The 103414-nt window shown below is 68.4% G+C and carries 165 protein-coding genes (1 of these 165 cut by a window edge); 143 read left to right on the top strand and 22 right to left on the bottom strand.

What is annotated here, in order from left to right:
* From ACZ6S0_RS46465 to ACZ6S0_RS46400, 14 genes are all read left to right on the top strand, one after another.
* On the top strand, positions 1–1156 hold the 3' portion of the coding sequence (locus tag ACZ6S0_RS46465; protein WP_465926334.1) for a hypothetical protein. The gene continues 386 nt to the left of window position 1, outside the view; only the last 1156 of its 1542 coding nucleotides appear in the window; its start codon lies beyond the left edge, outside the window; its stop codon occupies positions 1154–1156.
* A 145-nt stretch (positions 1157–1301) separates the two neighbouring features.
* Positions 1302–1604 (top strand): hypothetical protein, encoded by a 303-nt coding sequence (locus tag ACZ6S0_RS46460; RefSeq protein ID WP_465926332.1) that lies wholly within the window; start codon positions 1302–1304, stop codon positions 1602–1604.
* Positions 1601–1747, top strand: coding sequence for a hypothetical protein (locus ACZ6S0_RS46455; RefSeq protein ID WP_465926330.1), 147 nt, complete (start codon positions 1601–1603; stop codon positions 1745–1747). The genes ACZ6S0_RS46460 and ACZ6S0_RS46455 overlap by 4 nt, the downstream gene beginning before the upstream one ends.
* An 11-nt stretch (positions 1748–1758) precedes the next feature.
* Positions 1759–2112, top strand: coding sequence for a hypothetical protein (locus tag ACZ6S0_RS46450; protein WP_465926328.1), 354 nt, complete (start codon positions 1759–1761; stop codon positions 2110–2112).
* A complete protein-coding gene (locus tag ACZ6S0_RS46445; protein ID WP_465926326.1) occupies positions 2112–2264 on the top strand; it encodes a hypothetical protein in 153 nt (50 codons plus the stop codon). Before ACZ6S0_RS46450 ends, ACZ6S0_RS46445 begins: the two co-directional genes overlap by 1 nt.
* A complete protein-coding gene (locus ACZ6S0_RS46440) occupies positions 2261–2563 on the top strand; it encodes a hypothetical protein (protein WP_465926324.1) in 303 nt (100 codons plus the stop codon). Before ACZ6S0_RS46445 ends, ACZ6S0_RS46440 begins: the two co-directional genes overlap by 4 nt.
* Positions 2560–3174, top strand: coding sequence for a hypothetical protein (locus ACZ6S0_RS46435; RefSeq protein ID WP_465926322.1), 615 nt, complete (start codon positions 2560–2562; stop codon positions 3172–3174). Before ACZ6S0_RS46440 ends, ACZ6S0_RS46435 begins: the two co-directional genes overlap by 4 nt.
* Before the next feature lie 68 nt (positions 3175–3242).
* The gene (locus ACZ6S0_RS46430) at positions 3243–3878 is read left to right on the top strand and encodes a hypothetical protein (protein ID WP_465926320.1); all 636 of its coding nucleotides are present in this window, start codon (positions 3243–3245) and stop codon (positions 3876–3878) included.
* 2 nt (positions 3879–3880) lie between these two features.
* Positions 3881–4390: a hypothetical protein gene (locus ACZ6S0_RS46425; RefSeq protein ID WP_465926318.1), complete on the top strand. Its 510-nt coding sequence runs from the start codon at positions 3881–3883 to the stop codon at positions 4388–4390.
* Entirely contained in the window at positions 4387–4965 is a 579-nt protein-coding gene (locus ACZ6S0_RS46420; protein WP_465926316.1) for a hypothetical protein, read from the top strand. The genes ACZ6S0_RS46425 and ACZ6S0_RS46420 overlap by 4 nt, the downstream gene beginning before the upstream one ends.
* On the top strand, positions 4962–5411 hold the full coding sequence (locus ACZ6S0_RS46415) for a DUF6197 family protein (protein ID WP_465926314.1): 450 nt from the start codon (positions 4962–4964) through the stop codon (positions 5409–5411). Before ACZ6S0_RS46420 ends, ACZ6S0_RS46415 begins: the two co-directional genes overlap by 4 nt.
* Positions 5408–5926 carry a hypothetical protein gene (locus tag ACZ6S0_RS46410; RefSeq protein WP_465926312.1) on the top strand — a complete coding sequence of 173 codons (519 nt, stop codon included), beginning with the start codon at positions 5408–5410 and terminating at the stop codon, positions 5924–5926. The genes ACZ6S0_RS46415 and ACZ6S0_RS46410 overlap by 4 nt, the downstream gene beginning before the upstream one ends.
* A gap of 31 nt (positions 5927–5957) precedes the next feature.
* Complete coding sequence (locus ACZ6S0_RS46405; protein WP_465926310.1) at positions 5958–7232, top strand: hypothetical protein; 1275 nt, start codon at positions 5958–5960, stop codon at positions 7230–7232.
* A gap of 95 nt (positions 7233–7327) precedes the next feature.
* Complete coding sequence (locus ACZ6S0_RS46400; protein WP_465926308.1) at positions 7328–7792, top strand: hypothetical protein; 465 nt, start codon at positions 7328–7330, stop codon at positions 7790–7792.
* On the opposite strand, the gene ACZ6S0_RS46395 is transcribed toward ACZ6S0_RS46400, so the two are convergent.
* Positions 7789–8061, bottom strand: a complete 273-nt coding sequence (locus tag ACZ6S0_RS46395) for a hypothetical protein (RefSeq protein ID WP_465926306.1) — start codon at positions 8059–8061, stop codon at positions 7789–7791. The genes ACZ6S0_RS46400 and ACZ6S0_RS46395 overlap by 4 nt on opposite strands.
* Positions 8062–8141: 80 nt before the next feature.
* On the opposite strand from ACZ6S0_RS46395, the gene ACZ6S0_RS46390 reads away from it, so the two are divergent.
* The 15 genes from ACZ6S0_RS46390 (at position 8142) to ACZ6S0_RS46320 (ending at position 18055) form a co-directional block, all read left to right on the top strand.
* Positions 8142–8756 (top strand): hypothetical protein, encoded by a 615-nt coding sequence (locus tag ACZ6S0_RS46390; protein WP_465926304.1) that lies wholly within the window; start codon positions 8142–8144, stop codon positions 8754–8756.
* Complete coding sequence (locus tag ACZ6S0_RS46385) at positions 8756–9952, top strand: hypothetical protein (RefSeq protein ID WP_465926302.1); 1197 nt, start codon at positions 8756–8758, stop codon at positions 9950–9952. The genes ACZ6S0_RS46390 and ACZ6S0_RS46385 overlap by 1 nt, the downstream gene beginning before the upstream one ends.
* A 17-nt stretch (positions 9953–9969) precedes the next feature.
* A complete protein-coding gene (locus ACZ6S0_RS46380; protein WP_465926300.1) occupies positions 9970–11700 on the top strand; it encodes a DNA cytosine methyltransferase in 1731 nt (576 codons plus the stop codon).
* Between the two features lie 50 nt (positions 11701–11750).
* Positions 11751–12032: a DNA-directed RNA polymerase subunit alpha C-terminal domain-containing protein gene (locus tag ACZ6S0_RS46375; RefSeq protein WP_465926298.1), complete on the top strand. Its 282-nt coding sequence runs from the start codon at positions 11751–11753 to the stop codon at positions 12030–12032.
* A gap of 59 nt (positions 12033–12091) precedes the next feature.
* On the top strand, positions 12092–12448 hold the full coding sequence (locus ACZ6S0_RS46370) for a hypothetical protein (protein WP_465926296.1): 357 nt from the start codon (positions 12092–12094) through the stop codon (positions 12446–12448).
* Complete coding sequence (locus ACZ6S0_RS46365; protein ID WP_465926294.1) at positions 12445–12747, top strand: hypothetical protein; 303 nt, start codon at positions 12445–12447, stop codon at positions 12745–12747. The genes ACZ6S0_RS46370 and ACZ6S0_RS46365 overlap by 4 nt, the downstream gene beginning before the upstream one ends.
* 64 nt (positions 12748–12811) lie before the next feature.
* Entirely contained in the window at positions 12812–13093 is a 282-nt protein-coding gene (locus ACZ6S0_RS46360) for a hypothetical protein (protein WP_465926292.1), read from the top strand.
* A gap of 396 nt (positions 13094–13489) precedes the next feature.
* Positions 13490–14497 carry a phage Gp37/Gp68 family protein gene (locus ACZ6S0_RS46355; RefSeq protein ID WP_465926290.1) on the top strand — a complete coding sequence of 336 codons (1008 nt, stop codon included), beginning with the start codon at positions 13490–13492 and terminating at the stop codon, positions 14495–14497.
* Entirely contained in the window at positions 14490–14831 is a 342-nt protein-coding gene (locus ACZ6S0_RS46350) for a DUF4326 domain-containing protein (protein ID WP_465926288.1), read from the top strand. The genes ACZ6S0_RS46355 and ACZ6S0_RS46350 overlap by 8 nt, the downstream gene beginning before the upstream one ends.
* 3 nt (positions 14832–14834) lie before the next feature.
* Complete coding sequence (locus ACZ6S0_RS46345; protein ID WP_465926286.1) at positions 14835–15017, top strand: hypothetical protein; 183 nt, start codon at positions 14835–14837, stop codon at positions 15015–15017.
* Positions 15018–15021: 4 nt separating this feature from the next.
* Positions 15022–15924, top strand: coding sequence for a deazapurine DNA modification protein DpdA family protein (locus ACZ6S0_RS46340; RefSeq protein ID WP_465926284.1), 903 nt, complete (start codon positions 15022–15024; stop codon positions 15922–15924).
* Positions 15921–16211 carry a hypothetical protein gene (locus ACZ6S0_RS46335; protein ID WP_465926282.1) on the top strand — a complete coding sequence of 97 codons (291 nt, stop codon included), beginning with the start codon at positions 15921–15923 and terminating at the stop codon, positions 16209–16211. Before ACZ6S0_RS46340 ends, ACZ6S0_RS46335 begins: the two co-directional genes overlap by 4 nt.
* Positions 16208–16912 carry a hypothetical protein gene (locus ACZ6S0_RS46330; protein WP_465926280.1) on the top strand — a complete coding sequence of 235 codons (705 nt, stop codon included), beginning with the start codon at positions 16208–16210 and terminating at the stop codon, positions 16910–16912. The genes ACZ6S0_RS46335 and ACZ6S0_RS46330 overlap by 4 nt, the downstream gene beginning before the upstream one ends.
* Before the next feature lie 217 nt (positions 16913–17129).
* Positions 17130–17504, top strand: a complete 375-nt coding sequence (locus tag ACZ6S0_RS46325; RefSeq protein WP_465926278.1) for a hypothetical protein — start codon at positions 17130–17132, stop codon at positions 17502–17504.
* A gap of 11 nt (positions 17505–17515) precedes the next feature.
* The gene (locus tag ACZ6S0_RS46320) at positions 17516–18055 is read left to right on the top strand and encodes a bifunctional DNA primase/polymerase (protein ID WP_465926276.1); all 540 of its coding nucleotides are present in this window, start codon (positions 17516–17518) and stop codon (positions 18053–18055) included.
* A 222-nt stretch (positions 18056–18277) separates the two neighbouring features.
* Here ACZ6S0_RS46320 and ACZ6S0_RS46315 read toward each other — a convergent pair whose 3' ends face one another.
* Complete coding sequence (locus ACZ6S0_RS46315) at positions 18278–18685, bottom strand: hypothetical protein (protein ID WP_465926274.1); 408 nt, start codon at positions 18683–18685, stop codon at positions 18278–18280.
* 282 nt (positions 18686–18967) lie between these two features.
* Between ACZ6S0_RS46315 and ACZ6S0_RS46310 the strand changes: the two genes are divergently transcribed.
* The 8 genes from ACZ6S0_RS46310 to ACZ6S0_RS46275 all read left to right on the top strand — a co-directional run bounded on the left by ACZ6S0_RS46310 (position 18968) and on the right by ACZ6S0_RS46275 (position 22303).
* Positions 18968–19234: a hypothetical protein gene (locus ACZ6S0_RS46310; protein ID WP_465926272.1), complete on the top strand. Its 267-nt coding sequence runs from the start codon at positions 18968–18970 to the stop codon at positions 19232–19234.
* Positions 19234–19563 carry a hypothetical protein gene (locus ACZ6S0_RS46305; RefSeq protein WP_465926270.1) on the top strand — a complete coding sequence of 110 codons (330 nt, stop codon included), beginning with the start codon at positions 19234–19236 and terminating at the stop codon, positions 19561–19563. The genes ACZ6S0_RS46310 and ACZ6S0_RS46305 overlap by 1 nt, the downstream gene beginning before the upstream one ends.
* Positions 19560–19904: a hypothetical protein gene (locus tag ACZ6S0_RS46300; protein ID WP_465926268.1), complete on the top strand. Its 345-nt coding sequence runs from the start codon at positions 19560–19562 to the stop codon at positions 19902–19904. The genes ACZ6S0_RS46305 and ACZ6S0_RS46300 overlap by 4 nt, the downstream gene beginning before the upstream one ends.
* Entirely contained in the window at positions 19901–20383 is a 483-nt protein-coding gene (locus ACZ6S0_RS46295; RefSeq protein WP_465926266.1) for an ASCH domain-containing protein, read from the top strand. The genes ACZ6S0_RS46300 and ACZ6S0_RS46295 overlap by 4 nt, the downstream gene beginning before the upstream one ends.
* Positions 20383–20556 (top strand): ClpX C4-type zinc finger protein, encoded by a 174-nt coding sequence (locus ACZ6S0_RS46290; RefSeq protein WP_465926264.1) that lies wholly within the window; start codon positions 20383–20385, stop codon positions 20554–20556. Before ACZ6S0_RS46295 ends, ACZ6S0_RS46290 begins: the two co-directional genes overlap by 1 nt.
* A gap of 128 nt (positions 20557–20684) precedes the next feature.
* Complete coding sequence (locus ACZ6S0_RS46285; protein ID WP_465926262.1) at positions 20685–21173, top strand: winged helix-turn-helix domain-containing protein; 489 nt, start codon at positions 20685–20687, stop codon at positions 21171–21173.
* Between the two features lie 66 nt (positions 21174–21239).
* Positions 21240–22091 (top strand): helix-turn-helix domain-containing protein, encoded by an 852-nt coding sequence (locus tag ACZ6S0_RS46280; protein ID WP_465926260.1) that lies wholly within the window; start codon positions 21240–21242, stop codon positions 22089–22091.
* On the top strand, positions 22091–22303 hold the full coding sequence (locus tag ACZ6S0_RS46275; RefSeq protein ID WP_465926258.1) for a DUF397 domain-containing protein: 213 nt from the start codon (positions 22091–22093) through the stop codon (positions 22301–22303). The genes ACZ6S0_RS46280 and ACZ6S0_RS46275 overlap by 1 nt, the downstream gene beginning before the upstream one ends.
* Here ACZ6S0_RS46275 and ACZ6S0_RS46270 read toward each other — a convergent pair.
* A complete protein-coding gene (locus tag ACZ6S0_RS46270) occupies positions 22300–22548 on the bottom strand; it encodes a hypothetical protein (RefSeq protein ID WP_465926256.1) in 249 nt (82 codons plus the stop codon). The genes ACZ6S0_RS46275 and ACZ6S0_RS46270 overlap by 4 nt on opposite strands.
* A 268-nt stretch (positions 22549–22816) precedes the next feature.
* Between ACZ6S0_RS46270 and ACZ6S0_RS46265 the strand changes: the two genes are divergently transcribed.
* Both ACZ6S0_RS46265 and ACZ6S0_RS46260 read left to right on the top strand, forming a co-directional pair.
* On the top strand, positions 22817–23128 hold the full coding sequence (locus ACZ6S0_RS46265) for a hypothetical protein (protein WP_465926254.1): 312 nt from the start codon (positions 22817–22819) through the stop codon (positions 23126–23128).
* Between the two features lie 343 nt (positions 23129–23471).
* Complete coding sequence (locus tag ACZ6S0_RS46260; RefSeq protein ID WP_465926252.1) at positions 23472–24389, top strand: helix-turn-helix transcriptional regulator; 918 nt, start codon at positions 23472–23474, stop codon at positions 24387–24389.
* Positions 24390–24393: 4 nt separating this feature from the next.
* Here ACZ6S0_RS46260 and ACZ6S0_RS46255 read toward each other — a convergent pair whose 3' ends face one another.
* Complete coding sequence (locus ACZ6S0_RS46255; RefSeq protein ID WP_465926250.1) at positions 24394–24906, bottom strand: hypothetical protein; 513 nt, start codon at positions 24904–24906, stop codon at positions 24394–24396.
* A gap of 324 nt (positions 24907–25230) precedes the next feature.
* Between ACZ6S0_RS46255 and ACZ6S0_RS46250 the strand changes: the two genes are divergently transcribed.
* From ACZ6S0_RS46250 to ACZ6S0_RS46100, 31 genes are all read left to right on the top strand, one after another.
* A complete protein-coding gene (locus tag ACZ6S0_RS46250; protein ID WP_465926248.1) occupies positions 25231–25431 on the top strand; it encodes a hypothetical protein in 201 nt (66 codons plus the stop codon).
* A gap of 5 nt (positions 25432–25436) precedes the next feature.
* Positions 25437–25916 carry a hypothetical protein gene (locus ACZ6S0_RS46245; protein ID WP_465926246.1) on the top strand — a complete coding sequence of 160 codons (480 nt, stop codon included), beginning with the start codon at positions 25437–25439 and terminating at the stop codon, positions 25914–25916.
* Positions 25916–26854: a YqaJ viral recombinase family protein gene (locus ACZ6S0_RS46240; RefSeq protein WP_465926244.1), complete on the top strand. Its 939-nt coding sequence runs from the start codon at positions 25916–25918 to the stop codon at positions 26852–26854. Before ACZ6S0_RS46245 ends, ACZ6S0_RS46240 begins: the two co-directional genes overlap by 1 nt.
* Positions 26844–28553 (top strand): recombinase RecT, encoded by a 1710-nt coding sequence (locus ACZ6S0_RS46235; protein WP_465926242.1) that lies wholly within the window; start codon positions 26844–26846, stop codon positions 28551–28553. The genes ACZ6S0_RS46240 and ACZ6S0_RS46235 overlap by 11 nt, the downstream gene beginning before the upstream one ends.
* Positions 28553–28942, top strand: coding sequence for a hypothetical protein (locus ACZ6S0_RS46230; RefSeq protein WP_465926240.1), 390 nt, complete (start codon positions 28553–28555; stop codon positions 28940–28942). The genes ACZ6S0_RS46235 and ACZ6S0_RS46230 overlap by 1 nt, the downstream gene beginning before the upstream one ends.
* 95 nt (positions 28943–29037) lie before the next feature.
* Positions 29038–29469: a hypothetical protein gene (locus ACZ6S0_RS46225; protein ID WP_465926238.1), complete on the top strand. Its 432-nt coding sequence runs from the start codon at positions 29038–29040 to the stop codon at positions 29467–29469.
* Entirely contained in the window at positions 29466–29714 is a 249-nt protein-coding gene (locus tag ACZ6S0_RS46220) for a hypothetical protein (RefSeq protein WP_465926236.1), read from the top strand. Before ACZ6S0_RS46225 ends, ACZ6S0_RS46220 begins: the two co-directional genes overlap by 4 nt.
* The gene (locus ACZ6S0_RS46215) at positions 29711–30088 is read left to right on the top strand and encodes a DUF6197 family protein (protein ID WP_465926234.1); all 378 of its coding nucleotides are present in this window, start codon (positions 29711–29713) and stop codon (positions 30086–30088) included. Before ACZ6S0_RS46220 ends, ACZ6S0_RS46215 begins: the two co-directional genes overlap by 4 nt.
* On the top strand, positions 30085–30441 hold the full coding sequence (locus tag ACZ6S0_RS46210; RefSeq protein ID WP_465926232.1) for a hypothetical protein: 357 nt from the start codon (positions 30085–30087) through the stop codon (positions 30439–30441). Before ACZ6S0_RS46215 ends, ACZ6S0_RS46210 begins: the two co-directional genes overlap by 4 nt.
* Entirely contained in the window at positions 30438–30653 is a 216-nt protein-coding gene (locus ACZ6S0_RS46205; RefSeq protein WP_465926230.1) for a hypothetical protein, read from the top strand. The genes ACZ6S0_RS46210 and ACZ6S0_RS46205 overlap by 4 nt, the downstream gene beginning before the upstream one ends.
* Before the next feature lie 2 nt (positions 30654–30655).
* Positions 30656–31231: a hypothetical protein gene (locus ACZ6S0_RS46200; protein ID WP_465926228.1), complete on the top strand. Its 576-nt coding sequence runs from the start codon at positions 30656–30658 to the stop codon at positions 31229–31231.
* A gap of 56 nt (positions 31232–31287) precedes the next feature.
* The gene (locus ACZ6S0_RS46195; RefSeq protein WP_465926226.1) at positions 31288–31446 is read left to right on the top strand and encodes a hypothetical protein; all 159 of its coding nucleotides are present in this window, start codon (positions 31288–31290) and stop codon (positions 31444–31446) included.
* 3 nt (positions 31447–31449) lie between these two features.
* Positions 31450–31767, top strand: coding sequence for a hypothetical protein (locus tag ACZ6S0_RS46190; RefSeq protein WP_465926224.1), 318 nt, complete (start codon positions 31450–31452; stop codon positions 31765–31767).
* Complete coding sequence (locus ACZ6S0_RS46185) at positions 31764–32135, top strand: WhiB family transcriptional regulator (RefSeq protein WP_465926222.1); 372 nt, start codon at positions 31764–31766, stop codon at positions 32133–32135. Before ACZ6S0_RS46190 ends, ACZ6S0_RS46185 begins: the two co-directional genes overlap by 4 nt.
* Positions 32132–32431 (top strand): hypothetical protein, encoded by a 300-nt coding sequence (locus ACZ6S0_RS46180; RefSeq protein WP_465926220.1) that lies wholly within the window; start codon positions 32132–32134, stop codon positions 32429–32431. Before ACZ6S0_RS46185 ends, ACZ6S0_RS46180 begins: the two co-directional genes overlap by 4 nt.
* Complete coding sequence (locus ACZ6S0_RS46175) at positions 32428–32961, top strand: hypothetical protein (protein WP_465926218.1); 534 nt, start codon at positions 32428–32430, stop codon at positions 32959–32961. Before ACZ6S0_RS46180 ends, ACZ6S0_RS46175 begins: the two co-directional genes overlap by 4 nt.
* Before the next feature lie 3 nt (positions 32962–32964).
* Positions 32965–33597: a hypothetical protein gene (locus ACZ6S0_RS46170; RefSeq protein WP_465926216.1), complete on the top strand. Its 633-nt coding sequence runs from the start codon at positions 32965–32967 to the stop codon at positions 33595–33597.
* Positions 33597–35360 carry an LAGLIDADG family homing endonuclease gene (locus ACZ6S0_RS46165; RefSeq protein ID WP_465926214.1) on the top strand — a complete coding sequence of 588 codons (1764 nt, stop codon included), beginning with the start codon at positions 33597–33599 and terminating at the stop codon, positions 35358–35360. Before ACZ6S0_RS46170 ends, ACZ6S0_RS46165 begins: the two co-directional genes overlap by 1 nt.
* On the top strand, positions 35357–35608 hold the full coding sequence (locus ACZ6S0_RS46160; RefSeq protein ID WP_465926212.1) for a hypothetical protein: 252 nt from the start codon (positions 35357–35359) through the stop codon (positions 35606–35608). Before ACZ6S0_RS46165 ends, ACZ6S0_RS46160 begins: the two co-directional genes overlap by 4 nt.
* Positions 35605–35748: a hypothetical protein gene (locus ACZ6S0_RS46155; protein ID WP_465926210.1), complete on the top strand. Its 144-nt coding sequence runs from the start codon at positions 35605–35607 to the stop codon at positions 35746–35748. Before ACZ6S0_RS46160 ends, ACZ6S0_RS46155 begins: the two co-directional genes overlap by 4 nt.
* Positions 35745–36644, top strand: coding sequence for a hypothetical protein (locus ACZ6S0_RS46150; protein ID WP_465926208.1), 900 nt, complete (start codon positions 35745–35747; stop codon positions 36642–36644). Before ACZ6S0_RS46155 ends, ACZ6S0_RS46150 begins: the two co-directional genes overlap by 4 nt.
* A 255-nt stretch (positions 36645–36899) precedes the next feature.
* Positions 36900–37304, top strand: a complete 405-nt coding sequence (locus tag ACZ6S0_RS46145; protein WP_465926206.1) for a hypothetical protein — start codon at positions 36900–36902, stop codon at positions 37302–37304.
* The gene (locus ACZ6S0_RS46140) at positions 37297–37788 is read left to right on the top strand and encodes an NADAR family protein (protein ID WP_465926204.1); all 492 of its coding nucleotides are present in this window, start codon (positions 37297–37299) and stop codon (positions 37786–37788) included. Before ACZ6S0_RS46145 ends, ACZ6S0_RS46140 begins: the two co-directional genes overlap by 8 nt.
* On the top strand, positions 37781–38062 hold the full coding sequence (locus ACZ6S0_RS46135) for a hypothetical protein (protein WP_465926202.1): 282 nt from the start codon (positions 37781–37783) through the stop codon (positions 38060–38062). Before ACZ6S0_RS46140 ends, ACZ6S0_RS46135 begins: the two co-directional genes overlap by 8 nt.
* Positions 38055–38531 carry a hypothetical protein gene (locus tag ACZ6S0_RS46130; RefSeq protein WP_465926200.1) on the top strand — a complete coding sequence of 159 codons (477 nt, stop codon included), beginning with the start codon at positions 38055–38057 and terminating at the stop codon, positions 38529–38531. Before ACZ6S0_RS46135 ends, ACZ6S0_RS46130 begins: the two co-directional genes overlap by 8 nt.
* On the top strand, positions 38528–38815 hold the full coding sequence (locus ACZ6S0_RS46125; RefSeq protein WP_465926198.1) for a hypothetical protein: 288 nt from the start codon (positions 38528–38530) through the stop codon (positions 38813–38815). The genes ACZ6S0_RS46130 and ACZ6S0_RS46125 overlap by 4 nt, the downstream gene beginning before the upstream one ends.
* Before the next feature lie 91 nt (positions 38816–38906).
* Positions 38907–39311 carry a hypothetical protein gene (locus tag ACZ6S0_RS46120; RefSeq protein WP_465926196.1) on the top strand — a complete coding sequence of 135 codons (405 nt, stop codon included), beginning with the start codon at positions 38907–38909 and terminating at the stop codon, positions 39309–39311.
* A 236-nt stretch (positions 39312–39547) separates the two neighbouring features.
* On the top strand, positions 39548–39958 hold the full coding sequence (locus tag ACZ6S0_RS46115) for a hypothetical protein (protein WP_465926194.1): 411 nt from the start codon (positions 39548–39550) through the stop codon (positions 39956–39958).
* 1348 nt (positions 39959–41306) lie between these two features.
* Positions 41307–41978 carry a hypothetical protein gene (locus ACZ6S0_RS46110; protein ID WP_465926193.1) on the top strand — a complete coding sequence of 224 codons (672 nt, stop codon included), beginning with the start codon at positions 41307–41309 and terminating at the stop codon, positions 41976–41978.
* Positions 41979–42055: 77 nt separating this feature from the next.
* Positions 42056–42754: a hypothetical protein gene (locus ACZ6S0_RS46105; protein WP_465926192.1), complete on the top strand. Its 699-nt coding sequence runs from the start codon at positions 42056–42058 to the stop codon at positions 42752–42754.
* Between the two features lie 189 nt (positions 42755–42943).
* Positions 42944–43699: a TFIIB-type zinc ribbon-containing protein gene (locus tag ACZ6S0_RS46100; protein WP_465926191.1), complete on the top strand. Its 756-nt coding sequence runs from the start codon at positions 42944–42946 to the stop codon at positions 43697–43699.
* A 173-nt stretch (positions 43700–43872) separates the two neighbouring features.
* Here ACZ6S0_RS46100 and ACZ6S0_RS46095 read toward each other — a convergent pair whose 3' ends face one another.
* The 3 genes from ACZ6S0_RS46095 to ACZ6S0_RS46085 all read right to left on the bottom strand — a co-directional run bounded on the left by ACZ6S0_RS46095 (position 43873) and on the right by ACZ6S0_RS46085 (position 45561).
* Positions 43873–44598 (bottom strand): hypothetical protein, encoded by a 726-nt coding sequence (locus tag ACZ6S0_RS46095; RefSeq protein WP_465926189.1) that lies wholly within the window; start codon positions 44596–44598, stop codon positions 43873–43875.
* A 136-nt stretch (positions 44599–44734) separates the two neighbouring features.
* On the bottom strand, positions 44735–45151 hold the full coding sequence (locus ACZ6S0_RS46090; RefSeq protein WP_465926187.1) for a hypothetical protein: 417 nt from the start codon (positions 45149–45151) through the stop codon (positions 44735–44737).
* A gap of 269 nt (positions 45152–45420) precedes the next feature.
* On the bottom strand, positions 45421–45561 hold the full coding sequence (locus tag ACZ6S0_RS46085) for a hypothetical protein (protein ID WP_465926185.1): 141 nt from the start codon (positions 45559–45561) through the stop codon (positions 45421–45423).
* Positions 45562–45867: 306 nt separating this feature from the next.
* Here ACZ6S0_RS46085 and ACZ6S0_RS46080 point away from each other — a divergent pair, with 306 nt between their 5' ends.
* Complete coding sequence (locus tag ACZ6S0_RS46080) at positions 45868–46095, top strand: hypothetical protein (protein ID WP_465926183.1); 228 nt, start codon at positions 45868–45870, stop codon at positions 46093–46095.
* Positions 46096–46109: 14 nt separating this feature from the next.
* On the opposite strand, the gene ACZ6S0_RS46075 is transcribed toward ACZ6S0_RS46080, so the two are convergent.
* Positions 46110–46616 (bottom strand): hypothetical protein, encoded by a 507-nt coding sequence (locus ACZ6S0_RS46075; RefSeq protein ID WP_465926181.1) that lies wholly within the window; start codon positions 46614–46616, stop codon positions 46110–46112.
* A gap of 47 nt (positions 46617–46663) precedes the next feature.
* Between ACZ6S0_RS46075 and ACZ6S0_RS46070 the strand changes: the two genes are divergently transcribed.
* The gene (locus tag ACZ6S0_RS46070) at positions 46664–46882 is read left to right on the top strand and encodes a helix-turn-helix domain-containing protein (protein WP_465926179.1); all 219 of its coding nucleotides are present in this window, start codon (positions 46664–46666) and stop codon (positions 46880–46882) included.
* Positions 46879–47046 (top strand): hypothetical protein, encoded by a 168-nt coding sequence (locus ACZ6S0_RS46065; RefSeq protein ID WP_465926177.1) that lies wholly within the window; start codon positions 46879–46881, stop codon positions 47044–47046. Before ACZ6S0_RS46070 ends, ACZ6S0_RS46065 begins: the two co-directional genes overlap by 4 nt.
* A gap of 166 nt (positions 47047–47212) precedes the next feature.
* On the opposite strand, the gene ACZ6S0_RS46060 is transcribed toward ACZ6S0_RS46065, so the two are convergent.
* The 7 genes from ACZ6S0_RS46060 to ACZ6S0_RS46030 all read right to left on the bottom strand — a co-directional run bounded on the left by ACZ6S0_RS46060 (position 47213) and on the right by ACZ6S0_RS46030 (position 50696).
* Positions 47213–47524 carry a hypothetical protein gene (locus ACZ6S0_RS46060; protein ID WP_465926175.1) on the bottom strand — a complete coding sequence of 104 codons (312 nt, stop codon included), beginning with the start codon at positions 47522–47524 and terminating at the stop codon, positions 47213–47215.
* Entirely contained in the window at positions 47521–47907 is a 387-nt protein-coding gene (locus ACZ6S0_RS46055; protein WP_465926173.1) for a hypothetical protein, read from the bottom strand. Before ACZ6S0_RS46055 ends, ACZ6S0_RS46060 begins: the two co-directional genes overlap by 4 nt.
* Positions 47904–48296 carry a hypothetical protein gene (locus tag ACZ6S0_RS46050; RefSeq protein ID WP_465926171.1) on the bottom strand — a complete coding sequence of 131 codons (393 nt, stop codon included), beginning with the start codon at positions 48294–48296 and terminating at the stop codon, positions 47904–47906. Before ACZ6S0_RS46050 ends, ACZ6S0_RS46055 begins: the two co-directional genes overlap by 4 nt.
* Positions 48296–48655: a hypothetical protein gene (locus ACZ6S0_RS46045; protein ID WP_465926169.1), complete on the bottom strand. Its 360-nt coding sequence runs from the start codon at positions 48653–48655 to the stop codon at positions 48296–48298. The genes ACZ6S0_RS46050 and ACZ6S0_RS46045 overlap by 1 nt, the downstream gene beginning before the upstream one ends.
* 101 nt (positions 48656–48756) lie before the next feature.
* The gene (locus ACZ6S0_RS46040) at positions 48757–49143 is read right to left on the bottom strand and encodes a hypothetical protein (protein ID WP_465926167.1); all 387 of its coding nucleotides are present in this window, start codon (positions 49141–49143) and stop codon (positions 48757–48759) included.
* Positions 49144–49441: 298 nt separating this feature from the next.
* The gene (locus ACZ6S0_RS46035; RefSeq protein ID WP_465926165.1) at positions 49442–49630 is read right to left on the bottom strand and encodes a hypothetical protein; all 189 of its coding nucleotides are present in this window, start codon (positions 49628–49630) and stop codon (positions 49442–49444) included.
* Positions 49631–49709: 79 nt separating this feature from the next.
* Positions 49710–50696, bottom strand: coding sequence for a tyrosine-type recombinase/integrase (locus tag ACZ6S0_RS46030; RefSeq protein ID WP_465926163.1), 987 nt, complete (start codon positions 50694–50696; stop codon positions 49710–49712).
* 160 nt (positions 50697–50856) lie between these two features.
* On the opposite strand from ACZ6S0_RS46030, the gene ACZ6S0_RS46025 reads away from it, so the two are divergent.
* Genes ACZ6S0_RS46025 through ACZ6S0_RS45970 form a run of 12 tightly spaced genes read left to right on the top strand, consistent with a single transcriptional unit; the run spans position 50857 to position 54370 of the window.
* The gene (locus ACZ6S0_RS46025; RefSeq protein WP_465926161.1) at positions 50857–51123 is read left to right on the top strand and encodes a hypothetical protein; all 267 of its coding nucleotides are present in this window, start codon (positions 50857–50859) and stop codon (positions 51121–51123) included.
* Positions 51120–51353, top strand: a complete 234-nt coding sequence (locus ACZ6S0_RS46020; RefSeq protein ID WP_465926158.1) for a hypothetical protein — start codon at positions 51120–51122, stop codon at positions 51351–51353. The genes ACZ6S0_RS46025 and ACZ6S0_RS46020 overlap by 4 nt, the downstream gene beginning before the upstream one ends.
* Complete coding sequence (locus ACZ6S0_RS46015; protein ID WP_465926157.1) at positions 51350–51658, top strand: hypothetical protein; 309 nt, start codon at positions 51350–51352, stop codon at positions 51656–51658. The genes ACZ6S0_RS46020 and ACZ6S0_RS46015 overlap by 4 nt, the downstream gene beginning before the upstream one ends.
* The gene (locus ACZ6S0_RS46010) at positions 51655–51939 is read left to right on the top strand and encodes a hypothetical protein (RefSeq protein WP_465926155.1); all 285 of its coding nucleotides are present in this window, start codon (positions 51655–51657) and stop codon (positions 51937–51939) included. The genes ACZ6S0_RS46015 and ACZ6S0_RS46010 overlap by 4 nt, the downstream gene beginning before the upstream one ends.
* Entirely contained in the window at positions 51936–52193 is a 258-nt protein-coding gene (locus ACZ6S0_RS46005) for a hypothetical protein (RefSeq protein ID WP_465926153.1), read from the top strand. Before ACZ6S0_RS46010 ends, ACZ6S0_RS46005 begins: the two co-directional genes overlap by 4 nt.
* Positions 52190–52456 (top strand): hypothetical protein, encoded by a 267-nt coding sequence (locus ACZ6S0_RS46000; RefSeq protein ID WP_465926151.1) that lies wholly within the window; start codon positions 52190–52192, stop codon positions 52454–52456. The genes ACZ6S0_RS46005 and ACZ6S0_RS46000 overlap by 4 nt, the downstream gene beginning before the upstream one ends.
* Complete coding sequence (locus ACZ6S0_RS45995) at positions 52453–52740, top strand: hypothetical protein (protein ID WP_465926149.1); 288 nt, start codon at positions 52453–52455, stop codon at positions 52738–52740. Before ACZ6S0_RS46000 ends, ACZ6S0_RS45995 begins: the two co-directional genes overlap by 4 nt.
* Positions 52737–52988, top strand: coding sequence for a hypothetical protein (locus tag ACZ6S0_RS45990; RefSeq protein ID WP_465926147.1), 252 nt, complete (start codon positions 52737–52739; stop codon positions 52986–52988). Before ACZ6S0_RS45995 ends, ACZ6S0_RS45990 begins: the two co-directional genes overlap by 4 nt.
* On the top strand, positions 52985–53365 hold the full coding sequence (locus tag ACZ6S0_RS45985; RefSeq protein ID WP_465926145.1) for a hypothetical protein: 381 nt from the start codon (positions 52985–52987) through the stop codon (positions 53363–53365). Before ACZ6S0_RS45990 ends, ACZ6S0_RS45985 begins: the two co-directional genes overlap by 4 nt.
* Positions 53362–53583 carry a hypothetical protein gene (locus ACZ6S0_RS45980; protein WP_465926143.1) on the top strand — a complete coding sequence of 74 codons (222 nt, stop codon included), beginning with the start codon at positions 53362–53364 and terminating at the stop codon, positions 53581–53583. The genes ACZ6S0_RS45985 and ACZ6S0_RS45980 overlap by 4 nt, the downstream gene beginning before the upstream one ends.
* Positions 53583–53870, top strand: a complete 288-nt coding sequence (locus tag ACZ6S0_RS45975) for a hypothetical protein (RefSeq protein WP_465926141.1) — start codon at positions 53583–53585, stop codon at positions 53868–53870. Before ACZ6S0_RS45980 ends, ACZ6S0_RS45975 begins: the two co-directional genes overlap by 1 nt.
* Positions 53870–54370, top strand: a complete 501-nt coding sequence (locus tag ACZ6S0_RS45970) for a hypothetical protein (RefSeq protein ID WP_465926139.1) — start codon at positions 53870–53872, stop codon at positions 54368–54370. The genes ACZ6S0_RS45975 and ACZ6S0_RS45970 overlap by 1 nt, the downstream gene beginning before the upstream one ends.
* A 365-nt stretch (positions 54371–54735) precedes the next feature.
* On the opposite strand, the gene ACZ6S0_RS45965 is transcribed toward ACZ6S0_RS45970, so the two are convergent.
* Entirely contained in the window at positions 54736–55206 is a 471-nt protein-coding gene (locus ACZ6S0_RS45965; protein ID WP_465926137.1) for a hypothetical protein, read from the bottom strand.
* A 348-nt stretch (positions 55207–55554) separates the two neighbouring features.
* Here ACZ6S0_RS45965 and ACZ6S0_RS45960 point away from each other — a divergent pair, with 348 nt between their 5' ends.
* Positions 55555–56151, top strand: coding sequence for a ParB N-terminal domain-containing protein (locus ACZ6S0_RS45960; protein ID WP_465926135.1), 597 nt, complete (start codon positions 55555–55557; stop codon positions 56149–56151).
* A 14-nt stretch (positions 56152–56165) separates the two neighbouring features.
* Complete coding sequence (locus tag ACZ6S0_RS45955; RefSeq protein WP_465926133.1) at positions 56166–57251, top strand: GNAT family N-acetyltransferase; 1086 nt, start codon at positions 56166–56168, stop codon at positions 57249–57251.
* 11 nt (positions 57252–57262) lie between these two features.
* Here ACZ6S0_RS45955 and ACZ6S0_RS45950 read toward each other — a convergent pair whose 3' ends face one another.
* Positions 57263–57796, bottom strand: a complete 534-nt coding sequence (locus ACZ6S0_RS45950; RefSeq protein ID WP_465926131.1) for a hypothetical protein — start codon at positions 57794–57796, stop codon at positions 57263–57265.
* A 64-nt stretch (positions 57797–57860) separates the two neighbouring features.
* Between ACZ6S0_RS45950 and ACZ6S0_RS45945 the strand changes: the two genes are divergently transcribed.
* The 35 genes from ACZ6S0_RS45945 (at position 57861) to hisG (ending at position 86132) form a co-directional block, all read left to right on the top strand.
* Complete coding sequence (locus tag ACZ6S0_RS45945) at positions 57861–58187, top strand: hypothetical protein (protein ID WP_465926129.1); 327 nt, start codon at positions 57861–57863, stop codon at positions 58185–58187.
* Complete coding sequence (locus ACZ6S0_RS45940) at positions 58187–58447, top strand: hypothetical protein (RefSeq protein WP_465926127.1); 261 nt, start codon at positions 58187–58189, stop codon at positions 58445–58447. The genes ACZ6S0_RS45945 and ACZ6S0_RS45940 overlap by 1 nt, the downstream gene beginning before the upstream one ends.
* A gap of 45 nt (positions 58448–58492) precedes the next feature.
* Positions 58493–58987 carry a hypothetical protein gene (locus tag ACZ6S0_RS45935; protein ID WP_465926125.1) on the top strand — a complete coding sequence of 165 codons (495 nt, stop codon included), beginning with the start codon at positions 58493–58495 and terminating at the stop codon, positions 58985–58987.
* Complete coding sequence (locus tag ACZ6S0_RS45930) at positions 58984–60279, top strand: PBSX family phage terminase large subunit (protein ID WP_465926123.1); 1296 nt, start codon at positions 58984–58986, stop codon at positions 60277–60279. Before ACZ6S0_RS45935 ends, ACZ6S0_RS45930 begins: the two co-directional genes overlap by 4 nt.
* 178 nt (positions 60280–60457) lie before the next feature.
* A complete protein-coding gene (locus ACZ6S0_RS45925) occupies positions 60458–60982 on the top strand; it encodes a hypothetical protein (RefSeq protein WP_465926121.1) in 525 nt (174 codons plus the stop codon).
* 40 nt (positions 60983–61022) lie between these two features.
* Entirely contained in the window at positions 61023–62453 is a 1431-nt protein-coding gene (locus ACZ6S0_RS45920) for a hypothetical protein (RefSeq protein WP_465926119.1), read from the top strand.
* Positions 62454–62463: 10 nt separating this feature from the next.
* Positions 62464–62760, top strand: coding sequence for a hypothetical protein (locus ACZ6S0_RS45915; protein ID WP_465926117.1), 297 nt, complete (start codon positions 62464–62466; stop codon positions 62758–62760).
* Positions 62761–62831: 71 nt separating this feature from the next.
* Positions 62832–64406: a phage portal protein gene (locus tag ACZ6S0_RS45910; RefSeq protein WP_465926115.1), complete on the top strand. Its 1575-nt coding sequence runs from the start codon at positions 62832–62834 to the stop codon at positions 64404–64406.
* 5 nt (positions 64407–64411) lie between these two features.
* Positions 64412–66289, top strand: coding sequence for a phage minor capsid protein (locus tag ACZ6S0_RS45905; protein ID WP_465926113.1), 1878 nt, complete (start codon positions 64412–64414; stop codon positions 66287–66289).
* Entirely contained in the window at positions 66286–66456 is a 171-nt protein-coding gene (locus ACZ6S0_RS45900; RefSeq protein ID WP_465926111.1) for a hypothetical protein, read from the top strand. Before ACZ6S0_RS45905 ends, ACZ6S0_RS45900 begins: the two co-directional genes overlap by 4 nt.
* Before the next feature lie 83 nt (positions 66457–66539).
* The gene (locus tag ACZ6S0_RS45895; protein WP_465926109.1) at positions 66540–67433 is read left to right on the top strand and encodes a hypothetical protein; all 894 of its coding nucleotides are present in this window, start codon (positions 66540–66542) and stop codon (positions 67431–67433) included.
* Positions 67434–67486: 53 nt separating this feature from the next.
* Positions 67487–68437 carry a major capsid protein gene (locus ACZ6S0_RS45890; RefSeq protein ID WP_465926107.1) on the top strand — a complete coding sequence of 317 codons (951 nt, stop codon included), beginning with the start codon at positions 67487–67489 and terminating at the stop codon, positions 68435–68437.
* Positions 68437–68787 carry a hypothetical protein gene (locus tag ACZ6S0_RS45885; protein WP_465926105.1) on the top strand — a complete coding sequence of 117 codons (351 nt, stop codon included), beginning with the start codon at positions 68437–68439 and terminating at the stop codon, positions 68785–68787. The genes ACZ6S0_RS45890 and ACZ6S0_RS45885 overlap by 1 nt, the downstream gene beginning before the upstream one ends.
* On the top strand, positions 68774–69115 hold the full coding sequence (locus tag ACZ6S0_RS45880; RefSeq protein WP_465926103.1) for a hypothetical protein: 342 nt from the start codon (positions 68774–68776) through the stop codon (positions 69113–69115). Before ACZ6S0_RS45885 ends, ACZ6S0_RS45880 begins: the two co-directional genes overlap by 14 nt.
* 12 nt (positions 69116–69127) lie before the next feature.
* Positions 69128–69526, top strand: coding sequence for a hypothetical protein (locus tag ACZ6S0_RS45875; RefSeq protein WP_465926101.1), 399 nt, complete (start codon positions 69128–69130; stop codon positions 69524–69526).
* Positions 69527–69536: 10 nt separating this feature from the next.
* Positions 69537–69848, top strand: coding sequence for a hypothetical protein (locus ACZ6S0_RS45870; RefSeq protein ID WP_465926099.1), 312 nt, complete (start codon positions 69537–69539; stop codon positions 69846–69848).
* On the top strand, positions 69845–70219 hold the full coding sequence (locus ACZ6S0_RS45865) for a hypothetical protein (RefSeq protein ID WP_465926097.1): 375 nt from the start codon (positions 69845–69847) through the stop codon (positions 70217–70219). Before ACZ6S0_RS45870 ends, ACZ6S0_RS45865 begins: the two co-directional genes overlap by 4 nt.
* Complete coding sequence (locus tag ACZ6S0_RS45860; protein ID WP_465926095.1) at positions 70216–70674, top strand: minor capsid protein; 459 nt, start codon at positions 70216–70218, stop codon at positions 70672–70674. The genes ACZ6S0_RS45865 and ACZ6S0_RS45860 overlap by 4 nt, the downstream gene beginning before the upstream one ends.
* Before the next feature lie 71 nt (positions 70675–70745).
* Entirely contained in the window at positions 70746–71225 is a 480-nt protein-coding gene (locus ACZ6S0_RS45855; protein ID WP_465926093.1) for a phage tail tube protein, read from the top strand.
* Complete coding sequence (locus tag ACZ6S0_RS45850) at positions 71222–71737, top strand: DUF7426 family protein (protein WP_465926091.1); 516 nt, start codon at positions 71222–71224, stop codon at positions 71735–71737. The genes ACZ6S0_RS45855 and ACZ6S0_RS45850 overlap by 4 nt, the downstream gene beginning before the upstream one ends.
* On the top strand, positions 71734–71910 hold the full coding sequence (locus tag ACZ6S0_RS45845; RefSeq protein WP_465926089.1) for a hypothetical protein: 177 nt from the start codon (positions 71734–71736) through the stop codon (positions 71908–71910). The genes ACZ6S0_RS45850 and ACZ6S0_RS45845 overlap by 4 nt, the downstream gene beginning before the upstream one ends.
* A 218-nt stretch (positions 71911–72128) precedes the next feature.
* Positions 72129–74378, top strand: coding sequence for a phage tail protein (locus ACZ6S0_RS45840; RefSeq protein ID WP_465926087.1), 2250 nt, complete (start codon positions 72129–72131; stop codon positions 74376–74378).
* Between the two features lies 1 nt (position 74379).
* The gene (locus tag ACZ6S0_RS45835) at positions 74380–75261 is read left to right on the top strand and encodes a hypothetical protein (protein WP_465926085.1); all 882 of its coding nucleotides are present in this window, start codon (positions 74380–74382) and stop codon (positions 75259–75261) included.
* 611 nt (positions 75262–75872) lie between these two features.
* A complete protein-coding gene (locus ACZ6S0_RS45830; RefSeq protein WP_465926083.1) occupies positions 75873–77024 on the top strand; it encodes a hypothetical protein in 1152 nt (383 codons plus the stop codon).
* Complete coding sequence (locus tag ACZ6S0_RS45825; protein WP_465926081.1) at positions 76957–79764, top strand: hypothetical protein; 2808 nt, start codon at positions 76957–76959, stop codon at positions 79762–79764. The genes ACZ6S0_RS45830 and ACZ6S0_RS45825 overlap by 68 nt, the downstream gene beginning before the upstream one ends.
* A gap of 23 nt (positions 79765–79787) precedes the next feature.
* Positions 79788–80459 (top strand): hypothetical protein, encoded by a 672-nt coding sequence (locus ACZ6S0_RS45820; RefSeq protein WP_465926079.1) that lies wholly within the window; start codon positions 79788–79790, stop codon positions 80457–80459.
* Positions 80459–80860, top strand: coding sequence for a hypothetical protein (locus ACZ6S0_RS45815; RefSeq protein WP_465926077.1), 402 nt, complete (start codon positions 80459–80461; stop codon positions 80858–80860). The genes ACZ6S0_RS45820 and ACZ6S0_RS45815 overlap by 1 nt, the downstream gene beginning before the upstream one ends.
* Positions 80857–81198 (top strand): hypothetical protein, encoded by a 342-nt coding sequence (locus ACZ6S0_RS45810; RefSeq protein ID WP_465926075.1) that lies wholly within the window; start codon positions 80857–80859, stop codon positions 81196–81198. Before ACZ6S0_RS45815 ends, ACZ6S0_RS45810 begins: the two co-directional genes overlap by 4 nt.
* 42 nt (positions 81199–81240) lie before the next feature.
* Entirely contained in the window at positions 81241–81498 is a 258-nt protein-coding gene (locus ACZ6S0_RS45805; protein WP_465926073.1) for a hypothetical protein, read from the top strand.
* Positions 81495–81761, top strand: coding sequence for a hypothetical protein (locus tag ACZ6S0_RS45800; protein WP_465926071.1), 267 nt, complete (start codon positions 81495–81497; stop codon positions 81759–81761). The genes ACZ6S0_RS45805 and ACZ6S0_RS45800 overlap by 4 nt, the downstream gene beginning before the upstream one ends.
* Positions 81745–82509, top strand: a complete 765-nt coding sequence (locus tag ACZ6S0_RS45795) for a CHAP domain-containing protein (RefSeq protein ID WP_465926069.1) — start codon at positions 81745–81747, stop codon at positions 82507–82509. The genes ACZ6S0_RS45800 and ACZ6S0_RS45795 overlap by 17 nt, the downstream gene beginning before the upstream one ends.
* Before the next feature lie 90 nt (positions 82510–82599).
* Complete coding sequence (locus ACZ6S0_RS45790; RefSeq protein WP_465926067.1) at positions 82600–82977, top strand: hypothetical protein; 378 nt, start codon at positions 82600–82602, stop codon at positions 82975–82977.
* 174 nt (positions 82978–83151) lie between these two features.
* Positions 83152–84483, top strand: a complete 1332-nt coding sequence (locus ACZ6S0_RS45785) for a glycosyltransferase family 4 protein (RefSeq protein ID WP_465926065.1) — start codon at positions 83152–83154, stop codon at positions 84481–84483.
* Complete coding sequence (locus ACZ6S0_RS45780) at positions 84483–85190, top strand: hypothetical protein (protein WP_465926063.1); 708 nt, start codon at positions 84483–84485, stop codon at positions 85188–85190. Before ACZ6S0_RS45785 ends, ACZ6S0_RS45780 begins: the two co-directional genes overlap by 1 nt.
* 90 nt (positions 85191–85280) lie before the next feature.
* Positions 85281–86132 (top strand): ATP phosphoribosyltransferase, encoded by an 852-nt coding sequence (hisG, locus tag ACZ6S0_RS45775; RefSeq protein WP_465926061.1) that lies wholly within the window; start codon positions 85281–85283, stop codon positions 86130–86132.
* A gap of 146 nt (positions 86133–86278) precedes the next feature.
* Here hisG and ACZ6S0_RS45770 read toward each other — a convergent pair whose 3' ends face one another.
* The 4 genes from ACZ6S0_RS45770 to ACZ6S0_RS45755 form a co-directional block, all read right to left on the bottom strand.
* The gene (locus ACZ6S0_RS45770; protein ID WP_465926059.1) at positions 86279–86641 is read right to left on the bottom strand and encodes a hypothetical protein; all 363 of its coding nucleotides are present in this window, start codon (positions 86639–86641) and stop codon (positions 86279–86281) included.
* A 67-nt stretch (positions 86642–86708) separates the two neighbouring features.
* Complete coding sequence (locus ACZ6S0_RS45765; protein ID WP_465926057.1) at positions 86709–87527, bottom strand: GntR family transcriptional regulator; 819 nt, start codon at positions 87525–87527, stop codon at positions 86709–86711.
* Positions 87528–87700: 173 nt separating this feature from the next.
* Positions 87701–88402 (bottom strand): PP2C family protein-serine/threonine phosphatase, encoded by a 702-nt coding sequence (locus ACZ6S0_RS45760; RefSeq protein ID WP_465926055.1) that lies wholly within the window; start codon positions 88400–88402, stop codon positions 87701–87703.
* 6 nt (positions 88403–88408) lie between these two features.
* Entirely contained in the window at positions 88409–89236 is an 828-nt protein-coding gene (locus tag ACZ6S0_RS45755; protein WP_465926053.1) for a GntR family transcriptional regulator, read from the bottom strand.
* Positions 89237–89429: 193 nt separating this feature from the next.
* Here ACZ6S0_RS45755 and ACZ6S0_RS45750 point away from each other — a divergent pair, with 193 nt between their 5' ends.
* From ACZ6S0_RS45750 to ACZ6S0_RS45700, 11 genes are all read left to right on the top strand, one after another.
* A complete protein-coding gene (locus tag ACZ6S0_RS45750; RefSeq protein WP_465926051.1) occupies positions 89430–89876 on the top strand; it encodes a hypothetical protein in 447 nt (148 codons plus the stop codon).
* Positions 89873–90202, top strand: coding sequence for a hypothetical protein (locus tag ACZ6S0_RS45745; protein ID WP_465926049.1), 330 nt, complete (start codon positions 89873–89875; stop codon positions 90200–90202). Before ACZ6S0_RS45750 ends, ACZ6S0_RS45745 begins: the two co-directional genes overlap by 4 nt.
* Positions 90199–90711, top strand: coding sequence for a hypothetical protein (locus ACZ6S0_RS45740; RefSeq protein ID WP_465926047.1), 513 nt, complete (start codon positions 90199–90201; stop codon positions 90709–90711). The genes ACZ6S0_RS45745 and ACZ6S0_RS45740 overlap by 4 nt, the downstream gene beginning before the upstream one ends.
* Positions 90708–90950, top strand: a complete 243-nt coding sequence (locus ACZ6S0_RS45735) for a hypothetical protein (RefSeq protein WP_465926045.1) — start codon at positions 90708–90710, stop codon at positions 90948–90950. Before ACZ6S0_RS45740 ends, ACZ6S0_RS45735 begins: the two co-directional genes overlap by 4 nt.
* A gap of 147 nt (positions 90951–91097) precedes the next feature.
* Positions 91098–92087 (top strand): hypothetical protein, encoded by a 990-nt coding sequence (locus tag ACZ6S0_RS45730; RefSeq protein ID WP_465926043.1) that lies wholly within the window; start codon positions 91098–91100, stop codon positions 92085–92087.
* A 256-nt stretch (positions 92088–92343) separates the two neighbouring features.
* The gene (locus ACZ6S0_RS45725; RefSeq protein WP_465926041.1) at positions 92344–92784 is read left to right on the top strand and encodes a hypothetical protein; all 441 of its coding nucleotides are present in this window, start codon (positions 92344–92346) and stop codon (positions 92782–92784) included.
* A gap of 175 nt (positions 92785–92959) precedes the next feature.
* On the top strand, positions 92960–93250 hold the full coding sequence (locus ACZ6S0_RS45720) for a hypothetical protein (protein WP_465926039.1): 291 nt from the start codon (positions 92960–92962) through the stop codon (positions 93248–93250).
* 151 nt (positions 93251–93401) lie between these two features.
* Entirely contained in the window at positions 93402–93836 is a 435-nt protein-coding gene (locus tag ACZ6S0_RS45715; protein ID WP_465926037.1) for a hypothetical protein, read from the top strand.
* 12 nt (positions 93837–93848) lie between these two features.
* Positions 93849–94292 carry a hypothetical protein gene (locus tag ACZ6S0_RS45710; RefSeq protein WP_465926035.1) on the top strand — a complete coding sequence of 148 codons (444 nt, stop codon included), beginning with the start codon at positions 93849–93851 and terminating at the stop codon, positions 94290–94292.
* Positions 94289–95539, top strand: coding sequence for a hypothetical protein (locus ACZ6S0_RS45705; protein WP_465926033.1), 1251 nt, complete (start codon positions 94289–94291; stop codon positions 95537–95539). Before ACZ6S0_RS45710 ends, ACZ6S0_RS45705 begins: the two co-directional genes overlap by 4 nt.
* A gap of 48 nt (positions 95540–95587) precedes the next feature.
* Entirely contained in the window at positions 95588–97642 is a 2055-nt protein-coding gene (locus ACZ6S0_RS45700; RefSeq protein ID WP_465926031.1) for a hypothetical protein, read from the top strand.
* Positions 97643–97650: 8 nt separating this feature from the next.
* Here ACZ6S0_RS45700 and ACZ6S0_RS45695 read toward each other — a convergent pair whose 3' ends face one another.
* Positions 97651–98235, bottom strand: coding sequence for a hypothetical protein (locus tag ACZ6S0_RS45695; RefSeq protein ID WP_465926029.1), 585 nt, complete (start codon positions 98233–98235; stop codon positions 97651–97653).
* 69 nt (positions 98236–98304) lie between these two features.
* On the opposite strand from ACZ6S0_RS45695, the gene ACZ6S0_RS45690 reads away from it, so the two are divergent.
* From ACZ6S0_RS45690 to ACZ6S0_RS45645, 10 genes are all read left to right on the top strand, one after another.
* The gene (locus ACZ6S0_RS45690; protein ID WP_465926027.1) at positions 98305–98637 is read left to right on the top strand and encodes a hypothetical protein; all 333 of its coding nucleotides are present in this window, start codon (positions 98305–98307) and stop codon (positions 98635–98637) included.
* Positions 98634–99032: a RapZ C-terminal domain-containing protein gene (locus ACZ6S0_RS45685; protein ID WP_465926025.1), complete on the top strand. Its 399-nt coding sequence runs from the start codon at positions 98634–98636 to the stop codon at positions 99030–99032. The genes ACZ6S0_RS45690 and ACZ6S0_RS45685 overlap by 4 nt, the downstream gene beginning before the upstream one ends.
* Positions 99029–99577: an NUDIX hydrolase gene (locus ACZ6S0_RS45680; protein ID WP_465926023.1), complete on the top strand. Its 549-nt coding sequence runs from the start codon at positions 99029–99031 to the stop codon at positions 99575–99577. The genes ACZ6S0_RS45685 and ACZ6S0_RS45680 overlap by 4 nt, the downstream gene beginning before the upstream one ends.
* Positions 99574–99756, top strand: a complete 183-nt coding sequence (locus ACZ6S0_RS45675; protein ID WP_465926021.1) for a hypothetical protein — start codon at positions 99574–99576, stop codon at positions 99754–99756. The genes ACZ6S0_RS45680 and ACZ6S0_RS45675 overlap by 4 nt, the downstream gene beginning before the upstream one ends.
* Complete coding sequence (locus ACZ6S0_RS45670; protein ID WP_465926019.1) at positions 99750–100607, top strand: hypothetical protein; 858 nt, start codon at positions 99750–99752, stop codon at positions 100605–100607. The genes ACZ6S0_RS45675 and ACZ6S0_RS45670 overlap by 7 nt, the downstream gene beginning before the upstream one ends.
* Positions 100604–100864: a hypothetical protein gene (locus ACZ6S0_RS45665; protein ID WP_465926017.1), complete on the top strand. Its 261-nt coding sequence runs from the start codon at positions 100604–100606 to the stop codon at positions 100862–100864. The genes ACZ6S0_RS45670 and ACZ6S0_RS45665 overlap by 4 nt, the downstream gene beginning before the upstream one ends.
* Positions 100861–101211 carry a hypothetical protein gene (locus ACZ6S0_RS45660; RefSeq protein WP_465926015.1) on the top strand — a complete coding sequence of 117 codons (351 nt, stop codon included), beginning with the start codon at positions 100861–100863 and terminating at the stop codon, positions 101209–101211. The genes ACZ6S0_RS45665 and ACZ6S0_RS45660 overlap by 4 nt, the downstream gene beginning before the upstream one ends.
* A 195-nt stretch (positions 101212–101406) precedes the next feature.
* Entirely contained in the window at positions 101407–101571 is a 165-nt protein-coding gene (locus ACZ6S0_RS45655) for a hypothetical protein (protein WP_465926013.1), read from the top strand.
* Between the two features lie 66 nt (positions 101572–101637).
* Entirely contained in the window at positions 101638–101931 is a 294-nt protein-coding gene (locus ACZ6S0_RS45650; protein WP_465926011.1) for a helix-turn-helix transcriptional regulator, read from the top strand.
* Positions 101928–103292: a tyrosine-type recombinase/integrase gene (locus tag ACZ6S0_RS45645; RefSeq protein ID WP_465926009.1), complete on the top strand. Its 1365-nt coding sequence runs from the start codon at positions 101928–101930 to the stop codon at positions 103290–103292. Before ACZ6S0_RS45650 ends, ACZ6S0_RS45645 begins: the two co-directional genes overlap by 4 nt.
* Positions 103293–103414 lie beyond the last annotated feature (122 nt).

Below are 103414 nucleotides of genomic sequence, written 5' to 3'. Positions count from 1 at the left end.
GCTCGAACTTCCGCTCGTCCACCACCCGCTCATCCCCACCGCCGCCGTCCGCGCTGAAGCGCTGCGCCTCCTCACAGGCGCCACCGCCGACACCTGGCAGGAGCGGGTGGACCACGTCACCTACGCCATCGAGCAGACGCTGCTGTCCGGCGCCCTGTACGAGCAGGCCGCCACAGCCGAGCCGGACACCGCCCTTCCCGTCAGCGTGCGGGTCGGCCAGCACATCAGCGCGGTCGCTGAGCGAAAGGTCCGCGCCTACCCCGGCCACGAGATGACCGTGGTGGACCCTGATGGCGTCCCCGTCTCCGACATCGTCGCCGACGCGTTCGAGGAGGTCATCGACCGGGCCGGGGCCTGGCTCACCGCCAACTCCGGCCTCGGCGGGCTCAACCTGGCCGCCGGCAACGCCGCCGCCGTCCTCGACCACCTGCCCCCCGGCATCGCGGCCGAGCTGCTCCAGCACCTCACCGCGATCCCCGCCAACGAGATCGACGCCATCACCCCCTCCGAGGTGATGAAGGACGCGCGGGCCGCCGGCGCCCGCCCCGAGCACGTGCTCGACGCAGTCACGGTCGCCATCGCGTCCGTCATGGAGATCGTGACGGGCATCGACTACGGCGAGCTGCTGCCCGCGGTCGCCTCCGATGTGAACGCGTCGGCCCGGGGCTGGCTTCACGAGACGGTCGGCATCGCCCCCTACGGCGACTTCGACTACAGCACGCTGAGCGCCGAGCACGTCGCCGGGATGCTCGACCACGTCGAGCAGTTTGCCCGCCAGTACGACTGCTACGCGGGTAGCTCGTTGGCGGTACCGCCAACGGCTCCCCCGCCGAAAGGACATCAGGTGTACGACCACACCACCGACACCGTGGGCACCATGTACGGCGCGTTCGAGCCCACCAACCTCAACCTGCTGAACATGCTGTGGGCCGCCCACAAGCTGGCCCGAGCCAACCGCAATCCCGCCATCAGCCAGTACGTCATCAGAGACCTCCGCGCCGCAATCGTCGAGGTCCTGGAAGCTGAGGGCCACGACGTGACTTCGGCTCAGCGGCTCATCGAGGAGGCCGAGCGCACCCACGCCACGCCCGCCCTGCTGATGGCCAGACACGACGCGCCCGCCGGCCCGCCGCCGGACGAGGCGAACAGCCTCTGAAACGCATTGAGCCGGACCCATCGCCACATGGGTCCGGCTCACTTCACCAGCTTTTGACCCCCACCACCGGGAGTACGTACCAGTGCTCCCAACGATAACGCACCGCGCGGCCCGCGCGGCAACCCCGAACCGATGGGAGATCAACATGTCTTACTTCGCCGACGACCCGGGCACCGACCTGGAAGCGATCGAGACCCTCCGCCGTGACGCAGACCTGGAGCAGGCCGCCATGGAGCGCGAGGGCAACCGGCTCGCCGCCCTCCGCGCTCGGGGGATCTGCCTGCACAGCTCCGGCGTGGAGTACCGCAACCCGCCTGTCTACGCCGAGCAGGTCGGCCTCCGGCCGGGCCAGTCCCGCTGCACCGAGGGCACCGGCGGCTGCACGTTCGTCGCCAACTCCGACGCCGAGTGGTACGCCGCGAAGGCTGCCGCGAGGAACGTGCTGTGACCGCCCTCTTCGACCTCGACCGGCCGTGCCCTAAGTGCGGCGCCGCCGCAGACCAGCAGTGCGACCCCGACTGCGTGCTCATGCAGGACCCCGCCGACTGGTTCGACGGCTTCGAGATCTCCGACGCCGACCCCGGCCTGTGAGAGGACACCCCATGGAAAACCTGGGCAAGCTCGTCGCCACCGGCGACCCCGACGCCGACGCCTACCTGCACATCGCCCGCGAGATCCATGGCCTCAGCGTGGCCGTGCACAAGGCGGCCGAACTCCTCGACGCCGGGCACATGCGCGGATCGGTGATGTGGCCGCCCGCGGTCACCGACCGCAACCCGCTCGGCTACGAGCACGCCACCAACGTCGTGGACCGTGCCGACGAGGTGATGGGGGAGGCATGGGCGCGGGCCACGCAGCGCTACCAGGCCGCCTGCGACCGCAACCCGAAGTCTGCGCAGATGGCCGACCTGCACGTGGGCCGCCTCTTCGACTCCGCCTTCACCCTGGAGAGCTGATGCCTGAGTGGATCCGCGACCAACTCGTGAACTTGGCCGCCGTCATCGGCAGTGTTCTCGATGACCCGACCGCCGACCACACGTACATGCTGCGGCACGCCCACGAGGACCTGAAGCGCATCCTCGAGCAGGACGAGCAGGACGGGCGATGACGACATTGAAGCCGCTCGCGCCGGGAGCCGTGGTCGTCTACTACGGCTCCCTGCCCGAGCAGTACGGTACGTGGACCGTCGCCGGGCAATGCGGCTGCGACGACTGCATGAGGGTGTTCGACCAGGTCTGGGACCAGATCTATTGGTCCCTGCCCCACCGCGAACGGCCCAACATCGACAAGCATTACGAGCCGTACAACCGGTATGAGCTGGAGGGCGAGAACGGCGATCGGCTGCTGTGCGTCCGCCGTTCCAGCCTCACCCTGGCAACCCCCAGCGCGGTAGGCAGCACCGCATGAAACTCACCTCGAAGATCGACGCCTGTAAGGCGCTCATCGACCACCCCAACACCCCCGACGCGGAGCGCGAGGCCGCCCGCCGCCTGCTGGTCCGGCTCCAGGCCCGCGCCCAACGCGACGGCCACACCAGCAGCACTGCGCCCGGCCATCGCGGGCCGGGCCGCCGCGCGTACGGCCCCAAGTACACCGGTTACATCCCGTCCGCCGAGCTGACCAAGCTCATCCGCGCCGACATCGCCGTCCTGCGCAAGCTCGGGCGCCAACCGGCCCGGCCGGGCGAGGTGAAGGTGCCCGAGCCGATCGGGGATGCCCCCGCGAGCATCCGCTTCTCGGTGAAGAAGGAGGACTACGCGGGCGGCCGGTCCATCTACATCACGATCACGGGCGTGCCCCCCGACTGGTGGATCGACCAGCCGGACCCCTACGACTCGACCATGAAATGGCGCAAGGCCGGGCCGCAGCTCACCGCGCTGAAGGAAGCCCTTCAGGAGATCACGTGGGCGTACAACTACGACGGCTCGGACCTGCTCACCGACTACCACGACCGCAACTTCTACGCCTGGTACCGGGCAGACGGTCACGGCGAGAGCGACCACCCGCACGACATCTGACCGGCTGGTGCTGACGACGCCACCGCCAGCACCAGACCCGTCACCCCACCACCGAGAAGAGGAAGAACATGAGCCACCACAAGGAGCTGCTGACCACGAAGGCGCTGCTCACCAAGTGGATCCTCACCCCCCGCCACGACGACGCCCCGCCCTCGGTCATGCTCATACGCGACCGCTGGTCAATCCTCATCCTCTACAGCGCTGACACCCCGGTCAGCGCCGCGCTGCTGCCGCCAGGCGGAGCCGAGTACGACACCATCCCCGTGCTCGACGTCGATCGGTGGATGAAGTGCAGCCAGACCGAGATGAACCTGCACGGGGTCGGCGACCGCGTCACCGTGGGCGGCCGGGCCGGGACCGTCGTCGGCTTCCGCCTGGAGGAGCACTCCCCGGCCGCCGGCCCGTGGAAGTTCCGACTCCGGGTCGTGTACGACGACGGCGTGGACGGCGACCCGTTCCCGACCAGCGCCGCCAGCCTCGACCCCGCCCCTGCCGCGGCGGGGGAGTGCAAGGGCTGGCTGTGCGACGACGTCGGCACAGTGATGTGCCTGACCCGCGAATACACCCGCGACGACAGCGCGCCGTTGGAGCGGAAGGCGTTGTGCGACTACCACGCCGAGTACGGGGACCGGCGGCTGACCGTCGTCCGGGTCCTGCACGAGATCCCCGAACCCGCCGCCGCGGCGGCCGTCGAGAAAGGCTGACCATGCCCAGCACCGAACGCAAGCCGGTCAAGTACGGCATTCAGCTCCTCAACCACCCCATCTATCAGGACTCGCGCGGCATCCACACGTACGCGACCGTCTGGGAGGCGCCCGCGCACGAGGTGCTGCACGTCCCGGTCTGCCCCGACCTGGCCAAGTACGACAAGGCTGAGATCCGGGAGCGGAGCACCACGTTCGAGGAGGCGATGGACAACGGGCTGGACTCCTGCCGCTACTGCCAGCCGCACGGCGTTCACCACGTCACCCTCCCGGACGGTACCAAGAGGTACCGGCCGATGGGCGTCATCTTCACGGGCGGCGACCTGGACGGCTACGAGTACGGCGAGTACGCCCTGGTCGAGAAACGGAACGGCCAGTGGCGCGTCCGCCGCTGGGCCGAGACTGCCCTCGCCGCGGTCAAGCTCGCCGTCGAGCTCGGCGTGCCGTACATCCTCGGGCCGCGCTACGACTCGCTCGGGCTGCCGACGCCGATCTGTGAGGAGGACCTGTGACCGCGATCCCCGTGCTGCCCGAGCTTCCCACGGGCGGCTACCGCACCATCCGGCATCTGCCACCCGAGGTGCTGAACAGCGCGCCGTACGTGCGGCCGGGCGCAGTCCTCACCTACCCGACGACGATCACCACCGTGACCCGGCGGCCCTGGCGGACCGAACCGGTGCGCGCCACGCTGACCGTCGTCCACGTCGAGGGCTGCCACCAGCTCGCGCAGACGCCCGCCGACCAGCGCGGCCAGTGGACCGGGACCGGCGAGGACATGCATTTCGCCCTGCGGTTCGGTCCTGCCGAGGAGTTCTCCTGGTGCGAGGCGTGTATGTCGCACCGGCTCAGCTATGTGGTGCTGCCGTCCGGGGAGCGCCGCTACCGCCCGGCCGGACCGGTCGGTGTCATCCACCGGGGAGACCCGGCCTGGGCCAGATTCGCGGTCGCCGCCAGCGGCGAGGACGGCGCCTGGCGTACCGTCACCTGGACGGTGGCGCTGGCCGAGGCTGAGTTCATCGCGCAGGGCTGGCCCACCATGGCCGTCGTCCTCGACCCCGGCCAGTGGCCGTCCGAGGAGGCGGCATGACGGACCTGCTCACCGACGCGCCAGAGCCGACCCCAGCAGACCTGATCCGCGACGCCATCGACCTGATGCGCACCACGTGGCGGGTACGCGGCGACTTCGTCATCGGCCGCCTCACCGCGCGCTACGGCTTCTGCCCGGTCGGCGCGATCGGCGCGCTCGCCGGGGACGTGTTCGTTGCCGGGGTGCCGCAGTGCCGCGTCCCGGTTGTCCGGGCCACGCTGGTGTGGCTGGTGGACTTCCACCGGCTGCCACGCTCCGCGCCCGAGGTCAAGGTCGGGCGAGACGACTCGCGCATGGCGTACGTCCGTGTCGCCGAATGGGCTGACTCGTTCCCCGAGTCGGCCGACGATGAGCTGTACGCCGCCCTGGAGGCCGCTGCCGACGCGTGGCGGCCGGAACCGTATCGCGTTGGCGATTCCGCCAACGCACGAAGGAGAAGATCATGACCTCGCTCGCATACGCCCCCGAGAAGCGGCACCTGCATCGCGTACGCGCCTGGCGCGGGTTCGACCGCATCGCCGCCGCTGACGAGATCCCGTTCGAGGTAGCCACCGTCGCCACGCCCACCTGGATGCAGGCCCAGTTCCGCACCGAATGCGGGACCGGCTGCTGCTATGCGGGCCACGTCGCTATCGACAACGGCGGCCAGTGGCTGGTGGACATCAACGACAACGGTGAGATGTTCATCGACGGCCAGCCCCTCGCGGACCCCGACGAGCACCCGCTGCTGTGGAAGGTGTGGGAGTACATGCTCGCCGAGGACGACGACCCGCAGGATCACGTTGAGGAGGCGTTCGGCACGCACATCATCCACGTGTCGTACCGCGCGGAGCGACTGCTCGGCTACCCCTACCACTGCCGGGATCTGTTCGACGCATCCAACACCAAACCGGCTCTGGAACGGCTCATCACCGACCGGTTCGGCCGCCACCCTGCCGCCGTTGGCGGTCCCGCCAACTAGATCCCGCCCACCACCGCCGAAAGGAACCACCGTGCCGAGAACCGACATGACCGACGAAGAACTCGCAGCCTGGCAAGCCCGCAAGGACGCTGGCCGCGCCCGAGCGTACGACGCCGAGACCAAGATAGCGATCGTGCTGCGGGACCATCCCGAGGCGATCGACGGGTTCCGGAAGTTCTGCGCCCGTATGAACCCGTACTCCATCCGGAACTGCCTGCGCATCTACGGGCAGAACCCCGACGCGGCGCACGTGCAGCCGCGGTTCTTCTGGGGCGGCTATGGCCGCGCCATCGCTGACCAGGACGCCGCCGTCTGGATCATCGCCCCGAAAGTGGAACGCAAGGTCACCAAGGAGGTCGAGAACAAGCAGACGGGCCAGATGGAGGAGGTCGAGGAAGCCTACAAGACCTGGCCCGTCGAGGACGTGTTCCCTGCTCAGGCCACCGTGCCGAAGAACGGCCCGTGTCCGTTCTGCAACACCGCCGAGGGGGAGCGCTGCCTGGACTCGTGCGCGGTGATGCAGCCGCAGGCCGGGGCGCCCCCGACCCGGGAGGACGTGGCGGAAGCACTCAACGCGGTCCTCAAGAAGCTCGGCGGGTTCGACTCCTCAGTGCTATCCACGCTGGGGCCGGACCCGATGCGGGACGACTACGGCGACCCGTACGAGACCCCCGGCGTCCGCTGGGAGACCATCGTCCTGACCAAGGGAGCGGCCAATGGGCGCAAGCCGAAGACCCGCCGCTACCGGTTCCTGCACACGATTGACCTGGCCCGGCCGGGCGTCCGCTACGCCATCGCCGGATTCGGCGTGATCTGGATCGGCCCGTACGAGTACCGCCGCGACACGGGCGGCGACAACTCGGTGACCGTCCAGTACGGCGACGACATTCCCGCTGACTGGGAAAAGCCGCGCTGGGCGTGGGGTGACAGCGGCTACCACCAGGCAGGCCCGCACGCCCCGATCATCAACGGGATCACGTTCGCGTCCGTCAGCAACGTCTCCCCGAACGAGGAGTGGCGCTGGTTCGAGCCGTTCCGGGAGGGCAAGGGGCGCGTCCCCGAAACGACCGGCGCCCAGATGGCACAGATCGTCCGGCAGCTCTGCGACCACTACCGCGGGCTGCCGGAGCAGGACGCGATCGAGGAGGCCGGGTTCCGCAAGCGGTCCGCGCACCGGGCGCGGGAGGCGGAGCATGAGGCCAAGCGGCTCGGCGAGCGAGAGCAGGAGCTGGCCGACCAGCGCGCCGAGGCGGAGCGGCGGGCGGCCGAGCACCGCCACCAGGCTGCCAACCCGAACGAGCTGTAGCAGCGCGAGCCCGCCCTAATCGGGCTCGCGCCACCACCGATCGTACGGCCCGCCCCGGCGCGGGGTGGGCCGCCCTCCACGCAAAGGGAGTAATCATGAAACTCGTAGCACTCGCTATGGCAGCGGTCCTCCTCGCCGCCGAGCCCGCAGGATGCGGCGCCAAAGGCACCACCAGCGACCCCTACAAGCCCGGCGCGCTGGGCTGCAACAGGTACGTCCACGTCGAGGCCGTCCGGATCGGGTCGGCCGAGCCACGCGTCCGCGTTCTGGTGAACGAGGTATGCAGCAAGCCGTCCGGCGTCGCCACCCAGCTCCTCAGCATCGACCTGGAGTACCGGGAATCGTTCGGTGCACCCTGGCTGAAGGTCAACAGCGACAAGTTCCCGAACGTGGCCCCGGACCACCGGTACGTGCTGGCCCACCACCCGTGCCTGTCGGGCCGCTACCGCGCCAAGGTGGGCGTCGCGGGCACGTTCGACACTGGCAAGGAGTACCGGGCGTCGGTCGAGGAGTCCGCGCGGATCAACTGCGACAAGCCGCGCAAGATCTCGATCTACTAGGGCCGCCACCAGCGGCGTCGCCGGGCGGCGCGGGCACGGAAGCGCGCCTCGCCGTCCGGGTCGCCGCCGTACGGGCAGCGCACCCGCAGCCGAGGGTGCGGCGGCACGACGCCGACCGCCCAGGACGACGCCGCCTCACTGGCTGCCTGAGTGATGTTGCCGGTGGCGTAGACGGGCGGCGCGGTGCGGTCCGGCATTTCGCCTGGCCACACGCCCCATCCGTCGCCCCACCAGGCGACCGTCCACACCTGCTCATCCAGCGCATCCACGCATCCGATCGTACGCCCCGCCCCTCGCCCGGGTGAGGGCAACAACAACCACCACCACCAGGAAGAACAGGAGGCGAGCAGTGGCCAACGCTGCGATCCCCATCCAACTCGCCAATGCCCCCCAGCACGCTGGGATGGTCATCCCGTACATCACCCTCCACCACGTGGACGGCACCCCCGAGTTCGGCCGAACCAACGACGACCGGGTGGCCGAGTGCATCGTCGATCGGCGCTGCCAACTCTGTGCCCGGAAGCTCGAAGGGGCCGCGGTGCTGATGGCCCGGCCGCAGGACTTCGGGTTCGGCTACGTCAACGAACCGGCGCAGCACCCGTGGTGCGCTGCCTACGCGATCCGCGCGTGTCCGATGCTGTCGGGCCGGCTGCCTCGTCTGCGTGACCGGACTCGCCCGCAACGCCAGTGCTCGATCCCGGCGGCGTGCTGGTGCGGTCAGGAGACCAGCCCGAGCGCTGACGCCATCCTCCGCTCGGGGAGGGCGGCCACGCCGTGGTACTCGGTCCGCTTCAGCATGGCCGAGTACGAGGTGACGATGACCGCGCGGAAGGGGCCGCGCGGCATCTCACTCCGAGCGCTCACCGATCCGAAGGTCCGGCTGGTGTCGTGGGGCGACCCCGACCCCTACGAGCTGGGGCGCGTCGTCATGAACGACCTGCCGATGCCTGGGGAGCTGGCCTGATGATCGTCGTCTTCTCGTACGGGCTGGGCGCGAATGGCACAGCGGTCTGTCTGCGCTGGCTGTACGAGCCCGAGACCCGGCCTCCGGAGCTGCTGCCGGACCTGTCGAACCTGATCTTCGTCACAGCTCATACGGGTGACGAGTTCCTCGACACCGCCGTCGATGTCGAGACGCACGTTTTCCCGCTGCTCGCCAAGCACCATGTCCGTACCGTGCAGCTCGCTCGCGCGGGCCACTTCGAGCGGGACGGCATCGTCGTCCTGGACGACACCCGCGAGCCGATCCTGTGCCTCACCAGCGGCGCGTACGAACTGTCCGAGGAACTGGTCACGACAGCGACCGTGCCCCAGTCCTCCGACCGCAAGCACAGCCAGAAGTTCAAAGGCTGGGTCATCGACCAATGGATCGCCGCCAACATCGGCGACGAGCCGTACGTGCACGTCATGGGCTACGACGCCAGCGAGCCCGAGCGCGTCGTCGGCGACCTGGCGCTCGGGCTCCCCAACAAGATCCCGTGCTACCCGCTCGTGGACTGGGGTTGGGACTGGGACGCGTGTGAGCGCTACATCTACGCCAAGCTAGGCGTGCACTGGAAAAGATCACACTGCGTCGAGTGCCCGTTCGCTTTCTCCGTCACCAAGGGCGGCCGGGCGCGCACCATGCCGCGCCTGCTCGCCCACCCCCACCAGGCCATGCGCACGCTCACGATGGAGTACCTGGCCGTCGCCTGCAACCCCCGGCAGGGACTCCTCGCGGGCAAGCAACTGTACGACCTGTTCGCCGCGTGGCCGGGGGGACCGATCCTGCTCGACGCGTTCGAGCGGCACCTCGACGACCTGGAGTGGGCCGTCATCGACGTCCGGCGCGGCTTCGGCAAGAAGCGCGGCAAAGGGAAGAATCGCGGCGACGCGATGAAGCCCGGACGGCCGGCCCGGTCCCTGAACCTGCTCGTCACCGGCACCCGCGCCGAGACGCGGGTCCGGCTGGAACGCGCCGCCGTACTGCTCGGGCGACAACTGGAGACGGACGGCCGCCACCACCGGGTGTGGTGGCGACGGCGCGGCATCTACTACCCGACCGTCGAACACCTCCTCACCGTCGCTCCCGCCTGGGCGCACGACAAGACCAACCCCGCGTTCCCGAAGCTGTGGCGGGACGGCCTGATGGCCCTCCGGCAGCTCGAACTCGCCTTCTGACCCTCACGGAGGTCGATATGTACGTGCACGACAACGACGTGGTCACCCTCACCGATTGGTTCTGCGGCGCAGGCGGCTCGTCCCAGGGCGCCGACGAGGTTCCCGACGTCGAGGTCACTCTCGCCGCGAACCACTGGAAACTGGCCCTCGACAGCCACCGCGCCAACTTCCCAAACACCCGCCACGAGGACGGCGACATCCGTGAGGCCCCGGTATTCGACTGGCCCACAACGGTAGGCCACTGGGCTTCCACGGAATGCACCAAGTGGTCCGTCGCCCGCGGCAAAAAGCAGAAGTTCCTGAATTCCCAGCAGGGCGAGCTGTTCGAGATCCCGAAGACCGAGGAGGAGATGGAGGAGGAGCTCGTGGAGGAAGAGAGCCGCGCTCTGACCAAGCAGGTCGCCGACTACGTCGAGGGGCGGTACGTCCGGCGCCGCTCCCCGCACGACATTGTGCTGTTCGGAATCATGGAGAACGTGCTCCCCGAGTACGACTGGGACGGCTTCCGCGCGTTCCGGGAGCGATTCCACCGGATGGACTACAAGACCCGCGCTTTCGGGCTCAACTCGATGCACGCCCAGCCGGTGCGGACCCTCGCCGCGCCGCAGTCGCGGGACCGGCTGTACTTCGTGTACTGGCACAAGAGCGTGGGCCGCGACCCAGACTTCGACAAGTGGCTCCGGCCGCAGGCGTACTGCCCGACCTGCGACAAGGTCGTGTACGCGATGCAGGTCTTCAAGAACCCGAACCGTGAGGCCGGGGCCTTCCGCAGTCAGTGGAACTGGCGATGCCCGAACAGCCGGTGCCGGAACGCGATCATAGTGCCGCCGGTACTGCCCGCCTGGGAGGCGATCGACTTCTCCCTCCCCACGCGCAAGATCGGGGAAGGGAAGCCGGGCAAGACGTTCCGGCCCTACGCGCCGGCGACCGTCGCTCGTGTCCAGGTGGGCATCGACACGTTCTGGACGCCGCTGCTGGTGCCGACCGGTGGCACCTGGAGAACGGACGCTACCCCAGTGACGGAGCCGATGCCGACCCGAACCACGACCGAGAATGACGGGCTAGCGGTGCTGCCGCCGTTGGTGGTCCCGGCCGAGGGCCGCGAAGGGAAGAAGGCCGTTCCGGCAACCGAGCCCATCCGGACGACAACCGGCCGCCGAGAGACCGGGTGGGCCTTCCCGCCCGAACCTTTCCTGACGCTACTGCGGTCGGGCCGAGTGCGGAACATCGACCCGCGCCGGGATCCGCTGGCGACGCTCGTGACAGAGGGTGCCGCGCACGCGCTGGCGGTCCCGCCGTCGTTTATCGTCCCCATGCGGGGCGGCGGCTGCAAGGACACCGCCCGCTCGATCGACGCCCCGCTCGGCACGTTCTCAGCGGGCGGTAACCACAACCTCCTGGCCACGGCCCCCGAGGCGCTGATGGTGCCGTACTACAACAACGGCGTAGCGAGGCCCGCGAGCGAACCCATGGGGACGCTGACCACGATCGACCGCTACGGCGTCGCCACCCCCACGATCCCTCTCCCTGACAAGATCGACGTCAACGAGGTCGGGTTCCGCATCCTCGACCCCAGCGAGGTCGCCCGCGGCATGGCGTTCCGCGGGAGCTACATCGTGCTCGGCAACAAGCGGCAGAAAGTGCGCCAGTACGGCAACGCCGTCACCCCGCCTATGGCCGAACTGCTGGTCTCAGCGATGCGTGAATGGCTGACCGGGGAGGAACTGCCGCGCCACCTAGCCGCATGAGTTTACGTTGGCGGTACCGCCAACCAACCACCACCCATGAAGGAGAAACCGTGTCGATCATCGCCAGCCACACCGACACCCGCACCATCAACGACCTGGTCAAGGCCACCGGCCTGCCCGACAACGCCGACCTCCGCGACGAGGAAGTGCTGCCGGGCCTGACCACCCGTGCCCGCAACTGCATGCTGCGCGAGTCCATTTGCACGCTCGCCGACCTGGCGAAGAGGACCGACGAAGACCTGCTCGACATCCGGAACTTCGGGATCGGCTGCCTGGACAACGTCCGCGCCAGTCTCGCCCAGGCCGCCGAGCAGGCCAACACCACCCCCTGAACCCGCCAGGCTCCCGCCGACCGCCAGGCCGGTGGGGCCACCCACCACCAAGGAGACCCATGGCTATCGACCTGGAGTCGAACCAGATCAAACACGTCATCACCCAGCACAACAACTGGGTCAACTACGGCAACGGACGCGGCGGTCTGCACGCCTACACCTACTGCGGCTGGCTTTACGCAGACGGCCGGATGGAGGGCGCTTACACCTACGGCGACTGGTGGCAGAACCCGGACATCAAGAACGTTTGCCCGCACTGCGTGCACGCGCTCACCTGCGGCGTGATGTTCGACGAGGCCCGCGCCACCGAGCGTGCGGCCTGCTCTGGCTGTGCTGCTTACGACGCCGACAAGGCTCTCGGCCACCCGACGAAGCGAGGCCAGGCCGCCGAGCACGCCAGCGAGGTGAGCGAGTGAACCGCGAGCAGCACGCCGAGCTGGCCGCCGCCATCGCCGGACATCCCGGCTGGCACCTCAGGCCCTTCATAGAAGGGCTGCGGCTCAATGAGCCTGCCGAATACCTGCCCGGCGACAGGCTGGTGAACGGCAGCGTCTTCGCCGCTGTCCCCGGCGAAGAGGGCTGGCGCTGGTCGGTGTGGAACGGCCACAACCCCGTGCGCGGCCTCAAGGACGGCGATCCCGAACCCACGGCCGTCGACGCCGTGAAGGCCGTCGAGGACCTGGTCGCTCAGGTCTGTGCGAAACGCAGCACCTAGTCACGCTGGCCGCCGCCGAGCTGGCGGCGGCCAGTTCCCACCACCACGAAGGAAGAGGCCCGACATGGGCAAGTACGACGAGCAGAACGAAGACCTGCACGCCGCCCTCACCCGCGCCGGAATCACTGCGCGCATCGACTACGACGGCGACGAGCACCTCGTCGAGGTCCCGCTCCCCGGGGACGTGGAGCGCAAGCTGGTGTTCGACCCGACCGACGACGGCAGTTGGCGGCTCGACCTGCTGACCGCAGACGGCGACTGGTACGTGCACACGAACGTCGTCCAAGGCGTCGGCGAGGAATTCGCGGCGGCCATCGTCACCGGCCTGCTGGGTGCCTACTCGTGACCCGAACGGCCAAGCCAGCGTGGGCGCGACGGCCGACCGCGGACGAGCTGGAGCGCCCGTGCGGCAGGTGTGGCCACCAGAACGGCGGCCACACCCTCGGCCGCGGCAGCGGCTGGTCGGTCTCCGACGACGTGTGGATCCACGGGGCCGGCGCGTGCGCGATGCCCGGCTGCTGGTGCGAAGGCCGTACGGACGGTGTCTACACGCCGAGCGACGAGTACCCCGCCCAGCTCGACACAGCGCCCGCCGACATCAGCGCGGCGCCGGCCCCGCCACTTTCCAGCCTCTTGTACGGGCCGTGCATGCAGGGGCCTGGACCGTGTGGCGAGGAACCGGCCCGGCCGTTCGTGGACGGGCCGCGATGTGAACACCACCAACCGAAGGAGATCACGACTCATGGGTGACAACAGCGCCATCGAATGGCTCAGAGGACCTGACGGCCGCCAGGGCATGACCTGGAACTTCGTCACCGGCTGCACCCGAGTCTCCGAGGGCTGCCGCCGGTGCTACATCGAACGGCAGACGCCGATGCGAGTCGCGGGGCGCCGGTTCAACGGCAGCGAGCCTGGCGCCTCCACCGGGGTCATGCTGCACCCCGAGCGGATGGTCATGCCGCTGCGGAAGCGCGCCCCGCACCGCATCTTCGTCAACAGCATGTCCGACCTCTGGCACGAGCAGGTGCCCATGCAAATGGTCGCGCAGGCGTTCGCCGTCATGGCGATGACCCCCCACCACACCTACCTGATCCTCACCAAGCGGCCCGGCCCGATGCGGTCGATGCTCCGATCGGACGACTTCTGGCTGTCGGTGGGTGAGCACGGCCGGCCCATCGCCGCCGACCGAGCCCGCGGCAGATACCGGTCCGCGTCGCCGATGCAGCTCACGTCCGACTCCAGCGTGGACGGGCATTGGATGCCGGTCCGTCCGCTGCCGAACGTGCAGATCGGCGTTTCCGTGGAGGACCAGGCCACCGCCGACCTCCGCATCCCGACGCTGCTCGACACCCCGCACATCGCCGTCCGGTGGATCTCGGTGGAACCGCTGCTCGGGCCGGTCGTGCTCCTCGACGAATGGTTCACCGCCGCTCCTTGGAACAGCGCGCCTGCGCTCCACTGGGTGGTGGCCGGCGGCGAGTCCGGCCCCGGCGCGCGGCCGATGCATCCGGACTGGCCGCGTGGCCTGCGCGACCAGTGCGTCAAGGCGGGCGTGCCGTTCTTCTTCAAACAGTGGGGTGAATGGGCGCCGAGCGGCGCGGTCGGGATCGGCCGTAGCCCGGACAAACACGTCCTCGTCGGCAAGCCCGTCGATGAGCACGGGCACCGGATCGAGATGGTCCGGCTCGGCAAGCATCAGGCGGGTGCCGTCCTTGACGGCCTGACGTGGACGGAGTACCCCGATGCCTGAGAGCAGGCGCGTGCAGGTCACCGGTGACCTCTTCCACCCGCAGCTCCCGGCCAGGGCGATCTGGTGCGGGCGGGAAGGGCCGTACCTGAAGCGGTCGCTGTACGCGAACCCGCACACCCTCTCCACAGTGGGCTGCTGGCGCCCTGGCTGCGATGGCCGGGTGCACACTCGGCCGGAGGTCCTCGACCTCTACCGCGCGCACCTCGCCGCGCACCCCGAGCTCGTCGAGCGGGCCCGCGCCGAGCTGGCCGGCCAGGACGCCGCGTGCCGGTGCGGGCTGGACGAGGACTGCCACGTGGACATCCTGCTCACCGCGATGGCGACCAGAGGGTGACCTATGGCCGAGATCACCCGCCCCCTGTTCCCCGTGATCACCGTGCATTGCTTCTTCTGGTGCGGTCACTCCGAGACCAGCGTTGGCCCGGAGCCCGCGCACGAGCGGATGGAACTGCACTACAGCGAGCGACACAGCGACGACATCGCTCGTGCCCGCCGCTTCCTTGGGGTCAAGGAGGCGTGATCCGATGCAGTTCTTCCTCGGAACCAGCACGCCTTCCTGGCTCAAGCGGGAGGACGTGGGCGTGCCGCTCTGTGTCGCCTACCCGCGCCTGGCCACGATCAAGGGTGAGCTGCCTCGTGCTGTGGCTCCGTGGATTCTCGACTCGGGCGGCTTCACCCAGGTCACGCAGCGGGGCGAGTACACGGCCACGGCAATCGACTACGTGCGGGCAGTACGCCGGTACGCCGAAGAGATCGGCAACCTGCGGTGGGCGGCCTGCCAGGACTGGATGTGCGAACCGCCCGCGCTCGCCAAGTCCGGCCGGTCGGTGAACGGCCACCAACACCTGTCGATCGACAACTACATCACCCTGCACGGAGAGTGGGGGCCCGACTGCCCGTTCGTGCCGCCGCTCCAGGGCGACAGCCGCGACGCCTTCCTACGCCACGTCGATATGTACGCGCGACGCGGCATCGACCTGACAAGGGCGCCGCTCGTCAGCGTCGGATCGGTATGCCGAATGCAGAGCACGCCGGAGATCGGCCGCGTGCTCGGCGCACTGGCCAGCCTGGGTCTGAAGATGCACGGGTTCGGCGTGAAGACGCTCGGGCTGCGCCGGTTCGGGCATCTCCTCGTCTCGGCCGACTCTCAGGCGTGGTCGAGGAATGCCCGCGAGAACGCCGACGACATCTATATCGAAGTCCCCGAACACACCCATCCCCGCGGCGGCTCGACCTGTTCGAGCTGTCACGTCTACGCACTGGCCTGGCGTGCGCGCATGCTGGCCAGCCTTCCAGCCACGCCGCTGCACACGGTGATGGAACTGCCTGGCATTTACGGGGAAGGGCTGTCGTCCCCGGCCAGAGCGGAACCGCCGCGCGTGCGATACAGGCCGGGCATCCCCATCTACGGCAGGAGAAGATCATGACTCAGCTCAACGACACCCCCACCACCCCGGCCGCCGACATGGATGTGCCATCGGTCGAACCTGCCGACTTCATGCCGTACCTGGCACGCAGCGTCTCCCGCGACCTGGACGTGCTCACCCTCGCGACCGCTGATGGCGTGCCGGAGACGATCCAGGCGGCGGCCGAGGTCGTCGCGGCGGGTATGGACTCGCTGATCAACATGCTCATGCAGGCTGACGGCCTGACCGTCGAGGAGGCCCAGTCCCAGGCTGCCGCCCTGATCGCTGCGCAGGGGGAGGGCAGGTGAGATCCGACAAGTGGGAACGGCTCATCGAATGCCTGGACCTCGTCAACGAGAACCAGAACCTGTCTCCACGCGAGATGGCTACCCAGCTCGGCGTGAGCGAACGGACGGTGCAGCGCTACCTGCACGATATGAACGGTGGCCCGCGGTGCCCGCCGACCTACTACGACCAGGTGATGCCCTGCATCCTCGCGCACCTGTGCCGATACTCCCGGTCCCAGTTCACCGCCGGCGAGCTTGCGCGGGTACTGCTGGGGGACCGCATGGTGAACCTGGAGGCCGCACTGCGGCGGATGGAGCGAGGCAGGCTCGTGAAGCGTACGGTCGAGTCCCGCAATGACGGCCTGTTCTCGCAGGATCAGCAGGTCACGTGGTGGCAGTTGAATGACGGTGCCCCCCATTTCTCGATGGTGTGCTCGGCATGCCGGGCCCGCCCGATCGCGGTGCAGCGTCATGGCTGGTGCCGGGCCTGTCACGAACGATGGGCACGAGCAGGGCGCCCGAACGGCGGCCCGCCGGAACCGAGGAAGGGCGGTCGGCCGCGTCAGGCTGGCACAGAGGAGCGGGTGCAGAAGACGAGGAAGCTGCTCGTTGAGGGCAAACGCACAATGCAGATCGCTCGCCTGTTGGGTGTGGACGGGTCCACGGTCTGCTACTACAAGCGGCGGTTGGCTGAGCGGGGCGAGCTGCCGCAGGCAAAGTGACGTTGGCGGTTCCGTCAACGTGCGGTAGCCTGCGGAAGGGCTGACGCTCCAGCCCACCCCAAGTCGAGTCCGGCCCACGCAGGATGCGGCGCACGATGGGGGAAGTGTCGTAAGACGGCGAGCGGCACCCCAACCTTTGGATCTTCCGCACTGGCTGCTGCCGTGCGCTCTCGAACCGGGCGGGGTGAGCGTGGGCACCCCGTGGATGGGACGAGACATGCCACACAACAACCGCGACCTGGGCCGCGCCGTGCGCGACCTGATGGAGCACCGGCCCGGCCAGCCGTACACCGCCGTCCGGACCGAACTCCTCGACTGGCTCGACGGACGCGAGGAAACCCCGGCCGAGGCCGTCGCCATCATGACCGACCCGGCCAACGAGGCCCTGTGTGAGAACTGCGGGTGGACGAACGGCATGGCCTGCCCCGAGTGCCCCGGCTGCGGCTGCTACAACGGCCAATGCACCGGGTGGCGGCACCGCGAGTTCATGCACCCGGACGACCTCGATGAGCTGGAGGCGGCCGAAGCCGAGTGCCCCGAGTGCGGAGGCGACACCCGCTCCGGCTACGGCTGCCACTGCGGTGACCTGTAGACGGGCAGGAGATGATCCCCGACCCGTACACAGTTGCCGCCCGGGGCCTGGCCGTGTTCGGCCTTGAGCCCGGCAGCAAGCACCTGATAGGCCCCGGCTGGCAGCACGCCGCCACCACCGATCCCAACGTGCTGGCCGCCATCTGGCGCGCGGGCGACAACGTCGGCGTCGGCTGCTGGCGCTCCGGCGTGCTCGGCCTCGACCTCGACGTGAAGAACAACGTGGACGGCATCGCCCGCTTCGCCGCTACCTGCGACCAGCGCGGTCAGGAGTGGCCGGACACGCTCACCGTCCGCACCCCCTCGGGCGGGCTACATCTCTATCTCACGGTGCCCGCCGGCGTCGTCATCGGCTCGACGGCGGGCCGCACACCAGGCTCGCCGCTCGGGCCTGGGATCGACACTCGAGGGCCCGGCCGGGGCGGACGTGGCGGCTATCTGGTCGGCCCCGGCTCCGTCATCGACGGCCACGCCTACGTGATCGAGCGAGACATGCCGATCGCGGTCTGCCCCGGCTGGCTTGCTGACCTGCTCGACATCGGGAGGGTTTGATGGTGCAGACACGTGTCATGGACGACGATGACGACCTGGCGGCCGAGGTCGTCGCCCGCCTCGTACGTCTCCTCGACCGCGAGGAATTCGACCTGCGCGCCGGGAGCGTGAACCGCGCCGGGCACTGCGGCGGCGGCGGCCGGTTCTTCCTCAACGCGATGCCCGACGACTGGGAGCCGTCCGGGCCGGCGCGGTGGCCAGCCGTCGGCGTCGAGCGACAGCCTAGGACTGGCTGCTCTCGCCGAGCTGGTCGAACCACGCGTTGAGCGCAGCCGGGATGAACTCCTGCCCACCCAGCCCTTCCTGGTGGCAGCCAGAGACGAGGCGGGCGCGGGTGTTCGGGGTGAGACGAGCGGTGACGAGTGTGAGCGACTCCGGGTCGGCCGGGGGCGAACTGGGGCGAGGAACGGGGTTGCGCTCACTGCCTGGCGGCATCTCGGCGGGGATGCCGAGCTGGTCGCAGTAGTAGTTGATCGCGGCTTCCCATACGCCTTGTACGCCTAGGCCGGTGGCTTCGCAGGCATCGTCAATGCGGTTGAGGGTGTTCTCATCCAACCGGGTGCCGGTGTTGATGAGGTCGGTCCAGCGGACGGCCTTGGTGCGGGTGGGTCCTGTTCGCGGTTGCGCCAACGGACGAGTACGGCGGGCCACGTGGTGCTCCTGGTGGTGTGTGGCGGTGGGCGGCTGCTGTGATCCCTACCGTAGACCTTGGCATGTCTCGCGACAAAAACGTGTTCGCTATGTCCGTTTCCGTGAGGCACTGAATGCGTCACAGCACCTATGTAAAGGTGCTCTAAGAGATAAGCTCAAAGGGGATTCGATCAGGCTCTCTCCGGCTAACGCGGCCACGCGGAGAGGCGTCTCCGGCAGACTCGTTGGCGGTATCGCCAACGAGAAAGGATCATGAAAGCGATGAGCGACCCAACCACCAGCCACCCCATCCAGCCGGGCGACTACGTCCGCAGCCTCATCTGGCCCGACCACACAGGCACCGTCACCGACGTGCACAACGACGGCACCCTCAACGTCGCCTGGCACGGCACCTTCGCCAACGACGAGGCCCACCCCGACCAGGTGGAACGACTCACTGACGAGGAGAAGGCGGTCTACATCGCCGCACAGCCGCCCGGCTACGACAAAGGCTTCATGAGCATGCACCTGCCCGAGGTCCGTGCCTGATGACCATGACCTCGTTCGGTAGCGCCGCACCCAACCTCCAAGTCACGGTCGTCACCGCCGAGAATGCCGACGACGAGGACCTGCCCCCCTGCGAATGGGTCCTCTACCTGACAGACGCGGGCAACTGCCATGACTTCGCAATCAGCGCCGACAGCGCCGACGACCTCTGTGACTTCATCGCCCGCCTCACCGTCCAGGCCGCCACCGCCATGCGGGCCACCAGCGTGGACCTGCCGGGCCGCATCCTCACCGAACTCGCCGACGCCGCGCTCAAGACCGGCGATCACGCCACCCCGCACAGCCAGCAGGAAGGAATCACGCAGCGATGAGCACCAGCATCAGCGCCTACATCACCCGCGAAGAAATCAAGGACATCGTCGGGCTGCTCGCCGCCCAGCCCGGCACCGACGAAACCATCTACATCGACTCCACCACCGTGAACGGCGAGCACGAAAATCCAGTCGGCGTTCAGCGGGCCTACATCGAGTGCGATCGGCTGCGCGGTGAGGAGGACTTCGAGCCAGGAACCTGGCCAGAGCTGTTCGTCACCGACTACGACATCGAGACCGACGAGGACACGGTCAACGCGGCCGAACTTCACGAGCCGGACGAAGACCGTCGCGTCGCCCAGGAGATCGTGGCCATGCTCACCGGAAGATTCGGGCTGTGAAGGCGCTCACCATTTGGCAGCCCTGGGCCTGGGCCGTCGCCGCAGACCTCAAGCCCGTCGAGAACCGAACGCGAGGTACCCGCCACCGCGGCGAGATCGCCATCCACGCCGGGAAGCACTGGGACGAGATCGGCGCGACCGACCCCCGCGTCATCGACGCCGTTGCCCAGGACCGGCGGCCCGGAGGCTCCTACGACCCGCCCCTGAAGGTCCGGATCGACACCGCCACCGGCCGGACCGTCGAGCTGCTGCCGGACGGGCGGCGGTTCACGCTCGGCGCCATCATCGCCGTGGCCGAACTGGTGGACGTGGTTCGCGACGCGTCGTCCCCGTGGGCGGAGCCGGGCCAGGTGCACTGGCTGCTGGCCAACGTACGCCGGATTGGCGAGCCAGTGCCGTGCCGGGGCTGGCAGAACGTGTGGGATGTGCCGCCGGACGCCGAGGCTCTGGTACGCGCCCAGCTCGTGATGGCGTCGTGATGCCGCAACTGGAGGTGCTTCCCGTTAGCTGTCACTGGTGCGGGGGCCACCCGGACGCGCGCCGGATCGTCGTCCAGGGGGCAGGCATGGCGATCTGCGACGACTGTGTGGAACTCGTGGTCGTCATCATCGCCGAAGAGAAGGAGCAGCGGGCAGCGGCCAACCCGGGATAAAGTGCCCAGTACACGCGCGTGATCTGCATACTCCCGCGCAACCGAAAGGCCCCGGCCAGGGACACCCGTCCTGCCGGGGCCTTTCGCGTACGTATACACATGTCCCCCGTCCCGGTACGGTGGACCTCATGATCCACGACCGGCAGCGCACCCACGCGGACGCCGTCTACCCGCAGATCGCCGCAGCCATCGCCGCCGACATCGACAAGGGCAGGTTGAAGCCTGGCGACAAGCTGCCGTCCGAAGTGGAGCTCGGCGCCCGCTTCCAGGTGAGCCGCAACACCGTGCGGGACGCCATCAAGCTGCTGCGCGAGCAGGGCCGCGTCGAGACCGTCCACGCCAAGGGCACGTACGTGACCGGCGGCACGACGGGGGCCCCTGTTCCGCCGTCCCGGCGCCTGGTCGAGGACCTCCGGCAGGCGATCACGTCGGGCCGGATCAAGCCGGGCGACCCGCTCCCGCCGGAGCAGGAGCTGATGGACACGTACGGGCTGGCCGCCATCACCATCACGATCGCGCTGCGGAAACTGCGCGAAGAAGGGCTCATCCACCACCGGCCCGGCCGCGGCCGGTTCGCCGGCCCAGCGCCGACCAGGGATCGCCGCACCGCGCAGTGAAAGATAGCGGAAGGGGCCTACATTGCCCCTACATATCCGGGGATGATCGGCGGAAGAATTGCTCGCATGCCTGAGTCCCGGATCAGCCCCCCGTACCGCCTCAGCGTCCTCGGCGTACGCCTCGCCCAGCTACGCGAAGCCCGACATCTCACCGGGGCCCAGGTCGCCCAGCAGACTGGAGTCACCCCATCTGCGCTGTCGCGGCTGGAACGCGGGAAGAACCGCTACGTCACCCCCGGGGATGTGCGACTGCTGCTCGACCTGTACGACGGCGATGACGACGTGCGCGAGGAGTGCCTGGAACTCGTCTCCGACGCCCGCCTCACCCCGTACTGGGCGCCACACCGGCGCGCTCTCGGCGAACTGGAGGAGTATGTCGCTCTCGAGACCGAGGCTCAGCACATCCGGTACTGGCACCCGCTGCTCGTCCCCGGCCTGCTCCAAACGGAGGGGTACGCGCACGCGGTGATCGCCGCCGACCGGTTCGACGACGGACCATCGCTCGTGCAGATGAAAGTCAGGGCGCGGCTGGCGCGGCAGTGGATCATCCGCTGCGACGACCCCGTTCACGTGCACGTGGTCATCGCCGAGGACGCGCTGCGGCAGCACATCGGCGACCCGAAGGTGATGCGTGACCAGCTCGACCATCTGGCGCGGGAGGCGGGCCGGCCGAACGTCGCCATCCAGGTGTTGCCGCGGGCAGTGGGCGCGCACCCGGGCATGGCGGGTGGTTTTGTGCTGCTGAACCTGCCGTGGCTGGTGGATGCATTGTTCATCGAGGCGGGCGGGGGAGGAGTGCTGGATCGCGGGCCGCGTGTGCGGGAATACGGTCGGCTACTGGGTCGGCTTCAGGCAATGGCGTTGCCGCGTGAGGAGTCGGCTGCGTTCATCGGACGTGTGGCAGAGGAGATCAGATAGTGCTGGGCGAGAACTGGGTGACGGCGTCGGAGTCGGGCGGCTGTGTGGAAGTACGCCGTGGTGGGGACGGCGTTCAAGTGCGTAACAGTCGTGACCGGCAGGGTCCGGTGCTGGATTTCACACCGGGGGAGTGGGAGGACTTTGTGCGCGGTGTGAACCGGCGGAAGTTTGACCTGCCGGAATGGTATCCCGAATGGCGCCCAGCAGGTTAGTCGTGGGGTCGGTCCGCGCTGTCGTAGCCGCGCTGGTAAGCCTCTGACAGAGGCGGGCGCGGCGTCGGCCGCCGCAGGGTGTCGTACAGAACCCCTGCGGCGGCGGCGGCGAGCAGCGCGGAGACGAGGAGGAGCGCGGCCGGGCTGAGGTCGTCGGCGGTGTCGAGGAGCACCACGACGATCGCTGCGACCGCGATGATGGTGACGCTAACAGTAACGCTGCGAATACGGGCTAGCCGTTTCATCGGTGGACCCCCGTCTACGTTGACGAAGTTTAGTGAAGAACTCTTACGAAGAGCGCTGCTCACCGTATCCCATGTGCGGCATTGCCGCGATATGCCATGATGCTGCGGTATTTCTGCACAAATGGCCGACATGTGCCATGTCGGGCTCCGGCCACCTGAACCCGTAGACACGGTATGACACGACCGTTTACACATGTCATTCCAGCCTTAAACCTCGGGGGCACGGATTACCGCTCACCCCCAAATCGCCACAAGGAGTGACCAGACCATGGTGAATCCCGCCGGGCGCATCCGCAGGATCAGCCTCGTGTGCGCCGGAACGATGCTCGCGCTCGCCGCCCTGACCGCCGCGGCCTCCGCCGACGAACTCCCCACGCCCACGCCTACCGCGACGGCGTCCGTCACACCAAGCGCCAGCTCCACCACAGCGCCGGTTGTCACCACCACGAAGACGGAGAAGACCGAGACCGTCACCAACCCGGACGGATCCAGGACCGTCACCAAGACCGTGACCGAGACCACTACCACGGTCACCGTCACCCACCTGGAGCAGGCGAATGGCAATGAGGGTGGATGGTGAGCACATCCGGCCGAACCGCACGAGCATGCTGGCCGGCCCACGCGATGACTCTCGTCGCTGGGCTGGCTGCTCCGGTCGCGCTGCTGGCACATGGCGACGAGCCGCTCACCTGCGAGATGACCGGGGTCTCGGCGGTGTGGTTGTGGGTGCCGCTGCACGCGGGTGTTCGCCTGGTCGCTGAGGTGCGGTGGGCTCGGAGTTGGCGGAAGTTGTACCGGTGGGGGCAAAACGACGCAAACCTCATGCGTCACTCAAACGTCACATGACGCAGAGGACGGCCGGTAAGCGATCATGACGGGGAGGCGATATGACACCGCTGGGGATGAGCCCACGGGAGGAGCAGGTGTTCCGCTACCTGGCGGCGAACCCGCGAACCGACGTTCAGACGCTGGTCGGCCGGTTCGGCGATGAGGTGGCCGCCGATCTGGAGGGCTTGCGCGAACTGGGCCTGGTATCGGGGGAGCCGCTGGACGTGCCCCGCCCCGACCAGGCGTTCCAGCGCCTCGTCAGGGAACGGGAGGGGAGCCTGTTCGCGGCCAAGGCGCGGGTCGCCGAACTTCAGGAGATCTACGATCTCGCTCACCAGCCAGGCAGCAGCGGACCGGTGACTCTGCTGACGTCCCGCGTTCAGCTCCAGTCGTACATGGACGACCTGGAGTTGAACGCGACGCGCACGCTGGACAAGTTCATCACTGCCCCGTTCGTTCGGCTCACCACCGTGCACTCCCGCGACGACGACGCCCGCCGCGACAGCACTGGAACGATCCGCACGCCCCATCTCCGCATCCTCTATGAGCAGGCCGTCGTGGACGATGACCGCGCTCTGGACGGCATCCGCAACGACATGGATCTACCGAACACGCAGATCCGCATCGCCCCGACGCTTCCTTACAAACTGATCATCGCGGATGGCCAGCGTGCGCTGGTGCCCGCGTACCCGCAGGACCACGACGACAAGCTGTCTACGCATCTGATCACGGGCGGCACGGAGCTGATCGCCCATCAGATGGTGTTCGAGCAGTGCTGGAATCAGGCGACACCACTGGTCGGCGGCGCGGCCGGACTGAGCGAGGAGTTCAGCCTGGAGGAGCGGCACATCGTCGGGCTTCTCGTCTCCGGCGCGACCAACGAGCGAATCGCGCGGATCGTCGGCCTGGGGGTGCGTACGGTGCATCGGCGGCTGGCCGATCTGCAACAGCGTGCGGGGGTGCGGTCCCGGAATGAGCTGATCCGGCACGCGGCGACCCGCTGGATGAACTGAACCCTTACTGGGGGCGTGTCAGCATGTCGATCCGGGCCTGCGTGTCGTCGAGCGCCTGCGCCAGGCGCTGCCGGAGGAACTTCTCGATGCGCTCGCAGTCCTCTTTGGTGATGCCGGGCAGGAGCCGCACTGCCTCCATCCGCTGCTGCACCATGGTCTCTAGCCCGTCAGCCAGGTCGAGCTGGTCGGCGGCGGGGGCGGTCTTGGCCGCCTGCTCGGTGATGATCTGCCGTTCCAGTTCGGCGGCGGCGGTGCGGCCGGTGGCGGCCAGTTCGTCGGGTGGCAGGTCCACGGCCCAGGCCATCCACGCGCAGTCGATGTCGGAGATGTCGGTGACTTCGCCGGACTCGCGGCGGCGCCACTTCTGCTCCCCGAATCTGTGCCCGGACGCTCTGCTGATCTTCCGGGCAAGGGGGCGGACCTGAAGCTCGGGTTCGGGGGTGCCCTCACGCCTACGATAGCGGACGATGAGCGCCATCTCAGGGCTGAGCTGGGTGGTCTCGGTGGCTGGTGACATGGTGGCGGTATCCCCTCGTGGCGTGCCGTGGCGGGCTCGGGATCGACGCGAGCGTATCACTCGGGCGGGCGTCGGTCGCGTCTGCCTGACTAGGTCAAGATCGATCTTTAGTGGTCGATACGTTGATCTTGAGAAGCTCTCACTAGCGACGCAATCGACGCGATAGGAGCGTGACATGCGCGTCGCAAAGGCGTAGGCTAGATGTGTCGCGAGACACGCCTTACCAAGATCAACAAGTCTCGTGATGGACACCACCACCAGCGGAAACGCCACATTCCGCATGCAACGGACACGTTGGCGGAAGCGCCAACCAGCCAGGGAGACATGGTGACCAGCAACCCCCACACAGACCACGCCGCCAACCGCGCCGCCGACCTCGCGCTCATCGCCGCCCTCAACCACGCGGACGGATGCCCCCTCATCAGCGCCACCGTCCGCGACCTTCTCATCAAGCAGGTCGGCCCCGAAGCCGCCGCCCAGCACATCGACGCGGCCCGCGCCGTCCTCGCCAACCAGGAGGGCTGACCGCAATGGGCACCTACTACGAGACCGGTCGCCGCTGCAACATCACCCTGGAGAACGTCCTCGTCGTCGGCACCACCTCCGAACGAGGCGGCACCACCGACATCTCCGTGAAGCTCGCCGGCCCGAACGGCTCCCAGACCAGCACCATCCTCCACATCCCGCTCGATCACGTCGGCGTGAAGGTCGCACCCGTCCCGCCCACGCATTGGCCCCCGCAGGAGGGCGACGTGTGGAAGGGCGACGACCTCACCTGGTTCGGCCTCCCGATCATCGATCACGAGGAAGGCGAACAGGTTGGCGTCCGGTTGGTGAGCAACACCGACCGCTGCCCCCACGGTGTATACGGCGGCGACCCCTACTGCTACGAGGACGCGGACGTGCTGCTCGCCCACGCTCAGAACCTCACGCTGCTCGTCCGGAATGGCCAGCCGGTCCGGCTGCCGGACCGGCTGCCGGACCCGTGGAACGACGAGCCGCCGTTCTGATGACCACCATCACCGGAGCTCCCGAGCTGCTCGGCCAGTTCGAGCCGGGCAGCCCAGAGTGGCTTGCCTCCCGCATGGGACCGGACGGGCCGCGTATCGGCGGCACCGATGCCGCCGCGCTCGTCGGCTGCAACACGTTCGTCTCCCCGTACGGGCTCGCCCGCATCTTCACGGGTCAGGCCGAACGCGAGGAGCCGGGAGAGGCCGCCGAACGCGGGAACCTCCTCGAACCGTCCCTCGCCGCGTACTTCCGCAAGCTCCACCCGGAGTGGGAGATCGTGGACCACCCCGGCACGTACGTGCGCGGCTGGATGCTCACCAACCCCGACGCGCTCGCCTACCAGGGCGGTCGGCTGGTGGCGGGCGGCGAGTACAAGTCGGCCCGATACCGCGATGAGTGGGGCGAGCCCGGCACCGACGAGATCCCGGCCGCGTACTGGGTGCAGGTCATGTGGTACATGCACATCTTCGGCCTGCCGCGCTGGTACGTCCCGATGATCGGACCGGGCCTGGACTTCGCGGAGTACGTCGTCGAATACGACGCCGAAGCGGCCCGCGAGCTCGTCGCGCGAGCAGCGGAGTTCCGCGCGAACCTGCTGTGGGGCATCATGCCGCCGCTCGACCACCACCCGCACACCTACCGCACGCTGCGCGCCGAGCACCCCGACATCGACAAGGGCCTGGCGGTCACCCTTTCGGACCCGGTCGGTGTCCGGTTCGTCAAGGCCGTGCTCGCCGCCGCCGAGGCTGAGGAGGAGCTGACGGGCGCGAAGTCTGACGTCATGGCCGAAGCCGGAAGGGCGAAGAAGCTCCTCCTGAACGGCCAGACCATCGCCACCCGCCGCCGCAACTCCGGCCCCCACCCGCACGTGCAGGCCGTGCGAAACCTCAAAGAGATCAAGCTTCCCGCCCTGGAAGGAGACTCCGATGGGCGCTGAACTGACGCACCGGCAGAAGGAACAGCTCGCGAAGCTGGACGACACGATCACGGACTACGAGCGGGTTTTCCGGGAGGCACTGCCGCCCGAGGTCCGCGTGGAGCGGTTTGTGCAGGACGCGCGCAACGCGCTCGCGCATAACCCGGACCTGGCGAACGTCTACCTGCCGAGCGTGATCGGCGGGCTGGTGACGTGCGCGCAGCTCAACCTGCGCCCGCACGTGCCCGCGCTCGGCCACGCCTACCTGATCCCGATGAAGAACAAGAAGGCGGGGAATCGGCTCGATGCCACGCTGATCGTCGGATACAAGGGGTTCACGGACATCGGCTACCGCGACCCCGCCACCACCCGCATGGGCGCCTACGTCATCAAGGAAGGCGACAAGTACAGAGCGTGGTTTGACGACGGCGACTGGCACGTCCAGTACGAGCCCAACCGGCGCGACCCCCGCCGTGACCAGCGGCCCACCACGGACTACTTCGCGATGGCGAAGTACCGGGGCGAGCTGCACGTCACCGAGCCGATGACGCACGCGCAGATGGTCCGCCACCGCGACAAGCACGCCCTCACCCATTCGGGCGGCCCCTGGTACCAGCACGGTGAGCACTCGCCCGAATTTGATGAGCAGGGCAAGAAGACCATGATCCGAGCCCGGCTGGTCAAGCTTCTGCCGCAGGTGATCGAGCTGGTCACCGCTGCGTACGCCGATGAGGGCACCCGCACTGACGACGACCCGCGCGGCGACATCCTCCAGGTCACCGTGCACCCCGACCGCCCGGGTGAGGACGACGCGGCCGACGAGGACGGCGGCGGGCAGGAAGAGGCGCCGCGGCCCCGTTCAGTTATCCGGCTGTTCGCCGAACGCGTGGACGGCACGGCGTCCGACGAGCAGGGGACGGACGAGCTGACCAAGTCCGAGATGCTGGCTGACCTGGGCACAGCCCTCCTAGCCAAGGGCATCAACGGCCCGGCGATGCTCACCTACCTGTCCAAGGTCCTGAAGCGACAGGTCAACCACCCGAAGGAGATGAACCGGGACGACATCGCGACGGTGCAGGCCGCCGTCAACCAGGGCCTGCACCTGAACGAGCAGACGCCACCACCGCCAGCAGCCGACGTGCCGAGCCGGGCGGCGCCGCAACCTCCGGCGGCCGAACCCGCCACCGCTCCGGCCCAGGCCCCGCCCGCGCCGGAGCAGCCCACACCACCCGCGCGTAATCAGGGACGGGAGCGGCCAGTCGGTGCCGCCAACCGGCAGACGCTCACCAAGCTGAACATGCTGCTCGGGGAGGCGGGCATCAGCGGAGACGCCCGCTTCCTGTGGCTCCTGGCCAACTGCAACGTCAAGGTCACCTCGACCGCCCAGCTCACCGCAGCGAAGGCGGACGAGGCGATCGCCAAGCTCGAACCCGAGGCGCGGGCCCGTCGCGACGACCTCAAGCAGCGGATCTTCAACGTGTGGACCGATCTGGACGGGGCCCGCGAGGAGATGACGCCGGCGCTGTGTATGTGGGTCAGTGCCAACACCAAGCGCCGCAGCAGGCAGGCCCTGACCAGGCTGGACGAGGTGTCCAACGTCCACCTGGACGCCTTCCTCAGGGCGCTCAGCGCGGAGCCCGGCAACGGCCGGTTCACTCCGGAGGACTACCGGCAGACCGTCGCCGCGCAGGCCGCCGGGCAGCAGAGCGGTGGCGCCTGATGTTGTCCAAGGAGATCGCACTACCGCACATCGTCACCTTCTCCAACGGGTGTTCCCGGCCGACCTTCCACCCGTACGTCACCCGGCCGCTGCCCAAGGACACGCGCGACCCCCGAGCCGCAGCCTGCACCGACCACCATCCCGCGTGCGACTGCCGGGAAGCGATCCTCGCTGAGGAACTGGCCGAGTTACGGGCCGACCGCGCGCTGCTGATCGGCGCGCTGCGGGAAGAACTCGCCGGGCACGCCACCCGGGCGTACACCGCCGACAGCCAGCGCGACGAGCAGGCCGAATGCAAGTGCACCGGCTGCCGGATCGTCCGACGTCTGCCGTTCTACATCGGCGGCTACGTCGTGACGACCCGCACCAGCACGGAGCACGCCCCCTAAGACCCCGGCTGGGTGCCCTGAGCACGTACGAGGCGGGGGCGCTCAGCCGGCCCCAACACCCCCAACACCCCCAACCCCTTGAGAAAGGACATGAGATGTCGATCGATACCCTCCCCGAGCAGACCGGCCAGCCGGGGACACCCGACATCTACACGCCCGCGGTCCGCACCTTCCTCGCTCAGGGCATCGAGCAGGTAGACGGCGCCATCACGGCCACCAAGCGGCGTCTCTCCGACCTGGATGTGGAGACGACGACGGCCAAGCAGCAACTCGCAGACCTGATCCTCAGCCGGGAACAGCTCCTCACCCTGGTCGGCAAGGACGAGCCTCGAGAGCCGGGCGAGCAGCAGCCGCGGCCGACGCAGGTATGCGCATGCGGCCGGATCGCCGTCGTGCACGCGGTGCTGGGCCCGGTCCACGAGGAGAACGGCACGCATCTGCCCGCGCTGGAGGCGTGCCAGATGCCGCCGCTCGGTGTCCTGGCCGTACCGGGGCGGCTGCCTGGCGGGGAGGGTCCGGCCGCGTGAACGAACTGGTGACCGCCGTCTTGCTGTCGATCGACATCGACTACATCCGCGAGCCCGGCCCGTTCTGGCTGGTGTTCGTGAACAAGGTTGCGCTCGAACCGGAGCGCCCGCTGCCGTTCCCGTACGTCATGGCGGCGTTCGAGCGAGCCTACCTCGACCACCCCGGCCAGGAGATCGGCGTCGCGCCATGCACGCCCGAAGACCTGGCCAACGCAGGAATCACCTCTCGAAAGGTACCCACATGACCATCACCATCAGCCCAGACACGATCCGCCCGGGTGCGACCGCCGTCCTGCACCGCGACGGCTGGATCCAGGGCAACTACACCAGCAACCGACGCGGCAGGACCGGCTGCTGCCTGGTCGAAGCGATCGGACGCGGCACGGGACTCCCGCCACTCGCCCTGGCCCGCAAGAAGCCCCGCCACGGCGACGCCGACTTCATCGCCAAGTGGAATGCGGCACACAACCTCATGGACGAGATCGCCACCAGCCTGGGCCGCAACCCCGAGGGCGACGAGCTCAGCCCGAAGTGGTGGCTGACGAGCTGGAACGACACCAAGGGCCGCACCCTCGACGAGGTGCTGGCCGCGCTCAACCTCGACCAGGAGAACGGGTGAAGGTCTCCACGTGGCAGCTCGCCGTCGCCGCTGGCGTCATGCTGGCGATGACGGCACTGTCGTTCATCAACGCGGGCGTGTTCGCGCTCATCGCCGCCCTTCTCGCGTGGCTGGCTGGCGCCGGGCTGGGCGTCGTCGTCGGTGCGGAGGGCGGCCGACGTGCCAGCGCCGCCCGGGTCGAACTCCTCAAACGCTCCTGCGCGAACGCCCACGAGGCCGCGCACAACGCGATCGTCGCCCAGGCGGAGACTGCAGGACGGCTGGCCAGCGTGGAGGAGCGTCTGCGGCAAGCGGACGCCGAGCGGCTTCAACTGCGCGCCCAGCTCGAAGCCGGGCAGGCGGTGCAGCCGTGATCGACCTGCTGTGGACCGCGTGGGCGGTGATCTGGGACGTCGCCGCTGTGATCGGGCTCGCCTCCGTCATCGTCGTCGTCGGAGCCCTTCTCGCGCACAGCCACGCGGTGCGCCGGGCTGACGCCGCCCAGCGCGCCAACGAGCAGCAGTGGCGCGACTTCGCCCACCGCGGCCTCCACGCGATCGAGACCCCGAGAGACCCGAAGGAGTAGCAGTGACCATCACACCGCCGGCCGGGCAGCCACCGCGGGTGTCCGGGCTCGACCAGGCCGCCGAGAAGTCCGGGCTGGTCCTGCCGGACGGCACCACCCGCCTCATCACCGCGCCCAAGGTCAGGGTGAAGCGGGGGGAGAGGCGGACGTTCGCCGACAACATGCGGCGGATGGATCACGTCGATGCCGAGTGTATGCGTCACATCCTCGCCTCGGGCACGGAAGCGATCGGGATCGAGGACTACGCCTTCCAGAAGCGGTCATCGGGGACGCATCGGCTCGCCGAGATCGGCGGGACGGTCCGGCTCGCCTGCTGGCGGGCCGGGATCGCCATCGCGGTTATCAACGTCAAGCACCTGAAGATGTACGCCACCGGGGACGGTGACGCTTCCAAAGTCCAGATGGGCGACGCTGCCTCACGGTTCGCGGGCGCCACGTTCCCCAGCGAAGACGAGTGCGACGCGGCCTGGGCGCGCTGGCTCGTCCTCGACCTCCTCGGCTGCCCCGCGCTCCCGCTCCCCGCTGAGCATCGCCACGTGCTCACCTCCATCAAGCTGCACCGCAAGGAGGCAGCGTGAAGACCTCATCCGACGTCGTTGACGAGCGACGTTGGCGGAACCGGCAACGACCGCGCATGCCTGACCGGCCGCGCGCCGCCGTATGGAACGGCGACCGCATCCGGCCGGTCGCGGTCGTCGAGGGCCGCGACCTCACCCAGGCCGACCTCGACGCCGCGCGGCGACTGGCCAACCACCCGAACATCCACCACCGCCACACCACCTTCCAGGAGTAGGAGATGACCACCACCACGTCTGCGGCGGCCGTCCTCACCAGGGAACTGGCCCGCCACCCGGACCCCACCGCGCGCAGGCTCCTGCGGGCGCTACGCACGGCAGGGTTCGAGGTCAAGCCCGCCGCCCGCGGCCCGGCATGGATGCCGACCACGCCGGGCGCGTACGCGCTCGTCAAGAGAGCGGCCGACGAGCACCGCGCGGGCCTGGACCGGCACAAGATTGCCGAGCGGATGGGCAAGGACAAGCGGACCATCGACCGCTACCTGGCCGCTGCGCAGGAGATCGGCCTCCTCAACGAGGGCGAGGAGCCGCCGCGATGAGCCGCTACCGCACCACCCCGGACCTGCGCGCCATCGGCTCGATCGACCTGCCGCAGATGCCCGGATGGTTTCGGAACGCCGCATGCTTCACGGTCGGGCACGACCTGTTCTTCGGCCCGCCCTCCGACGCTCCCGAGGAGGAGCGGGAGACACCCGAGGAGAAGGAGGAACGCGAAGCGCGAGCGAAGGCCCTGTGCGCCGCCTGTCCCGTCCGAGCGGACTGCGCCGAGTACGAGCGCAGCTTCAGCGAACCCGTCCAACGAGGCGGCGTCTGGCACGGCGACACCTACCACGAACGCAAGATCGACCATCGCAAGCGGCAACGTCAGGCCGCCGCCCAGCGGCAGCGAAAGGCACATGGATCATGAGCGCCAGAGCCGACTACCAGCAGCAGGCAATCGACGAAGCCGTCAATGTCCTGACGAAACGCCTACGTGAGTGGGCCGCCGTACCGCCCGACCAGCGCGAGCCCGCCGACGTGTTCGCCCGCCGCTTCATGCTCGACCTGAACGGGCATGGATGGCGCCTCACCCCCGCCCGCCGCGTGGACGCGCTCGCGCGCAGCCGGACTGACGACCCCGCCGCAGCGGCCGTACGCGGAGCCAAGCTCGCACGGGGCCTGCTACCACAGGTGGCTCACGACCCCGCGGCGGACCAGCCATGAGCCCGGCCCGGCCCGCGCACGAGCAGCCCCGCGCCGTCCCCGCGCTCGTGCCGTACGACCAGTACGGCGGCATCATCCAAGACCCCACCGGAGTGGACCCCGACAGCATCGACTGGCGCAAGCCGACGCCGTTTCCGGCGCTGCTGCGGCTCCACCACACAACCGGTCTGCGCGGCACCGCCCGCCACGTCACCTGGCGGGACGTCTACGGCCCCGCCACGTACCCGATGTTCGCCGACGACCTGCCTCACACCATCCGAGGCACGGTCATCGACCACGGCGTCATCGCCTCCGCCGTCTGGATGCCCATCACGCGACGCGGCCGGTACGGCATCAGCCTCAAGACCGCCCACGAACAGGAGGAACGCCCGCCCGCGCCCGAACCGGCCACGCCCGCCCAGGAAGCCGCGGCCCGCTACATCGACCGCGAGCACGCCGTCCGACTCGTCCTCGCCACCTTCGCCATGGGCGTCGAGGAAGACGTGCACCCAGACCTGGAGAACCTGATCCGCCACATCAGAGAGGACTAAACCATGACCACCACCCACCACCAACACCCCAACGACACCCGCATCGCTCAGGTCGGGCAGGCCGTCGAACGACTCCTCGACGCCATCGTCGCCAACCCCGACTACCAGCAGACCGGCTACGTCACCTACCAGCCCAGCCCCAACCAGCGCGGCCGGTGGCAGGCCGGGCCGCACTCGTGCAGCAACAACACGATCCACACCGCCGCACGCAATCAGCTCATCACGATCGAGGTTGCCGGACCGAACATCAGGACGCTCGCCCTCAGCCCAGACGGCTGCCGCCACGTCCGCGTCCGGCAGGCCCGCAGGTTCGTCGAGATCCTGGAGGGAGAGGTGACCACACTGGCCGAAATCGCCGCCCGCCCCGGCGATGACCAGTGCAAGACCGTCACCGTCGAGGCCACGGTCATCGCCATCGAGGAGAAGGAGAGCGAGAAGACCGGCAAGCTGTGGGCGATCCTCACTCTCGAGGATGCGGGGGTTCTGGGGGACGCGTGGCTTCACTCGCGCGGTTACGAGCGCCTCAAGGGGACGTTCGATGTCGGGGACCGGGTGCGCGTCACGGCGCCGCTCCGGTGGAAGTGGGATGGCCGCCTGCTCCTGCACGTGCAGGGCTTCCGGAAGGCGGACGCCTGATGACCCTGCACGTGATCCAGAAGTCCGGGGGCCTCGGCTCGTTCCACACAGCCGACTTCGTCGTCCGTAAGCACGGCAAGGAGAACGTCGTGCTCCTGTTCGCCGACACCTTGTGGGAGCACCCCGACCTGTACCGGTTCCTCGGTCAGACCAGCGACTACCTGGACATCACCCCGACTATCGTGTGCGACGGCCGGAACCCGTTCCAGGTGTATTTCGACCAGCACTTCCTCGGCAACAGCCGGCTCGCCCCCTGCACGAAGGAACTTAAGCAGAAGCCCTGCCGCCGGTGGCTGGAGGAGCACTGCGACCCGGCCGACACCATCCTGTACGTCGGCCTCGACGCCGCCGAGGAGCGCCGCGTGCCCGGCGTGGTGAAGGGGTGGGCGCCGTGGCGGGTCGAGTTCCCGCTGATGGATGACCCGACCTGGGACAAGGAGCGGATGAAGGCCGAGTGCGTCAAGCTCGGCATCGCCATCCCCCGCATGTACGAACTCGGCTTCCCGCACAACAACTGCCTGCACCCCGATACCCGCTACATCACGAGCGAGGGCATCAAGACCCTCCGGGAGACCTGCGGGCAGACCGTCCAGGTCCTCGGCCGCGGCGGCGGGTGGCGCGAGGCGACCATCCAGTCCTTCGGCGAGCAGCCCACGTACGAACTCCGGCTGAGGCGATACGCGGAGGAGATGACTGTGATCGCGACAGGCGATCACCTCTGGCCCGTACGCAAAGAGGCCGGGCGTTCCGACTATCGCTTCCATACGACTCTCGATCTCAAGGTCAGTGACCGCATCGCGGGCATGTACGGGCACGTCCGGCACAACGTCGTGCCGTCCACGATCGGGATCATGGCGGGGTTCACGTTCGGCGACGGCACCGCGCCCTCGCTGAACGGCCAGGTGCAGCCTGCCCGCGCCTACCTGTGCGGAGACAAGGACAAGGAGATGCTGCCCTACTTCGCCGGTTGCCGGACCAAGGAGCACAACGGCGTGATCCGGGTCCTCGACCTGCCCAGGTCATGGAAGCAACCGCCGCCGCTGAACGAGTCCCAGTCGTACCTGTATGGATGGCTGGCCGGATACTTCGCCGCTGACGGCAGCATGAGCAATGGCAACGCGGCCATCTACTCGGCGAGCCGAGCCCACCTGGAGACCGTGCACGACGTCGCGGCCAGGATCGGCATCGCAACGGGCCGCCTCCGCACCGCCATGCGGACCGGATACGGCGCCGAGCCGAGCCCGCTCTACAGCGTCTCGCTGGTCCTGGACACGCTCAGGGAGGACTTCTTCCTGCTGCCCCACCATCGGGAGGCGTTCCTCGCCCGCGCCACCAGGCAGCGGCCGGCTGATTGGGCTGTGGTCGAGGTCGTTCCGACCGGCCGTGTCGAGGAGGTCATGTGCGCGGTCGTCCCAGACGGGCACGTGTTCACGCTCGACGGAAACCTGCTCACGCACAACTGCCAGGGCAGTTGCGTCCGCGCGGGCCAGGCGCAGTGGCTGCTCACCCTGCGGGAGTTTCCGGAACGGTACGCCCTGGCCGAGGCCGAGGAGCAGCGTTTCCGGGAGGAGCACGGCAAGGACGTATCGATCCTCACCGAGACCGTGAACGGTGTGAAGCGCACGCTCACGCTCAGGACGCTGCGGCTTCGTGCGGAGGCGGGCCTGATCCATCGCCGCTCGCCTCGACCCGCTCAACGTCGCCGCAAGCCCGTGCAGGCCGTGAAGACGGAGCCGCTGTTCGAGATGGGGTGCCCAGCATGATCAGTGCTTTGACGCTCGCCGAGGTCATCGAACACGGCATGAACGCGGGCATGACGTACGCCGAGATCGCCAGCAAGGTGTTCCGCGCCCTGGTCGAGCACAACATCGGCCAGGCCACCGTGCCCGAGGATGACTTGCGCGTCATCGTCGAGATCGCCGCCGCGTACCTCGACATGTGCGAACCCCCGCCCGAGCGGGAGATGGCCGCGCTCGCGAACGTCCGTGCTCACCTCCAGGGGGCAATATGAAGCGCCGTCTCACCTTCGGCCGTCTGGCCGTCTACATCGAGCCGCGTGACCTGTGGGTCGGCGTCTACATCGCCTCGGCGGCGGTGTACGTGCTCCTCGTCCCAACGCTCGTCTTCCGCTGGGCGAGGAGGCCGCGGTGAAGTGGTATCCGCTTCGCACCACCGACTACCCACGCCCCGAACCCGGCCAGCTCATCGCCTTCCGTCACGCCGTGTGGCGCGTTGAGAAGGTAAGGGACCGGCCGCTGAGCGACGCCGACCGGGACAAGTGGCTGGACGCCGGGGCGCCGGACCCGGCCACCTGGCGGAGGCGCCCCTACCGCGTTGACGCTCAGTGGGTCGCTGGTGCCGAACCCAAGTGGCTCACCCCCGACCAGACCGGCGGCAAGATCGACGTCCCCGCCGACACGTACATGACGTGGAACGTGTACGTCGGGGGCCGGTGGCCGCAATGCTCCTGCTGCGGTGAGCCAATGCCATGCCGGGCCGAACTGGAAGACCAGCAGATCACGGCCAGTCTCAACAAGGTCGCCAAGATGGAGGCGATCCTGCCAGGCGCGTGCTGGGCTTGCTCAGAACCGATCACCACTCGGCAGAAGGCTGTCACCTACCTCGGCGACAACCTCGACCTGCCGGGCGGCCAGCAGCCCCGCTTCCACACCCGTTCCTCGTGCCGCGCCTTCGCGGAGCGGTACGAGGAACGCTGGCTGGCGGTAGACCCGCGGCGCGAGCGGCTGCTGACCTGGCCACCGTGCGGCGGCATCCTGCTCGTGCACGCCGATGGAGACAGCGAGTGCGTGGAAGGCCGGGACCCGCTCGGCCGCGACACCGAGCGGGTCCGGGACTGCCGGGGACACGACACCCACAACCACAGCGTGCATGTCACCTGCTACACGCGGGACCACTACTTCTCCCGCCCCGCGACCAATCAATGCCCGCGCAAGTGCGACCCAAGCAACCACCCGGGAACAGCCATGCGACCACGCCCAGAACGACGACTCCCGGACCCGCTGGTACAGGACGGAGAACTCCGCTGATGAGCATCTGGAGTGACCGAGCCGGGCGACTTCTCGACAGCGCCCGCGATCGGCTCAACGCAGGCGACGACCCTCTCCCCGACATCAGCGCGGCCGAGATGGCGCTACTGATCGAGGCAGGTGAACGCTCCCCCGACGAAATGGAGGGCTACCCCTTCCCCGGGGAAGACGACGAGGACGAGGGCTGCACATGTCCCCCCGATCTACGAGCACGCGGAGGATTCACCAGCGCCTGCGGATGCGGAGCTGGCCGCCGTGACTGACTCGCCCAGGCAGCTCACCCCCGAGCAGGCGCGCGTCCTCTACCCGTTCCTGGAGGCGGGCCGGCGCGGGCTCGCCGCAGCCAAGTGGCGGGTCGGCATGGACGCCGACGACCTGGTCGCACCGATCGTTCTTGCGGTCATCGCGGAAGTGCACCGGCGTGTCGTGGAGGGCGGGACGCTCGATGAACGAGTGTCTGCTGCCGCGGGCCTCATGGTCGTCCCGGTCGAACTCCTTCAAGCCCTCACCGACTCCGAGGAGTGCTCGTTCGACCATCACGGAGGCTGCCAGACCCACGGATACCTGTCGCTTGAGCCTGGTGAGCGCTGCCCGCAGGCCGAGGCCCAGGAGCTGCTGGCCGCGCTGAGGGAGCGCGAGGGGGGTGATGGCCGTGCCTGATCTCGTGATCCACCGGTTCGCGGGTGACTACGAGGCGCTGTCGAACTTCGCGCGCATCACGGTCACGCTCTACTCCTACCTGGAGCGGAAGCGCATCACCTACCCGACCGCCGAGCACGCGTTCAACGCGGCCAAGACGCTCGACCTCGCCGAGCGGGCTGCCATCACGGCGGCGGCTACGCCGGGGGAAGCGAAGCAGCTCGGCCGTCGTGCGACTCTGCGGCCGGGCTGGGACACGGCGATCCGGTACACGGCTATGCGGGCGATCCTGGCCGTGAAGTTCGCGCCCAGCAGCGTGGCCGGCCGGGTGCTGCTCGACACCGGCAACGCCATGCTGGTCGAGGGCAACACGTGGCATGACCAGCACTGGGGCGACTGCCGGTGCGGCCGGACGGCGTGCCGTGAGCCGGGCGGGAATTGGCTGGGCCGGATGCTCATGGATCGACGCACCGAACTACGCGGAGATTGGACTGAACGTGGCTGACCGTAGCGTGATCGGCGGCTGCACAATCGAGATCCTGGAACTGCCCGGCATCGTGTGCGGTGGCACGGCCGTCGCTGCCTACGAGATGGCGTGCGTGCACGAGCACATCACTCTCAACCTGCTGTGCGAGGGCTGCCTGGCCGCCGCCCTCGTCGGCGACGTGGTGTGCGGGCAGTGCCGGGACGCCGGCCACCGGGTGGCCAAACTGCCCGCACAAGCAGTGCCGTTGATCCACCCCCGCCACCACTCACAGGAAGACGATCACTATGCATGAACTCACCAGCGACATGGCCGAGCAGTACATCAAACGCCTGGAGCAGGACTTCGAGAACGCCGGAGACTGGAACGTACAGCCCACGCTCATGCTGATCTGCACGCCCGCCGGCCAGGATCCGAACAGCCTGGGTCTGATCGGCCTCGTGCCGGTCTTCCCCGACGAGTGGATCAGCACCGGGCAGCTCCCCGCCGACGCGCTGGAGAGCATCGACCCGGCCATGCTGTGCTCGCTCGTTCCCCCGCCGGTGACGCTCGTCGCGGTCGCGCTCACCTACGAGGCGGTCGCCCTGTCCGGGAAGGACGCGCGGCTGATCTACTGCGGCCTCGCTGACGGGACCCTCGTCGGAGCCGGCCGGGTGCGTGGCGAGCAGGTCGCGAACGTGAAGGTGTACTCGCCGGACCACGAGCACGACACCACCCCGGCCGCGGTCCGCCGCCTCGCCATCGCGGTCCTGGAGAGCACGTGACCGGGCCTGGTCCGGGCGCGACGTGCACGTGCCTCCTGATCGACCGCGAAGGCCAGCCGCCATGCGCGCAACCCATCGTCGCCCAGGCCGTCATGGGCTGCGTCAACGAGCATCTGGAGGAGGACTCGTTCTGCGCCTCCCATCTCAAGCTGGCCCGCGAGGGCGTGCTGAAATGCCTCGGGTGCGAGGTGCTCGGGCGGCGCGTGACGTCGTACGTGCTGGCCGAGATCCGGGACGGTGAGGTTGTCCGGGTGCTCGACGAGGAGCTGCTGATCGGGCAGTGACGTTCGTTGGCGGTTCCGCTTACGGTGGGAGCTCGACCCATTCCCTCAATGGGGCGGGCTCCCACAGCCGTGTCCAGGGGAAGGGGTTCGGGTGAGCGCAAGCCTGTTCGGGCTGGTCGCCGCGTGGCTGGAGACCCCGGCCGCGGACGGTATGACTCAGTCGGAGCGGCTGGTGCTGCTGCTGGTCGCCGAGCGGGCGAAGGACACCAACCGGCGCATGATCTCGTTCCGGTCCGACCGGCGTGACGACGGCACGAAGATCACGCTCACGGAGCTGCTCCAAGCACGGTCAGGGCTGACCGCGCGGGGCCTCGCCGACACCGTGCAACGCCTGGCCAAGCGCGGTCTGGAGATCCGGGTGCCGGTCGGCAAGGACAAGAACGGAACCGTCATGTACGCGCGGCGTGGCCACGCGACGGACTACATCCTGCCGGAACTACCGGCGTCGGTGAGGCTGCCGGAACCACCACCACGGCGCGCTCCGCACCAGTCCTGACCTGTGGATAACCACCTGCCAGACGATCATCATTCGCGAGTTAGGTCACGTCCAGACGTGAGCCGCGCGGGTCACGTCAGAGCGTGACCCGCAGGTCACGTCAGAGCGTGACCCATGTCCCTACATATGTCCCTACAAAACCTTGTCCCTACTGATCAACTAGCCGTCCGAACACCTACAGGTGGAAGTCCCCAACGATCACCTCGAAGCCTGTGGAAAACCAGGAAGGATCACCCATGCCCATCACCCACCACGACCCCAACCACCACCAACTCCTGTGGGAGAGCGACGACCACACCCAGTCCCTCACCATCAGCGCAACCGACCCCGAAGCCGCCGGCTGGCAACAAGCCCGCATCCACCAGTGGGCCTGCTGGCTCGACGTGTCCGGCACCGGCTTCGGGCTCGACGCCTACCACACCAGGAACCTCGCCGCACCCGCCCAATGCAGCAACGACACCGTCGAACGCACCGCCGCCATCCCCGCCGCGGCGCCGCACACCGACCTCACCCTCCACGTGGACACCGGCCTCGGCCGCATCACCCTCCGCGTCCACCGCGACGGCACCGACACCCGCAGCCGATCCGACATCCCCACCCGCGACTGCCCCACCATCGCCAACCTCCTCGACCAGCTCACCCCGTGACCAGGCCGCAGCCGACCACGCAGCCGAGCGCTCACCTCCTCGTCGCTGACGGGGTTGACCTGACACCAGCCGAGAGCGACGCGAACGACGCGCCACCGACGCGATGCAATGTCGCCGGAAAGGTCTTCATAGTGGCGCGAGAGGCGCGATCAGGCATGGTCTGGCAGTGAGAGACCATGCCGTGACCACAAACGCTCAGAGGCGCACACAGGCAAGATCCACAAGACGGAGTGAGACCACACCGGCCCCAGGCATGCCGTTGGGGTCGGTGGCTCGTGTTCTGCATTTGTCGGCTTTGGTTGACGTCTAGAGGTTTGGTCGTGTCCGTAATTCGATGCGGATTTCGGTGTCTGTGCTGGTCGCGCGAGTGTGCCTCACCCCATGCCGATAGTCTGGAGCCCCAGCTCAATAACGATTCGATCTCGTTATGGTCCGAAATCTGGACGGCTTGTCATGCGCATCACAAGCTCCTCTCATGCAGATCACACGCACGGCCACGGCGATCGGGAGAGCAGCGGGAACCGCCGCTCTCGCCGTCGCCGTGGTCATCACAGCAGGCCACATCGCCCCCGGCTTGATGCCGGGCGCGACCATGGCCGACATGGTCATCCAGGGTGGACGGATGGCCATGGACCCGACCGTCATGCCGACATGCCCCGAGCAGGATCCGCCCGTGGTGTGCATCGTCGGCCCTACCGGTCCCGCCGGACCCCAGGGTGTGACCGGACCGCAGGGACCCCAGGGCGAGCAGGGGCCCGCCGGACCGGCCGGGCCCGTGGGCCCTACCGGTGCCCAGGGGCCCACCGGGGAGCCCGGACCGACCGGACCCGCCGGGAGCGCCGGACCGACCGGAGCGCGCGGCGAGCAGGGACCCCAGGGACCCGCCGGACCCTCCGGAGCGTCCGGGGCATCCGGCGAGCCCGGAACCCCCGGACCGACCGGACCCGCCGGGAGCACCGGACCCACCGGAGCACACGGACAGCAGGGGCTACCCGGACAACCGGGAGCGCCGGGAACCAACGCTCAGGCCATCCCCACGGACGTAGAGCTGCCAACCCCCCGCGTGGCGTCCACAACGCCCCGCACCATCCCTACGGCGGACAGCACCACGCGCCCCATCCCGCCGTCTGCCGCCGATGTCCTCAGGGAAACCGGAGACAGTGACGCGTGGATCGCCCCCGCCGCATGGCTCGCGGTGATCCTCGCGGGCATCGGCGCAACCTGCTACGTGGTTTGGCGTCGCCGTCAGCGCGAAGCGCAGTTCGTTGGCGGTTCCGCCAACGAAACCGAGTAACCCCCCGCCCCCTCCCACCAGGGGAGGGGGCACCTACCCCGAAAGGGACCAGCAATGACCAGCACCAACACCCCCGCGTTCCAGATCAGCGACGACCTTCGCACCGCCGTCCGAGACGCGCTCACGGACCTCAACCGCGCCCTTGAGGGACACACCGGCAACAACCCGATGCTCAACGCGTACCGGCTCCCCGCCGCCCGCGCGACGCTGGCCGAAGTCGTCGCGATCGTGGACGCCGGGGGCACCCTGTACGACGGCCCCACCCCGACCGCGTACGCGGCCATGGACAAGGTCAGCGAGGCGGACCGCGCGTCGTGGTACGTGATGCCCGACCGCGCCGGAGCCGCCGCGCGCATCGCCGCCACGTGCGAGAAGTACGGCATCCCCGCCGACCACCTGATCGCCACACACGCGCCGTCCCAAGCGGAAGTCAAGGCCATGGTCGGCAGCTCCGACCCGCTGACCAAGATGGCGGAGATCCACGCGGAAGCGGCCAAGCGTGACGCGGAGAGGATCAAGGCCGAGCGCGCGAAGCGGATCAAGGACGCGGTTGCCGCCGCCAAGTCGCTGGCCAAGTTCAAGGGTGACCCCGCCCTGCCGTTCGCTCAGGCGATCGAGGAAGGCGCGGACCGCGCCGAACTCGCGCAGGCGTTCACGAGCGCCGGGCTCCCCGTCCCGCCGGAGGAGCCCGCCAAGCCCGCCGCGAAGCCCGCCGCCAAGAAGTAGCACCACCCCCGCGCGCCCCCGCGCCACCGGGGGCGCGCGGCCCCACCACCACCAGCAACGACCCCCAAGGGGAGATCATGACCAGCTTGCAGGCTCTAGCCGTCAACACCGCCGCAGCCGTCCGGCTCAGCAACACCGACCGCCACAAGCACCGGGACGAGTGCGGCATGTGCCGCCCTGACCAGGAGTGCCCCCGCGCGGCGGCCCTGTTCGCCGACCACCAGGCGCGCGTGCAGCGCTCCCGCTCCAACCTGCTTAGCTACGTGCCGCACGGATCGCTGATCACCTACGCCGGGGCACTAACCCGGATGCACGGCGAATGGTGGGTCAACAGCACGTGCGCAGACTGCGACCACACCGCGCTACGCCTCGTTCGGGGACGCGGCATGACGCTCTCTCACGTGCTGCTGTCCGAGATCACCAGCGCGCCCATCCTGCAACCCGGAGCCGGGGCGACGCTGCCCGCCGCACGAGGAGCCGCGCGCGAGCTTGCCGCGATCCTCGCCATGGGCAAGGTGGCGCTCCCGATGATCGTGGACATCAACGGGCTGGGCGCGTGCGCGCTGGCCTACCCGCGCGGAACGTATGACCACGAGATCAGCGTCGCGGAGTCCGCCGGAACCGAAGGAGCGTCGTACACGCTGGCAGCGTTGCGCGCGGTTCCCGTGCTGGCCAGCGCCACGACCAACGGCAACGCGGCAGGCGTCTCGGGAGTCACCGAAAGGCTGGTCAAGCTGCGCAAGGCGGCGATGGCCGTGACCCGCACGAAGCGCTAAGCCCGCCAGCAAGCCCCCGCGCGAGCCGTCGTGCGGGGGCTTTCGCACGTCCAAGATCACCCCGCCCTCCCCGTTCCAGCGCTCCGCCGGAGGTACCTTGGTTTCGTTTTGTCCGAATGGTTTTGATCTTGCCCGGTGTTTGTAGGGTGTCGTGATCGTTCGGTGGGCGTGGTGCGGGGAGGTTTTCGGATGTCGGGTGTGTGCGCGGGTCCGTGCAACAGGCAGGCGCGGGAGGCGTGGGCGGTGTTCCTCGCGGCGCGGGAGGCGCACGCGGATGCGGTCGATCGGTGGCTGGTCGAGGGCGGGGTGGGGGAGCCGCCGCCGGAGCCCGTCATGCCGGTGGTGGTGTGGCGGCCGGGGGAGCCGCTGCACTGCGGACGTTGCCGGGCGACGTGCCGTCGTGCGCTGCTGCTGGCCGACGAGCTGGCCGCGTCGCTGGCGGCGCGGCCGGGCGTCGTGAAGGCCCAATCGAAGTGGTCGAGGGTGCGAGGCACCAGGCCGCACGGCTCGCTGTCGAGGGAGGGCGACGTGGTGCACACGGTGACGGGGGAACTGCTCCGGTTACGCCGGGATGTGGGGGAGCGGCTGGAGTTGGCGGACCTGGTGCCGTCCGGCCGGTCGGGGGTGGTGCGGTCGAGGTCGGTGACGTGGCTGGTGGACAAGCTGGACGCGTTGCTCGCGCTGGAGGGGCTGACGGTGGTCTGTGGTGTGGAGGACCCGGAGCGGCCGGTGGAGCTCGGCGTGGTCGAGTGGGCTCTCGCGTGGGAATCCCGGTTGCGGCGCCTGGTGGACGACGAGCCCGGTGCGACGCTGGCGCGCTGCCCGGGATGCGGACTGCGGCGCCTGGAATGGTCGCCGCAGGCCGGCTACTACGTGTGCAACAACTGCGGGCGGCACGTCAGTGAGGCGGAGGCGATGGAGCGGGTGACGGAAGAGGCGGGATGATCACACGCATCCGGCGAGTGTGCGTCGCGTAGACGGCTCCAGACGAGCGGATGATCCCGTGGCGAACGCAGCCTCCAGGGTCGCGTCGAACGGCGCAGCAAAGAAGTGCGGCCACCACGTCAGTGAGGTGGAGGAGGGGGACCTGGATGATCAGGAGGTGGGGTGACTTGCTGTCAGGTGCAGGGCAGGATGTCTCTCCGGACCTTCGTTGGGTTCCCAAGTATGAGTGGCAACTCGCTTCCGGCCCATTGGGAAAGGCTGACCGGTCTGTTCCCATCACTCAGATCCCAGACGTCCACCGAACTCTTCAGATCCCGGACGCCCCCCGAGTCCTCCGAGCGCCCGTCCGACACGGCCAATCTGACTTTTTGCTCGGGGTCGTACAAGTTGCTCCCAGAGGGGCCGGGGTCAAAAGGAATGGGGACGGTGACTGATGCCTCGCTGCAAGCATCGATCACGACCGAGTAGATGTACGTCCCCTCGGCCGGGTCTGATGATGTGGCCCTCACCCACAACTGGGCTCGGCGAGAGTTGGCGTTGCGGATGTTGTAGCGGGCTCCCCCGAGAGATGGCCCGCCCGAAACTTCGATGTTTCGGATGAACGCCGTTCTCGCATTGGCTTCTGCCTCGGCCTTGGCCTTCTCCTTCTCGCGCTTGTCCTCAGTGCGTTGCGCGAGTGCGTCGGTCCGCTGCCGTTCGCTTATCTCCAAGGCGTTCATGGAGATGAGGAGCGCAGGCACCGCCGTGAGGCTGCCGATGATGCCTGCGATGGCGACCCAGAGTTGGATGGACGTGAGCTTGTAGCGGAGGAGGCGTCGCGGCCGGAGGGCGGTGATGCGCACGGTATCGCGAGGCGGCCTGCGCAGGAGCGGCGACCGCCGCGGGGGTTTCCGTCCCATGAACCAATTGTGGTGCGGCGGGGCTTATGATCGCGCAGCGAGGCGGGGGAGTGAGATCGTTTGTGGTTCCACGAGCGATGGGAAGCGAGCACTGGAGCCCGCGCACGTGGTCGAGTCGCGCGACGCCGAGCCTTGATCAGCCTGACTCTTGGGCGTGGCGCGCATCGCTGAAACCCACCAGGTAGGCGCAGTGATAGTCCACCATCTCATCGAGAGTGCAACTGTCCGTCAGATCGAAGTGCTCGGCCAGCTCTCGTTCCTGCCGGACACGGGTTCGACCCTCCAGATAATCCTGACGGCCTAGGGCGGTCATCTTTCGCTCCATCATGTGCCTTTTGAGCGTCCGGACGCGCTGTGTCTCCGTTTCCTGAATGGCCTGCTCAAAGGCTTCATGACACTCGACCATGATCTCGTAGGTTTTGCGGTCGATCAGCCCAAGCCTCACTGCCACCATTCTCATGTCGTGCGGTATCCGGAAGCTTCCCGTTGCAACCTTGACGCCGATCTCCCGTGCTGCCTTCAGCAAGTCCGCGTCTACCGGCGCTATCACCATTGGGTTTCCTCCCTGGCGCTGTGGCTGCCAATGATCGTAGAAGAAGCCTGCCTGGTGGCGGTCAACCAGCCGTTGATGTTGGGTGCAACCAAGACCAGTTCCTTGCTACCTCTTGCCAAGCATGTATGACCTGGTCAGGGACGGGGATCGTCATAGATTCCGCCTCTCGCACGACGTGAACGGCCGGAGTCCGGAGCTGACCCTGGGCACGAAGAGAGGCCCGCCGCGCTGGTGCGCGACGGGCCTCTCTCCCCCCGGGGGGTTCGGGTCTACTCGACGACCTCGACGGCGTCCCCGTCCTCGTCCTCGGTCGTGTCGTCGGCCCCGGCCTCGGTCTCGGGGGTGGCCTCCGACTCGTACTCGGGCATCGTCTGTCCTTTCGCGAGGAGTTGCTGCTTCGGCATCATCATGTCGTCTCGTTGGCGGTTCCGCACACGTTCCGCGAAATTGCCTGCGGGCCAGGGATGTTGGCGGTGCCGCCAACGGTTGCGCCCAATGGATCTTCTGTGTCACACTTCCTGCGGGCGGCACACCTATGCCCAGCGGACCCCCTTGTGAGCTGGGCTTAAGCGGAACGCGGGACTGGACGCGTTTCTGCCGGTGCGTGTGCCGCCCCCACTCTTTCCTATTCGGCCGGTCGCGTTCGCGCGTGTACGGCCATCACAGCAGCTCAATTTCTGGACGGAAGCGGGGTGGACGTGACCCCGCCTGCTCCCGTGACCGCGCGCCAGGCCGCCGAACGGCTGGAGCGTGAGCCGTGCACGATCCGCAAGTGGGCGCAGCGCTACCAGGTACGCACCTTCGGCCGCGCCGGGCGGGAGACCGTGTACGACTTCGCCGACCTGGCCACGATCGAGTGGTGCATCTGGGCCGGCCGCGAGGTCCCGGCCACGGCGGAGGACCGCGACGAGCTCCGAGCCGCCCGTCGAGCCGCCGCCGCGTAACCGATAGCTGAGGCTCACCAGTCGTCGGAGTTGAAGGTCTCCGGGTCGTGGCTGGTGAACCAGACCGCTTCCGCGTTGGCGCCCGCCTCCCGGTCACGCCACACACTGCCATCCACATATGCCCGATCGCGCTGCAACGCGGCGATCCGGTCCCGTACCTTCTGCTCGGCGGCGCTGACCGGCAGCTTCTTTCGCCTACCCGTAGCCTTTGCGGCGGCGCGGGCGCGGTCAAACTCGGCCTGCTTGGGCTTGAGCTTCGCGGACTCGGCGGAGATCTGCTCCAACATCGCGGTACGTTCGGCGGCGATCTCGCGCAGCTCGGCCCGTACCGCCTTCTCCTCCGGGCTGACCTTGGATTCCTTGCCGCTCTGCCGCACACCGGTCTCCGCGTGCACCTGGTTGCGTTGCCGATCGAAGTCGGCCCGCATTTTGAGCAGCTCGGCCTCGCGTGCGGACATCTCGAGCCCGCGCTTCATGCGCGGCGTGAGCGGGGGCCGCTCGTTCGGAGCGTGGGTGCTCATCTGCTCATCGTCGCATCGACCTGGCTTGCCTTTAAGGAGATACCCTCGTGCAGCTCAAGCCCCGCGTGCGCATCGTCGGCGCCGAACGTCACCAGCTCGCCCAGGCCCTCGCTGGCCGGTACGCCGCGGGTGAGTCCATCCGCGCCCTCGCGCTGTCGATCGGCCGCTCATACGGGTTCATCAACCAGCTCCTGAAGGAGGCGGGCGCCGAGCTTCGCCACCGCGGCGGCGATCAGCGCGCCCGGCCCGCCAAGGCGGCGCGGTGACGCCCGCCGAGATCGCCGCAACCAAGGCGGCGGAGCTGCTGGACAAGGCCGAGGAACACATCCTCGACGAGAGGATCGTGAAGAACCTCGTGGCCATCGCAGACGGGTGGATGCGGCTGCACGCCACGCTGGTCACCAGCACGTTCATGGGGGAAGGTCCTTGATCGTGCAGGGTTCCCCGAGGACATGTCCATGTCCAGGCGGCGTACCACCGCGGGGAACCCTGCGCTCGGCTCTCAGCCCCGGAGGAGCTGCTACTCGCCGGGCGACACCGACCATGCTCTGAACATAGCGGGGCCCGCCGACATCGCGGCGGGCCCCAAAATTGATCTATTGGACGTAGCTGCGGAACCGTTCGGCCGCCGCTCGCGCGGCGGGGATTGCTTCAGCGGGCGGGATGTCGCCGATGTAGAGCGAATCCGAGTCCTTGCCGAGGAACATCATCACGTGGTCGGCCTCGATGCCCCTGGCCACGTCGTCGTAGAGTGTGCTCACCTCCGAGTGATCGTCGGGAATCTCCGCGTGAGGGTGGCCAGCGAGTGCGATCCGGATTGCTCCGTCCGGGTCCATGTCGGGCAGCATGCCCTGAAGGATGTTGGCTACCTGATCGAGGAAGTCGGCTGCGCGTGCCCAGTCGGTCACGGCTCCTCCTTCGGCGAGCGGATCCGGGTGGCGGCCGAGCGGGCGGCGGGGATTGCCTCGTCCCTGATCAGGCTCATCACGTCCAGCGGATCAGAGCCCACACCGATGAACAGGTCGGCGTGGGCGCAGGTGAGCTCGATCTCGGCGTCCTCGAACACTTGGATCGCGTCCTGCCCGTCCGGCACTGGCGAGCCCTCGTTGCAGGCCGCCCGCTCCAGGGCTGTGCACGGGTGCAGGCCGGAGTCGGCCTCCATGAGAGTGGCCGCCAGGTCGAGAACCTGCGCGGCCACGTGAGGGCACCGCTCGCGCGGCCCTCCGTAGTAGGGCAGGAAGCAAGGCGGTTCGCAGTACCACTCGGGGAACTTGACGACGGAGCCGGTCATGGGCACCTCGCCAGTTCGAGGCCGTGGGCCTGCTCCCACATCACGTCGGGGATCGCGTCGATGTCGTTCTCCTCGACGTGCGACTGGCCGCTGTAGTCGATCCGGTGGAACAGCTCGGCCATGTGCCTGGCCGCGACCCGGGCCTCCATGTGGGGGATTCGGCGGACGTGGGTGCTGGCGAGGTCGGCGCCGGACGTCTCGCAGTACTGCATCTCGATGACCCTGGCCGCGATGTAGTACGCCTCCATCTCCGGGCTGTCGTATGTGAGGTCAGGTGTCTCGCCCCAGACAGCCCGCTTCAGTGCCTGGTCCGGGTCGAGGTCGTGGTCGCCGAGCATGATGTCGGCCGCCCGCTCCAGCACGTACGCGAGGTGCGCGAAGCTGGCCATCACCTCACCATCCCCGCGACCGCGATCTGCGAGGCGACGCCCAAACCATGCTCGGCCGGAATCGACACCTGATGGGTTAGCGTGCCGTCGTTGAAGACGGCGAAGTCCACGCCCTCCAAGGAGACCACGACACGGAACATGAGGACGGCGTCCTCGTTGATCGCGACGTGAAGTTCACGCCCGCGCGACCGATCGGCGAGCAGGTCCACGAGCTTGACGACGACCATGTGCTTGAGGCCGAAAGTGCGGCCGGACACGTTCAGCAGCACGGCGCCCTCCGGAGCCCCTGCCGGCGCGGGTCGCACATCCAGGTAGGTGCCGTCCGATCCGGCGTACGTTGGGTTCGTCGTTTCACTCACCGAGGTCCACCTCCCCGCCGACGTAGGCGGCCGAGCAGGCGCTGATCTCGTCCGGCGTGTGCTGGGCGTACAGCTTGCCGCAGTGGCAGAGTCCCAGGAGGTCACTCATCGCAGGTGACCTCCTTGATCGCGGCCCGAACCGCGTCGGAACAGCCGTGCGGGAGAGTCACCTTGGCGTTACTCCCGCAGGCCGGGAAGCTGAGCGTGAGCGTCAGACCGTCCGGCGCCGAGGTGGCGGTCAGCCACAGGGAGCCATCCGGGTCCTTGAGCATGAGCGTGACGTGGCCGGGCTTGGCGTTCGGGCCAAGCAGGCGGAGCACCCGGTTGAGGTCGGCAGGCTCCAGGCCGAAGAGGATGCCGGACACGTTGACGATGACCGACCCGGGCGGGGCGTCCGGGAGCGCGTCGATCACATCGAAGTACGTGCCGTCCGCGCAGATGTAAAGCGACGTGTACTTGAAGGGCGCTTCGGCGGTGGTGTCATACATCCCGCACCACCGGCGCGTCCGGGTGGGCCGGGCACGCGCCGTCCCACGAGAAATGAACGTGATACGTGCCGGACAGCCCGCACGCGATGCGTGGGTCGGCTGAGCAGTTGAAGGTGCATGTGCAGTTCACGGTGGTATCCCTTTCGCGAGGAATTTCGACGCCACCGTACGACCGGCATCCGCCTCTTGTCGGGCATCTGTTCGGAATTGCCAGAGCGAGCACTCCGCAGCGGTGAGCGGCCGGGAACATGAAAGAAGCCCGCCGGCACCGCGGCGGGCTCCAATCACGTGATGAAGGTCAGGCTGTGATCGTCTTCCGGGCCAGGTCCACCACCTCCTGCTTGAGGGCCGGAACGTACGGCAGGTGGGTGAACGTGCCGATCGGATTGTCCTCGTGGAAGACCGTGTACTCGCTGGGCGAGCCGGTGTCGTAGGCGACGGTGTAGGAGTGGCCGGTCACGTCGAACGTGCTGACGTCCTGGATCATGGTGGGGTTCCCTTTCGCGAGGAATCAGCGCCACCGTACGACGGGCACCTACCGCCTGTCGGTCATCCGCTCGAATTGGCTATTCGTCCACGGTGAGCTTGTCGATCGCGGCCTGGCGGTCGGCGTCGGTGGGCAGCGTGTAGCGACGAGCGGTCTCGAGAGAGTGGCCCAGCAGCTCGGCGATCGTGACGATGTCCACGCCTTCGCGGGCGAGTTTCGTGCCGAGGGTGTGCCGGAGCACGTGGCTGGTGAAGTCCTCATCACGGCCGACCTCGATCCCAGCCCGCTCGGCGATGCCATTGAGCACGTCGGTTGCGGCGCGGGCAGACAGCCGGCCACCGCGCACGTTGAGGAACAGGGCCTTGGACTCGTCGGCGCCGCGCAGCTTCGGCCGCTCCTTCAGCCAGGTCTCCAGCTCGGTGCGGAGCTTGGCGTGCAGGTTGACCTCGCGATACTTGCCGCTCTTGCCCATGCGGACGATGAGCACGCCTTTGCGTGCGCTGATGTGGAGGTCGTCGGTGTCGAGCGCGACGAGTTCGTGGATGCGGGTCCCCGCGTAGAAGGCGGTGTAGCCCATGGCGCGGTCGCGCGGAGAGGACGACAGCTCGGCTTCGCGTAGGAATCTCACTTGGGCACGCTGATCGAGAGCGCGAGGGGCGAGGTTAGGCAGCTTGGTGCGCTTGGCGGTGGCTGGGCCGAGGCCGAGGCGGCGGTTGAAGTCGTCGATGGCGGTCAGGTGCGCGTTGACGGTGGTCGGCTTGCGCTTGAGCACGGTCAGGAGGTGGGCGCGGTAGTCCCGGGCGGCCCAGTCGCGGGCGGCGGGGTCGGTGAGCGGGTCGCCGTCGAGGTTGGTTGCGTCGAGCCAGGCGAGGTACTGGCGGACGCGGGAGAGGTAGTTCCGGCGGGTGTCGTCGTCGAGTCGGAGGAGCGGGTCGGTGACGGCGGTTTCGTAGTCGGCGTAAACGCCCGCGTAGCGGCCGGGGACGGGTGTGGCAGTGGCTCCTGGGCGTCGTCGGGTGGGGTGTTGGGACGTTACGGGATCTTGGTCTCTAATATCAGAAGTCATTTCGGTGTCCTGTTCGCTTCGGGGAAGCGGAATATCAGAACTCCAGCCAGGAGTGCAGTTCAGATATTCACAAGTATCTGAAGTTTGTCATCTCGTTGGCGTTACCGCCAACGAGCGCTACGATCGCGAGTGAATCAATCTCCTCGCGAAAGAGATGGTCATGGATCACATCGAGACCGGAGAGTCCACCCGGTATGGCCGCTCCATGAGGCCCGTCGCGGTCGGCGACACAGTGGACGAACTCGAACTCTCGGCGCTGGACAAGGTGCGGTCGGCCTTCCCCCCGGACGCCCGCCTGGAGATCGTGCGGAACTACGAGATCTACGCGGTTCCCGGTAACGGAGGGTTCAGTTCCTTCCTGGGAGTTCTGGAGTCGGGAAAGGCGTACTACAGCCACATCACGGTGCGCGAGGTGATCACTCAGTGAGCACCCGTAGGCAGAGTCAGCGCGACCGGACAGAACTACTCGACGGCCTGACGATCATGCGCGTCGAACTCCGTGACGCGGAAGCCATCCTCCGAGGCATCGTCGGCTACGACCCCACCACCCTCACCCTCTCCGAGCACGACGAGGGCGTCGAGGTCCAGCACACCGACTCCGAGTTCATCGCTGAGCTTCGAGCAGCGCTGCGCGCTGAGGGGCGTGAGATCCGATGACGACCTTCAAGATTCAGCCGGAACCGCACGCCAATCACAAACTGCCCTACCCCTTCTTCGCCGACGAGTCCGGCGCGATCGGCCGCCAGGACGTCTGGAAGGGGAACCCGGAGCAGGTCATCGGCTTCCAGAGCGACCTGGACGTCATGCAGATCGACCTCCTGTGGGAGGACGCGATCCAGGACCCAGACCTGGCGTCGGGCATGTACCTCGTCACGGCCGACGCGGACGGTGACTTCAGTACGCACGTGACTCCCGTGGAGTCGATGGAGGTCGTCAGCCTGGCGGGCGGTGAGGTCCGGTGAGCGAGCAGGCGACCATGACCGTCCGGGTCCGCGACCGTTCCGCCGAGTCCCCCTGGGGGTCCGGCCCCACCAACCCGATCATCCGCGCGGTGACGATCTCCGCGTACTGCCCCGTGTGCGGCGAACTGCGGGGCGAGCCGAAGAACCTCAACCAGTGCGACGACGGCGCGCACTACTCAACCGACATCTGGACCAACCCGTGCGGCCACGTCGATGCGTATGCGGACGTGGTCAAGGAGGCCAAGGAGATCGCGGCGGCCCAGGCCGGTGAGAGCCAATGAGCGGGGCCGGCGAACCTCAGTGGCCGACCCATGTCCGACTTCGCCGGAACGGACGGCTGGTCTCCTTCGAGGTTGTCACCCTCGTCACGGTTGAGCTGACCGCTGACCAGCTCGGCAACCTCAAGCGAGCCGCCCACGACCTCGGGAAGACCACGGCCGAGGTGCTGGCCATTCTGGCGGGCAGGGTTCAGGTGGACTCCGGCGGCTGGCTTGTTCTGTCGGGTGAGGACGTCGAGGCGGGTGAGACGTGGTGAGCGATTTCGCCGACGACATTCTCGAACGCTGCCGCTGGGCACAAGCCCACAACGATGGCCACCCGAACGGCGCCTGGTCCGAGGGCGAGCAGCTCGCCGTCGCGCTCGTCCTCAAGGACAAGAGCCACCTGGAGGCCATGGGGTACACCGTCCAGCAAGCCGCCCAGCGGGTGTACGACGGGATGAGGATGCCTCCGGCTGCCATGGGCGCCTGGATTGAGGCGCTGAGGGGCCGGCTCGACGCGGGTGGTGAGGCCGGATGAGCATGCCACCCGTTACCGCGTTCTCCGAGACTGCCGCGCTTTACTACCTTCTCACCGAGAACCTGGCCGAGACCCGCCGTGTCATCGGCGACATGCTCCCGAATGAGCGGCGGATTTACCGGGAGCAGCTTGAGCGTCTGCGTACGATCCTCGGTGAGGACTGCGAGGAGTGCGAGGCGCTGACCACGGCGTCCGACAGCGAGACCGTTCGCCCTCTCGGACCGAACCGGCGCTACCTGTGCCGGGCGTGCGCTGGCGTGCCTGCCGGGGATGAGGGCCGATGATGGCTCTCGACCCCGCAACGTGTGACACGATCAAACTGTTCGCGCACCGGCTCGACAGCGTGACGCTCGAAGCTGGCCACATCATCGCGGGTCGCATCGTGGAAAAGCATCAGGACATCGACGTCGAGATGCTGGCCCACATCATGTCCGACGCGTTTCTCATCGTGCAGGAGACCGGCGATGATGGCCCGCGTACGCTGTTCGCCGTAGTGTACGACCTGGTGATGCGGGTGGGTGGAGCCGGATGAGTGGTGTCGTGTTCAAGACCGCGCCCGACCGTGACTGCTACGTGCTGTGGCAGACGAACAACGACTCTCCGGTGCTCATCGGCGACCGCGCCGAGGCCGCCGACCGCCTCCGACCGGAGTGCGGCCACCCGTCCCTCGCGGAGGAGAAGCTGGCTCTGGCCGATCGGACCGGCAGCTCGTACATCGACGGCACCGGCTGGTGGGACGACGAGGGCGTGGCCGCCGGAGGTGTGTGCTTCCTGGATGGGGAGATGCGGTTCGTGCCCCGGGCGAACCTGGAGGTGTTCGTTCTGGCTGCCGCGGCGCCCGATGTGGATCTAATGGTCGCGCTGACCACGGAGATGCAGGAGCCGGGCTCGGTCGGGGGTGGCGTGTGAGCGACACCGTGAAGTTCCGGGTCTGGTCCGAGATCCGCGACATCAGCAGCAGCTACGACGAAGAGATCATCGACTCAGACATCTCGGTCACGGACTGGGCCGCCATGCCCCAGGTCGAGCGTGATGCGGTCGGCGAGCGGATCTATCAGGAGTACATCGACAACCGTGTCGGGGGCGCGGCCGAGCCGGTCGCCTTTGAGGGCGGTGATGGTGCCTGATGGTGCTCACCGAGACGGAGCGGCTGGAGCAGCTCGCCGAACTGATCCACCCGTGCCCGACGCCGGACTCCTGGAACGGCTACGACCTGTGCCCCGTCCATGGGGTTCCATGGCCGGACTCCCAGACGAAGGCGGCCTGGCTGGCCCGCGGCCTCGACCTGATCGAGGCGCAGCGGGCGGCGATCAACGCGCTGCAGAAGCCAGCCGACTACTACGCCGACCCTGACGAGAGGTACGACCCGGCCGAGGACGAGGATGCCCCTGACTCGATCGCGGGTGGCATGTGATGGCCGAGAACCACGAGCAGGTGCTCACCGCCGGGCTCGCCTGGCTGTACGACACCGAACAGCCCGAGGACGCGCTCGTCAGCCACCTCGGCGAGATACTGCCCGGCGTTGGTAACCGAACATTCGGCTTCGTCCCCAGAGGCTGGGGCAGCTACCCGGTCGTGGTGGTGGACGTGGCGTCGATCGAGTACAAGCCGGATGGCCAGGGGTTCGAGGTTCCGGCGAACCCGCTGGAGCCCGGCGAACTGGAGGACCTGACCGGCCAGTTGGCCGCGCTGGGCGCCACGGTGGTCAGCACGTGGAACGGGCATCCGGCCGCGACGGGCAGCTTGGCGTTGCAGCGGTCGGCGCATCCGTCGCTGCTCGCTGCGGTCTCTCGTCGATCTGCGGGCTGTCCGGAGCACCCGGACAAGTCGGTGTTCTGCCGGTGTGGATGGTGGGAGCAGGGATCCGGGCGAGCTGTCAGGCCCACGCCCTCAGGTGTTACCTCCGCTCGATGATCTTGAGCGGAGAGGAATGATCTTCGCGCGCTGGCAGAATGCGGACCTACCAGCATGCGAGGAGTGCTCATTATGGTGGCCGCTCGCGGCCTAACTGACCTGACCTGATGGCTGGTGTCGCTCGCATGGCGAGGCGCTGAGATTCGCTCTCAGCGCCTCACCTCGTTTCATGATCATTTGAAGCGTAGGGTCTTCTTATACCGCTCCCGCAGGGCCTCGGCAGGGACCTGTGACAGTCGCTCACCGGGCACCCACTCGGCACGCTTCGTGTGCACCGTCCCCGCGTCCGTCCGCGACGTCACCACCCACTGTGCGCGTCGCTCGCGGACGGTCGCTGGTGCCCGCGTACCAGCCTGCGGTGAAGATCAGGCGTTGGAGCAGTAGATCGAATCACGGTTGCAGTAGTCGGCATCTACGACCATGTCGTCCCAGTCATTACTTACATCCGTAGCTCTTAACCTGACGTAGAGGTGCTGGACACCACCCGCGTAGCGCAGATCCAGCGTCCAATTGAAGCTTTCTGATTGTCCGGCAAGGAGTTGCCGGGTGCACCATTCAGAGGTCTCGTACGTCCATCTTCCTGTGTAGCCCTGCACGCAGGCGATTCGGCCATTGGACGCGGCCTTCAGATAGCCCGTGATAGTCGCGGAGTAGCCGCTGCCCCATTTAACGGATCCCCTGGCGACGGTGTTGCCATACACCACGTAGAAGGAGCTTTCGCTCACGTCCATCTGGGCGCCGGCCGTTCCGGCGTGTGCCGTGCCGGGTGTAGAAATCAGGGCCAGCGCGGTTGCGCCAGTACAGGCCAGAGCCTTGATCTTGGTCCCTAATGACATGTAACCGTCCCTTCGTCTCTCAGCCTGTTGATCCAGGATCAGTGAGATTGATCGTCGGTGCGCTCGTTGAGATTTCTAACGCACAGACCATTGATTGGCACTCCCGCACACCACACCAAACAATCCATGTACTGCCTACACGATCAGCGAGATCATCGGTCGGAGCGGAACGCCGACTCGGAATCCTCCGCCATGTGGCCCAGAACCCCATCACCACTGGCCTTCACCGGAGTACGCAGAACACCCACACGGAACACCTCGACCTGGGGCTCTGTCTCGGCCGGTGGGTGCTGCCTGTCTCGCGATTCGTCAATCACTAGTGAGGTCCTGTTGCGCCATATCGATCACATGCCCCTCCCCGAGATCGTGCGGGCCGTGCGGAACCCGAAGGAGCACGACCTCGCGGTCATCAGGAAGTCGATCGAAAAGTTCGGGTGCACGATCGCCGGAGAGCTGGACGATCGCACTGGCCGCCTAGTCGTCGGGCACGGCCGGCTGCTCGTGCTGGAAGAGATGCACGCCGAGGGCGTGTCCCCGCCCGAGGGCGTCAAGGTCGCCGACGACGGGACGTGGCTGCCGCCCATCCTGCGCGGCTGGTCCTCCCGCTCCGACACCGACGCCGAGGCGTACCTGGTGGCGAACAACTCGACGTCGGAACGCGGCGGGTGGGACCGCGGGCTGCTCGCCGACATGCTGACCGACATCGGCGCGGCCGACGAGGAACTGCTGGCCGCGACCGGCTACGACATGGCCGACGTGGAGAACCTGGTCCCTGCTGACCTCGGCGAGGCGCCACCCGCTCCGGAGCTGACGTCGGGGCCGGTCGAGCGTGTCGAACCGCCGGACGTGTGGGGCGTCATCGTCACCTGCGCAACCGAAGCCGAGCAGGTCGAACTTCTGGAGCGGCTGGCCGCCGAAGGTCGCTCCGTCCGAGCCCTCATGTAGGAAGGGAGCCCTCCGTGCGCGCGGACATTACCCTCGCCACCCCCGTACGCCGCACCGCCCGCGTGCTCCAGCTCCAGGGCATGTTCGACGTACCGCTGGAGGAGAAGCTGACGAACTCCTGGTCGGTGCACCTGCCCGTCGAGGAACGCAAGTGGAACGTCGGACTGATCGTGGGCCCGTCCGGGTCCGGCAAGTCCACCATCGCGAACGAGCTGTGGCCCGGCCGGCTGGTCAAGGACCAGCCGTGGGGCGACCGGGCGCTCGTGGACGACTTCCCGCCCGGCATGGGCATCAAGGACATCGTCGGCCTGCTGACCGCCGTGGGCCTGTCGTCACCTCCGGCGTGGCTGCGGCCTTTCAAGACACTCAGCAACGGTGAAGCGTTCCGCGCGTCGATGGCTCGCGCGCTCGCCGAGCACAAGGGCCTGCTCGTCGTGGACGAGTTCACGTCCGTAGTGGACCGGCAGGTCGCCAAGGTCGCGAGTCACGCGGTCGCGAAGTCCGTACGCCGTGCTGGGCGGCAGCTCGTCGCGGTCACCTGCCACTACGACGTTACGGACTGGTTGCAGCCGGACTGGGTGTACGACGTCGCGACCGGGTCGTTCTCGTGGAGGTCGGTTCAACCCCGGCCACGGCTCCAGCTCGACATCCACGCGGCCGACCGGAGCCTCTGGCAGATGTTTCGCCACCATCACTATCTGAGCAGCGACATCAGCAACGCCGCCCAGTGCTTCGCCGGGTGCATCGACGGCAAACCGGTAGCCTTCGCTGCCTACAGGCACTTCCAGCATCCAAAGGTGCGCGACATCAAACTCGGTCACCGCCTGGTGGTGCTGCCGGACTTTCAAGGACTGTCGATCGGCGGGCACCTGGAAGACTGGATCGGTCAACACCTGCACACGCAGGGGTTCCGGTACCGGAATGTGACGTCGCACCCGGCGTTGATCGCCTACATGGAGCGCAGTCCGCAGTGGCAGCGGCAGGGCCGCGCGACCAAGCTCCACACCAGCAGCAAGCGGCGGAATCAGCACGCCAACACGCTGGATCCGCGTCGGTTGGGGCTCGTGTCGTTCGAGTACGTCCCGGCGTCGCGGCGGTAGTGACCCCCGTCCTACCGGTCGCAGAACGGGTCGGGGATCTCGCCGTACGCCACGGCGCGCACCAACTCGGCGACTTCGGCCGCGCCCTCCACGGTGGCCGGGGCATAGATCGGGACCAGGGGGCGCGCACCGTGCCGGTTCACCGTCAGCTCCCAGTTGGCGTCGAGGTAGATGCCGACCGCGAGCCCGCTACTGCTCCCGGGAGGACCGCCCGGTGCTGGTGCGACAGCAACCTCGTTGGGAGCCGTCGAGGTGACGACGGTCAGCCTGGCGGCGGCGAGGACGCACGTTAGCGCTTCCGCCAACGAGAACACCTCGTCGGGGGTGCGCTCGACGGCTGGCCTGCGGTACTGGCCACTGACCGTCTCGGCCGCGTACCTCGCCAGGTGCGCCAGCGCGTTCCCCCGGTCATAGCCGAGAGCGTGCGACGTGTTGGCCATGGCGTCGAGCAGGTGCGCGGCCTCCTCCACGAGGGTGGGCGCGTACAGCGCCCGATAGCTGCTGTAGATCCGCCGGATGTGCTGGGTCGCGAGCGTGTTCGTCACGCCGTCATGCTCCCACCTGGGGTGCTGTCTCGTGCCGCAAGCGTCAGAGAACGGAGAAGTGATCATGGCTGTGGACATTCGCCAGTTCGAGCCCATCGACGCCGTCGTCGAGGCGGTCGAGGTGAACGGGCACGACATCGAGGACATCGTCGCCTGGATCAACGCTGAGTCGAAGCTGAAGGGCATCGTCGGGCAGACCGCGTTGCGCGGCCGGTCGGCCGAGTACGTGGAGATCCAGACGCCGGAGGGCGCGTTGCGTGCCTGGCTGGGCGACTACATCGTGCACGACGGTGCGGGCTCGTTCTGGAAGGCGAGGCGCAGCATCTTCTCGCGCATGTACGCGCCCGTCGCCGCCGACGCGGCTGAGGACGAGGGCGGCGAGGGGGAGTAGTGCGGATCCAGGTGCTGCGGCTGCCGCTGTACGAGTTGGGCGGCGTCTCGGAGGAGCCGTTCGCGCTCATCGTGGACCAGGCCCCGCCGGAGGGGGATGGCTGGTCTATGCCGTCGCTGGCGGTGTTCGCCGAGCAGATCGGCGCCCGCGGTGTGTGGGTGACCCCGGCGACGGTGGAGGTTGTGGACCAGTTCCCGTCCGAGATTGTGGATCACGTGCCGATCGGCGAGCCGGCCGAGGCCGTGGAGGGCGGCCGGTAGTCGTTGGCGGAACCGACAACCAGCGCCCGTAGGAGGTGTGCCCGGGTGGCCGACGACAAGCGGAAGCTCGAGCTCGCTCAGCGGCGCTCACAGGCGCTCCAGATGCGGATCGCCGGGGTGTCCCCAACGCTGATCGCCGAACGGCTCGCCTATAACAGCCCGCAGGCCGCGAGCGCTGACATCACCGCTGCGTTGAAGCGGGCCGCCAAGGTGGAGGGGTTGGCGGCCGAGCATTTGCTGCATCTGGAGATCGGCCGCCTGGACCGGATGATGGCCGCGCTGTGGCCGCGCGTGCTCAAGGGTGAGGTGAACGCGGCCGAAGCCTGCTTGAAGATCATCAATAAGCGGGCGTCGCTGCTCGGGCTGGACCAGATCAACCGCAACGGTCACCCGGACCACGACATGGCGTCCCTGCTCGGCAGCATGCTGGCTCAGCTTCAGCAGCGCTACCAGGTTCCTGACCCGGACACCGACGCCATCATGTCGGCCGAGGTCGTCACGGGCGAGGTGCTGTACGACGACGCTGGCGGCGAAGCATGACCGGCGGCGCACTGGGCCTGGCCGTCCGGCTGTCGCCCAAGCAGGAACGCAGCATCGCCGAATCGAACGCGCGGCTGAACATCTGGCAGGGGGCCATCCGCAGCGGAAAGACGATCGCTTCCTTGATCAGGTGGCTGGCGTTTGTCGCGAACGCCCCACGCGGCGGATCGCTCGTCATCGTGGGAAAGACAGCCGACACGATCAGCAGAAACGTGTTCGATCCGCTGATGGACCCCGCCATCACAGGGCCGCTGGCCGCGCGAATCTCCTACACCCGCGGTGCTCCTACCGCGACGATCCTGGGCCGGAAAGTCGAAATCATCTCGTGCGCGGACGCCCGCGCCGAGACCCGATTGAGGGGCATGACGTGTGCGGGCGCGTACGTGGATGAGATCACTCTGCTTGAGCGCGCGTTCTGGGACATGCTGCTCAGCCGGTTGAGCGTGCCGGGTGCGAAGCTGTTCGGCTCCACCAACCCCGATTCGCCGTCGCACTGGCTGAAACGCGACTTCCTCGACCGGGCCAGCGAACTCGACCTCCGCTCCTGGCACTTCCGCCTCGACGACAACCACGCCCTGGACCCGGCGTACGTGGCCGCGTTGAAGAAGGAGTACACCGGCCTTTGGTACAAGAGGTTCGTCCTCGGGGCCTGGGTTATGGCCGAGGGCGCGATCTTCGACATGTGGAACGAAGACCGGCACGTCGTCCACGATCTGCCGCTGATGGAGAAGTGGCTCGCGGTCGGGATCGACTACGGCACCGCGAACCCGTTTGACGCCGTCCTCATCGGCGTCAGCGTCCCCGACGACGCCGGGCAGCGCCGCATCTACGTCGCCAACGAATGGCGGTGGGACAGCAGGGCGCAGCGCAGGCAGCTCACCGACGCGGAGTACTCGCTGCGGCTGGCCGATTGGCTGGACGACATCCCTGAGACGTTCGGCCCTGGCACGCGTGGTGTCCGACCGGACTGGCTGATTGTGGACCCCAGCGCGGCGTCGTTCGTGATGCAGCTCCACAAGGACGGGTTCCGGCCACAGCAGGGCGACAACAGCGTCCTGGACGGCATCCGTACCGTCGCCAACCTGATGGCCGCCGACCACCTGCGGGTCCACGCGTCCTGTCACGCCCTCCTCGATGAGATCGTCGGCTACGCCTGGGACGACAAGAAGGCCGAGAGAGGCGAGGACGCCCCGGTCAAGGAGCACGACCACAGCGTGGACGCACTCCGGTATGCGCTTCACACCACTCAGGCGGTGTGGCTGCGGCTGCTCGAACCCGTCCCCGCCTACTGAATACGCGCACCTCCTGGCCGGTTGTGGCGGCCTGGCCCGGGGGCGTGCCTGCTCCGCGCGGCTTCCCCGTACGCGCGTCGAGCACCCGGTGTGGCCCCGCCCCGCGCTGTTGAGGGGCAGCGCGGGCCGGGCCACACCGCCGGACCTGAACGATTCCCCGACCTACCAGGGAGATGCCGTGTTCACCCAAGACCCGATCACGTGGAAAGCCGTCTGGCGGCTGGAGAAGTACTGGGGCGACGAGGTCGGCCCTGACACGGTGCCGTACGACGTGATCGAGCGCGAGGGCAACCTCCTCATGCACGGCGGCGCCAGCGCCATCTGGCAGGCGCTCATTGGCAACGGCACCGCCACTGCGGGGCAGCCGCTCACCTACTTCAACAACGCCAACGCTTGCCTGGGCGTCGGCGACTCCACCACCGCAGCCGCCGCCACCCAGATCGACCTACAGGCGACCACGAACAAGCTGCGCAAGCCCATGGACGCCACGTTTCCGCAGCATACGGATGGCGCCGTGGCAGCGAACGCCACAATCACGTTCCGGGCGACGTTCGGCACGGCGGATGCGAACTTCACGTGGAACGAGTGGGGCCTGTTCAACGGCGCGAGCGGCGGCCGGATGCTCAACCGCAAAGTCGAGAATCTCGGAGCGAAGACGTCAGCCGCCAGTTGGGTGCTCACCGTCGCGTTGACCCTTGCCTGACCTGCTGCTTTTCCTCTGCTCCCCATGCATCGGGAGGTAGATGATGGCGCAGATCCGCGATTTCACGTCAGCGGCGACGGGCACGACCGGCTCGTACGCGCTGGCCGTCCCTGCCTGTCAGCCGGGCGACATCCTCATCGCGCTGCATTCGTGCGACACCGGCAGCACAGCTCAGATGACGATCAGCGGGTCCGGCTGGAGCGACGCGATAACACCGATCAGCACCGCCGGTCTGTTCACCCGGGCGTGGTTCAAGACCGCCGGGTCGGAGCCGGCCAGCGTCACCTTCGGGCAAAGCTCCAATGCTGACGGTGTGGTCGCGCTCGTGTCCCTGCCGTCCGGGCAGTTCAACATCGCGGACTCCTACGGCGACATCGACACCAACGGGGACTCGACCGTCGTCAACCTCGGCTCCCCTGGCGCCGCTGGTGACGTGATCTTCGCCTGGGTGGCCGGTCTCGGTAGCGGGTCGGCGAAGACATGGGGGGAGCCGTCCGGCTGGACTCCGATGGTCGATCGGCAGTCCGGAACCTACACGACTGCGTGCATGGTGAGCTGGACCTTCGCCGCTGATGGCGATACCGGGCTGGCGACCTTCACCATCTCCGGCGGGACAACGCAAGCCCACTCGCTCAAGCTTCGCATCCGCAACGCGGTCACGTCCATGAGCAAGAGCGGCAGCGACTTGGCGGGCGTCGCCGAGCAGGCGAGCGTGCAGGTGACGCTGTCGCGTACCGATTCGGCCGCGCTCTCCGATACCGGGCAGACGGCCACGCTGGCGACCGACCAGGCCGGTATGACCGAGACGCGGACGATCTCGGGTGCCGTGGCAGGAACGGAAGCGGTCTCGGTCGCGGAGGCCGTCAGCGCGAGGGTGGCGCCCGGCCGCGCCGACGCGGGTGTCGCTGACGACAACGCGCAGGTGGCCGTCGCGGTGGATCGGAACGACGGCGGCACGGTCGCCGAAACGGCCCGCCTCGATCTCCAGGCCAGCGATGGGGCGGCGCTCGCCGAGACGGCCATCAAACAGGAGACCCTCGGCCCGGTCACCTCCGACGTGGCGGCGGTGGGGGAGGCGGCGGCTGGCGCGGCGGGCGCGGTCAGCGCCGACACCGCCGCCGTGGGCGAGACGATAAGGGTGGATGTACTGCGCACCGCCACCGACTCGGCAGCTCTGGTCGAGACCGCTTCGTCCGGCCCGCTCACGGGAGAGCAGGTGACCCTCGGCGAGGCCGCCCGCGTGATGGTTCTGCTGGACAGGGCGGACGGAGCGGCGGTCGCCGAGGCGGGATCGGCCGGTCAGCCGGTCACTGCGACTGATTCGGCCGGACTGGTCGAAAGCGCGCTTGTGGTCGAGCTCGGGCGCGAGGTCACGGGCGTGGATGGGCCGCGCCGGTCCTGGAGTGCGACCTTGGCGCGGCGTTGGGGTGCGGACCCGCCGCGCCGTACCTGGTCGGCATCGCGCACGTAAGGAGCCCATCGTGGAGACGATCTCGTCACTGTCGTGCGAGTACCTGCCGTTCTTCGTGCGGGGCGCGGCTGGCACCGAAGAGGTGCAGATCGCGTTCACCACGCCCGGGGTCGAGCCGGTCGAAGGCGACTGGAAACCGGCCGAGTGGGCGCCCGGGTCGGCCGGTGCGCGGGGCGCGACCGCGCGCATCCTGTTCGGCCCTGGCGGGACCGTGGCCAAGCCGGACGGCAGCTACCAGGCGTGGGTGCGGGTGACGGCGCCGCCTCAGATGCCGGTGCTGCCTGCGGGCCTGATCGACGTCATCTGACACCCGCGCGCTGGCCTGCCGCCGAACGCGCACGTTGCGTCCCTTCGAGAACAGAGTGAGGGCGAAGGATCATGCCGCTTCCGGACCACGACCAGGAGTGGCCGCCGCCGCACATCCGGCGCGAGATGCGGCTGTATGAAGAGTGGGGAGCCTGGTACGCGGGCGACCCGGAGCGGCTGGCCGACGTGTACGGCTCGACCGGGATGGTGCACGGTATCGGCTTGGACCCGAAGGGGTGGGACCGGCCGTCCAAGGGGTTCACCGGTTGGATTCAGCGTGCCGCCCGCTACTTCTGGGGGACTCCTATCCCGCTCGGGCAGACGCGGTCCACGAAGCTGCATATCCCGATCGCCGGAGACATCAGCTCGACGTCCGCCGACCTGCTGTTTGCGGAGCCTCCGACACTGCGGGTACCTGGCAAAACATCACAGAAACGCCTCGACACGATCATGCACGAGGCAGGCATCTACGGTGCGCTACTGGAGGCCGCCGAGACCGGCTCCGCGTACGGCGGCGCATACCTGCGCGCAGGCTGGGACACGGAGATGTACGACCACCCGGTCATGTCGGTGTTGCCGCCGGACGCCGCCGTGCCTGAGTTCCGGTACGGCAAGCTCGCCGCGGTCACGTTCTGGCGGGTGCTGCATGAGGACGACGACCGGCAGGTGTGGCGGCACCTGGAGCGGCACGAGAAAGGCCGCGTCCTGCACGGGCTCTATCTGGGGACGCCGGACCGGCTGGGCCACCAGGTGCCGTTGGAGGACCACCCCGAGACCGCGGTCTACGCCGACCAGGTGGATGAGGACGGCGGGTTCGACACCTTCTACCCGCGCGGCCTGCTCGTCTCCTACGTGCCGAACATGCGACCCCACCGGCTGATCAGAGGCACCAGCCTGGGCCGGTCCGACTACCAGGGCGTCGAACACCTGATGGACGCGCTGGACGAGGTGTGGACGTCGCTGATGCGCGACATCCGGCTCGGGAAGGGACGGGTCATCGTTCCCGACGTGTTCCTCGACTCGCTCGGTCGCGGCCAAGGCAGCGCGTGGGATCCGGACCGGGAGATCTACTCGGGGCTCGGGATGCTGCCGCCGCCCGGGTCGGCCGCGAACTCGATGTTGACGATCACGCAGTTCGCGATCCGCGTGAAGGAGCACGTGGACACCGGGAAGGCGCTCACGGCCCAGATCCTTCGCGGGGCCGGCTACTCGGCGCAGAGCTTCGGTGAGGTGGACGGGTCCGGGCAGGCCGTCACCGCGACCGAGGTCCACTCCCGTGAGAAGAAGTCGTACTCCTCGCGCGGCCGGAAGACCGGCTACTGGAACCCCACGTTGCAGTGGGCGCCGGACGTGCTCCTCTCCATCGATCACGCCGTGTTTGGCAAGAAGGTGTCCGCTGAGCGGGGCGAGGTGCACTGGCCGGATGGCGTGCAGCCAGACCCGGAGGCTCTGGGCCGGACGCTCGAACTCCTCAACAGAGCGCAGGCCGTCTCCCTGGATACGAAGATCCGCACTCTGCACCCGGACTGGGACGACAAGCAAGTTCGCGAGGAGCAGGAACGCATGCGCGACGAACTCGGGTTGAATGTGCCCGACCCCGACCGGCTGGACGACGTGCTCGTGCCCACGATGGGCGACGACGAGTAGTGGCGGTGAGCCTGCCGACGCTGGCGCTTCCGGCCGCGCCGCAGGAAGCCGCCCAGATCGAGGCCGCGCTCGACCACGCCCGCGCCGTGGCCGCGATCTACTGGGACGCCGAACGCGAACTCCTGCGCGTCGTGTCGGAGGCCCTGGCCAATCGGGAAGGCGAACCCGAGTACGCCGGACCCCGCTTCGCCGAGTTGCGGCAGCTTCGGCGCGAAGCCGACCGGGTCGTCGGCCGCCTGGAGCGGCTGTCCGAACGCCTGGTGACGACCGGCGTCAACGCGGGGTGGCGGCGCGGCGTGCAGCGCGCGACCACCGGCCTCGCACGCCTCGGCTCCCGGCGCGGCATCCCCCAAGGGCAGGGCGTGATTGAGATCGCCCGCCGCGCCGTACGGCTCGTCGCGTCCACGCAGCCCGGGATGCGGTCGGCACCGGAGTTCATCTTCTCCCAGATCGTCAACCAGGTCGCCGCGCAGGCGCTCACCGGAGCGATCTCCCGCCGTCAGGGGCAGGCCCGGCTCCTTGACCAGATGGCACGCCGGGGTATCACGGGGTTCACCGATGGCTCCGGCAGGGTCTGGTCCGCGTCGGCGTACGCGGAGATGGCGGTGCGGACCGCGACGGCGCAGGCCGCGACGGACGGCCACCTGGCCACCCTCGCCGAGTCCGGGATCGACCTCGTCATCGTCTCCCGCCTGCCGTACACGTGCGAGCGGTGCGCCCGATGGGAAGGGAAGATCCTGTCCCAGGAGGGGCCGGTTGGATGGCGGCAGGAGGAATCGGCCGTCTCCGACGCGATGGTGGATGTCCTCGTCGAAGGGACCGTGACGCAGGCCCGCGCCGCTGGCCTGCTGCACCCCGGTTGCGGTCACACGCTCGGCGCCTACCTGCCGGGCGCGACCCGGGCGCCTCGGTCGGCCCCGCATCGCGGTACCTATCCGGCGGCGCAGAAGATGCGCCGACTCGAATCCGATCTACGCGGCGCACGGCGGCAGGCGGCGGTCGCGCTCGAACCCGAGCAGCGGCGGAAGGCTGCGGCCCGTGCCGACCGGCTCACCGCCCAGATCCGCGACCACGCCCGCACGTCGGGCATCCCGACTCGCACCGACCGGCAGGCGCAGGACACCATCCCGCGTGACCTGGAGCGGCTGCCGGACGACAACCTGGCTGGGCTGCTGGGCCGGTGGGCGGACGACGAGGCTGCGGTCGCTCGCATCACCCAGGAGTTGGAGCGGCGCGACAACAACCGCGAGCGCGACCGGGAGGAACGGGTACGGTCGGCGGTCGCGGAGCTGCCCGCCGAGTTCGCCAACGCCTCCGACGACCAGGTGCTCAACCTCGTAGCCCAGTTCTCGGACGCCGGGGACACCGTGGCGCTGGAGCGGCTGCTCGCCGAACTCGACAGCCGCGAGCAGAACCCGACCTGGTCGTGGCAGGCCGACGACACCGCCGAGGACCGCGCCGTCACCGACCTCATCGACGACGGCGCGGACCCGCTGGAGGCGTACGCGCTCGTGTACGGGCTCGACCCGGACGTGATGCGGCGAGAGGAGTCCCGCCAGGTCGCCGAGCAAATGCGGTGGCTGGGGGAGACCTTGGACCAGGTCGTCCGTCGTCTTTTCGACGAGTGGCTGGAGACCCAGTTCATCGCCGCCGAGCGGTACACGCGCGGCATCCTCACCAACGCTGCCGGGCGCGCGGCCGGAATCGACGGTCGGACCCTGCTGTCCGGGCCGCAGTCCCGCGCCGACAAGTACGCCAGCGACGAGCTCAGGGCGTGGTGGGAGAAGCACCCTCGGATGACGCTGGTCGAGCTCCGGGCGCAGATGCTTGGCCGCGCGAGCGACCGCGCCGCCGCCCAGCGAGCGAGGGAGCAGCGCCGGTGAGCCTGACTGACCTCGACCGGCGGACGGCGATCACAACGGCGCGATGGGCAGCGACCCACGCCCGCCCGATCATCGAATGCCCGTACGACCCCGCAGGTGACGCCCGATCGAGGGCGCTCGCGCTGTTGTGGGTGCGCACCTATCGCAGGTACCGGCCGCCGGCCTGACGCCGGGTCGTTCACCTGCCTGCCTGTTGTTGTGGCCCGCCTGGCGCGGGCCTTTCTCATGTCCGGCTCCGGGAGGGCCACCGATGTTCGATCACATGCTGCCGACGACGCCTGGCGCGATCATCGGCTACCGCAAGAACGGCCTGGCGATCCGGCTCATCGCCGGGGGCGCTGAGGGCGGCGGCGAAGCTGCCGCGGCCAGTGGCGACAACGGCCAAGCGGGAGACACTCAGGCGCAGGCCGGACCGCAGTCGCAGGAGGGCGAGACCACCGGCAGCAGTACGCCGGACCCGCTCGCCGCGGCGAAGTCAGCCGAGCAGAAGGTCAACCCCGACGCTATCAAAGTCGAGCAGTTGCCCGACTGGGCGCAGAAGATCGTCCGGGATGCGCGGAAGGAAGCAGGCGACTACCGCGCCCAACTCAAGCAGGCGCAGAAGGACGCCGACGAGGCCGCCAAGAAGGCGGGCCCGTCCCCGGATGAGATCACCACACAGGTGCGAGTGGAACTCGCCCAGCAGATCGGCAAGGCACTCGGACTGGTCACCGAGGAGGAGCAGCAGCTCACCCCGGAGCAGGTCATCGAGAAGCTCACCGCCGAGAAGGAACAAACCGCGAAGGAACGCGACGAAGAGCGCGAGCTACGCCGCCGGGAACGCCTCGAAGCGGGTGTGCTCCGCGCCAGTGGCAATCTCGGTGCTGACTCCACTGCGCTGCTCGACTCCCGGTCGTTCATGCGCAAGATCCGCGACCTGGACCCGGAGGCTGACGACTTCGCGGCCAAGCTCGGCGACCTCATCCAGCTCGCGATCGACGAAAACCCCAAGTACAAGGCGGCTGCCCTGGCGGCGACGCCCACCCGGAGCGGAGGGGAGTTCGCCGGCGGGCCTGGCGCGCGTCCTTCGAGCTCCGAGCCCACCATCGACGACTTCCGCAAGCGCCGCGCCGCCGAGGCGGCGGCGAAGAACAAGTCGTCTTAGCCGGACCGTTGACGGTTCCGCCAACCGGTCCTCATGTTCAGGAGTAAGGCCCGATGGCTAACACGTTCATCACCCCTACGATCATCGCCCGGCAGGCGTTGGCGAACCTGTACGAAACGACGGTCATGGCCCAGCTCGTACACCGTGACTACGAGGAGGAGTTCGTCAACCGGATCGGTGACACGATCACGATCCGGAAGCCCGCGACCTTCGAGGCCAAGCCGTTCAACCGGACCACGGGCATCGAGATCCAGAACGCGACCGAGGGCAGCATCCCCATCCGGCTGGACAAGTTCGTGGACGTCAGCTTCGCCGTGACCAGCGAAGAGCTGACGTTGGACATCATCGACTTCAACGCGCAGCTTCTCGCCCCGGCGGTGGAGGCCATCGCGCAGAAGATCGACCGCGACATCCTGTCCCTGCGGGCCGACGTCCTCCAGCGCACGGGCAAGGCCGGGACCACGGTGACCGGCGTCGGCGGTCCTATCACTGGCACCAACGAATGGGCCTGGGACAACCCGCGCGTCGCGATCGACGCACGCAGGGTGTTGAACCAGCGAAACGTTCCGCCCACAGACCGCACTCTCGTGGTCGGTCCGGAGATCGAGGCGCAGTGGCTCGGCGACCCGCTGTTCCACCAGGCCGACACGCGCGGCGACACCGAGGGTCTGCGCGAGGCCAACCTGGGTCGACGGATCTTCGGATTCGACGGCTACCAGACCCAGAACATCAAGGGCCCGACCGGCACGCCGACAACCGGCCAGCCGAACACCGAGATCGGCGTCGCCTTCCACCGGACCGCGTTTGCACTGGTGACGCGGCCCTTGGTGCTGCCGCAGGGCGCGGCCAACGCGCACGTCGAGTCCTACAAAGGGTTCGCGTTGAGAGTGGTCATGGGTTACGACCAGGCCAAAAAGCAGGACGTGGTGAGCATCGACACCCTGTACGGGGTCAAGACGCTCGACGCCGACCGCGCTGTGCTGATCCACGGGGTCGCGGCCTGATGTGGCGATACCGGAACGCCAACACCGGCGACTTGGTGGACCTGGAGCAGCGGGACGCGTGCCTGGACATGCTCTCCAACTGGTCCGCCGCCCGGGTCGGCGACACCGCACCCGCTCCTGCCCCGGATCCGGCTCTCCCCCCTCTGGCCGACCCTCTCACGGCGGCCAGAGCCGGGCTCCGGCCGCCGGAGGACGCCAAGAAGGACGCGTGGATCGCCTACGCCATCTCGCGCGGCATGGCCGCTCGCGACGCGCAGGCCCTGCGCAAGGACGCCCTGATCGAGGAGTTCGGCGAGAACTCCGACAACGACGACGAGGAGCGGGAGGGGGAGACGGATGGCCAGAGCTAACCTGCCCATCACCGCGATGCTGCGCACCGGCGTCAACCTCGCGGGCGCGCTGACGCCCGCGACCTTGGACGGGCACTCCTTCACGCACTCCCCGAAGCGGCAGCTCCGCGTCAAGAACACCGCGTCGGCCGCGCGGACGGTGACCGCGGTCATCCCGGGCGAGCTGGAGGGGCAGCCGCTCCCGGACGTGCCGTACACGATCCCGGCGAACACGGGGGACGTGCTCATCCCGCCCTTCGGCGATGTGTACCGGCAGCCGGACGGCACCGTGCGGATCAACTACGACGACCCGGCCGGTGTTTCGGTCGCCGTCTACGAACTCCCCTGAAAGGTGGCTGTGGTGGCGGTGGTGTACGCGACCGCGGACGACTATGCGGCCTACACCGGGCAGTCGGCCCCGGCAGGAATCGACGCGGTGCTGGCCCGCGCCTCGGAGCGGATAGACGAGCTGCTGGTGACCGCGGTCTATGACGTGGACCCGGCGACCGAGATGCCGAACGCCCCGAAGGAGGCCGAGGCCATCAAGCGGGCGACGTGTGCACAGGCGGCCTGGTCGCTGGCGGTCGGCGACCCATACGGCGTCGCGGCGGCTTTCAAGTCGGTGCAGATCGGCTCCGTCAAGCTCGACCGCGCTGGCGGGCGCGAGGCGGGGCCGGCCCGGCACGCTCCGGACGCGGCGTCGATCCTGCGGACGGCCGGGCTCCTGCCGGGCTTCGTGATCGACCAGGGCGCATGGTGAGGTGGTCGCGGTGCTGATCCCGGAGTGGGTGTTCACGCACGAGGCGGTCATCGAGCCGTTCGAGGGTGAGGGCGCGTACGGGCCGATCTTCGGCCCTCCTGTGCCTGAGCGGTGCCTCGTGGATGACGAGCGGCGGCTGGTCCGCAATGCCGAAGGCAGCGAGACGGTCAGCGATACGACGATCTTCTTCCCGCCCGGCACCCGCTGCCCCGAAGGGTCGCGCGTGACGGTCAACGGTCGCACGACCACGGTCATCGCCTCCCACAACCGGACCGGCGGCGGCCTGCCCACGCCCGATCACACGGAGGTGGTGTGCCGATGACGCAACGCGCGATCGACGCGGGCGTGCGCATTGACCTGCATGTCAACCCGGAGGAACTGGAGGCGCGAGCGCGCCGGGCGATCGAGACCGGGCTTCAGGCAGCGACCGAGCACGTGCTGACCATGACTGAGCCGCGCGTGCCGTGGCAGACCGGCGACCTGGAACGGTCGGGCAGCGCCCAGGTGGACCGGTCGAACCTGGACGGAGTCATCTCCTACGACCAGCCGTACGCGGTCGCCCAGCATGAGCAGCTCGACTGGGAGCACCCGCTCAAGGGGCAGCCGAAGTTCCTGGAGACCACGCTGTACGAGGAGGCCGCGACCGTCCGGGCGATCGTGGCCAAGGCAGTCCGGAAGGCGCTCGGCGGATGACCACACCCCTGCCCGGCGAGTATTCGCGAGGGCTGCTGAACGGGCTGGCCGCATTGCTCGCCGCGCGCGGGGTGGGGGTGTGGAACCCGGTCGGCAAGTACACCGCGAACCAGCTCGCGTTGACGATCGGTGGTCTGCCCGCGACCCCGGACACAGCGATCTCGCTGGCCATCTACGGGACCGGCAGCGACGACCTCGACAGCGGCGACTCGACCGTGCTGGTGCAGGCGCGGATGCGGGCCAAGGGCGATCCGCGCGACGTCGGCGACTACGCCGACGCCATCTTCGCGGTGCTGCACGGCCTGACCGAGACGCGGCTGCCGTCCGGGGTGCTGGTACTGCTGGCGCGGCGGACAGTGGTGGCGCCGCCCGGCCGCGACGGGACCGGCCGGTGGGAACGGGCCGACTCCTACGAGCTGATGGTGCACTGGCCCACTCCGCAGCGGGACGACTAGCCCGCCTTCTTTTCCTTCTTCGCGGCCTCCGGCATGGCCGGAGTGCCCGTGCGCACGAAATGGAGACAATCATGGCTCTGGTGAGCATGCTCGCCAAGCACTGGCGCATGGATGTGAACACCGCCGGGGTGGGCGCGACCGTGCCCGCGTGGACGCCCGTCCGGGGCCTGTCCAAGTTCGAGAAGACCACGGACGACAACGTCGAGGACGACGGCAATTTCGATGACGAGTCGGGCTACGGCTCGGACGTCATCACCGAGCGGAAGTGGAAGATCGAGGCCGAGGGCAAGAGGAAGCGCAACAACAGCGAGGTGTTCGTGCCCGACGCCGGGCAGGAGTACATCCGAACGGCCGCCCGCAAGGTCGGTCTCGGCGCGTTCATCGAGGTCCGCTGGTACAGGCGCGACGGCAGCCCGGAGGCGTACCAGGGCACCTGCCAGGTCAACGAGTTCACGGTCGGCGGCGAGAAGACCGACCTCGAACCGTTCAGTTTCACGCTGCTCGGCTCGGGCGAGGACGCCGAGATCGAGAACCCGCTGGTGGCTCCGTGACGTCCTTCCGCGACCTTGACGAGTTTTTCGACCCGTCGCTGCGGCTGCCCATCAAGGGCAAGGTGTACGTGATCCCACCCACGGATGGGGAGATCGGACTGCTGTGCCAGCGGCTCATGCACGCCGCTCTCGCCGCCGAGGCGGGGGAAGACGTGGACGAGGCGGGCCTGAACCACCTCGCCGAGACCGTGCTCGACGACGACCAGGAGAAGGACCTCGACAAGAGGATCCTGGGCCCTGTCTACGACGAGATGATCGCTGACAAGCTGGACTGGCCGACCCGGCAGCACGTCGGGCAGACCGCGCTCATCTGGGTCGCGGCCGGGATCGAGGCTGCGGCCAAGCACTGGGAGTCCCCTGCGGGGGAAGCGACGGCCCCGAATCGGGCGCAGCGTCGGGCGGCAGCAGCGCAGGCCCGATCGACCCGGTCACGGGGCTCGCAGAGTGGTACGACCCGGACGACGGACTCTCGCTCTCGGAAGGGCGGCGCGTCTCCTGGCACGACATCTTGAAGCTGTGGACGCTCGTCGAGGCCGATCTCCACCAGGTGTTCGGGATCGACCTCGACGAGCCAGCCCAGTTGCGCGCCCGCTCCTGGCGGGGGCTGCGCACCCGGATTGTTGGTCTGCTCACCGCTGACACTCGCTTGGCTCGGGCGCTCGACCCGGGCGGTCGCAAGATCTGACCGCCGCCACCGCCGCCGCTCGTTTGCGGTTCCGCGAACGAAACCCCGCCCTCTCGCCCTCGTGACCTTTTTATCCGGAAGGCGGTGGAGCGGTGGCGCTCAACGTCGGAGAGCTGTTCGGCACGATCAGCCTGCGGGACCGGCTGACCGGCCCGCTGCGGCGGGCGCTGAACTTCTTCCGCGACAAGGCCAAGGAGTTCGCCTCCCACGCCGGGGCCATGGCCCGCTCCAGCGCCGCGCTCGGAACCCGGTTCACGGCCATGTCGCTGGCCGGGTCGGTGATGGCGGCCGGGCTCGCCGCGGCAGCGCAAGGCGGCCCCCAGTTCGTGGCCGCACTCGCTCCGGCGATCGGCATCGCGGCGGCCTGGCCAGGCGTGATCGCGCTCGGCGTCGGCGCACTGGCCACGCTCAAGCTGGCCCTGTCCGGGGTAAGCGACGCCTTCAAAGCCGCCCTCGGCGATGATCCAAAAAGGTTCGAGGAGAGCCTTCAAGGGCTCTCACCCGCCGCGCAGGCCGCGGCCCGCGAAGTGCGGTCACTCAAGCCGTCGATCGACGGGCTACGGAGCGCGGTCCAGGATGCCTTCTTCGCTCCGCTGGCAGGCCAGATCCGGGCGGTCGCCGACGCGCTGGTCGGCCCCCTCCAGACAGGCATGTCCGGGGTGGCGAGCGAGTTCGGTCTCGCGGCGACGGAGGTGGCGCGGTTCGCCGCCTCGTCGGCCACCGCCTCAGCCCTGACGACGATCTTCGCCTCATTGCGGTCCGCTGTGGCCGCGATCCGGCCTGCGATCCAGCCGTTGCTGGCTGGGTTCCGCGACATCGCGGTGGTCGGCTCGCAGTTCGCGTCCGGGCTCGCCCCGGGGATCGCCTCCGCCGCGCAGAGGTTCGGTGAGTTCCTGTCGCAGGCCGCCGCGAGCGGCCGGGCGCTCGGCTGGATGCAGGGCGCGCTGGCAGTCTTCAAGCAGCTCGGCGGCATCCTGACGAACGTCTTCGGCATCGTCCGCGCGGTCTTCTCGGCGATGGAGACCGGCGGCACGGGCGCGCTGGGCGTCGTCGGGCAACTGCTCGGCAAGGTCAACGAGTTCCTGAACTCGGCGCGGGGCCAGGAGATCCTGGTCGCGATCTTCCGGTCGTTGTCGCAGGTCGGAAGCGCCCTGTTTCCGATCTTCACGGCGCTCGGAGGCGCGGTCGCGCAGATCGCGCCGCACATCGCCAACATCGCGACCGCCCTCGGTCCCGGGCTGGCCGCCGCGGTCTCGGCGCTTGGGCCGGCCCTGGCCGCGCTGGGACCGGGGTTGACCGTGGTCGCGGAGATGCTGGCTCGCGCGTTCGCCAGCCCGGAGTTGCAGGCTGGGCTGCTCCAACTGGGTCAGGGCTTGTCGGCCGCGCTGGTGGCGGTGGCGCCGCTGCTGCCGATCGTGGCACAGCTCGCCGGGATCCTCGGCCAGGTCCTGGGTATCGCCCTGACCAACCTATCGGCGGTGCTCGGCCCTGTGATCGCGGCACTGGCAGAAGCCCTGCAACCAGCGCTCATAGCCGTTTCGGGCGCTTTGTCCCAGCTTGGACCGCTGATGCAGCCCGTCTATGCGGCCTTCGGTCAGATCGCGGCTGCGGTCGTGCAGCAGGTGCTGCCGCCGTTCCTCCAGCTCGTCCCATCGCTCCTCAATGGGCTGATTCCTGCCTTTGTCGAACTAGCCAGGGCGATGCTGCCTCTTCTTCCGATTTTGACTGATCTTGCGGTCATGGTCATCCAGCAGGTCCTCCCCGCCCTGATCCCGATCCTGCCCATGCTGGTCCGGCTGGGGGCGGGGTTCGCGCAGTTCGGAGTGAAGGTCGCCCAGGTCGTCGCTCAGATCAAGCCGCTGATCGAGGCCGGGGTCGCGGTCTTCCGGTGGATGTACAACGTCCTCGTCGGCAATTCGATCATCCCGGACATGGTCAACGCGATCGGCCGCTGGATCGGCACGAACCTGATCGGCTGGTTCACCCAACTGCCAGGCCGGATCAAGTCCGCCGTGTCGGGGATCGGCTCGACCATGGCGGGCATCGCGCAGGACGTGGTGTCCGGCTTCTGGAGCCGGCTCCAGTCGCTGGCAGGCAGCCTGTACAACAACGTCCGCAACTTCTTCTCCAACATCGTCAACTCGGCGAAGAACGCGCTCGGCATCCACAGCCCGAGCCGCATCTTCGCGTGGATCGGCAGCATGATCCCCGCTGGTATGGCGCGCGGCATCAACCAGGGCGCGGGCCTGGTGACCGCGTCGCTGCGGAAGGTCGCCGCCATGGCCGCCTCCACAGCGATGCCGAACCTGGCCGTGCCCGGCGTGGACGTGCCCGACCAGCTCGCCGGCGGCGGGCTCGGCAGCGCGCGGGCTGTGATCCACCAGACGAACTACTACCCGCAAGCCGAACCGACCAGCACGAGTGTCAACCGCGGGCTCCAGCTCGCGGGTGCTCTGGGGGTGATCTAGCGTGCCGTCCTACACGCTCGACGGCGTCCCGCTGGATCACCCCGCGGGCTGCTGGAAGCTCAAGCGGGGCACACAGCGCCGCCCGCTGCCTGGCGCGCGAGCGGTCCGGGTGACCGTACCGGGCCGTGCCGGCGAACTGCCCATCACGGGTCTCGATCACGAGGTGACCTCGTTCTCCTTGACATTCGCGGTAACCGGAGCGACCCCGGCCGGGGCAGACGGCGGCTTCTCTCAGATGGAGGCCAACCTGGAGGCGCTGGGCGTGCTGCTCGGTGTCCGGCATCGCTTGATGTCGCTGCGCTATGAGGCCGGCGCCATCGTCCGGGTGGCCGACGTGACCGTTACGGCGGCCAGTGAACCTGAGGTGAACACCGGTGCCGCCCGCGCCAAGCTGACCGTGGTCGTCGAGGTGCCTGGCGTGTACTGGCGGGACGAGGCCGTCACGACCTGGGAGGGGTCGGCGAACTCCACCAACCAGACGGTCACGACCCTCTCCGGGAGCACCGCGCCCATCACCGACGCGCTGATCCGCGTCACCGGTCCGGCCACGAGCATCACCATCCGTGACGTGGCCACGCAGGGTGCGGTCGGGCTGCTCACCTCCGGCAGCAACAGCATCACCGCGGGTCAGCGGCTGCTCATCGACTGCGCAGCGATGCGCGCCGCCATCGTCACCACGGACACGTTCGACCTCGCGACGGGCACCGACAGGACCGGTGTGATCTCGGTGTTCGGGCCGGGGAGTGCGTCGCGGTGGTTGCACCTCACCCCGGCCGTGGCGGTGGGAGACCCGTTCTCTCGGGCGGTGCTCATCTCGTGTTCCGGTTCCGGCGTCACCGCCGCATCGAGACTCGAAATCCGAGCGTGCCGCGCGTTTCTGTAGCTGCGATGCAACTCTCACGATGAACACATACCGCAACTGGCTAACTACGAAGCGTAAGGGTAATCTCGCTAACAGTATGGTGCCCAACTCTCCATAACACATGAGTGGTTGGGCTAGCCTAGGCAGGAACACGGAAACGAGGCCCCGGCGGACTCGCGAATTCCAACCGGGGCCCCGTCGTGTGGGCGGACTCAGTAGCCGATCAAGCTGCTGAGTCCGTTCCTATTTAGGGCCCAGTCGAGGAGGATGAGAAGGAGTTGCAGAAGCAACACCCGGTCCTCGTCGCCAGGTTCCCCATAGATGCCGCGCAACACGCTCTCCCTATGACCGGACCACGCCCATATTGGGAGGTCAGCCCCGGTCTCCGGCCGACCCAATTGGAACCGACCGGCTGACGAGTATGTTGTGCAGCTTCCATGAATCGTAGTGGCATCGGAACGAACTCGGAGATTTTCCGGTCCGCATCTTGTTCGATTTTCGTGCCTACAAAACGCTCTTTGTCTTGCTATGTGACGGATTGGCAAGTCAAAAAAGTCAGGCGAAATTTAGGGCAAAACGGCCTTTACGCCGCGCACCGCTAAATGGCGCATTATGGGCGGACGGAGGCGTATATGTTCGACCTCCGCCTCGTCGCGTACGCCCCCAACGGGGCACGGCTCGGCCTCCTGCCGCACCCGCTGTCCATCCAGGTCGCGTGGCCCCTCAACGACGTGCCCAGCCTCAAATTCGCCTACAGCTCGCACGCGGTCGGCGCCGCCCTGATCGCCCAGCCGTGCGAGATCGGCGTCCAATGGTCAGCGGACGGCAACGTGTGGACCGAGAACGGCGACGGCCGGTTCCTCCTCGCCCGCCGCGAGGGCGACCATCTCGACCCCGCCGGTACCTGGCGGTTCGACTGCCCGAGCTACCTGTGGGTGCTGCGCAAGACGGTCACGTACGCGCACGCCTCGATCGCCCCCGTCAACGGCCAGCGCGTCTACGGCAGCCCGACACCGAACGCCACCGCCGGGTTCATCATGAACAGCCTCCTGACGGAGGCGCAGGCCCGCGGCGCCCTGACAGGGTTCGCGTGGACGTTCACCGGCAGCCTCGACACCGCCCTGCTGTCGTGGAACCAGACGTTCGGCCTCGGGGTACCACTCGGCACCGACGTCCTCGCCGTTCTCCTGACGCTCGTGGACGCCGGGTTGATCGACATCCGCATGACTGGCCCCCGCACGCTGTCCGCGTGGCGACCCGGCACAGCGATCTTCCGCGACCTCACCATCCTCCCAACGCCCGTCGAGCTCGCCGCCGGCCGGGACATCCGGGCCGCCCCCGACGTCGGCACGCTGGAGGACCTGGCCAGCGCCGCGTACGTCGTCGGCGACAACTCCTTCCGCGTCGAGCGCGTCAACGTCGGCACGCCCCTTCCGTGGGGACGCTGGGAGATAGGCGTCCGCCAGGTCGGCGTGACCGAGGCGACCGCCGCTAACCTCGTCGGCGAATCCCTGCTCCTGCGCGGCGCGGTCGAGCGCGTGCAGCGCACCCGCGAGCTGTCGCTGGCCAGAGCACGATGGCTGCCGCTTCGGGACTACCTGCCCGGTGACCGGATCTACGCGCCCGGCCAGGCCGGGCAGCGGGTCGGCCTGCGGGTGCGGCAGATCACGCTCACGCGCACCGATCGCGGGGTTATCGGCGGAAACCTCGTCCTCGATGACCGGCTCGCCGACAACGAGATCCGACTACGCCGCCGGATCGCCCACCTCGCCCACCGCCCGTGAGAGGAACGTCGTGCAGGTCATCACCCCCGGGGAGCCGGAGCCATACGCGCTGCGCCTGGTCGTCCACGCCCCCAACGGCGACCAGTTGGGGCTCCTGCCGCATCATCTCGGGTTCGAGGCCGGGATGCCGCTCAACGACGTCCCCTCACTCAAGCTCACCTACCCGGCGGCCGGGGTCGGCTCCGAGCGGCTGGAGCAACCCATCGAGCTGGCAGTGGAGGTGTCGGTCGGCGGCGGCCCGTGGCTGGAGCCGAACGACGCCCGCTTCCTGCGGATCAAGCGCGGCAGCAACGCCACCGACCAGAGCGGTGCCCGAACGTACGACTGCCCTGGCTACGCGTGGATGCTGCGCAAGCTGCTCCTCTACGCAGGTCCGGTCACGGTGGACGGCAAGCGGCCGTTCTCGGCCGTCAGCGCGGGGGCGATCCTGCGGACGTTCGTGGACGAGGCCCAGGCGCGCGGCGCTCTGCCTGGGCTCGGGGCGGCATTCACCACCACCCACGACAGCGCCGGGGCCCCGTGGGACAAGACGCTCACGCTCCAGATCGAGCCTGGCACCGACCTGCTCACGCTGTTGATCAACCTGTCCGAGCAGGGCGTCTTGGACTGGACCATGTCCGGACGCACGCTCCGCGCCTACAACGAAAGCACCGCGCTCGGGGAGGACCTGGCCGCCGGTCCGGCCCCGGTGGACCTGCGGCTCGGCCGCGACATCGACGACGCCCCCACCACCGCCACTCTCGAGGATCTGGCGACCGCGATCCTCGTGCGCGGCGAGGCCGGGCTCACCGTAGAGGTGACCAACCCGTCCGCGCCCGCGCCGTGGGGACGGTGGGAAACATCCCAGTCTCAGGGTGGGGTGACCGACCAGGGGACCGCGGTCCTCCTTGGCGCCAACGCCCTTGAACGCGCAGGCCGCGAGCGGACCCAGCTCACGCGCGGCATCCGGTTCGGGGCGGCGCGGTGGCTGCCGCTGGTGCACTACCGGCCGGGCGACGTGGTGCAGGCCCCCGGCGACGGAGGGGTGATGGAGCCGCTCCGGGTCCGGCAGATCACCGTGTCGGCGGACGGCGACGGCGCACTCGGCGGCAACCTCGTCCTGAACGACCGGTTTATCGAACGCGAGATCAGGCTCGCCCGGCAGGCGGCGGGGATGCTCGCGGGCGGCGTTTCCTCTGGCGGCACGGGCGGGGAGCCCGCTCCGGAGCCGAGCGGGCGCGTCGCCGCAGCCCCGGCCGGGCTCATCGTCGCCACCGCGGCGTACGTGGACGAGCACGGGTTCGCGCGTGGGCAGATCACCGCCACCTGGAGCCCTGTGACGGCCGACACCGCAGGTGTGGCGCTGGACGTGGACGGTTACGAGCTGTACGCCCGCGTCAACGCGACGGGTGAGGTGTGGCGGCACATCGCGACCTCGGACGACACCACGGCGACGTACTCGCCGCTGGTGGTGGCCACCACGTACGCGTTCAAGGTGCGCGCGACCGCGCAGGGCACGAAGGGCACCTTCAGCAGCGAGTTTGTGGTCCTGGTGCCGGACGATGTGACCCCGCCGCCGGTCCCCTCCACGCCGGTCTTATCCACGCGGCTTGGCGTGATCGACGCGGCCTGGAACGGGCTCGGGTCGGTGGGGGAGCCGATGCCGCCGGACTTCGAGCACGTCCGTGTCCACATGGCATCGGCCGTTGATGGCCCGTGGACGGTGGTGGACCATCTACGGGCGGCCGGCTCCGCTCTGATCGCCGACCAGCCGTACAACAGCCCGCGGTGGCTCCGGCTCACGTCGCTGGACCGGCGCGGCAACGAATCCGCCCCCTCGGCCAGCGCCTCGATCGCGACGCAACCACTCGTCAACGGCGACGTCATCGGGAAGGTGCTCGATGGGGCGAACATCATCGACGGCACGGTGAACGCGGCCGACGCCGTCGTCGCCAACACCATCACCGGCGGCCTGATCCAGGCCCTGACGATCGAGACCCCGCACCTGAAGGCGAACGCGGTCACGCTCGACAAACTCGCGGCCGGGTCGGTGGACGCGACCCGCCTGACTGCCACGGCAATCGATGGCAAGACCATCACCGGCGCGTTCATCCGCACCGCCGCGACCGGCCGCCGTCTGGAGTTCGCCCCGCCCGGCGCGACGTATCCGGAGATGCGGTTCATCCCCGCCGGCTCGGGCACGAACTACACCCGGCTGCGCACCAGGGACGACTCGTTCGCGGGCGAGGCCACGTTCGAGGTCACCTCCGGCACCAACTCCGGAGCGACCGCCGCATCCCAGACGCTGATCGCCGCGGGGTTCATGCAGATGCAGGTCCGGGACTCCACCCTGACCAACTCCAACGGCGGCCTCATGGAGCTGGCCGAAGGCTACGCCCGATATGGCTACTTCAAGGACGCCTCGCGGGAGCAATACTTCTGGTTCGACAACAGCGGCCGGACCCGGCACGTGGGCAAGTGGTGGGACTTCACCATCCTCGGCTCAACGGCAGGCATCCTCGCCGGGTCCATCACGTTTGCGTCGGCCGGGTCCGGAGCCAACATCCGGTTCCTGTCGTACGGCACGGAGATGGACGGCAACATGGGGCCGGTGTGCGTGCTCAGGCGCGGCATCAGCAGCCCCACGTCGCACACGCCCTCGGGGTCGTGGTACGAGACCGAGTCGCTCCCGACCGGGTTTCGGATCAGCTCGTCGTTCCCGGACGGGTTCGCCATCTACTGGTGGTCGCACCGCCACTAACACACCCACGAAGGGGTTTGATCATGCCTGCTGAGGTGGTGCAGGTGTGGGACGCCGAGCTGTCCTACACCCAGACGCCGCTCCACGAGACACCTACGCCGGTCGCGCCGCACGTGGACGGGGCCGAACCGCTCTGGTGCGTCTACCAGTACGCGCCGGCGACCGGGGTGGAGATCCATCACGCGCTGCCGCACACGCTGCTGGAGTGGCGGTGCGCCCTGTACGGGCTCGACCCCGACGACGTGGCTACGCTGCTCGACGTCGCGCTCCATGAGCCGTACATCCCAGCGGCGGATGACGTGCTCACCCGCACCGATCCGTCTGCTGTCGCGGTTTTGAAGGCGACGCACGGCCTGCCCACGTGCTGGACTCCCGGCGTGTCGGAGGAGGAACGGCGGGCCGCGTACCTCGCCCGGATCGCCGCGGTGAAGGAGCACCGGGTGCAGTTGGAGCCCGCGCCGCAGACGATGCGCGCGGACGCGCTCACCTACGTCGGCTCTGACCAGGTGGCGCCCGCCGACCCGCTGGAGCCGATCACGTCGCTGATCCGGCTCGACCCCGTGCGCATTGGCGCACGGCGTATGGCCGCCGAGTGGCTGCGCGCCTCCCGCACTGACCAGCTACCGCAGCCCACGTTCCAGCTCAAGCCGGGCGGCACGTTCGTCGGCATGCAACCTCGACAAGGAGATGCCTGATGCTGCTATTCACGCCCACTGACACTGACATTGAACTGCCGATCGGTGACGACCCTCAGGGCGGCCCCGGTCCGGACGTGGCCAAGGTTGAGGCGGCGGCCACGTTGTTCTACAAGTACGGCCACGCCGGGGTGCGCGCCATCTACGCGGGTGGCCAGACGGTGATCCGCAGCGATCGGACGTGGATGGTGTGCGTGCGTGACACCACCGCCCCACCGCCAGCGTGGGTGCTGTACGCCGTCGTGGACAGGCCGACCGGGCTCACCGGTTATAAGACGGAGCCGGTGTCGGCTGTGGAGTTCGCCCAGGCGCTCGCTGCTCAGGGCCGCGCGGTGGCGGTGCGCCGGTACGACGGCTATGAGGTGACGCACCACCTGAACGGTGAGTCGGTTCCTCTGTGACGGGAGACTCGCTCGTGCAGGTGTTCGTCGTGGCCGGGACCATCGCCGGGGGCCTCGCGCTGCTCGGAGTGCTGGCCAAGGGTGGTGCCTGGCTGTGGCGGACGTTCACCGCTCTGAAGGACTTCCTCGACGACTGGAAAGGCGAACCCGCGCGAGCCGGCGTGGAGGCACGGCCGGGCATCTCTGAGCGGATCGCCGTGATCGAGAGCGAGTTGCACCCGAACCACGGCACCAGCCTGCGCGACGCAGTGGACCGGCTTGAAACCTCGGTGCGCCGGGTCGAGGACGGCTTGGCCGAGCACCTCCGGCAGCACCGCGGGCACCGGGACGGCGGCTGAGCCCTGTTGATCGTGTTCCGCGCGCGGGACGGCGTGAATGTCGTGCCCGCTGTCCTTCCCATCCGCATCAGCGACGACGAGCTCAAGATGAGCGTCGCTGACTGGCTCGCTCTCAAGGAGACCAGCATGTCCCACCCCTCCATGCCGGACCTGTCCGAGGAGGTCCCGATCCTGGACGGTCAGATGCCGCTGCCGCCGTACGCGGACGCGGGCGTGACCGCGCTCGACCCCGCTCAGGCCGAGCTGCCGCAGGAGCCTGGCAGCGCCGTCGAAGACGATGAGAGCGAGGTGGCCGAGTGAGCGCCTACGCCCGCCGCTTCTACCTCCAGCGCGACCGCGATATCACGGGCGCGTCCGGAACTGGGCACGTGGCGGACGGCGTCCTGTGGCCAGACGGGTCCGCGTCTGTGCGGTGGCGGGGCGTACGACCGTCGTCGGTGCACTGGGACCGATTCGCCGATGCCGATGCGATCCATGGTCATGGCGGCGCCACCCGCATCGTGTGGCTGGACAACGCGAGCGATGAGGCGAAGGAGGATGTGGCTCGTGGCGACGAAACCTGAAGACCGCCTGCTCGCCGTCGTTCGCGGCCAGCTCGGTACCACCGAGTCTCCGACCGGCTGGACGAAGTACGGGTCGTGGTGGGCGAAGCGCCACGACAAACCCGCGTCGTGGGCGACGGCCGCGTGGTGCGACATGTTCGTGGCCTGGTGCGCGGCCCAGGCCGGGCTCATCGGCGTTGTCGGGGATCATGCCTACACGCCGTCCCACGCGCGGTGGTTCAAGAACCGCGGCCAGTGGGGGCGGACCCCGAAGAAGGGCGCGATCGTGTTCTTCGACTGGGGTGGCTCCCGCGACATCCTGGCGATCGACCACGTCGGCATCGTCGAGGCCGTCAAGAACGGCGGCCGGACGATCGTGACGATCGAGGGCAACACCGAGAACCGGGTGAAGCGCCGCGAGCGCTCCCTCGCCAACGTGGCCGGGTTCGGCTACCCCGCCTACCTGCCTGCACCGGCCACCAAGCCCCCAGCCGCTCCGGCGCTGACCTGGACGGAGGAGATCGTGAAGGACCTGCCGACGCTTCGTCTCGGAGCGGGCAAGAGCAAGACGGACCCGCTCCGCTGGCACGTCAAGACCGTCTTCTACCTGCTGCACGCGCGAAGCTTCGGCGTCAACGGCGGCGTAGACGACACCGTGTTCGGCGAGCCGATGCATGACGCGGTGCGCACATTCCAGCGGGCGGCCGGGCTGAAGGACGACGGCGTGGTCGGGCCGAAGACCTGGCCCGCGCTCATGCGCGTCTCGTAGATCGCTCGTTGGCGTTTCCGCCAACTTTTCTCATGCCAGGCCCGCCATGGTGCGGGCCTTCTCCATGTCTGGAGGACCCTCATGACCAGCATGACCAAGCGCTCTGTCTTCGGGCAGGAGCCTGCGACGATCATGTACGTGCTGAACGCGCTGCTGGCGTTCCTCGTCACCATCCCGGCCCTTGGCCTCACCGAGACCGCCGCGGGCTGGATCTCCACGATCGGCTCCGGCGCGCTCGCGCTCATCGTCGCCTGGCAGACCCGGCCGTGGGTCATCTCGGCGTTGACCGGCGCAGTGTCCACGATCCTCACCGGTGTCTCCCACTTCTGGCTGGTGCTCCCCCCGACGCAGACGGCTGCGTTCATCCTGCTGCTGTCGGCGGTGCTCGGTCTGGTCCTGCGCGGCCAGGTGTCCCCGAAGACGGGGCCGGTCGCGCACGTGGTCGTCGTAGAGGAACGGCTGCCGTAGGCTCCGGATGCTCAGACAGGAGGAGGCCCCACCCGCTTTGGCGGGTGGGGCCTCTTTCGCATTCTCAGGCCGACATGTCCGCCTGAGGCGGCGGCCACGAATTCGCACACATGCCCGACAAACGGCGGAGGTCAGTCGTACGGTGACCCCAATTCCTCGCGAAAGGGAAACACCATGCACTGCCTGCCTGCTCTGCACATCTGTGCCTACGACGTGAGGGGAAAGCTGACCGCCACCGGCCAGCTTCGTACCTCCCGCGAATCGGGACTGGTCACACGGACTCACCAACTGCTGGCCGGCCTGGCCCGGCACACTCCTGGAATCCGGGTCGCGCTCACCAAGACGGGCGCGACCACACCCGGCGGTGTCTACGAACTCCAGACGCCCGAAGGGCTGGCCGTGACCGTCCGGGAGATCGCCACAGCACTACCCAAGCTCCTGTACCAGGGAGGTCACAAGAGCGAACACCTCGTCCAACACTTCTACGAAGACACGATCGACGACCCAGGCAACCAGGTGTGGTCGTTGCTGGCCACGCAATACGCCTGCGCCATCGGCGCCGCGGGCATCCCGCACGTCCTGGCCCAGTCGATCAACCCTCTCGTCAGCCTGCTGAAGGCCCACGAACTCGGGCTGCTCGGCAAGGTCCATCTGACCGGAGTGATCAACGACAGCGGGCCCGACTTCGCGCGCCGGTTCGACTACCTGGCCCGCCAGCTCACGGACGGCGCGCAAGTGACAGTGATCGCCGTGTCGGAATCGGTGCGGCAGGAACTGTACGCGGCCGGACTCCCCGAACACGCCGTGCGCAAGGTGCTCAACGGGATGGACATCAACGCCTTCACCGCCCGGCTGCGGCGAGCCGAGGCCGCCGCGGTGTGGGAGCGGGTCCGGGAACGCAACAAGGTGCCGCCAGGGCTCCGGGTCATACTGGTGTGCGCCAGGCGAGTCGCCTGGAAGGGCCACCAGGACGTGATCCACGCGGCCCGCATACTTGCGGAGCGCGGCCGGTTGGAGGGCACGTGCATGGTGTTCAACGGCGCGGGCATGCTCGACAGCCGCGCCCCCGAATACGAGCAGGAACTTCGGTCGCTCATCGCCGATCTCGACCTGGACGGCAAGGTGTTCCTCCTCGACGAACTCACCCGCGAGGAGGTGGTGTCCTGCTACGTTGGCGCGCACGTCGCGGTGCACCCCTCACGCAAGCCGGAACCGTTCGGATACGCCAACCTGGAGGCGATGCTGGCCGGTGTGCCCGTCATCGCCACTGCGCATGGCGGGCCGCTGGAGTACATCGAACACGGCGTCTCCGGGCTGCTGGTCCCTCCGCACGACCCGGAGCAGATCGCCGTAGCGCTGGAAGCGCTGCTCGGCGACGACGCCTTGCACGCGCGCATGGGCCGGGCAGGACGCGCCAGCGCGGAACGGTTCAGCCTCGACGCCATGTTCGACGGCTACCACGACGCCATCACCGCCACCGCGGCGATGCACGGGGGAGGCCGGTGATGGCGCTACTGACCCGGCCGCGAACCCACTATGAGAAGATCGGGGAGGGCAACCACAGCGAGGTGTACCACCGGCCCGGCAGCCGCTGGTGCGTTCAACTCTTCAAGATGGACTGCCCCGAGCTGACCGCGGCCAAGGTCCGTCGCGAGCACGCCTACCTGATGAAGGCGTACGCCGACATGCCGGGCCTGATCCCCGCCCAGCGGCTGTTCGCCCCGGATGAGGATGCGCATATCTCCCGGACGCTGCTGGTCAAGGAGTGGGTCCAGGTCGATACGTCGCTGCCGCTGAACCGGATCCACGGCGACGACCTCACCCACGGTCGCCGCGCCCAGCTCCAGCAGTTCATCGGCATCACGCGCGGTCTGCTGGCCAGGGGCGGCGCCGAGGAGGTGTTCCTGCCGGACCTGAACGACCCGCAGTTCACCAACCTGGGGTTCGACGTGGCTGGTGCTCTGCGGCTGTTGGACACCAACCGGCTGATCAGCACGGCGAAGCTGATGAGCCTGCCCGAGGGGGAGCCCTTGGACCTGGTCAAGCGGCGTATCCACGCCAAATGGCTGCGCCGCCTGATGTATTTGGAGGCAGCGTTCACCGGTAGGCCCCGGGCTGCGCTGCGAAGTGACCCGCTGTTCGCCCGCTACCTCGCGCCAGCCAGCTTCGACACCCTGTTCAACGACAGCATCGCCGCAGGCGAACTGCTGTAACACGCGCGTGGCGTGGCCCGAAATGACGATCTCGGGCCACGCCCCCGTGACACGATGACATCCAATCATCGACGACACCGAGGACGTTCCATGCTGCGTATCGCCATCCCGAACAAGGGCTCCCTGTCGGCTCCAGCGTCGGAGATGCTCCACGAGGCCGGATACCGACAGCGAAGCGAAGCCAAAGAACTCGTCGTCGAGGACCCAGCCAACGGCGTCGAGTTCTTCTTCCTACGGCCCCGCGACATCGCCGTCTACGTCGGGTCCGGCAAGCTGGACATCGGCATCACCGGCCGTGATCTGCTGTGGGACTCCGGGGCCGCCGCCGACGAAGCCCTCACCCTGGGCTTCGCTCCAGCGTCGTTCCACTTCGCTGGAGCATCCGGGATCGCCGAAACGGTGCATGACCTCGCCGGGAAGACGATCGCGACCTCCTTCGTCGGGCTTGTCGAGAAGCATCTGGCTGAGCACGGCGTGGTCGCCGCAGGGATCGTCCACCTGGACGGCGCGGTGGAAACGTCGCTGCGGCTGGGCGTCGCTGACGTGATCGCTGACGTCGTCGAAACGGGGACGACCCTGCGCAACCTCGGACTGACCATCATCGGTGAGCCGATCATGGAGTCCGAAGCCATCGTCATCCGCCCCGCCGGAGCACGACCCGCGCAGGACGCCGAACAGCGCTTCTTGCGTCGCCTGGAGAGCGTGATGGTCGCGCGCCGATACGTCCTGATGGACTACGACATCCCCGTCGAGCGCGTCGAGCAAGCCATCGCGCTCACCCCCGGCCTGGAATCGCCCACCGTCTCCCCGCTCCACCGCGAGGGGTGGGTGGCAGTGCGCGCGATGGTCCCCGCTGACCAGCCCCAGTCCCTCATGGACAAGCTGGAGGCCGTCGGCGCTCGCGCCATCCTGACCACCCGGATACACGCCTGCCGCGTCTAAGACCACGAGGAGGCCCCCACCCGCTTCGCCCGACAAGGCAAGGCGGGTGGGGGCCTCTTTCGCGTCGCTCATGCTTTGTCAACGTCCGATCATGTTGTTCTGCTCCGCCATGGGTGCAACAGAAAGGGGCTCCAGTTTCCACGTGCTCAGGCCGCCCCGTCCCCGGTTGGGGGACCGAAGTCGTCATTGTCCGTTGAGACGCTGGTAGGCAACATCCTGGATCCGTTTGGACGATCCAGTTCGGCGATCACCTCCAAGTACACCTGCGAGCGGAAAACCCACCCGTTCGACGCCATAAGGGCAGGCACCAGGTTGGCGATGTCATGAGTCTGAAGGTCATCAGTCCGGTGGCCAGCCGCGATCAGGTCCATTTCGACGGTGGCGAGCAACTCGACCAGGCGCTGGGCGTGACTGGCCACGTTTCGGTAGCGCCCAAACCGGGCCTGGCGAGTCTGCTCATCATCGGGTTCGTTGATCCAAAAGGCGAGAGTGGCGACGAGGTCTCGCATCTGCCGCACTCTTTCAGACCTGTGGGGCGTGGACATTCGGCTGCGCCATCCTCTCGACTCGCGCGCGTCAGACAGGAAGCTGCTCCTCTGTGAACTGGACGCGATTCGGGTTTGCCGCGATCCGCAGCAGCTCGATCGCCCGGCCGCGCTCGTCTGCGATGACCTGGTCAGCAGCCAGCACCCACGACCCCTTGGCGAGCTTGAGCCACGCGGCCTCGTCGTCGGTCGCGAGCCGCGCCCCGATCGTGCGCCGAGTGACGGCCGCGGGGGCGTGGCCGGCCTGGGCGAGCGTGGTGTAGATGCCGCCGGGCACCTTCCGCTCGGTCGCGATCGGCGTGCCCTCGACGAGTTCGCGCGGGTAGATGGCCTGGTCCAGCCGGACTGGCGCATAGCCGTGGCCGTCAAGCCAGGAGATCGTCTTGTTGGCGGACTCGTCGCTCGGCTCGTCCTCGGTGACAGGGCCAACGAAGGCGATCCGGGTTCGGATCGTCACTGCGGCGTCGGCGTCGATGCCGAGCAGTTGGGCGACGTCCTGCTCGGCGCCCTTGCTGGTGACAGAGGTGGTGATCATGCGCCCGTCGAGGCCGGCGAGCTTGCAGCACTCGGACCAGGGGAGCGGGCCGTGGCCGTGCGGGTTGTGCAGGATCAGGTCCACGAGCGGCGGGTTGGGGTCCTGCACGAGCATGCCGTAGCGGGGGACGCGCCGGATCAGTCCGTCCGCGACGAGGAGCTTGTAAGCCCGACTGAGGGTGTTGGTCGAGATCCCGTGGTGGGCCATGAGCTTGTCGGCGTTCGGCAGGTACGAGCCGACTGGGTACGAGCCGTCGATGATCTTCTTGCGGAGGTCGTTGGCTACGTCTTGGTAGGTGGTGGAGTCGGCGGGCATGCCACGCATGTTATGCGCATGACAACGATCTGTCGAGCGGGTTTCCGCCTCTCACGCTGCCATGGTCAACTCGGGCCATGGCGACATTGGTTCTTTCGTCGGATCCCCTCGGGCGGACGCTCTGCGGCTTCCCGCAACACCACCAACATTTTCGCGCGGAGCGCCTCCCACAGTTACCTGACGTCGATGACGACCACGGTGATGTTGTCCGGGCCACCGCCCTCCAGGGCCAGTGTGATCAGGCGCTCAGCCACGTCCTGTGGATCGGTGATCGAGGTCAGAATTTCCCGTATGACGTCGGTCGGGACGACGCCGCTCAGGCCGTCCGAGCACAGCAGAAACCGGTCGTCGAGGCGCAAGCGGTGCGAGGTCAGGTCAGGGGAACGTCCATCGGCTCGGCCGTCGAGGAACCGTGTGATCCTCTCGGGCAGATTGGGTACATCGGCCGCATCCGCCACGAGGTTCCGGTACGTGTGATCTTCGCTGATCTGGGTGAGGTCGCCGTCTCGCAACCGATAGGCCCGCGAGTCTCCGATGTTGGCGAGGGCGGCTGTGGTCCCAGACCAGAGCATGGCCACCAGCGTGGTGCCCATGGTCGCCAGCTTCGGTTCGGCTTCGATCCGGTGGCGCAGGGTCTGGTTGGCGGAGTGGATCGCCTGGCCAAGCAGCGTAGGAAGGTCCGCAGGCGGGTGTGAGTGATCGTAGGGCTTGAGTGTGTCGATCACTGTGGTGCTGGCGATGTCGCCAGCAGCGTGTCCGCCGAGGCCGTCAGCGACGGCGAACAGGTTCTGACCGGCGTAGACGGCGTCCTCGTTGCGGCGGCGTACGAGCCCAACGTGCGTGCGAGCGGACGCTTCAACGGTGAGTCGGCTCATGGGCGTTCACCTGCCGGTCTCGATCTCGTCTGCCGGACCCTGAATGTCAGGCCAGGGCGATTGCGCGGACTCGTCCCGGTGCAGTACGTGCACGGTTTCTACCCGGTCGCTGGCGACGATGTACTCAGTGACCTCGATTGGCTGGCCGTCGCCTCCGGAGGTGCCCACGCGCACGATCTCCAGTACGGGCAGGCTGATCGGAATCTCCAGCAGACGGGCCTCATCAGCGGTCGGCGTGCGTGCCCGGTGGAACTCGGTCCAACTGATCGGCCAGTGGCCGGCCTTCTCCAGCAGATACAGCCAGTGGCCTGGGCCGGGGTCCTCGGACGCCACCTCAGGCGCGTCGCCCACTCCCCGAGGGTGAATCCACGAGATGTTGATCTGGAACGGCGGCTCGGACTCAGGGCCAGTGACTCGGAACCGACGCATCACGGGGGTGCCGGGTTCGACGCCCAGCAGTTTGGCGATCCTCGGGTCGGTCAGCGGTTCATGTCCAGCCAAGGGCGTGATGTGGTGCTTCCACTTCTCTTGGCCGGAGGCCGAGGGGAACGAGTAACCTGCCCGCGGGGTGGCCTTGTTGCGTTTCACCAGGTTTCCGCGGGGCCTGCGCAGGCGCATCATGCCGTGCCGGACGATGATGCCGCGACCTTGCACAGCCCACACCACGCCTTCGGCTTCCAGCGCTCCAACGGCCCGCCCGATCGTGTCGCGGTTCGCCCCGTACTCCGCCGCAAGATCGTTCAGGCGTGGAAGACGGGAACCCGGCTTCCACTCGCCAGCGTGGACCCTTCGCCGGATGTCGGCGGCGATGTCCAAATAGCGCGAGTGCTGCACCCGAAACCTCTCCTTCAAGATTGTCCCCGAACAATCACTTGACAATTGTCCCCGGACATTAGACCGTACAGGAAGACAGTAAGCGACGGCAGTGGTGTTCCAGCGTCACTAGCCCGAGAAAGCAAAACGGCCCCCGGTGTTCCAGCACCGGAGGCCGCCGTATCAGGCTCTCCTCGCGAAAGGTCCTCGCCTGATGTCGTCCATCATCCCACCACGTCTGCCCGGCGTGAACACACGGTCAGCCGAAGCGCTCAAGCGCCGACTGGCCACCGAGTGGCGCCGCCTCGAACTGGCGGTCAAGGCCCGCGGCCACTGCGTCGGCGAAGACGAGACGCCGTGGTTCGAGGCCACCCGCAACGAGCAGATCAAGCGGCTGTGCGGGCCTTGCCCGGTCAAAGCCGCGTGCTTCCGCCGCATGGTCATCGGCGACGCCCTGTACCTCCACAACCGCGGCATCGGCATCAAGACCGTCGTCGTCGGCGCCGCAGGTGCCCTCAAGGCGTCGGCGCGTAGGCCCTACGTGAAGGCTCTCGCCGACAAGCTGACAGCGGCCGAAGAGGCTGACCGCCTCGCCGCGCAGGCCCGCCTCGACGCCAAGAGCCAGCAGACCGAAGCCCAGGCGGCGGGGGCAGCGGCATGAGCGCCGAAGCCGAGACCGACGCGGGCTTCCGCGCCATCGACAGCCACGCCGTGCCCGGGGCCACCCCCGGCATGCCGGGCGCGCGCTGCCACCTCATGGCCTCCACCACCAACCCCGGCGTCCAGCACCACGAGCGGATCATCAGCCTCGGCGGGGACAACGACCGGCCCGTCGTCATCTGGCGGGCGATCCGCGCCGACGCCTGCCCATTCACGGACGGGCCCGGCGTGGTGACCTGCCTCAGCGACTGTGGCACCGTCCGCCGGCCGGGCAGGCTGGCCGAAGCCCGCGCGCACGCCGAGACGTGCACAGGAGGTGCGGCGTGATCACGAAGGTCGCCCTCGCCACCCTGGCCATCGCCGCCCTCCCCATGGCCGCCGCCAGCCGGTGCGCGCCCGAGGCGAACGCGGCCGGCGGCAGCGCGGCGCCGGGCAAGTCGTGTCGGGCTGGGCTGACCAGCTCGCAGGCGGCCAACGCCCGCGCGGTCCTCCAGGTCGCTGACGACATGGGGCTGCCACAGCGGGCGAAGGTCATCGCCATCGCCACCACACTCCAAGAGTCCAACCTGAACGCTGACGCGGTCGGCGACGGCGGCAGGGCGGTCGGCGTGTTCCAGCAGCACCCGCACTGGGGGCCGCGGCGTACCGACCCAGCCGTGTCCGCGCGCCGCTTCTACACGCGGCTCATCAAGGTCAGCCGCTGGCGCTCTCGGCCGCTGACGGAGGCGGCCCAGGCCGTTCAGCGCAGCGCGTTCCCGAACGCGTACGCCAAGCACGAGACCCGCGCCGAGCGGATCGTCGCCAAGCTTTCCGCCTGCAAGGAGGCTGGCCGATGAAGCTGTTCAACCTGGGCCACCGCAAGTGCCCCAGCCAGGACATTCGCAACTCGTTGGGCGCGCACATGTCGCCCACTCGGGAGTCGTGCTCGCAGTACCGCGACCCCGAGAGCGGCAAGGTCATCCACGAGATCATCCGCGACGTGGACGGGGTCGATCAGGAGTTCCGCGCGATCGGCAAGTGCCCGGTCCCCACTCCGGCCGTCCCCGCCCAGGCCGCCCCTGCGGCGCACACCTGACCAGGCCCCCACTCACACCGCACATCACCACCGATCCAAGGAGATCATCCCGTGAAAACCCAGCACAGCTCCGAAACGAAGCACGTGCGATGGCCTCTCTGGTGCCTGCTCGGGTTCTGCGGCGTCATCTCCCTGACCCTGAGCGTCATGCACGCCATGGACAAGGCGGCCGAGGGTGACGAGGCCGCCATGGTGGCCGGGTTCCTGGTCGGGGTCTCCCCGGTCATCGCCGCCGCCCTCCTGGCGCACCTGCTGACCGACCCCTTCGCCTCCCGCGCACTGAAGTTCGGTGTCGGGCTGGTGTTCATCGGCGGCATGGTGCTCAGCGTCAACGCACAGCAGGAAGTGGTGCTGCCCTTCGTCGGCGGCAACCACGCCCTGGCGATCCTGTTCCCGATCGTGCTCGACCTGTCCACCGTGATGGCGCTCCTCGCTCTGTCGGGTGTCGGCTACTCCTACAACCTTCACGTCCAGATGGAGGAACTCCGGGCGGAACTCCAGCCGCTCCTGGAGAAGGAACTGGGGCGGAAGTTCGCGGAGGAACAGGCCGCCCGTGAGGCTCGGCTCCGGGAGGAACTGGAGCGGAACAAGGACGTAGAACTCGCGGAACTCCGGACGGAACTCACGGGTGCCCACAGCGGGGAACTGACGGAACTCCGGAGGGAACTCGGCGGGACCCACACGAGGGAACTCGCGGAACTCCGGGAGGCCCACAGCGAGGAACTGTCGGCCAGCGAGCAGAAGCTCCGAGAGGAGTTCACCGCCCGGTGGCAGAAGGCCGAAGAGGAGATTCGGCTCCAGGCCGAGTCCAAAACCGATGCCCGAGTCCGGGACGCGGAGATCGCCACCGAGGCCCGCGTCCGCCTCGAACTCGCCTCCAACGGAGGCGGCTCGGGCAGACGACCCGCGAAGGCGATCGACGCTGCCAAGACGAGCGGCGACCAGCCGCTACAGAAGCGCGACCGAGCCGCAGCCATCCTCCGCAACCAGCCCGGCATCTCGGCAAAGGATCTCGCCGCGATGCTCGACTGCACCGACAAGTACGCCCGCAACCTGATCCGCGAGCTTGTGCCCGGCCGGGGAAACGGCCAGGACGAAACCGGCGAGGGCGGGGTGCGTCTGCATGCCGTCCCGTAGACGAGTTCCCTCCCGAGTTCCGTGCGCGGGGGAGCGCCCAGTTCCCTCCCGAGTTCCGCCCGCGCCGCCCCGCAGTTCCCCCGCGAGTTCCCTCCACAGTTCCCTTCCGAGTTCCGCGCGAGTTCCGTTCACGCGGGCCGGGAGTTCCCTCCCGAGTTCCCCGCTCAGTTCCCTCCGTACCGGCCCGGGAGTTCCCTCCCGAGTTCCCTCTCCCGGACCGCCCAGTTCCCCGCTGGCTCGAAGGAGTTCCCCGCCCATGAACGCCGCCGACATCGTCACCCGCTACATGCCGCTCCCCGTCCACGACATCGCCACCGGCGACATCCTCGCGGGCGAACTCATCTACGGCCCCGGTCTCGAACCCCACCACGTGACCGTGCTCCTGGACGGGTGGACGCTGCTCGTCCCGCACGCCGACCTGGCCGCTGGCCTCACCCGCGAGGTGCGGTCCGACCTGGTCGGCGGGCTCCGGTTGAGCGCGTTCCCGCAGGTCGGGAGCGAGGCCGTTGTGTGGGAGCTGTCCCAGCCCGTCCCGGACGGCAGCGGGGAGCGGGTGACGGTGCTGCTGGTGGAGGTCGGCGTCGGCTGGTTGCTGCCGTACTTGTCGGCCGCCGCCGACGCGGCCCCGGCCGGCGTCTCGCTGCCGGTCGTGGACTGGGATTCCGAGGCCGCCCGGTTCTTCCGAGGCAACCCGTGAATGTGACGCTAAGTGACCAGGTTGCGAGGGCTACCGGAGCGTGGGAGGTCCCCATCAGGGGGTTCGGCGTATGCCCAACACGCAGAGGCTCGCTGGTGCACCGGTTCACTCGCGCACGAGCGCGCGAGGACATCGTACCCATAGTTACGCACAGTCAACAACCCGGAAGGTAGAGATGGTACGCAAACCCACCCGGGCTGAGATCAGGCAGGCCGCCCGGGACGAAATCTACGAACAGCGCAAAAGGGACGCCAAGAACGGACGCGGCATCTTCAACGCGTCTGTGGACCGGCTGACCGCCGAACTGGCCGAACTCTCTCGCCTCAACCCCGAAGTCGAAGACCAGGCAGGCCGTGACCTCGCCAACCAGATCGACGCCATCTGGGCCGACACCCGGAAGAAGGTGAACGATGAGCGCACGACTCAGCTCGCCCTTCGCGAGCAAGCCCGCCGCGGGCGACACTGACTCGCCCCCAGCCACGCCCACCACTTCCGGGTCGGAGGATCAGCAGGCCAGCTCCATTATTCCCCCCGCCGAGCAGCCTGCTCCTCCACCCGCCACTTCCTCGACAGCCAGACGTCCCCGCCTCACATGGCTGGACCTGCTGGAGACCCGGATGCCCGCGCTCGGCGCGCAGCGACTCCCGTCCACGGCGACCGTGCGCACCTACCACCTGGACGGCTCCTACGTTCCGGGGGAGGCGGACCTGCTCCGCGTCGTCTGCCGCCTTCACGGGGCGTGGGTGGCGGTCCCCTGGTGCTTCACGTTCACGGCGGTCGCGTGGCTGGGCGCGGGCGACTCCCGCCGCCGTCTGCGCAAGTTCAAGCAGGAAGGGCTGCCCGGCCTGTGCCGGTCGCAGCTTCCGCCGCTGGACGCCCTGCACGGCTTCCGCCGCGTGTGGGTCGGCTTCTGGTCAGCCGTCGCGTGGACAAACCTCAAGGTCACGAGGATGCCTTTGACCCTGGGCTATGTGCTTCCCGCCACCGGCCCGCTCTGGTGGCCCCTGCTGCAACCGATCATCTCTGGCTTTCTGTCGATCTTCACTAGGTGAAAGGACTCCGTCATGGAGTGGTACAACGTTCTCGCCGCCCTCTTCCTCGGCGCGGGCCTGGCTCTGGGCCGGTTCCGCCGCAAGGACAAGAGCAAAGGGCACCAGCCCCGCACCAAGATTGCGTACGGTGCGGCAGGCGCCATGCTGCTCGGCGGCCTGTGCGGCATGCTGACCCCGATCGGCGGCTGGTCGGCCAGCCTCGGCGACTGGCTGTCTGACGGCATCGTCATCGCCGCCCTGCTCGTCGTCGCCGCTGCCGCAATGATCGTGATCGGCGTCGTCCTCGACTGGCAGGACGGCATCCCAGACAAGAGGACATTGGTGGCGTGCATCGTCGCCCCGCAGATCGCCATGATCGCCCTCGGTGCGATCTTCGGCGCGAGCGTGTACGACGACATGGTCGACACGGCCAACGTGACCCAGGAAAGCGTCGTCAGCGCGCAGGTTGACCGATGAACGACGTGGTCAAGATCCTGGTCGGGCTGCTCATCCTCGTGGCGTGCGGGCTGTACTTCCTCAGCGCGGCCCGGCGCGAGCGTGAGCAGCCCGAACCGGAGCCACAGACCGAGCAGGAGACCGAGACAAACGAGCCCGAGCCAGCCACGGTCACCGCCGAGCAGACCCACAACACGCGAGTCACGAACATCGCGGTCAACTTCTTCAAACGGCTCAGCATCGGCGCAGGCCCGGACAACAGCCGACCAGCGATCGAGGCACCCACGCCCAAACCCGCGCCGCAGGACGACAGGCCAGAGTGGAAGCCCCCGACCAACCTGGGCGACCTGCCCGACCTGGCCAAATGGGACGTCGAAGTCGTCCGGCCCGAACCCGACGAGCAGCCGAAGCCCGAGCTGCCCTCGGCACCCAAGTCCGTTGAGTTCGAGCTCAGCCTGTTCGACCGGATAAAGGACGCCCTCGCCGGCGGAACCGTCCCCGAACTGCCCAAGCTACCCCCGCCGCCACGGCTGGGGCAGTGGGACCCCGACGTGCTCGACGCCATCCCCGACGCGCGCGAGCTGGCCACCGCCGACCCGGCGGACCTGCCGGACCTGCGCGACGTACCTGACAGCTACGTCATCGAGCAAGTCACCGACGACGAGGACACACAGCAGGTCGCCCTCCCGCCCACCGACTCTCAGCCCGCCGTGACCGTGACGGCATCCGACGCCGTCGAGGTCATCGCACCACCCGTTGAACTGCAAGGAGTGGACATGGCATCGGCCCCGCTCGTGCCCATCGGCCGCCGCAGCATGGCCCACGTCCCCACCGTCGCCGGTATCGTCGGCGCGCTCCGGACGGGCGGCTTCACCATCCTGCGCGCCTGGCTTCTGGAGTTCCGCAAGGCCAACCTCAACGACCGCGGCAACGCCCAGCACATGCACCGGATGGCGCTCATGCATGCCCAGCGTTCTCGCGTGAAGCTTGCCATCGCGACCAACATGCTCCAGGGCGTCCAGCACGATCGGGTCGGCGTCAACGTGATCCGCGCGTCGGTGCAGATTTGGCAGCAATGCCACCGCGAGTTCGTCCACGCCTTCGCGGTCGTCGCCGCAACCGACGCGCTCGTGCGCGCGTCGGGCGGCATCCCGACCTCGGTCAAGGACGCCATCCGTGCACTCGACCGTGACCACGGCCCGATGGCCACCGCCGCTCGAAAGATGACCGTCGAACCCGTCCGAGACATGGACTGGTACCGCAGATAGCCCTCTCACCTCGTCAGCGCCCGCACCAGACCCGAAGGAGAACCTCCCGTGTCCGCCACGCCCACCGCACCGCCGCAGCCGAACGCTGCCGAGCAGGTGTCTCCGACCGGCCCGCTTGCGCCGCCGCCTCCGCCGGAGCAGGAGACCGCTGGGCTGGCCGACGCCACCGCCTGGAGCTGGGACCAGCTCCGCAACAGGTCGCAGCGCTTCCGTCACACCTGGCCCGCGCACGCCACCGCCGCTGCCGTCTACGGCGGCGGCCACCTCCTGCACGCCCTCGACACGCCCGGCCTGTACGTCGCCGCCGGCGCGGCGGGCGCGTACGGCGTCACCGCCCTGGTCCGCGCCGCGATCCCGAAGCTGAAGGTGAAGCTCGCGTCCCGCTGGTGGTGGGCCGCCGCCGGGCTGTGGCTTCCCGCCGCGGCCGAGGTCGGCGCGGACGGGCTCATGCAGACCCTCATGTTCGTCGGCGCCGGGGCCGCGATCCTGCCGCGCATCTACACGTACCGGACCCGCATCAGCCAGCCGAACCGGCCAAGGCGGCAGGCTCTGCCCCGCCAGCAGCCTGCGGCTCCTGCACATGAAGAGGCACCGGACCCGTACGTGACCCGCTGGAACGCCACTACCGCAAACGAGAAGAAGGGCCGCGGCTCGCTGCCCAACTCCAAGCTCACCAAGCGGAGCCCGTTCGAGTACGGCGGCGCCCGCGGTGTCCGCTACCGGATCGAACTTGACGGGCAGATCACCAGCGAGGCCATTGCCGCCCGCCCGAAGGTGTGCGGGGACTACGGCCGTAACATCGACGGCGTCCAGATCGAGGAGACCGCCGACCGTATCCTCAACGCGGCCGAGGTGACGTTCCTCGACAAGCTCGCGGTCGAAGACATCCAGTGGTGGACCGAGCCCGGTCTCGACATGGAGACCGGTGTCTGGCGGATCGGCCCGTTCGCGGACGGCCGAGGCGACGCTGCCCTTCAGCTATACGAGGTGGGGTCGGGTCCGCTGCCCGTCACGATCATCGGCGCACAGCGCACCGGCAAGAGCACCCTGCTGCGGTCGGCCGCTTGCGAGTTCAAGCGCAAGCCGATCAAGCTCATCTACTGCGACCCGATGAACGGCCAGTCCTGCCCTGAGCTGCTGCCTTACCTGCCCGAGCCTGCGCTCGGCATGCCCGCGATCAAGGAGCGGGTGGCGCAGGTCCACACCGAGATGGGGCGCCGCAGCCACCTGCTGTCGTCCATCGAGGTGACCGACCGGCACGGGAACAAACGGCGCGGTGTGCAGTCGTACGACCGGCCCGGCGCGCATGGCCTCGACATGATCGTGTTGGCGATTGACGAGTTCCACAAGGTGGCGAGAGACCCCGAGATCGTGGAGATGGTGTACGACATCATCGCCGAGGGGTCGAAGACCGGCATCGTCGTGTGGGTCATCGACCAGAACGCCTACGTGCAGAGCTTCGGCGGTGGCGACATCCTCGCGCTGCTCAACTCAGGCAACGTGGTCCTGCTCCGCAACGGCGACCCGTACATCGCGCAGGCCACCATCGGGCAGACGATGGACGTCTACCCCCACTTGATCGACCTGGCGTTCCCAAGCGGTGGCCACACCAAGGGGTGTGGCTACGTGAAGGGCACCACCAAGCGCCCGGTCATGATGCGCATCCGCGACGTGGACAACCTGCACGCCGTGCTCGGTGACGTGCAGGTCGAGGCGATCCGGTGGCTGCCCGCCGACCCGGCCGAGGCCGTCGCGCAAGCGGCCAACACGACCACGCCGGACGCCGACGACATCCCCAGCGAGGACGCGACCTTGCCCGAGGACACACCGACACTCGGCGACGACGCAGACGGCCTACTGGAACACCCCGACAACATCCTCGACTTCATGAAGCTCAGCCCAGCCGAGCTCAACGTCGCGAAGACCGCGATCCTGCCCCTGCTCGATGGGGCCAAGCACGGGCTCACCGTCCACGACCTGACGATGGCCACCGGCATGCAGCTCATGCCCGTGCTGCTGGCAGCGCAGTCTCTCGAGGCTGAGGGTCTGGTGAAGCCGGTGGACGACGGAGACCGCTACGTCCTGATCAGGAAGGCGTCATGACGACCCTGTCACGCACCGAGCCCCCGGAGGCGATCCTGGACGGTCGGGGAAGCAAGTCGGCCGCCGGGGCGGGCGTCGGGCTCGGCGCGGTCGGCGAGCCACCGCAGCCCGTCCACGACCACCTGCCGTCCCACCCAGCCGGCCGCCAGCTCGTCAGCCTCGTGGATGCGGGCACGCAGCAGCCGCGCGGCCTCGATGCGGGCACGCATGCCGAGGACGCCGCCGATGACTCCGAGCCCGCCGAGGAACAGGAACGGCGCGATGCCCGTGGCCAGGCCGAACACGACGAACACGCCGCTGAACGTGAGCAGCGTCGGCGCCCACTGCCCGACCGGGGCGGGGTGGCCGAGGTGCGCGCGAGCGACGTGCACGGCAACGACGCCCTTGACGACGTCGCGTGGCGCTTCGACGGCGAGGCGCTCTCCGATCGTGAGCACCGGCCGGGGCCGGTCGGTGGTGGGCGCGGCGATGCTGACCTCGATGCCTTCCCCGGCGATGAGCACGTCCGGGTCGCGGAATCGTTCGGGGACGGGGATCTCCGCCACCCGGTCGGCGATGAGCCGCTGATAGGACTCGGCGTGGGAACCCTGCATGCGCGCATGGTAAACGCGGCCCCCACCCGTCGTACAGGGCAGGCTCCGCGCAGTGATCGCGTCCTGCGGGTGCTGCTGCTCACCGCGTGGGGGTTCGGCTCTGTGCTGCTGGGCCTGAGCGCGGGGGTGACGCGCACGGATCTGCTGCTGGTGGTGCCCGCCACGGTGATGGTCGCCGCCCTCGTCGTGATGGTCACGGGGACTCTGAGCGGGCACCGGTTGGCGCTACCGCTAACGATTACCTCGGCTCTGCTGATGGCCGTGCTCACGTGGGGGCTTATCGCGGGCTTTGTGCTGTACGTCTCGGCCGCCCTCGTGGCCGACATAACCACAAGCTTCCTGCGGCTGCCCGGCCGCAGGCCAACTGGCCCACGACGGGCCAGACGAAAGGAACACCGTTGATCGAAATCATTTCGTTCGGGTTCGGCCACGAGCCCCCGCCACGCGCAGACCTCCTCATCGACGTGCGCGACGTCCTACGCAACCCGCACGACGATCCCGCTCTCCGGGAGATGACCGGAATGGACGAGCCGGTCCGCAGGCACGTGCTGGACACGCCCGGGGCGCTCAGGCTCCTCCACCACGTGGCGGCCACAGCATCCGCCCTCGCCGCCGACCTGGCGCCCCAGAACCGGACGATCACGGTGGCCTGGGGATGCAGCGGCGGACGACACCGCGCCGTCGCCCTCGCCGAGGAAACCGCTGCTCTGGTGTGGGCGTCGGGCGCGGACGTCGTCTCTGTCTCTCACCGTGACGTGGGCAAGCCGCTCCTCGCACCGCAGGGGAGGCAGGCGTGAAGATCTGCGACAACACCAGCGTCGGCGCCCTCATCCTCGACGAGCACGGGCGCCTGCTCGTGTTCAACCGCAACACCGACCCGCCCGGCGTGGCCGGGCCGGCTGGCCACATCGACGACCACGGGGACGCCGACGACGCGGTTATCGCTGAAGTGGCCGAGGAAGTGGGTCTGACCGCGACGTCGCTCACCCTCGTGGCCGAGGAGTGGCAGCCCAACCAGTGCCGCCGCCTGCCCGGCCCGGCCGGCGTCGGCCATTACTGGGTCTTCTACCAGGTGGCGGTCACTGGCGAGCTGGCCCCGAGCGCGCGGGAGACGCGCAACGCCCGCTGGGCCGACCGCATCGAGCTCCAGTCGCTGACGCACCGCACGATCAACTACGCCTGCGGGTGGCTCGCCTACGAGGAATTCCGCACCCGGCCGGGGATCGAACCGGTGTGGCTGCCGACGCTCGCCGCCGTGGGTCTGGTGGACGTGGCGCCGGAGCACCTGGCACTGTTCGCGGAACTCATCGCGCAGCCCCTTCCGCAGAGGAGCCGCGCATGAGCAGCGAGGTCATCACCGGCAACGCCCGCCCTCAGCGTTCGCCGCTGGTCGGCGACGTGCTGTACGGCGTCGCGGGTGCGCTCGCCACGCTCACGATCGTCACCTACGTGGTGGCGGCCATCACCAGCCGCACCACCAAACGCCTCATCCAGACCACCAGGAGTTCCGACCCGTGCTGATCCTTCCCTGCACCGACCTGCCCGACAACTTCCACCACGTCTCCCCGACCAACTCCACCCGCGTCACCAGCTCGCAGCGGTACCGGCTGAGCTGGACCACGATCATCGAGCGCAGCGACCCGCGGTTCGATGCGCTCACCGAAGTCTTCATGGGCGAGTTCCGGCCGATCGACACGTTCGGCGTCGCCGGTACGGAAAGCCAGGAGCACTCCGTGCTGTGGTTCGGCCCCGCCGACATCATCGCCCGATTCGAGGCTAACCCCGCCGCGGGCATCCCCTGGGATGAGTTCAACCAGCAGGGGGTACGCGCTGATCGGTGGCCGAACGATGATGCCTGGCAGGAGGTGATCCCCGCCACCACGTGGAACCCGGATGGCCAGGGGATCGTCGCCGAGTACTCGTTCGATGACGGCGGCAGCGTCGTCGTGTACGAGATGCTCGGCCGGCCCGTGCTGCTGTCCTCGGGGGTGAGCGAGTCGCCGAACGGGCCGACCCCCCTGGTGACGTTTCACTGCACCCGGTGCCACGAAGAGAGCGGCGATCACGACCGGTACATGTCGGCTCGCCCGGACGACCGCCGGATCGTCTGTCAGAAGGCGCGCAGGCACATGCGGCCGGGCCGGTGCCAGGGCGCGGAGGCCAATGCCCGCCATGACGAGATGGTCGCCGTGGTGCAGGCGGTGGTCACGGGTCGGCCAGCGACCGGCAGTACGGCTGGTCTGTACGCGCAGCACTGCCAGACCAAGACGATCGACCCGAACAGCATCATGGCGTCCAGCTCGTGCGCCGAGGTCCGGGAGGCGCGCACCCACACCGCCCAGCACAACGCCGCGGTTGGGATCGGGACATGACACGGAAGTTGGTGCTCGGCTTGGTGGCCGGGGCCGCCCTGGTGGCGGGCTGCAAGGCGGGGAAGGCGGAGCCGGGAGAACTTACCGGCAGCGTGACCCACTCCGTGCCGCGTGACGGTCAGTACAGCGCGTACATCGTTGTGGTGAACGAACCCCTCGACCAGTACGCGACCGTTCTGCTGAGCGGGCAGGAGCAGAAAGCCTGCAAGGTGGACGATCGGTATCCCGCCTGCCTGACGAAGGCGAAGAAGCGATGACGTACACGCACGCGGACGGGCGGCCTGCGGGCTCCCGCATCACTCCGGACACGCATCCGGGCCGGTGGCTGGCGGAGGAGGTGGCGCTGTTCCGGCAGGGCCGCCTCTCGTACGACATCGGCTCGGCCTCGGGACGTGCCGCCTACTGCGGCGATTCTTCGGACCCGGAGGCGGACTTCGGGCACTGCACGGAGCACGCCCTGGCTGTGGAGGACGGGGGAGGCGCGAACTGGTGGCACGGGCTGGGTGAGGACCACGAGGACCCGACGCTGCGATGGACGGACGATCCGTCGCTGATGGGTCCGCCGGGTGATCCTATGCTCCGGCCAAACGAAATGATCAAGTAAAGCCGCAGGTCACGCCCTGACTAGCGGCTCAGTGGACAGAATCGTTCGCATGACCATATGGTGAGGCGACGCGCGTTGATCGCGTCTCTCGCGCCGCATGGCGAGGCATGATCGCCTCAAGGGTGGCGGGGGAGACGCGATCACCCGGCTGCCAACCCCTCAAGTCGCGCGGGAAGGCCCTCCAGGAGGAACACCGTGAAGATCCGCATCATCGGCCTGCCCGACGAAGCGCCCCAGGCCGCCAACCTCATCGCCCGCACCTTTGACGTCATCGAGATCTCCGATCCGATCCCGTGCCGAGGCGCCAGCCGCAACGTGCGCATCTACATCGAGGCACGGCTCCCGAAGTCCCCCGAATAGCACGACGGCCCCGGGCTGCCACCGCCCGAGGCCGTACCGCTTACAAACGAATCGGTTATCACCATCATGGCATCATCCCCCCGCAGTAGACAAACTCCTTCGACTCACGTTGGCGGTACCGCCTACGAGCCCTCGGAGGCCCGTCCTGCCACGTCCCCGTCCAAGACTCGGCGCAACGACCCGCAGTGGCTCACCGTCCCCGAGATCATCAAAGAGTTGGGCATCGCCCGGCGGACCTGGCAGCACTGGCGCACCCGCAACCGCACCCCCAAGATGACCCGCCTCCCCAACGGCGAGTACCGCATCACCCGCGCCGACTACGAGGCATGGCTCGCCGAGCGTGAGCAGGTGGGCGGATGAGCCAATCCTACAAGGTCAGGTTCTGGGCGATCAAGCGCAACGCTTCCAGCAAGAAGCCATCCTTCGTGGTGCGCTGGACCGTAGACGGCAAGGAGTGCTCCTCCACGCTCGGCGGGAAAGAATTGGCGGAGTACTTCCTTTCCGACCTGCGCCAGGCCGCCAAGAATGGCGAGTGGTTCGACACCGAAAGCGGCCTTCCGCAATCGATGCTCAGGGCCAGGAACACGCGCACCTGGCTCCAGTTCGCCCAGGCTTACGTGTCAGCCAGGTGGCCACACCAGCCGGCCAAATCTCGGGCAGCCACGGTCGAGAGCATGGTCGCGGTCACGATGGTGTTGACAGTCGATCGCAAGGGCCGCCCCGGCAGCGCCTTGCTACGACGTGTGCTGCGCAAACACGTGTTCCTGCCGAAAGCACGCCAGGTGCTCCTTGATGCGGAGGCTGAGGCCGCGCTGCGCTGGTTGGAGACCGCGTCGCTGCCGATGCGTGATCTGGCGGAGCCTCGCCATGCCCGCGCGGCTGTGGAAGTCCTGGCCGTACTTCTGGATGGTAAGGCCGCTGCTCCTGCGACCTTTCGACGTAAGCGCGCGATGTTTCACCACGCGCTGGAGCACGCTGTTGAAGTCGGCGAACTCGACGCGAACCCGCTCGATCGAGTCAAGTGGAAGCCGCCCAAGCAGAACAACGTGGTGGACCGGCGGGTTGTCGTCAATCCTCGCCAGGCCCGGGAACTGCTCATCGCCGTGACGTATGTCGGGAGCACCCGCGGGCCGATGCTGGTTGGCCTGTTCGCTTGCATGTACTTCGCTGGCCTGCGCCCTGCCGAAGCGCAAGGGCTGCGAAAGGAGGACTGTTTTCTCCCTGCGGAGGGCTGGGGACAGATCACACCGACCAAGACCCGGCCGCCGAGCGGGACCGACTTCACGGACTCAGGTCTTTGGTTCGACGAGCGAGGTCTCAAGCATCGCCAGAGTGGTGACGACCGACCGATACCGATCCCGCCGGAGCTGGTCCGCATCCTGCGCCTCCACATGGAAGCCTTTGGCACGGCGCCCGATGGACGGCTCTTCTTCACCCGGGGTGGCGGGACGTTCGCCAGCTCTGCCTACTCAGCGGTGTGGCAGGCGGCCCGCCTGCTCGCGCTCACTCCCGAGCAGGCGGCATCTCCGCTGGCGGGTCGTCCCTACGATCTGAGGCACGCCGCAGTGTCGCTTTGGCTCAATGCTGGCGTGCCCGCCCCTGAAGTAGCGGAGCGGGCCGGGCACAGCGTGGACGTGTTGTTGAGGACGTACGCCAAGTGCATCGACGGCCAGCGCGAGATCGCCAACCAACGCATCGAAGCAGCCTTGGGGGAGTCATGAATCGAACAACGCCACTACGGAATCTTCACGGAATGATCGCGCTCTCGATTGGGCTCCTTCGCGCTTCACCCCAGGTCAAGTGCACCAGCGACCTGGCGCCAGTCGACGAACTTGAAGTTCGT

Source organism: Nonomuraea sp. NPDC051298 (assembly GCF_055586305.1).
The sequence above is the reverse complement of the archived record's forward strand: the minus strand, read 5'-3'. Positions and strand labels throughout refer to the sequence as shown.

Excerpts from the sequence above, each read along its gene's own strand:
- ACZ6S0_RS46460 (WP_465926332.1), top strand. The coding sequence starts at position 1,302 with ATGTCTTACTTCGCCGACGACCCGGGCACCGACCTGGAAGCGATCGAG.
- ACZ6S0_RS46450 (WP_465926328.1), top strand. The coding sequence starts at position 1,759 with ATGGAAAACCTGGGCAAGCTCGTCGCCACCGGCGACCCCGACGCCGAC.
- ACZ6S0_RS46445 (WP_465926326.1), top strand. The coding sequence starts at position 2,112 with ATGCCTGAGTGGATCCGCGACCAACTCGTGAACTTGGCCGCCGTCATC.
- ACZ6S0_RS46440 (WP_465926324.1), top strand. The coding sequence starts at position 2,261 with ATGACGACATTGAAGCCGCTCGCGCCGGGAGCCGTGGTCGTCTACTAC.
- ACZ6S0_RS46435 (WP_465926322.1), top strand. The coding sequence starts at position 2,560 with ATGAAACTCACCTCGAAGATCGACGCCTGTAAGGCGCTCATCGACCAC.
- ACZ6S0_RS46430 (WP_465926320.1), top strand. The coding sequence starts at position 3,243 with ATGAGCCACCACAAGGAGCTGCTGACCACGAAGGCGCTGCTCACCAAG.
- ACZ6S0_RS46425 (WP_465926318.1), top strand. The coding sequence starts at position 3,881 with ATGCCCAGCACCGAACGCAAGCCGGTCAAGTACGGCATTCAGCTCCTC.
- ACZ6S0_RS46415 (WP_465926314.1), top strand. The coding sequence starts at position 4,962 with ATGACGGACCTGCTCACCGACGCGCCAGAGCCGACCCCAGCAGACCTG.
- ACZ6S0_RS46410 (WP_465926312.1), top strand. The coding sequence starts at position 5,408 with ATGACCTCGCTCGCATACGCCCCCGAGAAGCGGCACCTGCATCGCGTA.
- ACZ6S0_RS46400 (WP_465926308.1), top strand. The coding sequence starts at position 7,328 with ATGAAACTCGTAGCACTCGCTATGGCAGCGGTCCTCCTCGCCGCCGAG.
- ACZ6S0_RS46385 (WP_465926302.1), top strand. The coding sequence starts at position 8,756 with ATGATCGTCGTCTTCTCGTACGGGCTGGGCGCGAATGGCACAGCGGTC.
- ACZ6S0_RS46380 (WP_465926300.1), top strand. The coding sequence starts at position 9,970 with ATGTACGTGCACGACAACGACGTGGTCACCCTCACCGATTGGTTCTGC.
- ACZ6S0_RS46370 (WP_465926296.1), top strand. The coding sequence starts at position 12,092 with ATGGCTATCGACCTGGAGTCGAACCAGATCAAACACGTCATCACCCAG.
- ACZ6S0_RS46360 (WP_465926292.1), top strand. The coding sequence starts at position 12,812 with ATGGGCAAGTACGACGAGCAGAACGAAGACCTGCACGCCGCCCTCACC.
- ACZ6S0_RS46355 (WP_465926290.1), top strand. The coding sequence starts at position 13,490 with ATGGGTGACAACAGCGCCATCGAATGGCTCAGAGGACCTGACGGCCGC.
- ACZ6S0_RS46350 (WP_465926288.1), top strand. The coding sequence starts at position 14,490 with ATGCCTGAGAGCAGGCGCGTGCAGGTCACCGGTGACCTCTTCCACCCG.
- ACZ6S0_RS46345 (WP_465926286.1), top strand. The coding sequence starts at position 14,835 with ATGGCCGAGATCACCCGCCCCCTGTTCCCCGTGATCACCGTGCATTGC.
- ACZ6S0_RS46340 (WP_465926284.1), top strand. The coding sequence starts at position 15,022 with ATGCAGTTCTTCCTCGGAACCAGCACGCCTTCCTGGCTCAAGCGGGAG.
- ACZ6S0_RS46335 (WP_465926282.1), top strand. The coding sequence starts at position 15,921 with ATGACTCAGCTCAACGACACCCCCACCACCCCGGCCGCCGACATGGAT.
- ACZ6S0_RS46325 (WP_465926278.1), top strand. The coding sequence starts at position 17,130 with ATGCCACACAACAACCGCGACCTGGGCCGCGCCGTGCGCGACCTGATG.
- ACZ6S0_RS46320 (WP_465926276.1), top strand. The coding sequence starts at position 17,516 with ATGATCCCCGACCCGTACACAGTTGCCGCCCGGGGCCTGGCCGTGTTC.
- ACZ6S0_RS46310 (WP_465926272.1), top strand. The coding sequence starts at position 18,968 with ATGAGCGACCCAACCACCAGCCACCCCATCCAGCCGGGCGACTACGTC.
- ACZ6S0_RS46305 (WP_465926270.1), top strand. The coding sequence starts at position 19,234 with ATGACCATGACCTCGTTCGGTAGCGCCGCACCCAACCTCCAAGTCACG.
- ACZ6S0_RS46300 (WP_465926268.1), top strand. The coding sequence starts at position 19,560 with ATGAGCACCAGCATCAGCGCCTACATCACCCGCGAAGAAATCAAGGAC.
- ACZ6S0_RS46290 (WP_465926264.1), top strand. The coding sequence starts at position 20,383 with ATGCCGCAACTGGAGGTGCTTCCCGTTAGCTGTCACTGGTGCGGGGGC.
- ACZ6S0_RS46285 (WP_465926262.1), top strand. The coding sequence starts at position 20,685 with ATGATCCACGACCGGCAGCGCACCCACGCGGACGCCGTCTACCCGCAG.
- ACZ6S0_RS46280 (WP_465926260.1), top strand. The coding sequence starts at position 21,240 with ATGCCTGAGTCCCGGATCAGCCCCCCGTACCGCCTCAGCGTCCTCGGC.
- ACZ6S0_RS46270 (WP_465926256.1), bottom strand. The coding sequence starts at position 22,548 with ATGAAACGGCTAGCCCGTATTCGCAGCGTTACTGTTAGCGTCACCATC.
- ACZ6S0_RS46265 (WP_465926254.1), top strand. The coding sequence starts at position 22,817 with ATGGTGAATCCCGCCGGGCGCATCCGCAGGATCAGCCTCGTGTGCGCC.
- ACZ6S0_RS46255 (WP_465926250.1), bottom strand. The coding sequence starts at position 24,906 with ATGTCACCAGCCACCGAGACCACCCAGCTCAGCCCTGAGATGGCGCTC.
- ACZ6S0_RS46250 (WP_465926248.1), top strand. The coding sequence starts at position 25,231 with ATGGTGACCAGCAACCCCCACACAGACCACGCCGCCAACCGCGCCGCC.
- ACZ6S0_RS46245 (WP_465926246.1), top strand. The coding sequence starts at position 25,437 with ATGGGCACCTACTACGAGACCGGTCGCCGCTGCAACATCACCCTGGAG.
- ACZ6S0_RS46240 (WP_465926244.1), top strand. The coding sequence starts at position 25,916 with ATGACCACCATCACCGGAGCTCCCGAGCTGCTCGGCCAGTTCGAGCCG.
- ACZ6S0_RS46235 (WP_465926242.1), top strand. The coding sequence starts at position 26,844 with ATGGGCGCTGAACTGACGCACCGGCAGAAGGAACAGCTCGCGAAGCTG.
- ACZ6S0_RS46230 (WP_465926240.1), top strand. The coding sequence starts at position 28,553 with ATGTTGTCCAAGGAGATCGCACTACCGCACATCGTCACCTTCTCCAAC.
- ACZ6S0_RS46225 (WP_465926238.1), top strand. The coding sequence starts at position 29,038 with ATGTCGATCGATACCCTCCCCGAGCAGACCGGCCAGCCGGGGACACCC.
- ACZ6S0_RS46215 (WP_465926234.1), top strand. The coding sequence starts at position 29,711 with ATGACCATCACCATCAGCCCAGACACGATCCGCCCGGGTGCGACCGCC.
- ACZ6S0_RS46195 (WP_465926226.1), top strand. The coding sequence starts at position 31,288 with ATGCCTGACCGGCCGCGCGCCGCCGTATGGAACGGCGACCGCATCCGG.
- ACZ6S0_RS46190 (WP_465926224.1), top strand. The coding sequence starts at position 31,450 with ATGACCACCACCACGTCTGCGGCGGCCGTCCTCACCAGGGAACTGGCC.
- ACZ6S0_RS46185 (WP_465926222.1), top strand. The coding sequence starts at position 31,764 with ATGAGCCGCTACCGCACCACCCCGGACCTGCGCGCCATCGGCTCGATC.
- ACZ6S0_RS46180 (WP_465926220.1), top strand. The coding sequence starts at position 32,132 with ATGAGCGCCAGAGCCGACTACCAGCAGCAGGCAATCGACGAAGCCGTC.
- ACZ6S0_RS46175 (WP_465926218.1), top strand. The coding sequence starts at position 32,428 with ATGAGCCCGGCCCGGCCCGCGCACGAGCAGCCCCGCGCCGTCCCCGCG.
- ACZ6S0_RS46170 (WP_465926216.1), top strand. The coding sequence starts at position 32,965 with ATGACCACCACCCACCACCAACACCCCAACGACACCCGCATCGCTCAG.
- ACZ6S0_RS46165 (WP_465926214.1), top strand. The coding sequence starts at position 33,597 with ATGACCCTGCACGTGATCCAGAAGTCCGGGGGCCTCGGCTCGTTCCAC.
- ACZ6S0_RS46160 (WP_465926212.1), top strand. The coding sequence starts at position 35,357 with ATGATCAGTGCTTTGACGCTCGCCGAGGTCATCGAACACGGCATGAAC.
- ACZ6S0_RS46155 (WP_465926210.1), top strand. The coding sequence starts at position 35,605 with ATGAAGCGCCGTCTCACCTTCGGCCGTCTGGCCGTCTACATCGAGCCG.
- ACZ6S0_RS46130 (WP_465926200.1), top strand. The coding sequence starts at position 38,055 with ATGCATGAACTCACCAGCGACATGGCCGAGCAGTACATCAAACGCCTG.
- ACZ6S0_RS46115 (WP_465926194.1), top strand. The coding sequence starts at position 39,548 with ATGCCCATCACCCACCACGACCCCAACCACCACCAACTCCTGTGGGAG.
- ACZ6S0_RS46110 (WP_465926193.1), top strand. The coding sequence starts at position 41,307 with ATGACCAGCACCAACACCCCCGCGTTCCAGATCAGCGACGACCTTCGC.
- ACZ6S0_RS46105 (WP_465926192.1), top strand. The coding sequence starts at position 42,056 with ATGACCAGCTTGCAGGCTCTAGCCGTCAACACCGCCGCAGCCGTCCGG.
- ACZ6S0_RS46100 (WP_465926191.1), top strand. The coding sequence starts at position 42,944 with ATGTCGGGTGTGTGCGCGGGTCCGTGCAACAGGCAGGCGCGGGAGGCG.
- ACZ6S0_RS46095 (WP_465926189.1), bottom strand. The coding sequence starts at position 44,598 with ATGGGACGGAAACCCCCGCGGCGGTCGCCGCTCCTGCGCAGGCCGCCT.
- ACZ6S0_RS46090 (WP_465926187.1), bottom strand. The coding sequence starts at position 45,151 with ATGGTGATAGCGCCGGTAGACGCGGACTTGCTGAAGGCAGCACGGGAG.
- ACZ6S0_RS46085 (WP_465926185.1), bottom strand. The coding sequence starts at position 45,561 with ATGATGATGCCGAAGCAGCAACTCCTCGCGAAAGGACAGACGATGCCC.
- ACZ6S0_RS46075 (WP_465926181.1), bottom strand. The coding sequence starts at position 46,616 with ATGAGCACCCACGCTCCGAACGAGCGGCCCCCGCTCACGCCGCGCATG.
- ACZ6S0_RS46055 (WP_465926173.1), bottom strand. The coding sequence starts at position 47,907 with ATGACCGGCTCCGTCGTCAAGTTCCCCGAGTGGTACTGCGAACCGCCT.
- ACZ6S0_RS46050 (WP_465926171.1), bottom strand. The coding sequence starts at position 48,296 with ATGGCCAGCTTCGCGCACCTCGCGTACGTGCTGGAGCGGGCGGCCGAC.
- ACZ6S0_RS46040 (WP_465926167.1), bottom strand. The coding sequence starts at position 49,143 with ATGTATGACACCACCGCCGAAGCGCCCTTCAAGTACACGTCGCTTTAC.
- ACZ6S0_RS46035 (WP_465926165.1), bottom strand. The coding sequence starts at position 49,630 with ATGATCCAGGACGTCAGCACGTTCGACGTGACCGGCCACTCCTACACC.
- ACZ6S0_RS46030 (WP_465926163.1), bottom strand. The coding sequence starts at position 50,696 with ATGACTTCTGATATTAGAGACCAAGATCCCGTAACGTCCCAACACCCC.
- ACZ6S0_RS46025 (WP_465926161.1), top strand. The coding sequence starts at position 50,857 with ATGGATCACATCGAGACCGGAGAGTCCACCCGGTATGGCCGCTCCATG.
- ACZ6S0_RS46015 (WP_465926157.1), top strand. The coding sequence starts at position 51,350 with ATGACGACCTTCAAGATTCAGCCGGAACCGCACGCCAATCACAAACTG.
- ACZ6S0_RS46005 (WP_465926153.1), top strand. The coding sequence starts at position 51,936 with ATGAGCGGGGCCGGCGAACCTCAGTGGCCGACCCATGTCCGACTTCGC.
- ACZ6S0_RS45995 (WP_465926149.1), top strand. The coding sequence starts at position 52,453 with ATGAGCATGCCACCCGTTACCGCGTTCTCCGAGACTGCCGCGCTTTAC.
- ACZ6S0_RS45990 (WP_465926147.1), top strand. The coding sequence starts at position 52,737 with ATGATGGCTCTCGACCCCGCAACGTGTGACACGATCAAACTGTTCGCG.
- ACZ6S0_RS45985 (WP_465926145.1), top strand. The coding sequence starts at position 52,985 with ATGAGTGGTGTCGTGTTCAAGACCGCGCCCGACCGTGACTGCTACGTG.
- ACZ6S0_RS45975 (WP_465926141.1), top strand. The coding sequence starts at position 53,583 with ATGGTGCTCACCGAGACGGAGCGGCTGGAGCAGCTCGCCGAACTGATC.
- ACZ6S0_RS45970 (WP_465926139.1), top strand. The coding sequence starts at position 53,870 with ATGGCCGAGAACCACGAGCAGGTGCTCACCGCCGGGCTCGCCTGGCTG.
- ACZ6S0_RS45965 (WP_465926137.1), bottom strand. The coding sequence starts at position 55,206 with ATGTCATTAGGGACCAAGATCAAGGCTCTGGCCTGTACTGGCGCAACC.
- ACZ6S0_RS45960 (WP_465926135.1), top strand. The coding sequence starts at position 55,555 with ATGCCCCTCCCCGAGATCGTGCGGGCCGTGCGGAACCCGAAGGAGCAC.
- ACZ6S0_RS45945 (WP_465926129.1), top strand. The coding sequence starts at position 57,861 with ATGGCTGTGGACATTCGCCAGTTCGAGCCCATCGACGCCGTCGTCGAG.
- ACZ6S0_RS45930 (WP_465926123.1), top strand. The coding sequence starts at position 58,984 with ATGACCGGCGGCGCACTGGGCCTGGCCGTCCGGCTGTCGCCCAAGCAG.
- ACZ6S0_RS45920 (WP_465926119.1), top strand. The coding sequence starts at position 61,023 with ATGATGGCGCAGATCCGCGATTTCACGTCAGCGGCGACGGGCACGACC.
- ACZ6S0_RS45910 (WP_465926115.1), top strand. The coding sequence starts at position 62,832 with ATGCCGCTTCCGGACCACGACCAGGAGTGGCCGCCGCCGCACATCCGG.
- ACZ6S0_RS45895 (WP_465926109.1), top strand. The coding sequence starts at position 66,540 with ATGTTCGATCACATGCTGCCGACGACGCCTGGCGCGATCATCGGCTAC.
- ACZ6S0_RS45890 (WP_465926107.1), top strand. The coding sequence starts at position 67,487 with ATGGCTAACACGTTCATCACCCCTACGATCATCGCCCGGCAGGCGTTG.
- ACZ6S0_RS45885 (WP_465926105.1), top strand. The coding sequence starts at position 68,437 with ATGTGGCGATACCGGAACGCCAACACCGGCGACTTGGTGGACCTGGAG.
- ACZ6S0_RS45880 (WP_465926103.1), top strand. The coding sequence starts at position 68,774 with ATGGCCAGAGCTAACCTGCCCATCACCGCGATGCTGCGCACCGGCGTC.
- ACZ6S0_RS45865 (WP_465926097.1), top strand. The coding sequence starts at position 69,845 with ATGACGCAACGCGCGATCGACGCGGGCGTGCGCATTGACCTGCATGTC.
- ACZ6S0_RS45860 (WP_465926095.1), top strand. The coding sequence starts at position 70,216 with ATGACCACACCCCTGCCCGGCGAGTATTCGCGAGGGCTGCTGAACGGG.
- ACZ6S0_RS45855 (WP_465926093.1), top strand. The coding sequence starts at position 70,746 with ATGGCTCTGGTGAGCATGCTCGCCAAGCACTGGCGCATGGATGTGAAC.
- ACZ6S0_RS45840 (WP_465926087.1), top strand. The coding sequence starts at position 72,129 with ATGGCCCGCTCCAGCGCCGCGCTCGGAACCCGGTTCACGGCCATGTCG.
- ACZ6S0_RS45830 (WP_465926083.1), top strand. The coding sequence starts at position 75,873 with ATGTTCGACCTCCGCCTCGTCGCGTACGCCCCCAACGGGGCACGGCTC.
- ACZ6S0_RS45825 (WP_465926081.1), top strand. The coding sequence starts at position 76,957 with ATGACCGGCTCGCCGACAACGAGATCCGACTACGCCGCCGGATCGCCC.
- ACZ6S0_RS45820 (WP_465926079.1), top strand. The coding sequence starts at position 79,788 with ATGCCTGCTGAGGTGGTGCAGGTGTGGGACGCCGAGCTGTCCTACACC.
- ACZ6S0_RS45815 (WP_465926077.1), top strand. The coding sequence starts at position 80,459 with ATGCTGCTATTCACGCCCACTGACACTGACATTGAACTGCCGATCGGT.
- ACZ6S0_RS45790 (WP_465926067.1), top strand. The coding sequence starts at position 82,600 with ATGACCAAGCGCTCTGTCTTCGGGCAGGAGCCTGCGACGATCATGTAC.
- ACZ6S0_RS45785 (WP_465926065.1), top strand. The coding sequence starts at position 83,152 with ATGCACTGCCTGCCTGCTCTGCACATCTGTGCCTACGACGTGAGGGGA.
- ACZ6S0_RS45780 (WP_465926063.1), top strand. The coding sequence starts at position 84,483 with ATGGCGCTACTGACCCGGCCGCGAACCCACTATGAGAAGATCGGGGAG.
- hisG (WP_465926061.1), top strand. The coding sequence starts at position 85,281 with ATGCTGCGTATCGCCATCCCGAACAAGGGCTCCCTGTCGGCTCCAGCG.
- ACZ6S0_RS45770 (WP_465926059.1), bottom strand. The coding sequence starts at position 86,641 with ATGCGAGACCTCGTCGCCACTCTCGCCTTTTGGATCAACGAACCCGAT.
- ACZ6S0_RS45765 (WP_465926057.1), bottom strand. The coding sequence starts at position 87,527 with ATGCCCGCCGACTCCACCACCTACCAAGACGTAGCCAACGACCTCCGC.
- ACZ6S0_RS45760 (WP_465926055.1), bottom strand. The coding sequence starts at position 88,402 with ATGAGCCGACTCACCGTTGAAGCGTCCGCTCGCACGCACGTTGGGCTC.
- ACZ6S0_RS45750 (WP_465926051.1), top strand. The coding sequence starts at position 89,430 with ATGTCGTCCATCATCCCACCACGTCTGCCCGGCGTGAACACACGGTCA.
- ACZ6S0_RS45745 (WP_465926049.1), top strand. The coding sequence starts at position 89,873 with ATGAGCGCCGAAGCCGAGACCGACGCGGGCTTCCGCGCCATCGACAGC.
- ACZ6S0_RS45735 (WP_465926045.1), top strand. The coding sequence starts at position 90,708 with ATGAAGCTGTTCAACCTGGGCCACCGCAAGTGCCCCAGCCAGGACATT.
- ACZ6S0_RS45730 (WP_465926043.1), top strand. The coding sequence starts at position 91,098 with ATGCACGCCATGGACAAGGCGGCCGAGGGTGACGAGGCCGCCATGGTG.
- ACZ6S0_RS45725 (WP_465926041.1), top strand. The coding sequence starts at position 92,344 with ATGAACGCCGCCGACATCGTCACCCGCTACATGCCGCTCCCCGTCCAC.
- ACZ6S0_RS45720 (WP_465926039.1), top strand. The coding sequence starts at position 92,960 with ATGGTACGCAAACCCACCCGGGCTGAGATCAGGCAGGCCGCCCGGGAC.
- ACZ6S0_RS45715 (WP_465926037.1), top strand. The coding sequence starts at position 93,402 with ATGCCCGCGCTCGGCGCGCAGCGACTCCCGTCCACGGCGACCGTGCGC.
- ACZ6S0_RS45710 (WP_465926035.1), top strand. The coding sequence starts at position 93,849 with ATGGAGTGGTACAACGTTCTCGCCGCCCTCTTCCTCGGCGCGGGCCTG.
- ACZ6S0_RS45705 (WP_465926033.1), top strand. The coding sequence starts at position 94,289 with ATGAACGACGTGGTCAAGATCCTGGTCGGGCTGCTCATCCTCGTGGCG.
- ACZ6S0_RS45695 (WP_465926029.1), bottom strand. The coding sequence starts at position 98,235 with ATGCAGGGTTCCCACGCCGAGTCCTATCAGCGGCTCATCGCCGACCGG.
- ACZ6S0_RS45675 (WP_465926021.1), top strand. The coding sequence starts at position 99,574 with ATGAGCAGCGAGGTCATCACCGGCAACGCCCGCCCTCAGCGTTCGCCG.
- ACZ6S0_RS45665 (WP_465926017.1), top strand. The coding sequence starts at position 100,604 with ATGACACGGAAGTTGGTGCTCGGCTTGGTGGCCGGGGCCGCCCTGGTG.
- ACZ6S0_RS45660 (WP_465926015.1), top strand. The coding sequence starts at position 100,861 with ATGACGTACACGCACGCGGACGGGCGGCCTGCGGGCTCCCGCATCACT.
- ACZ6S0_RS45650 (WP_465926011.1), top strand. The coding sequence starts at position 101,638 with ATGGCATCATCCCCCCGCAGTAGACAAACTCCTTCGACTCACGTTGGC.
- ACZ6S0_RS45645 (WP_465926009.1), top strand. The coding sequence starts at position 101,928 with ATGAGCCAATCCTACAAGGTCAGGTTCTGGGCGATCAAGCGCAACGCT.